The sequence below is a fragment of the Paenibacillus sp. FSL R5-0912 genome (genome assembly GCF_000758605.1).
GTDB lineage: Bacteria > Bacillota > Bacilli > Paenibacillales > Paenibacillaceae > Paenibacillus_AQ.
Genome location: NZ_CP009282.1, coordinates 7,610,215 through 7,718,525 on the forward strand (window position 1 = coordinate 7,610,215; position 108,311 = coordinate 7,718,525).

General features: G+C 48.5%; 103 protein-coding genes and 1 tRNA gene (1 of these 104 running past the window's edge). 18 read left to right on the plus strand and 86 right to left on the minus strand.

The annotated features are described in order from the left end of the window. The 4 genes from R50912_RS32405 to R50912_RS32420 all read right to left on the minus strand — a co-directional run. Nucleotides 1-1,060: the 5' portion of a sensor histidine kinase gene (locus R50912_RS32405; protein ID WP_042243824.1), read on the minus strand. Its footprint begins 53 nt before the window's first position; 1,060 of the gene's 1,113 nt are visible here — the first part of the coding sequence; it begins with the start codon at nt 1,058-1,060; the stop codon falls past the left edge of the window. Then, on the minus strand, nt 1,050-1,733 hold the full coding sequence (locus R50912_RS32410; RefSeq protein WP_042241053.1) for a response regulator transcription factor: 684 nt from the start codon (nt 1,731-1,733) through the stop codon (nt 1,050-1,052). Before R50912_RS32410 ends, R50912_RS32405 begins: the two co-directional genes overlap by 11 nt. 35 nt (nt 1,734-1,768) lie before the next feature. Beyond that, nucleotides 1,769-2,326, minus strand: a complete 558-nt coding sequence (locus R50912_RS32415; protein WP_231637750.1) for a VanZ family protein — start codon at nt 2,324-2,326, stop codon at nt 1,769-1,771. Between the two features lie 84 nt (nt 2,327-2,410). Next, a complete protein-coding gene (locus tag R50912_RS32420) occupies nt 2,411-3,283 on the minus strand; it encodes a hypothetical protein (protein WP_052416806.1) in 873 nt (290 codons plus the stop codon). A gap of 241 nt (nt 3,284-3,524) precedes the next feature. Here R50912_RS32420 and R50912_RS32425 point away from each other — a divergent pair, with 241 nt between their 5' ends. Further along, the gene (locus tag R50912_RS32425; RefSeq protein WP_042241056.1) at nt 3,525-4,142 is read left to right on the plus strand and encodes an NAD(P)-dependent oxidoreductase; all 618 of its coding nucleotides are present in this window, start codon (nt 3,525-3,527) and stop codon (nt 4,140-4,142) included. Between the two features lie 175 nt (nt 4,143-4,317). Here R50912_RS32425 and R50912_RS32430 read toward each other — a convergent pair whose 3' ends face one another. The 9 genes from R50912_RS32430 to R50912_RS32470 all read right to left on the minus strand — a co-directional run bounded on the left by R50912_RS32430 (nt 4,318) and on the right by R50912_RS32470 (nt 13,510). Next, nucleotides 4,318-5,043 (minus strand): Crp/Fnr family transcriptional regulator, encoded by a 726-nt coding sequence (locus R50912_RS32430; RefSeq protein ID WP_042241058.1) that lies wholly within the window; start codon nt 5,041-5,043, stop codon nt 4,318-4,320. Then, nucleotides 5,015-6,901: a heavy metal translocating P-type ATPase gene (locus tag R50912_RS32435; protein ID WP_042241061.1), complete on the minus strand. Its 1,887-nt coding sequence runs from the start codon at nt 6,899-6,901 to the stop codon at nt 5,015-5,017. Before R50912_RS32435 ends, R50912_RS32430 begins: the two co-directional genes overlap by 29 nt. Before the next feature lie 12 nt (nt 6,902-6,913). Beyond that, entirely contained in the window at nt 6,914-7,129 is a 216-nt protein-coding gene (locus tag R50912_RS32440; RefSeq protein ID WP_042241063.1) for a heavy-metal-associated domain-containing protein, read from the minus strand. A gap of 157 nt (nt 7,130-7,286) precedes the next feature. Further along, nucleotides 7,287-7,652 (minus strand): GntR family transcriptional regulator, encoded by a 366-nt coding sequence (locus tag R50912_RS32445; RefSeq protein ID WP_042241066.1) that lies wholly within the window; start codon nt 7,650-7,652, stop codon nt 7,287-7,289. Further along, complete coding sequence (locus R50912_RS32450) at nt 7,649-8,305, minus strand: ABC-2 transporter permease (RefSeq protein WP_042241069.1); 657 nt, start codon at nt 8,303-8,305, stop codon at nt 7,649-7,651. Before R50912_RS32450 ends, R50912_RS32445 begins: the two co-directional genes overlap by 4 nt. Beyond that, a complete protein-coding gene (locus R50912_RS32455; RefSeq protein WP_042241072.1) occupies nt 8,298-9,152 on the minus strand; it encodes an ABC transporter ATP-binding protein in 855 nt (284 codons plus the stop codon). Before R50912_RS32455 ends, R50912_RS32450 begins: the two co-directional genes overlap by 8 nt. Before the next feature lie 104 nt (nt 9,153-9,256). After that, nucleotides 9,257-10,513 (minus strand): acyltransferase family protein, encoded by a 1,257-nt coding sequence (locus R50912_RS32460; RefSeq protein ID WP_042241073.1) that lies wholly within the window; start codon nt 10,511-10,513, stop codon nt 9,257-9,259. Nucleotides 10,514-10,657: 144 nt separating this feature from the next. Beyond that, on the minus strand, nt 10,658-12,178 hold the full coding sequence (mqo, locus tag R50912_RS32465; RefSeq protein WP_042241076.1) for a malate dehydrogenase (quinone): 1,521 nt from the start codon (nt 12,176-12,178) through the stop codon (nt 10,658-10,660). 186 nt (nt 12,179-12,364) lie between these two features. Continuing rightward, entirely contained in the window at nt 12,365-13,510 is a 1,146-nt protein-coding gene (locus R50912_RS32470; RefSeq protein ID WP_197073016.1) for a hypothetical protein, read from the minus strand. 244 nt (nt 13,511-13,754) lie between these two features. Between R50912_RS32470 and R50912_RS32475 the strand changes: the two genes are divergently transcribed. Together R50912_RS32475 and R50912_RS32480 are read left to right on the plus strand one after the other, a co-directional pair. Then, entirely contained in the window at nt 13,755-14,099 is a 345-nt protein-coding gene (locus R50912_RS32475) for an AbrB/MazE/SpoVT family DNA-binding domain-containing protein (RefSeq protein ID WP_042241079.1), read from the plus strand. Further along, nucleotides 14,096-15,805: an ABC1 kinase family protein gene (locus R50912_RS32480; protein ID WP_052416808.1), complete on the plus strand. Its 1,710-nt coding sequence runs from the start codon at nt 14,096-14,098 to the stop codon at nt 15,803-15,805. Before R50912_RS32475 ends, R50912_RS32480 begins: the two co-directional genes overlap by 4 nt. A 39-nt stretch (nt 15,806-15,844) precedes the next feature. Here R50912_RS32480 and R50912_RS32485 read toward each other — a convergent pair whose 3' ends face one another. The 3 genes from R50912_RS32485 to R50912_RS32495 form a co-directional block, all read right to left on the minus strand. Beyond that, nucleotides 15,845-16,519, minus strand: a complete 675-nt coding sequence (locus R50912_RS32485; RefSeq protein ID WP_042241082.1) for an ABC transporter ATP-binding protein — start codon at nt 16,517-16,519, stop codon at nt 15,845-15,847. After that, nucleotides 16,519-17,640, minus strand: a complete 1,122-nt coding sequence (locus R50912_RS32490; protein ID WP_042241083.1) for an ABC transporter permease — start codon at nt 17,638-17,640, stop codon at nt 16,519-16,521. Before R50912_RS32490 ends, R50912_RS32485 begins: the two co-directional genes overlap by 1 nt. 122 nt (nt 17,641-17,762) lie before the next feature. Then, entirely contained in the window at nt 17,763-18,329 is a 567-nt protein-coding gene (locus R50912_RS32495) for a TetR/AcrR family transcriptional regulator (protein ID WP_042241086.1), read from the minus strand. 402 nt (nt 18,330-18,731) lie between these two features. Between R50912_RS32495 and R50912_RS32500 the strand changes: the two genes are divergently transcribed. Beyond that, nucleotides 18,732-19,100: a VOC family protein gene (locus R50912_RS32500; protein WP_197073017.1), complete on the plus strand. Its 369-nt coding sequence runs from the start codon at nt 18,732-18,734 to the stop codon at nt 19,098-19,100. A 76-nt stretch (nt 19,101-19,176) separates the two neighbouring features. Here R50912_RS32500 and R50912_RS32505 read toward each other — a convergent pair whose 3' ends face one another. Further along, nucleotides 19,177-19,683 (minus strand): SRPBCC family protein, encoded by a 507-nt coding sequence (locus R50912_RS32505; protein ID WP_042241092.1) that lies wholly within the window; start codon nt 19,681-19,683, stop codon nt 19,177-19,179. Nucleotides 19,684-19,980: 297 nt separating this feature from the next. Here R50912_RS32505 and R50912_RS32510 point away from each other — a divergent pair, with 297 nt between their 5' ends. Continuing rightward, nucleotides 19,981-21,276 carry an IS110 family RNA-guided transposase gene (locus R50912_RS32510; protein WP_042234001.1) on the plus strand — a complete coding sequence of 432 codons (1,296 nt, stop codon included), beginning with the start codon at nt 19,981-19,983 and terminating at the stop codon, nt 21,274-21,276. A 403-nt stretch (nt 21,277-21,679) separates the two neighbouring features. Then, nucleotides 21,680-22,150 (plus strand): pyridoxamine 5'-phosphate oxidase family protein, encoded by a 471-nt coding sequence (locus R50912_RS32515; RefSeq protein ID WP_042241095.1) that lies wholly within the window; start codon nt 21,680-21,682, stop codon nt 22,148-22,150. 30 nt (nt 22,151-22,180) lie between these two features. On the opposite strand, the gene R50912_RS32520 is transcribed toward R50912_RS32515, so the two are convergent. The 4 genes from R50912_RS32520 to R50912_RS32535 form a co-directional block, all read right to left on the minus strand. Then, on the minus strand, nt 22,181-22,720 hold the full coding sequence (locus tag R50912_RS32520; protein ID WP_231637936.1) for a helix-turn-helix transcriptional regulator: 540 nt from the start codon (nt 22,718-22,720) through the stop codon (nt 22,181-22,183). An 877-nt stretch (nt 22,721-23,597) separates the two neighbouring features. Continuing rightward, complete coding sequence (locus R50912_RS32525; protein WP_042241098.1) at nt 23,598-24,224, minus strand: DUF2306 domain-containing protein; 627 nt, start codon at nt 24,222-24,224, stop codon at nt 23,598-23,600. Nucleotides 24,225-24,449: 225 nt separating this feature from the next. Further along, nucleotides 24,450-25,409 (minus strand): SDR family oxidoreductase, encoded by a 960-nt coding sequence (locus R50912_RS32530; protein ID WP_042241100.1) that lies wholly within the window; start codon nt 25,407-25,409, stop codon nt 24,450-24,452. Between the two features lie 181 nt (nt 25,410-25,590). Next, complete coding sequence (locus tag R50912_RS32535; RefSeq protein WP_042243839.1) at nt 25,591-26,553, minus strand: AraC family transcriptional regulator; 963 nt, start codon at nt 26,551-26,553, stop codon at nt 25,591-25,593. Between the two features lie 745 nt (nt 26,554-27,298). Between R50912_RS32535 and R50912_RS32550 the strand changes: the two genes are divergently transcribed. After that, a complete protein-coding gene (locus R50912_RS32550) occupies nt 27,299-27,727 on the plus strand; it encodes a MarR family winged helix-turn-helix transcriptional regulator (RefSeq protein ID WP_231637937.1) in 429 nt (142 codons plus the stop codon). A 20-nt stretch (nt 27,728-27,747) separates the two neighbouring features. Further along, on the plus strand, nt 27,748-28,071 hold the full coding sequence (locus R50912_RS32555) for a putative quinol monooxygenase (RefSeq protein ID WP_042241108.1): 324 nt from the start codon (nt 27,748-27,750) through the stop codon (nt 28,069-28,071). Nucleotides 28,072-28,121: 50 nt separating this feature from the next. Here the strand turns inward: R50912_RS32555 and R50912_RS32560 are convergent, their stop codons facing one another. Beyond that, a complete protein-coding gene (locus R50912_RS32560) occupies nt 28,122-28,526 on the minus strand; it encodes a VOC family protein (protein WP_042241112.1) in 405 nt (134 codons plus the stop codon). Nucleotides 28,527-28,705: 179 nt separating this feature from the next. Here R50912_RS32560 and R50912_RS35475 point away from each other — a divergent pair, with 179 nt between their 5' ends. After that, nucleotides 28,706-28,951 (plus strand): ATP-binding protein, encoded by a 246-nt coding sequence (locus R50912_RS35475; protein WP_042241115.1) that lies wholly within the window; start codon nt 28,706-28,708, stop codon nt 28,949-28,951. 221 nt (nt 28,952-29,172) lie between these two features. On the opposite strand, the gene R50912_RS32570 is transcribed toward R50912_RS35475, so the two are convergent. Next, a complete protein-coding gene (locus tag R50912_RS32570) occupies nt 29,173-30,117 on the minus strand; it encodes an MBL fold metallo-hydrolase (protein WP_042241118.1) in 945 nt (314 codons plus the stop codon). 169 nt (nt 30,118-30,286) lie between these two features. Here R50912_RS32570 and R50912_RS32575 point away from each other — a divergent pair, with 169 nt between their 5' ends. After that, complete coding sequence (locus R50912_RS32575; RefSeq protein ID WP_042241120.1) at nt 30,287-30,700, plus strand: MerR family transcriptional regulator; 414 nt, start codon at nt 30,287-30,289, stop codon at nt 30,698-30,700. A 97-nt stretch (nt 30,701-30,797) separates the two neighbouring features. On the opposite strand, the gene R50912_RS32580 is transcribed toward R50912_RS32575, so the two are convergent. Both R50912_RS32580 and R50912_RS32585 read right to left on the minus strand, forming a co-directional pair. Next, entirely contained in the window at nt 30,798-31,037 is a 240-nt protein-coding gene (locus R50912_RS32580) for an SDR family NAD(P)-dependent oxidoreductase (protein WP_042241123.1), read from the minus strand. Nucleotides 31,038-31,056: 19 nt separating this feature from the next. Continuing rightward, nucleotides 31,057-32,025 (minus strand): NAD(P)H-binding protein, encoded by a 969-nt coding sequence (locus tag R50912_RS32585; RefSeq protein ID WP_042241126.1) that lies wholly within the window; start codon nt 32,023-32,025, stop codon nt 31,057-31,059. A gap of 89 nt (nt 32,026-32,114) precedes the next feature. On the opposite strand from R50912_RS32585, the gene R50912_RS32590 reads away from it, so the two are divergent. After that, nucleotides 32,115-32,519 (plus strand): MerR family transcriptional regulator, encoded by a 405-nt coding sequence (locus R50912_RS32590; protein ID WP_042241128.1) that lies wholly within the window; start codon nt 32,115-32,117, stop codon nt 32,517-32,519. A gap of 235 nt (nt 32,520-32,754) precedes the next feature. Here R50912_RS32590 and R50912_RS32595 read toward each other — a convergent pair whose 3' ends face one another. The 9 genes from R50912_RS32595 to R50912_RS36325 all read right to left on the minus strand — a co-directional run bounded on the left by R50912_RS32595 (nt 32,755) and on the right by R50912_RS36325 (nt 44,751). Continuing rightward, on the minus strand, nt 32,755-33,672 hold the full coding sequence (locus R50912_RS32595) for an NAD(P)-dependent alcohol dehydrogenase (RefSeq protein ID WP_042241131.1): 918 nt from the start codon (nt 33,670-33,672) through the stop codon (nt 32,755-32,757). Between the two features lie 32 nt (nt 33,673-33,704). Next, the gene (locus R50912_RS32600; RefSeq protein WP_042241132.1) at nt 33,705-33,923 is read right to left on the minus strand and encodes a helix-turn-helix transcriptional regulator; all 219 of its coding nucleotides are present in this window, start codon (nt 33,921-33,923) and stop codon (nt 33,705-33,707) included. A 1-nt stretch (nt 33,924) separates the two neighbouring features. Further along, entirely contained in the window at nt 33,925-34,371 is a 447-nt protein-coding gene (locus tag R50912_RS32605; protein WP_042241133.1) for a hypothetical protein, read from the minus strand. A 383-nt stretch (nt 34,372-34,754) separates the two neighbouring features. Then, complete coding sequence (locus R50912_RS32615; RefSeq protein ID WP_042241137.1) at nt 34,755-36,998, minus strand: U32 family peptidase; 2,244 nt, start codon at nt 36,996-36,998, stop codon at nt 34,755-34,757. A 440-nt stretch (nt 36,999-37,438) separates the two neighbouring features. Next, the gene (locus tag R50912_RS32620) at nt 37,439-38,545 is read right to left on the minus strand and encodes a Ger(x)C family spore germination protein (RefSeq protein ID WP_042241140.1); all 1,107 of its coding nucleotides are present in this window, start codon (nt 38,543-38,545) and stop codon (nt 37,439-37,441) included. Nucleotides 38,546-38,547: 2 nt separating this feature from the next. Then, nucleotides 38,548-39,663, minus strand: coding sequence for a GerAB/ArcD/ProY family transporter (locus R50912_RS32625; protein ID WP_042241143.1), 1,116 nt, complete (start codon nt 39,661-39,663; stop codon nt 38,548-38,550). Then, entirely contained in the window at nt 39,660-41,117 is a 1,458-nt protein-coding gene (locus R50912_RS32630; protein ID WP_081956752.1) for a spore germination protein, read from the minus strand. Before R50912_RS32630 ends, R50912_RS32625 begins: the two co-directional genes overlap by 4 nt. A 350-nt stretch (nt 41,118-41,467) precedes the next feature. Continuing rightward, complete coding sequence (gene rlmH / locus R50912_RS32635; RefSeq protein ID WP_042243843.1) at nt 41,468-41,947, minus strand: 23S rRNA (pseudouridine(1915)-N(3))-methyltransferase RlmH; 480 nt, start codon at nt 41,945-41,947, stop codon at nt 41,468-41,470. 200 nt (nt 41,948-42,147) lie between these two features. Next, nucleotides 42,148-44,751, minus strand: a complete 2,604-nt coding sequence (locus R50912_RS36325; protein ID WP_063840090.1) for an S-layer homology domain-containing protein — start codon at nt 44,749-44,751, stop codon at nt 42,148-42,150. 207 nt (nt 44,752-44,958) lie between these two features. On the opposite strand from R50912_RS36325, the gene R50912_RS32645 reads away from it, so the two are divergent. Both R50912_RS32645 and R50912_RS32650 read left to right on the plus strand, forming a co-directional pair. Then, complete coding sequence (locus tag R50912_RS32645) at nt 44,959-47,304, plus strand: AraC family transcriptional regulator (RefSeq protein WP_042241147.1); 2,346 nt, start codon at nt 44,959-44,961, stop codon at nt 47,302-47,304. An 11-nt stretch (nt 47,305-47,315) separates the two neighbouring features. Then, nucleotides 47,316-48,971, plus strand: coding sequence for a type 2 periplasmic-binding domain-containing protein (locus R50912_RS32650; RefSeq protein ID WP_042241150.1), 1,656 nt, complete (start codon nt 47,316-47,318; stop codon nt 48,969-48,971). 42 nt (nt 48,972-49,013) lie between these two features. Here R50912_RS32650 and nikE read toward each other — a convergent pair whose 3' ends face one another. The 6 genes from nikE to R50912_RS32680 all read right to left on the minus strand — a co-directional run bounded on the left by nikE (nt 49,014) and on the right by R50912_RS32680 (nt 54,666). After that, nucleotides 49,014-49,829: a nickel import ATP-binding protein NikE gene (gene nikE, locus R50912_RS32655; RefSeq protein ID WP_042243849.1), complete on the minus strand. Its 816-nt coding sequence runs from the start codon at nt 49,827-49,829 to the stop codon at nt 49,014-49,016. Between the two features lie 20 nt (nt 49,830-49,849). After that, on the minus strand, nt 49,850-50,674 hold the full coding sequence (locus tag R50912_RS32660; protein ID WP_197073019.1) for an ABC transporter ATP-binding protein: 825 nt from the start codon (nt 50,672-50,674) through the stop codon (nt 49,850-49,852). 19 nt (nt 50,675-50,693) lie between these two features. Next, a complete protein-coding gene (gene nikC / locus R50912_RS32665; RefSeq protein WP_042241156.1) occupies nt 50,694-51,524 on the minus strand; it encodes a nickel ABC transporter permease subunit NikC in 831 nt (276 codons plus the stop codon). 2 nt (nt 51,525-51,526) lie between these two features. Further along, the gene (nikB, locus tag R50912_RS32670; protein ID WP_042241159.1) at nt 51,527-52,468 is read right to left on the minus strand and encodes a nickel ABC transporter permease; all 942 of its coding nucleotides are present in this window, start codon (nt 52,466-52,468) and stop codon (nt 51,527-51,529) included. Nucleotides 52,469-52,489: 21 nt separating this feature from the next. Next, complete coding sequence (gene nikA, locus R50912_RS32675) at nt 52,490-54,109, minus strand: nickel ABC transporter substrate-binding protein (RefSeq protein ID WP_042241162.1); 1,620 nt, start codon at nt 54,107-54,109, stop codon at nt 52,490-52,492. A gap of 206 nt (nt 54,110-54,315) precedes the next feature. After that, the gene (locus R50912_RS32680; protein WP_042241165.1) at nt 54,316-54,666 is read right to left on the minus strand and encodes an ArsR/SmtB family transcription factor; all 351 of its coding nucleotides are present in this window, start codon (nt 54,664-54,666) and stop codon (nt 54,316-54,318) included. 162 nt (nt 54,667-54,828) lie between these two features. Between R50912_RS32680 and R50912_RS32685 the strand changes: the two genes are divergently transcribed. Then, nucleotides 54,829-56,241, plus strand: a complete 1,413-nt coding sequence (locus R50912_RS32685) for an MFS transporter (protein ID WP_042241168.1) — start codon at nt 54,829-54,831, stop codon at nt 56,239-56,241. Between the two features lie 135 nt (nt 56,242-56,376). On the opposite strand, the gene R50912_RS33940 is transcribed toward R50912_RS32685, so the two are convergent. Continuing rightward, complete coding sequence (locus R50912_RS33940) at nt 56,377-56,544, minus strand: CxxH/CxxC protein (protein WP_063776434.1); 168 nt, start codon at nt 56,542-56,544, stop codon at nt 56,377-56,379. A 103-nt stretch (nt 56,545-56,647) separates the two neighbouring features. After that, nucleotides 56,648-58,432, minus strand: coding sequence for a M3 family oligoendopeptidase (locus R50912_RS32690; protein ID WP_042241171.1), 1,785 nt, complete (start codon nt 58,430-58,432; stop codon nt 56,648-56,650). 185 nt (nt 58,433-58,617) lie between these two features. Between R50912_RS32690 and R50912_RS32695 the strand changes: the two genes are divergently transcribed. After that, nucleotides 58,618-59,955, plus strand: coding sequence for a DUF2252 domain-containing protein (locus tag R50912_RS32695; RefSeq protein WP_042241172.1), 1,338 nt, complete (start codon nt 58,618-58,620; stop codon nt 59,953-59,955). Between the two features lie 413 nt (nt 59,956-60,368). Here R50912_RS32695 and cydC read toward each other — a convergent pair whose 3' ends face one another. The 7 genes from cydC to R50912_RS32730 form a co-directional block, all read right to left on the minus strand. Next, nucleotides 60,369-62,168, minus strand: a complete 1,800-nt coding sequence (cydC, locus tag R50912_RS32700) for a thiol reductant ABC exporter subunit CydC (protein WP_042241174.1) — start codon at nt 62,166-62,168, stop codon at nt 60,369-60,371. Continuing rightward, nucleotides 62,165-63,928, minus strand: a complete 1,764-nt coding sequence (gene cydD, locus R50912_RS32705) for a thiol reductant ABC exporter subunit CydD (protein ID WP_042241177.1) — start codon at nt 63,926-63,928, stop codon at nt 62,165-62,167. Before cydD ends, cydC begins: the two co-directional genes overlap by 4 nt. Next, a complete protein-coding gene (gene cydB / locus R50912_RS32710) occupies nt 63,928-64,941 on the minus strand; it encodes a cytochrome d ubiquinol oxidase subunit II (RefSeq protein WP_042241179.1) in 1,014 nt (337 codons plus the stop codon). The genes cydD and cydB overlap by 1 nt, the downstream gene beginning before the upstream one ends. Nucleotides 64,942-64,944: 3 nt before the next feature. Continuing rightward, the gene (locus R50912_RS32715; protein ID WP_042241182.1) at nt 64,945-66,333 is read right to left on the minus strand and encodes a cytochrome ubiquinol oxidase subunit I; all 1,389 of its coding nucleotides are present in this window, start codon (nt 66,331-66,333) and stop codon (nt 64,945-64,947) included. 223 nt (nt 66,334-66,556) lie between these two features. Beyond that, nucleotides 66,557-66,787, minus strand: coding sequence for a cold-shock protein (locus R50912_RS32720; RefSeq protein WP_039295880.1), 231 nt, complete (start codon nt 66,785-66,787; stop codon nt 66,557-66,559). Between the two features lie 92 nt (nt 66,788-66,879). Continuing rightward, nucleotides 66,880-67,080 carry a cold-shock protein gene (locus tag R50912_RS32725; protein WP_019914582.1) on the minus strand — a complete coding sequence of 67 codons (201 nt, stop codon included), beginning with the start codon at nt 67,078-67,080 and terminating at the stop codon, nt 66,880-66,882. 394 nt (nt 67,081-67,474) lie between these two features. Next, a complete protein-coding gene (locus tag R50912_RS32730) occupies nt 67,475-68,722 on the minus strand; it encodes a S1C family serine protease (RefSeq protein ID WP_042241185.1) in 1,248 nt (415 codons plus the stop codon). Nucleotides 68,723-69,106: 384 nt separating this feature from the next. On the opposite strand from R50912_RS32730, the gene R50912_RS32735 reads away from it, so the two are divergent. Then, nucleotides 69,107-69,313 carry a hypothetical protein gene (locus R50912_RS32735; RefSeq protein ID WP_042241188.1) on the plus strand — a complete coding sequence of 69 codons (207 nt, stop codon included), beginning with the start codon at nt 69,107-69,109 and terminating at the stop codon, nt 69,311-69,313. On the opposite strand, the gene R50912_RS32740 is transcribed toward R50912_RS32735, so the two are convergent. The 21 genes from R50912_RS32740 to rpsF all read right to left on the minus strand — a co-directional run bounded on the left by R50912_RS32740 (nt 69,282) and on the right by rpsF (nt 92,561). Continuing rightward, nucleotides 69,282-70,088 carry an MBL fold metallo-hydrolase gene (locus R50912_RS32740; protein WP_042218677.1) on the minus strand — a complete coding sequence of 269 codons (807 nt, stop codon included), beginning with the start codon at nt 70,086-70,088 and terminating at the stop codon, nt 69,282-69,284. The genes R50912_RS32735 and R50912_RS32740 overlap by 32 nt on opposite strands. A gap of 16 nt (nt 70,089-70,104) precedes the next feature. Further along, the gene (gene yycI / locus R50912_RS32745; protein WP_042218678.1) at nt 70,105-70,845 is read right to left on the minus strand and encodes a two-component system regulatory protein YycI; all 741 of its coding nucleotides are present in this window, start codon (nt 70,843-70,845) and stop codon (nt 70,105-70,107) included. A gap of 27 nt (nt 70,846-70,872) precedes the next feature. After that, complete coding sequence (locus tag R50912_RS32750) at nt 70,873-72,165, minus strand: YycH family regulatory protein (protein WP_042241191.1); 1,293 nt, start codon at nt 72,163-72,165, stop codon at nt 70,873-70,875. Beyond that, the gene (walK, locus tag R50912_RS32755) at nt 72,162-73,994 is read right to left on the minus strand and encodes a cell wall metabolism sensor histidine kinase WalK (RefSeq protein WP_042218681.1); all 1,833 of its coding nucleotides are present in this window, start codon (nt 73,992-73,994) and stop codon (nt 72,162-72,164) included. The genes R50912_RS32750 and walK overlap by 4 nt, the downstream gene beginning before the upstream one ends. Then, nucleotides 73,994-74,725 carry a response regulator YycF gene (gene yycF / locus R50912_RS32760; RefSeq protein ID WP_042241194.1) on the minus strand — a complete coding sequence of 244 codons (732 nt, stop codon included), beginning with the start codon at nt 74,723-74,725 and terminating at the stop codon, nt 73,994-73,996. Before yycF ends, walK begins: the two co-directional genes overlap by 1 nt. Nucleotides 74,726-74,874: 149 nt before the next feature. Further along, a complete protein-coding gene (locus R50912_RS32765; protein WP_042241198.1) occupies nt 74,875-76,419 on the minus strand; it encodes a M23 family metallopeptidase in 1,545 nt (514 codons plus the stop codon). A gap of 297 nt (nt 76,420-76,716) precedes the next feature. Next, nucleotides 76,717-77,376 (minus strand): hypothetical protein, encoded by a 660-nt coding sequence (locus R50912_RS32770; protein ID WP_042241200.1) that lies wholly within the window; start codon nt 77,374-77,376, stop codon nt 76,717-76,719. A gap of 200 nt (nt 77,377-77,576) precedes the next feature. Beyond that, on the minus strand, nt 77,577-78,863 hold the full coding sequence (locus tag R50912_RS32775; RefSeq protein WP_042241203.1) for an adenylosuccinate synthase: 1,287 nt from the start codon (nt 78,861-78,863) through the stop codon (nt 77,577-77,579). 332 nt (nt 78,864-79,195) lie between these two features. After that, nucleotides 79,196-80,557, minus strand: a complete 1,362-nt coding sequence (gene dnaB / locus R50912_RS32780; RefSeq protein WP_042140590.1) for a replicative DNA helicase — start codon at nt 80,555-80,557, stop codon at nt 79,196-79,198. A 1-nt stretch (nt 80,558) separates the two neighbouring features. Then, nucleotides 80,559-81,005 carry a 50S ribosomal protein L9 gene (gene rplI / locus R50912_RS32785; RefSeq protein ID WP_039295840.1) on the minus strand — a complete coding sequence of 149 codons (447 nt, stop codon included), beginning with the start codon at nt 81,003-81,005 and terminating at the stop codon, nt 80,559-80,561. Further along, on the minus strand, nt 81,002-83,005 hold the full coding sequence (locus tag R50912_RS32790; protein ID WP_042241206.1) for a DHH family phosphoesterase: 2,004 nt from the start codon (nt 83,003-83,005) through the stop codon (nt 81,002-81,004). The genes rplI and R50912_RS32790 overlap by 4 nt, the downstream gene beginning before the upstream one ends. 11 nt (nt 83,006-83,016) lie before the next feature. Further along, entirely contained in the window at nt 83,017-83,934 is a 918-nt protein-coding gene (locus R50912_RS32795) for a DUF2232 domain-containing protein (RefSeq protein ID WP_042241208.1), read from the minus strand. 6 nt (nt 83,935-83,940) lie between these two features. Next, nucleotides 83,941-84,243 (minus strand): MazG-like family protein, encoded by a 303-nt coding sequence (locus R50912_RS32800; RefSeq protein ID WP_171717780.1) that lies wholly within the window; start codon nt 84,241-84,243, stop codon nt 83,941-83,943. Nucleotides 84,244-84,491: 248 nt separating this feature from the next. Further along, nucleotides 84,492-84,917, minus strand: coding sequence for a CBS domain-containing protein (locus R50912_RS32805; RefSeq protein ID WP_039295831.1), 426 nt, complete (start codon nt 84,915-84,917; stop codon nt 84,492-84,494). A gap of 189 nt (nt 84,918-85,106) precedes the next feature. Beyond that, the gene (locus R50912_RS32810; protein ID WP_042241211.1) at nt 85,107-86,153 is read right to left on the minus strand and encodes an LCP family protein; all 1,047 of its coding nucleotides are present in this window, start codon (nt 86,151-86,153) and stop codon (nt 85,107-85,109) included. 395 nt (nt 86,154-86,548) lie between these two features. Further along, the gene (gene opp4A, locus R50912_RS32815; protein ID WP_042241215.1) at nt 86,549-88,270 is read right to left on the minus strand and encodes an oligopeptide ABC transporter substrate-binding protein; all 1,722 of its coding nucleotides are present in this window, start codon (nt 88,268-88,270) and stop codon (nt 86,549-86,551) included. Nucleotides 88,271-88,499: 229 nt separating this feature from the next. Beyond that, entirely contained in the window at nt 88,500-90,473 is a 1,974-nt protein-coding gene (locus R50912_RS32820; RefSeq protein ID WP_042241218.1) for an endonuclease MutS2, read from the minus strand. 457 nt (nt 90,474-90,930) lie between these two features. After that, complete coding sequence (locus tag R50912_RS32825; protein WP_052416810.1) at nt 90,931-91,164, minus strand: VOC family protein; 234 nt, start codon at nt 91,162-91,164, stop codon at nt 90,931-90,933. Between the two features lie 260 nt (nt 91,165-91,424). Continuing rightward, on the minus strand, nt 91,425-91,697 hold the full coding sequence (gene rpsR, locus R50912_RS32830; RefSeq protein ID WP_036699837.1) for a 30S ribosomal protein S18: 273 nt from the start codon (nt 91,695-91,697) through the stop codon (nt 91,425-91,427). A 21-nt stretch (nt 91,698-91,718) separates the two neighbouring features. Continuing rightward, entirely contained in the window at nt 91,719-92,228 is a 510-nt protein-coding gene (gene ssb / locus R50912_RS32835) for a single-stranded DNA-binding protein (protein ID WP_039295814.1), read from the minus strand. A 48-nt stretch (nt 92,229-92,276) separates the two neighbouring features. After that, nucleotides 92,277-92,561, minus strand: coding sequence for a 30S ribosomal protein S6 (gene rpsF, locus R50912_RS32840; RefSeq protein WP_038598251.1), 285 nt, complete (start codon nt 92,559-92,561; stop codon nt 92,277-92,279). Between the two features lie 287 nt (nt 92,562-92,848). Between rpsF and R50912_RS32845 the strand changes: the two genes are divergently transcribed. Continuing rightward, nucleotides 92,849-93,046, plus strand: coding sequence for a YjzC family protein (locus R50912_RS32845; RefSeq protein WP_039295806.1), 198 nt, complete (start codon nt 92,849-92,851; stop codon nt 93,044-93,046). Nucleotides 93,047-93,392: 346 nt separating this feature from the next. Here R50912_RS32845 and R50912_RS32850 read toward each other — a convergent pair. The 4 genes from R50912_RS32850 to R50912_RS32865 all read right to left on the minus strand — a co-directional run bounded on the left by R50912_RS32850 (nt 93,393) and on the right by R50912_RS32865 (nt 95,079). After that, a tRNA-Ser gene (locus tag R50912_RS32850) sits at nt 93,393-93,483 on the minus strand. Between the two features lie 77 nt (nt 93,484-93,560). Beyond that, a complete protein-coding gene (locus R50912_RS32855; protein WP_042241221.1) occupies nt 93,561-93,773 on the minus strand; it encodes a DUF951 domain-containing protein in 213 nt (70 codons plus the stop codon). Further along, complete coding sequence (locus R50912_RS32860) at nt 93,773-94,813, minus strand: mechanosensitive ion channel family protein (RefSeq protein WP_042241223.1); 1,041 nt, start codon at nt 94,811-94,813, stop codon at nt 93,773-93,775. Before R50912_RS32860 ends, R50912_RS32855 begins: the two co-directional genes overlap by 1 nt. After that, the gene (locus tag R50912_RS32865; RefSeq protein ID WP_042241225.1) at nt 94,810-95,079 is read right to left on the minus strand and encodes a putative Se/S carrier protein; all 270 of its coding nucleotides are present in this window, start codon (nt 95,077-95,079) and stop codon (nt 94,810-94,812) included. The genes R50912_RS32860 and R50912_RS32865 overlap by 4 nt, the downstream gene beginning before the upstream one ends. Before the next feature lie 105 nt (nt 95,080-95,184). On the opposite strand from R50912_RS32865, the gene yyaC reads away from it, so the two are divergent. Continuing rightward, complete coding sequence (gene yyaC, locus R50912_RS32870; RefSeq protein ID WP_042241227.1) at nt 95,185-95,793, plus strand: spore protease YyaC; 609 nt, start codon at nt 95,185-95,187, stop codon at nt 95,791-95,793. Here the strand turns inward: yyaC and R50912_RS32875 are convergent. The 12 genes from R50912_RS32875 to rpmH all read right to left on the minus strand — a co-directional run bounded on the left by R50912_RS32875 (nt 95,765) and on the right by rpmH (nt 107,660). Beyond that, a complete protein-coding gene (locus tag R50912_RS32875; RefSeq protein WP_042241229.1) occupies nt 95,765-96,265 on the minus strand; it encodes a DUF4446 family protein in 501 nt (166 codons plus the stop codon). The two genes, yyaC and R50912_RS32875, sit on opposite strands and share 29 nt — an antisense overlap. A gap of 128 nt (nt 96,266-96,393) precedes the next feature. Next, nucleotides 96,394-97,548 (minus strand): aminotransferase class V-fold PLP-dependent enzyme, encoded by a 1,155-nt coding sequence (locus R50912_RS32880; protein ID WP_042241230.1) that lies wholly within the window; start codon nt 97,546-97,548, stop codon nt 96,394-96,396. 94 nt (nt 97,549-97,642) lie between these two features. Further along, on the minus strand, nt 97,643-98,485 hold the full coding sequence (locus R50912_RS32885; RefSeq protein WP_042218719.1) for a ParB/RepB/Spo0J family partition protein: 843 nt from the start codon (nt 98,483-98,485) through the stop codon (nt 97,643-97,645). Then, nucleotides 98,478-99,239 (minus strand): ParA family protein, encoded by a 762-nt coding sequence (locus tag R50912_RS32890; protein WP_042140602.1) that lies wholly within the window; start codon nt 99,237-99,239, stop codon nt 98,478-98,480. The genes R50912_RS32885 and R50912_RS32890 overlap by 8 nt, the downstream gene beginning before the upstream one ends. A 210-nt stretch (nt 99,240-99,449) precedes the next feature. Continuing rightward, nucleotides 99,450-100,265, minus strand: coding sequence for a nucleoid occlusion protein (gene noc, locus R50912_RS32895; protein WP_039295780.1), 816 nt, complete (start codon nt 100,263-100,265; stop codon nt 99,450-99,452). 448 nt (nt 100,266-100,713) lie between these two features. Then, complete coding sequence (gene rsmG, locus R50912_RS32900; RefSeq protein ID WP_042241235.1) at nt 100,714-101,436, minus strand: 16S rRNA (guanine(527)-N(7))-methyltransferase RsmG; 723 nt, start codon at nt 101,434-101,436, stop codon at nt 100,714-100,716. A gap of 3 nt (nt 101,437-101,439) precedes the next feature. Beyond that, nucleotides 101,440-103,326, minus strand: a complete 1,887-nt coding sequence (gene mnmG / locus R50912_RS32905; RefSeq protein WP_042241237.1) for a tRNA uridine-5-carboxymethylaminomethyl(34) synthesis enzyme MnmG — start codon at nt 103,324-103,326, stop codon at nt 101,440-101,442. Between the two features lie 15 nt (nt 103,327-103,341). After that, entirely contained in the window at nt 103,342-104,718 is a 1,377-nt protein-coding gene (gene mnmE, locus R50912_RS32910; RefSeq protein ID WP_042241239.1) for a tRNA uridine-5-carboxymethylaminomethyl(34) synthesis GTPase MnmE, read from the minus strand. 196 nt (nt 104,719-104,914) lie between these two features. After that, nucleotides 104,915-105,649: an RNA-binding cell elongation regulator Jag/EloR gene (gene jag, locus R50912_RS32915; protein ID WP_042241240.1), complete on the minus strand. Its 735-nt coding sequence runs from the start codon at nt 105,647-105,649 to the stop codon at nt 104,915-104,917. Continuing rightward, nucleotides 105,646-106,590, minus strand: coding sequence for a YidC/Oxa1 family membrane protein insertase (locus R50912_RS32920; RefSeq protein WP_042241243.1), 945 nt, complete (start codon nt 106,588-106,590; stop codon nt 105,646-105,648). Before R50912_RS32920 ends, jag begins: the two co-directional genes overlap by 4 nt. A gap of 85 nt (nt 106,591-106,675) precedes the next feature. Continuing rightward, a complete protein-coding gene (rnpA, locus tag R50912_RS32925; protein ID WP_042140607.1) occupies nt 106,676-107,026 on the minus strand; it encodes a ribonuclease P protein component in 351 nt (116 codons plus the stop codon). A gap of 499 nt (nt 107,027-107,525) precedes the next feature. Further along, nucleotides 107,526-107,660, minus strand: coding sequence for a 50S ribosomal protein L34 (gene rpmH / locus R50912_RS32930; RefSeq protein WP_039295761.1), 135 nt, complete (start codon nt 107,658-107,660; stop codon nt 107,526-107,528). Between the last annotated feature and the right edge of the window lie 651 nt (nt 107,661-108,311).

The following is a 108,311-nucleotide window of genomic DNA, read 5'->3' on the forward strand; positions in this document are numbered from 1 at the left end:
TGGCTTCAATCTCCCCGCCATGTAATGTAACGATACTTTTGGCAATTGCAAGTCCTAGGCCTGATCCGCCCGTGTATTCGGAACGTGACTTTTCTACTCTATAGAATCTCTCAAAAATATAGGGGAGATCCACACTGGGTATTGCTTTGCCGTAATTATTCACTTCAACTTGAACGGATTGGCTCGAATCTCTTACTATAAGGTCAATGTATCTTCCTTCTTTTCCATACCGTATGGCGTTTTGAATGAGATTTTCAAACACCCTGGCTATTTTATTGCCATCGCCTATGATGACAGGGTGATCAGCCGTTATAAATGTCCTCATGTGCATGTCCGCTTCCTGCATTTGAATCCTATGTTGTACAACTAATTGATTAATCATTTCTTCAATATTAATGGATTGATCATTTACAAGAGTTTCTTTATTTTGGACATAGGTATATTCAAACAGATCATTTAATACATGATGCAGGCGTTCAACCTTGGCATACACAATCTGTATATAAGCACGAAGCTCCACTTCGTCCCTGTATTCATCCTCATTGATAAGATTCAAGTATCCGATGATAGAGGTTAGAGGGGATCTAAGGTCATGGGCAACATTTGTCACCAAATCATTTTTGATCTGTTCTGATCTCCGCTCTTCCTCAATGGCCTTCCGGGCTTGAATTACAACATTATTAATATGGGTAGCAAGTTTATCTAACCCGTTCTCTGCCCGCTCTTCTATTTTATGATCAAAATTACCGTTCGCAATAAGCTCAACCTCACGTATCATACGGTTAAACTCAGTTGAAATATAGCGTCTCTTTTCCATCTTATAGAACAGGAACAGATAGAAACAGACAAACAACCCAAACATCAAAGGTACAAGTACACCCCTGAGAGAAGAAACGGCATTGAATATAAAAGCTACCGCACCTGACTGTTTCTGATAACTATAAAGTGAAGAATATAGAATAGCCGCTGTCAGCGTTGATGCTATTAGCGACAGCAGAACATAGAGAATGGCTCTCCAAACCGGGATTGTTTTCATTATAAAAAACGTATTATTTTTCAATTTTATAGCCAACTCCCCAGACCGTTTGAATCACCGTTTCTCCTGTTGCCGCAGCAATTTTATCTCTCAGGTTACTAATATGAACCATAACGGTTTTGTTCGATCCGGCCCCCGTTTCATTCCATACCTTTTCAAAAATTTCTTCTGATCCGAATACTCTTCCGCGATTCTTGGCCAGCAAATATAAAATATCAAATTCAATAGAGGTCAGCCTTATTTCCTGCCCCTGCGCATGAACCGTGTGACTTTGTTTATCAATGGTTAAGGAGTGAATATAGATACAATCCGGATCTTTCGCCGCCGGGTGATAATTAGCTCTGCGCAGCAGCGCCTTTACTCTCGCTGTTAATTCCAATGGATTAAAGGGCTTGATCATATAGTCATCCGCACCCGTCATCAAACCCATAATTTTATCCATATCCTCTGCCTTTGCACTTAACATCAAGACTGGAGTTTCCTGCTCTTTGCGAATTTCCCGGCATACTTCAAGTCCATTCATTTTGGGCATCATAATATCTAAGATCACGAGGTCAATAGAGTGGCGCTCCATGAATTGAAGGGCCTCAATTCCATCCTGCGCTGTATGAATATGATAGCCTTCATTGCGCAGATATACCCCGATTAACCCTGCAATCTCATGATCATCGTCTACAATAAGTATCTCGGTAGTCATATATTCTCCCCTCAAAACATGTCCGTTGTCTCCTGTTATAATCTTATCCTATTCAATAAGTTATTCCCATGGCTTCTCTGTAATAGTCTGATTATAACTATATACCCCACAAGTGCTCCAACAGTGTTGGCAATAAGATCATTGATATCTGTGCTCCTGCCATTACCCAAAGTAATTCTGATCACCATCTGAAGTATCTCAATAGATAAACTGAATAAGAAGCCGTAGTACGCTACGCTTTTTAAAGACTCAATCTTTTTATGGAGCAGTGGCAGATATACACCAAAGGGCATGAACATTATCACATTTAATACAAAGGTTTTGATATCTATTGTTAATAGCGGAATGAAATTAATCGTTTTGTACCAAGAAGTGTGATTGGCATATATGCCGATATTCACATCGATGGGGAAGAATACCAGGTCGATGACACAAAGTAAGTAAATACTAAATGTTATTAATATTAAATATTGGCCTGCATGAAGCGGCCTTTTTTTCCATAGTGCACTTACTGTCAGGTACAGCAGGAATAATACGAATAGGGGCACCAGAAAATATGTTGAATGGATTGTATACATAATAGATTGTTCCACATCTAATTCCTCCTCTAAGTTATTATCAAAGTTGGACAAGAACAATGGGACTGATGACAGCCCCATTGTATCCAGCCCGCATGCTTAGTTAGTAACCGGAGTGATCTGGCCATCGACTGATATACTAATGATCATCGCTGCATCCAGGAAGACCCTTTTGCCCTCTTTGTCCAGGTTATAATGCCATTCGAATCCCCGCTTTGAAGAGCTTGTGGAGCCTAAAGAAAGCTCGGTTTCCTTGCCGTCTGATGTTGTTATGCTAACTCTAGGGCTGTACTGTGGTAATTCATCACTATGCCCATCTGTACGTACCCCTTCAATACCAATGCCAATCGTTGAGATATGAACCGATTCAAGAGACATCTCTTCTTGTTGCTGTGACAGGGTGTGATCAATTCCGATATTGAAAGAGGTACCGCTCTCTTGTGCTGTAAAAGTATTATGGAATGGTCCTTCAGCAATAACTGCTTCTGTAGCGGTATTCACTACTGCATCCGCCTTAATCGTAACTTTCTTTCCTTTCAGACTGCTTGGTGTATCGACATCAAACATGGCGATGATCTTTTTACCATCCTCTGTCACACGTTGCTCTACCATGTAACTTGCATCCTTTGCCCACTTGAGTTCAAGTGCAGCCATAGCTGCATCCTGTGAGAAAACTGTACCGTCTTCCTTCTCAAAAGAAACGATAATAACCGCACTATTTCCACCAATAATGCTTTCTTCTACCGTTGTTTTAATCCCAGCCATTACTCTAGACTCGTTAATTAAAGTCGTAGATTGTCCCGGAATCCCGGCATTTCCATTGAAAAATTCTTTGAAAGCATCCTTATCGGATGAAGCCAGCGCTGAGGTCCCCATCGCCATTAATGATACAGTTGCTGCTATCGCTGTACCGGCTACCCACTTCTTCCTTGTATTCTTCGCCCTCTGACTACTCTTCTGATTGTTGTTCATTGTAAGTCCCTCCAATATGTTTTGTTGTGTTCCTGGTGAATGTACCTAGTATAATCAGCAGTTTCTAAGATCCTTTAAAGAACATTTAAAGATTTACTAAATTTTCTCGGGAACACCGGTATCCAAAATCGCTTTGGTATATATTCAGTGATATGATAATCAAATATATGGGTTCACTTCTGAGATCGTAATTTCCCCATGATTTGTTGTTGACCAAATATAAAATGAATGGAGTAGTATTATGAAAATTATTATTTTTGGAGCAACTGGCGGGGTAGGTCAATGCGTCGTGAAGCAAGCGTTAGAAAAAAACTTTGAGGTTACTGCATTTGTACGTACACCTTCAAAGTTACAAATACACCATGAGCATCTACATATTATCCAGGGAGATTGCTTCAATAAAGAGGCGGTTGCCCAAGCCATTGCAGGACATGAGGCAGTTGTATCCTGCTTAGGCTCTAGTCTAGGCATGAAAAAATCTACGGAGCTGCAGCAGATGACCAAAAATATAGTAGATGGGATGAGGGAGCATTCAATTACCCGCATCGTCTATACAGCTTCTGCAGGGATTCACAAAGAAGTTCCGGGGATTAGCGGGAAACTGGTCATGACCATGCTAAAGAATCCTCTTCTGGATCATCAAGGCGCTGTGGATTATATTGTGGCAAATAAACTTAACTATACAATCGCCAGGCCTATGGGATTAACGAATAAAGCTTTGACAGGAAACTATAAGGAAGCTTCAACAGGCGTACCGGAAAAGGCAAGAACGATTTCCCGTGCAGACGTAGCGGATTTTATCGTGAAGGTATTAGGGGATTCTACATACGACCGTACATCCATTGGTATATCTGATTAAGCGTAAGATTTCCGTCCATACCCGGCATCATAAGGTCAATGACACAAACGGACGATAACATTCCGCAGCCAGGAACCTTTCCCTTATTCGGGATACCGTTCACCTTGCACTATATAACGGTAAAATATAGAGGCACCCATAAATGGGTGCCTCATGTCTGAAACAGTGATCCAAGTTATAGGATCAGGTTAAGACTAGCCTGATCCACTATGATAATCTTTCGTTGACCTACAAGCTTAATCCATCCCTGTTCCTGGAACAAGGCAAGCTTGCGGCTTAGGCTCTCCTGCGTTGTCCCGATCATCACTGCTAGGTCTTTTTTACTTACGGGCAGTATTAACACGTTATTCTCCAGGCGGTCATTCTGCTGATCGTGCAGCATTTCCAGTAAGACCTTTGCGAGTCGTTGCTCAACATCATAGAGGGTAAGCTGCTCCAGTTTATCTTCTGCCATTTCAATACGTTCTGTATACTTCTCAAGGAATTTAATCGCGATTCGGGGCGTTCTCAACATTAAATCACTGATAACTTTACCCTGAATCAGACAAATCTCTGTGGGTTCCAATGCTTCAGCGGTATTAGTTAATATGGTATGACTGAACAAAGACAATTCCCCTGTGAAATCCCCCGGGCTAAGAATGCGCACAATCTGCTCCTTACCTGCCGCAGAGAAGCGGGATATTTTCACACTGCCCCGGTGGACTATCCATAAATTCGCTGAGGAATGCCCGGGAGAGAAAATAACTTCACCCTTTGTATACTGTTTGCTGATAGAGGCGTTCATCACCTCAGCCTTCTCTTCAGGCGATAAAATCTCCAGAATGGGCACATTGTTGATACATAATGCCGGGGCCTGACCCGGAACATACGGCTTACTCACTGGACGATGATTGCAGTTCAATACGGCTCCCCCTATTCTTGGTAGTGTATCGAGTTAAACGCATCGCATTAAGAATGACTAACAACACACTCAATTCATGCACAAGCATACCGGAAGCCATGAATACATTACTGGTTAACACACCGATTAACAGCGTCACGACGGTGGCTACAGCGAAGTAAATATTTTGCCGGATATTATTCATTGAAGCACGACTAAGGCCCAGCGCGTATGGAAGGTTCATTAGGCGATCTGACATAAGTACCATATCGGCAGTCTCCATCGCGGCATCGGTTCCTGAACCGCCCATAGCAATCCCTACATCGGCAACGGCCAGAGCAGGAGCATCATTCACACCATCACCAACCATAGCCACAATATATTCTTTTTGCAGATCCTGTACTATTCTAACCTTATCCTCAGGCAACAGCTCCGCATAATACTGATCTATTCCAAGTTCACCCGAGACAGCAGCAGCCGAGCGTTCATTATCACCGGTTAACATAACCACCTTGTGAACACCCGACCGTTTCAGTTGATGAATAAGTGCATAGGCATCCGTCCGTAAGACATCTGCAATAGAGATTACTCCTAATACCCGTTCATCATCAGCGGCAAAGACGACCGTCTGTGCTCTATTCTCCTCTTGAGCTACGTAGTCGGCTATTTCCTGATCATATTGAATGCTGTAGTCTGCCAATAACCTGCGATTTCCAATATATAGATTCGACCCTTCAACTGTAGCAGCTATCCCTTTGCCAGGCAACGCCTTGAACTGTTCTGCAGGAATAATCCTGGAAGCGGATCTCGACGCAGCTTCTGCAACAATAGCTCTAGCCAAATGATGCTCAGAGGCATATTCTGCACGGGCTATCATCTGAAGGAGCTCATTCTCATTCAGGTGTATGGCGTTGATTCGCGTAACCTGTGGTTTGCCGGCAGTGAGTGTGCCCGTTTTATCAAAGGCAACCACTTGAACGAATCCCGCCTTTTCTAACGTCTCGCCACCTTTAAACAGGATGCCGTTCCTCGCACCTTTACCAATTCCGGCTACGATGGAGACCGGAGCAGAAATAACCATGGCACCCGGGCAAGCAATAACTAATAAAGTCAGTGTTAATTCAACATTTCCAGTACTGATATACACGATAATAGCCAATATAAAAATAGCAGGAGTGTAGTACCTGGCGAATCTCTCAATAAATTTCTGCGTGGGCGCTTTCGATTCCTGTGCTTCCTCAACCATATTTAGAATCCGGGCAAAGGTTGTGTCATCACCGACCTTCTCAGCAATAATCTCTAAATACCCATGCTCAATGACCGTTCCGCTGAACACTATTGCCCCTTTTTCTCTACTGACCGGAACAGATTCTCCTGTAATTGCTGCTTGATTGATCGTAGCTTTTCCCTTGAGAACTGTACCATCTGCCGGAATCTTCTCACCGGGACGGACCAGGACAATCTCTCCTTGGATCACCTCATCAGGAGATACCTGAACCTCTATCCCGTCGCGCATTACTGAAGCCATCGCAGGTGCCAAATCCATCAAGGCTTTCAATGAAGAACGGGTCTTCTCCATAATTCTCGCTTCAAGATAGGAACCGAAGATGAATAGGAAGGTAACGGCTGCCGCCTCCCAGTATTCCCGGATCATGATGGCGCCTATGACGGCGATCGTAACGAGTGCCTCAATCCCCAATATACGATAACGTAAAGCTTGAAAGGCATTCTTCATAATGGGATAGCCCGCAAGGAGCGCAGCTGTAATCATAAGAATATCAGAGGACAACTCCAGCACATTCCCTAATTTCATTACAAAAGATATAGTGATAAGCAGCCCGGTAATGCCTATAATTCTCTCCTTATTTTGTCTGGACATATGCACGGCCCCTTATTTAAAGCTTAGAATGGGAAATCCAAGATTAGTGATAACTTTACTCACACCCGCAGAATTGATAATAGTCTCATTGTGGCTCACCTTCACCTTGCTTGAAGTGAATAGAACCTTTACCTCGGATACGCCGTCTTTATGGGTTAAGGCTGTTTCGATTTTCTTAATGCAGCCGGGACAAGTAAGCTGCTCTAATTGAAAAGTTGTTGTTGTCATTGTAGGGCCCCCTTAAAAAGTAAGTTATCTTCTTGTTAATCACAGTATAGATGCAATCTTGTTTTGTTAAATTGATCTGGATCAGAATTTGGAATCATATCATAAGAAATAACGCCGCCAAGAGCTTAACCTTGGCAGCGTTATTTCTTGTGATATGTCAATAAATCTTCTTCAGCAGCCCCATCACTTCATCCAGGGTGAGGCCAAAGGACTTGTAGTAGGAGGTGTCGATCTCCATTTGCTTCAGGACCATTTCGTTGCGTATCCGCAGCATCTCCCCCCGCGAGAATTCCGCTACAAAACAGCCTTTACCTGTTACCGTATTGATCAAACCGCTCCGCTCAAGCTCTTCCCAGGCTTTCTTAACGGTGATCACACTAACATGCAGCTCCAGGGCTGCCTGCCGGATGGGCGGCAGACAATAGCCGCTTTCCAGCTCCCCCTTCAGAATTTGCGCGCTGATCTGTTCGTAAAGCTGCTGATAAATCGGTTTCTCCGATGTGTTCGAAATTGTTACATTCATAATATCTCCACTTTCAGAAATCTCTTTACCGCTATCTTATAGGCAATCAGCGTGAATGCAATAAAAATTAGAATAGCCGCTATCAGAATGGATAGCTGCAGTGCCGTATTATCCGTCCCTGAGCCATAGAAAATGTCGTTAACCCAAGGACTTTGGATTCCAGCCCATTGGGCCACTCCGGCAAAAAGGATAGCGCCTGTAGTGGATGCGGTCGTTGCCGCTCCATACTTATACGCCGTCTTGTAATACATGGATATGAATAGGATGTTAAAGATCGCCAGCATGATGAAACATAATCCCCAAAAACCCATATACGGCGGATAGAACATGTAAGTCAAATGAGGATACAAGCGAAACGTAAAAATACTGAAGATCATGGCGATGAGAAGATGCATGAGTTCAAGAATGACAATAACGGTTACCCGGGACTTCACGATATCTAATTTGGTCACAGGCATCATCGTGCTGAACATCAGATCATTCTGACTCTTGAACCCGCCAAATATGTTCGGTACCGTTAAGAAGCAGAAATACAGCGGCACGAGAAAATAGACCCAACCGGGGATAAGCATTAATCCGCCTAAAATAAAGGGTAAGGCGAAGAACCAGGGATTTACGCCTAATTTCAAATCCTTCATCACCAAATTATACATATACATTCTCCTTTTTCGCAAAGTAGATCATGATTTCATCAAGACTCGGCGTGGTTGCCCGCAGGCTGGAGGATGGATCAATGTCTTTGGCATGAATCAGTCCGGTAAAGCCAAACGAGTTGATTTTGTAGGAAATCAAATGCTCCTTCACTTCGTTTAATTGGGCTTCGCTGCCGCTGAGCAAACGGTAGGACTCCTTTAACTCGTTTTTCTCCGAGCTGGCAATAATTTGCCCTTGTTCAATGAAGGTTATATAATCCGCACATCGTTCTAAGTCGGAGGTAATATGCGTAGAGAAAAGAATGCTGATCTCGCCGCCGGTGATAAGCTCCTGAAAGATATCGAGCAGATCGTCTCTGGAGACCGGATCGAGTCCGCTGGTCGGCTCATCCAGGATGAGCAGCTTGGCGCCATGCGATAAAGCAAGGGCCAAGCTGTACTTTACCTTCATTCCTCGGGACAGCTCCGCTATTTTTTTGTTCTCATCCAGCTTGAACCGCTTGAGATAATTGTAGTAAGTTTCATCATTCCAATTCTTATAGAACTTCTTGGTGATATCGGTCAGCGTCTTGATCTTGCTGCGTGTATAGAAATCGATATCACCGAATGCGCATCCGATTTCCTGCTTCAATTCAATCTCGTGATCAGCGATGTTCTTGCCAAGAATGTATATCTCGCCGCTATCCACATGAACCATATTCAAAATCGATTTAATCGTGGTCGTTTTACCGGCGCCATTGGCTCCGATGAACCCCATAATGTAGCCCTTCTCCAATTGAAAAGATACATCCTTGATTTGAAAGTGCGGATATTTTTTATTTAAATTTCGAACATCTAATGCCAGCATACCCTACCTCCTTAATAAATTGTGTATTCCGTGTATACACAATGTATCATGAGGCTTTGGAAAAAGTCAACGGGTACAACAAGCAGTACAGCATATGAGCTGACTTATGCGGCACTAACCGATGATGCATCCTTGCGCTTGCGCCGGAAGAAAGGCTTGCCTTTCGACCATTGGATGAACGGCTGCTCTATGATATAATAAGAGACTGCCGCCGCCGCATACGAGATGACGAGGACAGTTACACTGATGCCGAGCCAGCGCCACACATCCCGGATCCCGGAATAGTGATAATCCGCTATCCCGTACTTCTCGATTAGCGTGATGAACAAGTAGTGCCAAATATACAGGCCGAACGAAAGCTTCGCGGTAAACCGGAAAAAGCGGTTATCCAGTAAACGCCCTATGATGACGCTGAACGGTGCTGACAGCAGCACGATTCCGAACAAAATGGCATACGCCGGGAAGTAATAGGGCTGGTGCTGGAGGCTGAAGTCAAATTCGCCCTGGTGGCGCATACGCCAGATCAATAGACCGGCAAGACCCAACGCGGCGGCTCCGGCTGCATCGAACACCCCAAGCTTGCATAGCCGCTCCACCTTAGTGCCAAGCTGCATGAACGCGGTCGTTATACCCGCCGCCAGGATACCGATAGCGAAGTGGCCGAAGAATCCCACGGGATTGTAATTCGGCATCCAGAATTTCGCACCGCCAATCTGGCCATAATCCCAGCCCCGTCCCTGCCCGCTTGGCGTAAACCAATGATGGACAAGGGAGTTTATAGCAAGCACCAACCCAAACGTGACCACCCAGAACAAGATCGCTTTCCCGAACGAACGCCGCTTGCCGAGCACAAACAATACAGCCATAAACAAAGGCATAAGCAAGTAGCTAAACACCTCGAAGCTGATCGACCAGAACGGCCCATTCAAGTCAGACGGGAAAAAGGTTGTATAGTGGAAGCCTGACGTAAACGTGAACCCCGTGAGGATTCGCCGCCACAAGAACTCCGTAGGAATGTCCAGCCTCCATACGAGCAACAGACATACCAGGAAGGATACATAGAAGCCGGGCATAATTCTTGCAGCGCGGCGTACAGCATATGTCCGGATGGACGGATACGGCTTATTTTCCAGATAAGCGCTCCAAAAGGGGAACGACAGCAAAAATCCGCTTAACAGGAAAAACAAGCTGACCCCGCTGTTTCCAAGCAAGAGAACCGACTGCACTTCTTGAAGCCAGGGCTTTTGTGCGGGCATCACCAGCTTTTGTGACAGATGATGCAGAATGACGGACAGGCAGGCGATCGCACGAATGCCATCCGCTCCCGCTAACCGGGTACGGCCTAACTGAATCTTGGACATCAGCTACATTCCCTCTTTTCTTCAATAACTTGATTTCAGGCACTCACATATTTCCATATATAATAGAAAAATCCTTCAACGATCCAGGAATAATTCCGCGCACAAAAAAAGAACCTTCCGCACCGGGAAAGTTCTCACCTGTTCCTATGAATGCTTTACCTTAATCTGCTGCACAGGCTCCCCTGGTCCATTCGTCAGACCGAGCGACTCTGCTGCCAAAGTATCGATTTTGTTCAAGAGCTCTGTGTTGCCCTGCAGAGACAGGCCGTAGGAAGGGATCATTCGTTTGATCTTCGGCTCCCAGGCTTCAATATGCTGCGGGAAGCATTTGCTGATGACCTCCAGCATGACAGAAACGGCGGTAGAGGCTCCAGGAGAGGCACCAAGCAATGCGGCTATCGAGCCATCGGCGCTGCTGATCACCTCCGTACCGAATTGAAGCGTACCTTTGCCGGCAGCTGTATCTTTAATAATCTGCACACGCTGGCCCGCCACCACCAGATCCCAATCCCCGCTTGTGGCGTTCGGGACAAATTCCCGCAAGGCTTCCATCCGCTGCTCTTTCGACAGCATGACTTGCCCGATCAAATATTTGGTCAATGGCATATTCTTGGCGCCTGCCGCCAGCATCGTGACGAGATTACCCGGCTTAACGGAGGTGACCAGATCAAACATCGAGCCGTACTTCAGAAACTTGGGCGAGAAGCCGGCAAACGGTCCAAAGAACAATGATTCTTGCTTGTCGATTACCCTTGTATCCAGATGTGGAACAGACATTGGAGGCGCACCAACCGCTGCTTTACCGTATACCTTGGCATGATGCTGTGCCACAATCTCCGGCTTCCGGCACACCATGAACAGTCCGCTTACCGGAAATCCGCCAATCCCTTTGCCCTCCGGGATACCGGATTTCTGCAGCAGATGCAGGCTCCCGCCTCCGCCCCCGATGAAGACGAATTTCGCTGTATGGCGCTCAGCAGCGCCGTTAGCATTCCGTACCTTGAGCTCCCAGGACCCGTCCTTCGTGCGCTTAAGGTCCTCAACCTGATGGTTGAATCTGATATCGACGTTGTTGCTCTGCAAGTGGCCGAACAGGCTGCGTGTCAAAGCGCCAAAGTTAACATCCGTTCCCGATTCCATTCGGGTGGCCGCCACCGGCTGGCCGAGTGTCCGGTTCTTCATCATAAGCGGCATCCATTTCATCAGCTGCGCCGGATCAGCGGAGAATTCCATCCCTTGAAACAGCGGATGCCTTGAAAGCGCTTCAAATCTTTTTTGTAAAAAGGTTACGTCTGTCTGTCCTTCTACAAAGCTCATATGTGGTACGGGTACGATAAATTCCTGCGGATCTTGTATGCGTCTGCTGTTCACCAGATAAGACCAGAATTGCTTCGAGAACTGAAATTCCTCATTCACCTTGATAGCCTTGCTAATGTCGATAGATCCATCCGGCTGCTCCGTGGTGTAGTTAAGCTCGCACAATGAAGAATGCCCCGTTCCCGCATTGTTCCATTCATTGGAGCTCTCCTCCCCGGCACCTGCACGCCGCTCAAACACAGTGATTCTCCAATCAGGCACCAATTCCTTAAGCAGTGAACCCAGTGTTGCACTCATGATTCCGGCACCAATTAAAATCACATCTGTTTTGGTCTGTTGGTTGCTCATATTCTACCGTCCTTCTACCCTACGATTTGCAGGAAGGATGCAGGCACTCCTGCTCTGGCACGCATAACTTGGCCACACACCTGCTTAGGATCAATCCTGATCTTAGTGTATCACTATTGAATATAAATTTTAAGATTTATCTAATATTTTATGAAAACAATGTTTATGGAAAAGCCTCCTAACCGCTCAGTCTGCAATGAATTGTTGTGTTGAATACACGCCTTCCTCAACCTTACCGTTAGACAAATGGTATTCTCTCTCCACTGAACCGTCTGTTTTGGTGAAGCTGATTGCAAAAACCTGGCCTGTTTCGATCAGCATCGGATATTGCTCGTAAGTAAGAATACTGCCCACCTGTGGCAGGTCTTTGACATCTTCATAAGCATCCTCTAATCGCCAAAATTCCCGATAAGCGTAATCCTGGAATCCGCTCATATCCTGTTTTCCAAAATACGATGCCGCATACTTCTTGCCCTGTAAGGTAATGGAGTCTACTCTGGTAGGTTCAATATCTTTAGCAATCCAGCCTAGGTCCTCGGAATGAAGGTTGCCGCCATAGTGCTTCTGTAGCTGATTGGCCATACAAGGGATGGATTGGGTACTATAGTCCATTCCATCAAGCCCGGTATGTGCTGAGCCGTAAATGCCCATGACGCTCTCGCTGCCCAGCTTTTCAAATTCACGGATAAAATTTGCAGTCATCATGTTTTCCCGGTATACCCCGTCATCCTTACTGTAGAATAACCGCCCTTGCTGAATCGCTGCTTTTGTTAAAATATACTTCTCCGATCCTATCAGATCGTTTGCCTCAAGATAAGATAAGAACCGGGTTCCGGTCGAATCATACTGATGCCCGATATCTGTGCCGTGGAAAACCGTCTCAGGACACTCGCTTTTTATTTTTTGGTAAAATGCCTTGGTATAAGGACTATGAACTGCGGTTCCCTCCCAATCCTCATAAATCTGCTCCAGAAGTTCGTCATTGTCCGAATGCATCCATAGGTTCAAGTATTCAGCGGTAAAATAGGACAGCTCGACGAACAAATGTCTCATGCCCTCGTTATGATAATGTTCAGACCACAATTCATATTCCTTGTCCATAATCTTGTCATTGCCATGTGCTTCACCGTACAGATAGATGCTGCCGGAGGCTTGCGTCACCACAGGCGTTTCCTGGGTCGGCTGCGCAGACATGCTCGCTGTCTCACCTACGGAAGAATTGCTGCAGGCTGTAAGGCTACTGGCCACCATTGCAACGATCAGGACAAGCAGTAAAGAGCGTACCTGCATTATAGTCGTTTTGGCTAAGCAGGTGATTTTGTTACCGTTCATAAGTAAGATCAACCTTTCATGTTTAAGAATTCATAAATACCAATTTCAAATCATTACCATTAATCATAAAATAAGAGAGACACTAGTGCTGCAGTAAAACGCACAGCCAGTGTCCACAACTTGCCGAAAAAATCATTTTCAGACAAATAACGGATTGTAGACTTTAGCAAACAGAACTCCATAATGATATGATTAGTATGAAATATCATACTGGTGTAGATTGCTTATCAAAGGAGAGATTAAGATGCAGCAAAAAAAAGAAAATAGTCACGGATTCGGTCACGGCAAAGTGCTGGGAACAACCTCAATGGGTGAGCGGGGACAAATTGTGATTCCTAGAGAAGCAAGGGAAGAGCTTGAACTTAAGCCAGGTGAGAAATTCATCGTTTTCGGGAACAAACGCAAGGGAGCCGTCATTCTGGTCAAAGCCGAAATGTTCAATAAATTCGCCGATTTCTTCATGAGCGCTTCGAAAAAGTTTGAAAGCATGGCCCAGGCGATCTTCGATAAAAACACTACTATTCCTGAAGATGAAGATGATGAACCTGAGGTCGATGAAAAAGAACCTGTGGCAGCTGAAAAAGAATGAGCGAATTCTTTAAATTGATGAAGGATCTCCGGTTCAGAAGAACCATGCAGATGATTTTTAAGTTCGCCTGGGATTTCTGGTGGCTGGGCAAACAAAAGTATTTTATACCGGGACGGCGCTTAGAAGCGAAAACAAAAGCCTTATATCGAAAACAGGCAGCTTATTTTACAAAGACCGCCATGGATATGGGTGGATTAATTATCAAGCTTGGGCAGCATGTGAGTGCTCAGGTGGACATTTTGCCGAAGGAAATCATCGATGAATTGTCCAAGCTGCAGGATTCCGTAGAATTCGTAGATTATTCCGAGATTAAGCACAAGGTAGAGAGCGAACTCGGAGTATCCATAAGCGAGATTTTTGCTGAGTTTAGTACAACTCCTATCGCAGCGGCTTCCTTAGGACAGGTACACCGGGCGACCTTACGAACAGGTGAAGAGGTCGCAGTGAAGGTTATGCGTCCCGGGGTCGAGGACATTATCGCCATTGATTGGAAATCCATACAGGTTGCTATTTCGTTATTGAAACGCTGGACGAAGATTGCAGACTTCATGGACCTGGATGCGGTGTATGATGAGTTTCACGATACCGTTATGGACGAGCTCGATTATGAGCAAGAAGGGCGAAATGCAGAAGAATTCCAGCTGCAGTTTATCCATCGGGAGGATGTCGTTGTTCCAGGCATTCATTGGTCTTATACCACTTCGAAAGTTCTAACCATGGAGTTTTTGGAGGGTGTAAAAATCAATGATTTTGCCCAGCTGGATGCCTGGGGTGTGGACCGGACCCAATTAGCGACATCGCTGATAGAAATTTTCGTGGAACAGATTCTATTAGAAGGCTTCTTTCACGCAGACCCGCACCCGGGCAATGTTCTCGTGCAGCCTGACGGCACCATCGCTTTAATCGATTTTGGAATGGTCGGACGGATTGCCGAGGATATGAAGACGCAAATGGTAGCCCTGCTAATGGCGGTGTATTTAAAAGATGCTCACGGCGCAATCAATGCCCTTACCCGTTTGAGATTTTTAAGACGGAATGTAGATTTAGAGGTATTCGCAAGGAATCTCACGTTATTATTTGAACAAATCAACGGGGATACGTTTGACCTTAGTTTTGTGACGTCAGGTGACAATGCTGAAGAGCTACGTGACTTCCTCTATTCTCAGCCCTTTCAGTTACCGGCAAATACAACATTTTTGGGAAAAGCCATAGGCACGGTATATGGACTTTGTACCGGACTGGACCCCGAGCTTGATTTGATTGGGACCGTTAAGCCTTATGTCGAAGAGGTTGTGCGCAGGGATCTGCGGGGAAATGTCTTTTCCAACATTGTGGGTGAAGGCAAGAGCATTCTCAAAGGAATCCTTCCTACGACCAAGAAGTTCATATCTGCCGTAGATAAAATGGATAGCGGAAATTTACGGGTAAAGCTATCAAGCTCCTTTGAGCAAAAACTGATCGATACGCAAAATAAAAATACACAGCGGATTATTGCAACCATCATTGGGGCGGTATCCCTTCTGACTGCGGCAAACCTGTGGAATGAAGTGAGTCATCTTGTTTCTTATGGGTTGGGGATTTTGGGGCTCTTCATTATGCTTAGCCAACTCAGAACGAGAGGACGACGCCGTGATGTAAGACATGCCAAGCAGATGAACGCCATGCGTGAACGTAGCAGATTGGAAAAGCCGAAGTCTAAGCACTAGCACAACGCACAAGCCAATGGCTTGTGCGTTTGCTTTGCTTCATAATGACAACTTCCCATCTTCCATCCGGTAGACCTTGTCGCAATATTCAAGCATACGCTCATCATGAGTAACCATAATCGCTGCTTTCTGGCCTGAATTCACTTCTTGTGCAATCAGGCTGACCACTTCATGTGCACGTGTGGTATCCAGACTTGCTGTCGGCTCATCCGCCAGGATGATGCTGGGATTATTGATTAGAGCACGGGCAATCGCTGTCCGCTGCTTCTCCCCGCCTGATAGCTCTTCCGGGAAGCTATTTAATTTCGAGCCCAGACCCAGCTCTTCCAGCAGCTTAGTGGCGAACTCCTTGTCCTCTCTTTTAACCTTTCCCGACATCTTTTTGATGATCAGCAATTGGTCAAGAACATTCAGATAAGGAACCAAATTGGATGATTGCATAATGAATCCGATTTCTTGCAGTCTTATATTCGCCAGTTCTTGCGCCGTAAGCTTAGAAATAGAATGTCCATTCAGCTTAACCTCTCCTTCTGAAGCTTGGAGCAGTGCTCCAGCGATAGACAAAAAGGTGCTTTTACCAGAGCCCGACGGTCCAACAACAGCAACAAATTCCCCCGGCTCCACGGAAATGGACACATGACCCAGTGCCGCGATCCGGTTGCTTCCTTCGGCATAATACTTGGTAACTTCACTCATCTGTAATCCCTTAGTCATTATTCAACCCTCCCGAGCGCCTTGAGCGGATCAATCTTGGTAATCTTTCGAACCGACACCAGCGAACTTAACATAGCGATAATTAGCAAGATAACAGAATACGAGACGACAAGACCCGGTTCCAGCTTAAATGGCATACCCTTCGGCATCATGGCTGCTGTTCCATAAGTCAGTAAGACTCCAACTACAATACTAGTCAGCGATAGCACAAACACTTGCGATACAATGGTTTTGCTCAAGAATCTGTTACTGGCACCTATAGCTTTCATAATGCCGAACTGGTTAGTCTTCTGCATCGTCATTACATAAAAGAATACCCCGAGCACGAATGCAGCGATTGCGAGCAGGAATGCCAGCATCATTAAGATCGTACCGTTCTCTTCCTTGTACCCTGGCATTCCTTGAACTGCAGCCGCCCGGGTAACCGTGTCCGTATCCGCCAGCTTGCTATTCATTACTTCCGGAGCGATATCCTTGCCTTGTAACATAATCGCATTAACGGGCCCTGCAACTCCCTTATCCGAACCCGGAGCCGCGAAGGCAATTTTCCGCCATTCCGCCATTGGAGTGAATACAGATGCAACGTGATTATAGGTCTGGTTCTCGGCAAAGCCTATAATCGTCAATGATTCCATCGTGCCATCTAATTGAAAAGTGTCACCAATGTTATAGCCCTCATCCTTCATGGTCGAGTTCACTACAACACCGGTAGGGTTCATAGAAGATAGGCCTTCCCCTTCCACGACAGCCGGCTCCAAGAAGCTTCCCGGGTTAATTCCTATAATTGCGATATCCAGCTTATCTTCACTCTTGGTGCTTGGTTCCTTCAACGCTGTTGCCATCGTACTTCCCATAGGTGCGGCAGCACTCACATTGGGCAGTAGCTCCACCTCCGCCAGTAATTGATCAGACAGTAGTGACTTGCTCATGGAGGACTGCGATCCTTCTTCAAAAATGACATAATCCGCCTTCATCGTCTTAAAGGTTGACGCAGCTAAACTAGATAGACCATTCCCTAAACCGGATAAGATAAATACCAGCCAGGCTAGTAATACAAAAATAATGATGATCATCAAAAATCTCATTTTGCTGTGCATCAATTCTTTCATAGCCAGAAACATTTCTTTTCCAACTCCTTAACTATATTTTTGACACATGTGTCAATTTAAACCCGCCATCACACTCACAACATTTATTAAACAATATAAATGACACTTGTGTCAAATTAGATCCAAGACTGAGGTTAGCTCTTGGCTCCTCCGGTCCACATCTGAAACAACAGCTTTCCCCAAGCGGGTACAGGGATATTCAGCATATTAGGTGTATCAATTAAGTTAAAGAATACACCAATAAGTACAGGAAGTGGGATATCCTTCCGCAGGTCATTATTCTGTTGTGCGCGTTCAAATAAGCGTGATAATTGAATTTTCAGGGTCATATGTGCTTCCTCAATAAATTCAAGATCTCTAGCAGCTGCAGATGAATTAGCAGTATTAATTTTACTGGCATTTCCTAAAAGCTGATGTAGTGCAGACTCTTCTACATAAACAAGAAGCAGCTGCTCGAGGGCGTCCATAGGATCAGACTCATCAATGGCTAATGCATTTTCTAATACCGTTGCCATTACGCGCTTCATACAAGCAGCCACAATCTCTTCTTTATTAGAGTAATATTGATAAATCGTGCTTCGGGCTCCTGACAGATGCTGTGAGAGCAGCTTGAGGTGAAAACCGTCATACCCATGCTCTAGCACTAATTTTTTTGTCATATCCAGCAGCTCTGTCTCCGTGAAAGACTGTTTTCTTCCCATTGAATCTCTTCCTGTCCTATCTCTGATTTTATATGTTATCAGTTTAGCATATGTTTATAAGCATTTCCCAAAAAACAAGATCACTGCTCTCCACCATACGCTTCGCCTCTGGAACTTCTCGAAAAGGCTTCTCACGACTAACAATCCATCGTAAGAAGCCATAACTTAGGAATCAGTCAGCGTTAAGCATTGTTCAATTGCCTTGCGCTTGCCGGGCTTCTCGTTGCCTACGGACATTTAAAAGTTGCCGGCATCCCCTTTGAGGAATAAAATTAAGATTGCAGAAGGAGCATGGAGGAACGATGGTAATCCGGCAAGCTGTGAGCGTATGAACGGAAATTCGCCAAATCGCTCAATGCCTATCAGCGTTTGGGCTGACATGATTAAGGGAGGATGTGCAGCGTGATTGATGTGGGTCTATTTGTAGGAAATATGGAAAAGATGGTCACCTTCTACCGCGATGTTTTGAACTTTGAAACTGATTGGGACGGCGGTCTGTATGCGACTTTTAAGAAGGACACGGATCAGCTGTTTATGTTTGACCGCAAGCATTTTGCCGAGTCCATAGGCGAAACCTATGTTCCACCGAGCGGCATCAACCTGACCATGGAAATGTACATGCGTTTTTCCACTGCTGAGGTGGATCAGGAATATGAGCGGCTGAAAGCGCTAAATGTGAGAATTCTTGAAGAATTATCTACCAAACCATGGGGTCAGCTGAACTTCTTCATTGCAGACCCAGAGGGAAACATTATTGAAATTGGTGATTAGTCCCCTTCACCAAATACCAACCTTCCTATACTCCTTTATGTTTACATACCTCACGAATCTTGTTCCGGAATCTTGGTTAGGAACGGTCTGCCAAATATTCTTCGAGCTGATCGAAGGTTCCTCCGAATCCCTCTTGCATGGATTCAAACATGCCTTCAAAAAATCTTCTCTCTTCCTCAGTTGCATTGGCCGGTCCGCTGCATAAAGTCATTGTTGTAATACCGTCATTCTCACTAAATGTTACCGTATTGCGTATTTCTAGCGGGATCAAATCACTAAACGGAGCCCGGACAATATTGCCTAATTCATCTGAGAAGCTATTGAGCCAGACAATCTTTTCGAATGCCTGGATTTCCTGGTATACAAATTTACCCCACATTTGTACACCATCAGGAGATTGCATATTGTAATGGAACAAACCGCCCGGACGGAAATCTAATTGTGCGACATGTATTTCAAACCCTTTCGGCCCCCACCATCGCTTCAGATGCTCGGCCTCGGACCAAGCTTTGAATACGAGTTCACGCGGATAATTGAATACACGTGTTATGACTAACTCCATGCCTTGCGATTCCACTGCCATTTCGATTCCTCCATTTCTCATATTGTACCACTGACTAGAGTATAGACCGATTGGAATATTCCCGTCAAGGAATATTCCAAGGACTCTCTTCATGATATTCCACGATTTAATATTTGTATCGTATTATTCTTCACATGCTCTTAGACATCACAATGATAAGCTTAATAATGTATGCCTTATAATACTTTAGGAGCCATTCCTGTAATGAATTAATTTGAGGTTTGAATGAAAAAAGCGCCAACTGTATACTGGGAAACGTTCCGCCAAAGAACAATTGCAGCACAGGAGGCACTCAACATGAAGTATAAACAATCGAAGAAGCAGAATCAACGGATTACACGAATTTCCGACAAGACCCTTGTCGTAGGCGCAGACATTGCGAAAGAAACCCATGTGGCTCGCGCTATCGACTACCGGGGGATTGAACTCGGAAAGGATTGTGTGTTCTCAAATACCCGTACCGGACTGGAGCAACTGGTTCAGTGGATGAAGGAGCTTCAGCGGGAGCATGCCAAGAGCGACGTCCTCTTTGGCATTGAGCCTACCGGACACTATTGGTTTAACCTGGCCGAGTATTTGGGACAGCACGGCATTCCTTTGGTCATTGTCAATCCGCATCATGTACACAAAAGCAAAGAACTGGAAGATAACTCACCCACGAAAAACGACTATAAAGACGCTAAAGTCATTGCCGATTTAGTGCGGAATGGGAAATACAGCGAACCTAAATTGCCAACGCGTATCTACGCAGATCTGCGAATTCTCATGAATCTTCGGGAGAAGATCATGGTGAACCTCGGGCAGGTGCAAAGGCGGGTGCAGAACTGGCAGGATCGCTTTTTCCCGGAATACACTGAGGTGTTTAAAGACTGGGAAGGAAAAGCCTCGCTTATTACTCTAGACGAGTTTCCGACGCCAGGTGAGATCGTAGGACTCGGTGCAGAAGCCATCGCTCAGCGGTGGAAGAAAGACGTGAAACGAGCGGTGGGAACGAAGCGAGCCCAATTGCTGGTCGAAACGGCGAGAGGCTCTATCGGTCTGACCGAAGGTCTTCCTGCAGCAAAGATCGAGATTAAAACACTTCTGGAGCAGTATGACATGTTCGCCAGACAGCTTGAAGAGATTCTGTCCGAAGTAGAACGTCTACTAGGGCAAATTCCAGGCACGAAAGAGATGCTTACCGTGCCCGGTGTGGCTGTAGTGACGTTAGCGGGATTCCTGGCGGAAGTGGGCGATCTGAGTGGTTACGAGCATGGACAGCAGATTATTCGGCTGGCCGGACTGAATCTCAAAGAGAATAGTTCGGGAAAGAAAAAGGGCAAGTCCAGTATTACCAAACGTGGACGTGCAAAGCTGAGGGCCCTGCTGTTCCGGGCGGTCATGCCCATGGTAGCAAAGAACGCCGAATTCAAGGCACTGCACCAGTATTTTACGACACGAAGTCAGAATCCACTGAAGAAAAAGCAATCCCTTGTGGCGTTGTGCGGGAAACTTATTCGCGTGCTTCATACGCTCGGGACGAAGCACATTCCATACGATGCAAACAGCGTGTTAGGGCCGGTCCGTCAGGCCCAGCTACAGATGGCAGCCTAAGAAAAACCAAACTCATTTTGCTCATTGAAGTAGGTTTCACCAAAGACAAAAGAAGCACGGAGCAGCCGCAGGAACTAATTCCATAAGGGCAACGACCCTGTAAAGGAGCAAGAAACGGCGTCCACCTCTTGAGAGGCAGAACGAAGGAATGTAAGGGCAAAGACCCCGCGTGACATGGGAGGGTAAGCCGTCAAGAGACAGGTGTGGATATCCAAAGTGCGATCACAGGAACGATCCATGGGCTGGGGACAATCCCCCCAACCTCTATTCCCGCCACCGGCTCTGCAAGAAAATAATGTCATCCTTACATGACTTCTCCAACTCTCAACCTGTCCATGGCTGAAAACCTAAGAACGAGTGAGCAAACAAGAGAAAATATTAATTTATAGTGGGAGGTAATATATTGAGCAAGTACGATGAAGCCATGAAGCTGCTGGAAGAACAAGTGGGTAACAAGGACGGCCTAATCTCTCTGTCCACGATCGCACTGGAACCGGGGACCCATGGGAAAAGCCGTCCTGCCGCCCGCATTGTGGACGCCTATTATGAGGACGGCGCATTTTATACCGTTACTTACGCCACCTCAGGTAAGATGCAGCAGATCGCCCAAAACCCCGAAGTCTCCATTTGTATCATCGTCGAAAACTTTACGGCCGATGGGATCGGTGAAAACCTGGGGTGGGTGTGTGACGAGAAAAACGCCGAAATGATGACAAAGCTTCGCACAATATTCGCTGATTGGTATAACGACGCCAATAACGACGAAGACCCTAACACATGCCTGCTGCGCATTCGCCTGACAAAGGGCCTGTGGAATGATGCCCATAAAGGGATCAGAAATGAGATTGATTTTGTCAATAAGACGGTAAATTAAGTAGTCTATATCATTTAATAACCGACAATGTTAGAGCGTCTCAACCAATTTCTGAATCTTGGAGCGGGAAATTAAATATATAGGACCCATTGTTTCGATTTTGCCGTCCTTTACCCGTATGGCGCTCTCTTGTTCTGCCGCATAGACATCAATCTCTTCAGACAAGGGGAACAGGTAGCCTTGAACAAACGTGGCGTAGCCCCGTTTAGAATGAGATTCATAGGCAAATTGATCAAAGCCCATACCCTCATAAATAGTACCTGTTTCAACTTCATGGTCCGTGTCATTCAAGCTTAACCATTGAGCAGACATGTTCAGCGCACCGGCGCTGGCACCCAGTATAATAGCATTGCTGTTCTTAATTACATCCGATAATCCATAATCCGCCAAGAAATCCTTATAGCTGTCCATAATATAGTATCCTCCGCCCTTGCCGCTGGACGATGCAACCGGTATGCCGGCTTCTCCTATTTTTTCGTTATCCCGGTAGATCGTCCGCAAGGATACCTCGAAATGCTCGGCAAGCTCCTTGCCCGTTACCGTACCTTTACCGGAGATGATCAGCAGCATGGAGAGCAATCGATTGACTCGCATGATTGTGTGTGACGTCGGGTAACGTCTCCTCCTCTGTGTGAAGTAAGTGAATCATATATTCTCTTGCTTTAATGCATCAATAATATTCTCCTTTTTTACTTTAGCTCCGGAATAAACAACCGCAGAGCTGACAATGACAAATACACACACAATGACAGACAGAATGCTCATCCAGGGCAGGGTGAACCCATAGCTGAATTGACGCGATCGTCTTATCATCTTCAACTAATAATATTTGCATCTGAAGTTCATCCTTAGGATTGATTTTAGAACATTTAATGAATTCCACGACTATAAAGAGTCGTTGTACAATCATTATGGGAAATGACAGGGAACGTTCCGTGCTCATCTTTTAACTCATAGCTCTTCGTTTTGCAAATTCTGCATTGATTCATTTTTTTCATCGGACAATATTTTGTAAACATCAAAGGGGCCCTGCCATATACAATCATCTCCTGTGAAGGATAGCCATCATTTTCTTCAACATAGGCATTCCTTAAATCGGCGTCCAGTTTGTCGATAAGGTGTATCTATCAAAGACGGGTATGAGGAGACCTTTGCCGTCAATCATCTCGGTCATTTTCTGCTTGTCAATTTACTGGTCGGTCAAATGACGGACCACGGGAGAATGAATTGAATCTCAACGGTGCTGGGTATCCTCCGTCTGAGCACTCCTCTCCCTTTCTTTTCGTCTAGTCGAGACGATTTTCCTTCCTTCCGTACTCACTTTTCATCGTAAAACCTGCGTCATTGGGGGCGCGGCACGAACAACATTCCACCGTACGCAAAATAAAACCGCGCCATAGATGCGCGGTTTTACGGATCGTTTTTGGCATGGCATGGCAGTTGTGAATCATTGCCGCTGCCGCAACCTCATTCTGAAAATCACGGCTTCTATGACGAGCAGATTAGGAATCCAACAAACCCAAGCGACAACCCGAAACCCCGCCTCGAAATCGCCAAACAGAAGAGTCAGCGGTGCTAACCAGATTCGAAGCGTGACAGCTGCAAAAGTAAGCGCATAACTGCGAAGCATCCATGCTTTATGAGCTTGGATGTCTTTGGCCATAATTTTTCTCGTTGCAGTAAGCGTCGTCGCAACCCACAATACATCGAGCGACATGAACCCAAGCCCGGCAATCCAACCTCCTGTGGCAAAAAGGGATAAATACACACTCACGATCCCACTAACTGTAATCGAAAGAACATATCCATACCCCAATAGGCGATGCCAACGTTTCCTATCATTCGTTGGCTTCATAAATAGTTGAAAGGGTCCTATGATCAAGGCAAATATCGCGGTAAAAATATGGATGTATAGTACATATATCCATGGTTTGAGTTCAAAATTCGGCTTTTGCAATTTGAAAGAGACAAGTCCTGCATCACTAGCTTTAAGCACGCCATACTGAACAATTGCGTATGCGGCAATCGAAAATGCGAGAATGAGAACGAGTGCCCGGATCATCTTATTTCCCATATGCATTATCCTCCTCCGTTGATGCACCGTGAAGCTGTTGTCCCTTTAAACCCTATAGTGGCTATAGGGTCAATACCGATCTTCTCGATTGAGGAACCAGCTAGGAGTCGAAAGGAACGCACAAATTCAACGCTTGCCGTGGTCAAGTTTCCTGCCGTACTTTTCCAGCATGCGCTCCTTGTTCTCCCATACCCCTTCCACGAAACATCCATTTTCGGTTTACAGTTAGAAATAATACCCCTTCCGAATTTCATCTAAAAGGGTAGGATGTACTGGATTCCATCCCAAACGCTCCTGCGTCAACGCACTGGACACCGGATTATCCGTTTTCGTGAAGGGTGCAAGCCATCCGAAATGTTTACCTGCTTCTTCAACCCCAATGCCTTGGACCGGCAGGTTCAGATGGAGGCCCAGAGCCGTGGCGATCTCTTGAAACGGAATGCCCTCTTCGCTCACCGCATGAAACCGGGACCCTGCCGGAGCTTGTTCTAAGGCGAGTCTAAAAAGGCGCGCCGCATCCAGTAGATGCACGGATGGCCAACGGTTGGTTCCGGAGCCTGTATAGGCGGAGAAACCCTTCTTGCGAGCGATGTTCACCAGATTTGGGAACAAGCCCGTCTTATCGCCTTCACCATGTACGATCGGTGGGAGGCGTACAATCGAGGAACGTATCCCCCGATTCGCCAAGTCTAGGGTGGTATGTTCAGAAATGATGCGTAATCCACCTGGGGATTGAGGATCCCCAGCGCTGTCCTCCGTTCCGAGACGGCCGGGAGTAAGCGTCATCGTAGGCATCGCGATGACAAGCGCCCGGTCACCGCCGGGTAAGGGGGTGCCAAGTGTCTCGATGACTCGCCTGTCGGTCTCAATTGCAGCCTTCATAAATCGCATCACCACATGACGAGGATTCCCGCCTAATAAAACCCTAAGCCGAGTTGGAAGGCCCGCATGCGAGAACTTGTGGAAGAAGGCCAAATGAATGACCCCGTCTACTGCAGCAGCCACTTTGCGCAAGCCTGCTAAATCCTCAATCGAACCGATTTGAACCTGGGCACCCAATGCCGTAAGCCGTTTGCCGGCTTTTTCAGAACGGGCAAGACCAACCACTTGATGACCGGCATCCAGCAGTTCGCGAACGACCGCCCCTCCGATGAAGCCTGTCGCCCCTGTAACCAATACACGCATATTCAGAAAGCCCCTTTCCTATCGGTAGGATGTTTACTCTTAGTATAGGGGATTGACCACTGCGGTCTTTGCCTTTTCCGTCGGAGTTTTTGCCTGATTCAACAGATTCCGCTGCCTAAAAAGGGAAAATCCGCTAGGCTCTATGCCCGCGGAAATTTGAAAAGCCGTTTACGTGTGCGTTTCACTTCAACTGTTGCTGGTCCTGACGCCACCTTGTGATATCTCTAGTTGGAGGGCACCCAAAAAATCGGCTGTAATCGCGGCTAAATTGGGAATCGCTCAAATAGCCCACAAGCCGGCTCGCCGTAGTTGCGTCAATGGAGCTGGATAACATTAGACGCCTCGCCTCTTGCAGACGCAGCACCTTTTGATATTGCAGAGGGCTCATCGCAGTAGCCGATCTGAAATACTCGCGAAACGACGATTCGCTCATATGGACCAACTCCGCCAAATCCGCTACTTTCCACGGCTGGGAAAAGTTATTTTGGAGCCAATCAATCGCTTTTGCAACCTGCTGCATGCCCGATTCCGCCAGAACAGTCTCAGCAACATAAACACCGATTGGGCTACGGAGGAGGCGGATATAAATCTCGTCTTTCACCAATGGAGCCAGCATTTGAGCATCATCGGGAGAGGACAGGCATGCCATCAATCTTGCAGCGGCGTTCATCATGGCCAAATCAGCTTCGATGACGTAGCACGCACTGCGATTGCGAACCTCCGGCAAACCATTCGGAAATACCATCGGCAGCAACGAAGCAATCCTTTGCGGATCGAGATATAAACCTATCCCCAAGAACGGTACTTGGGGGCTGGCCTGCATGATTTTCATCGCAACAGGCAAGGCAACGGGGGCAATATACATTCGCGAAGCACTATACTCATAAGCATCCTTGCCTACGGTAATTCGCTTTTTCCCTTGCGCAGCAATGCAGATTGCCGGCGAGAATATGGTGTGAACATCATCCGCCGCTTCTACTTGCGAATATCGGTTCACATACAGACCATGGATCGGTGAAGCATAGGTCCCATCCTGCGAAGTATACGTGTAAATCAAACTTGCCAACCGGGCTGCTTCACCATTTAGCGCTGACTTGGCATCATCTAATACAGATACATCCTCATATTTATGGTAATTGTCCATGTTCACAAGCAACTTCTTCCCCCTCAAATGTAACGGGATGATAGGCATGTTCATGATACCACAGGCGCATCCAAATCGTAATGAGCTGATTGCCCCACTCGGCAGAGGAGGGGAATTCTGTGACTATACTGTTCAAACATATGGCATCGCCTCAAAGCCGAAATAGATGAAATGCAATTGTATTTGAATGGACAAGTGTTTATTCATGAGAAAGCGCTGAATGGAGTTTACCACGATCATGAGCATGACTACCGGCATACGATGAAAGAAATGAAAGAACAACTAATCGAGCAAGCGAGAAAAGCAATGACGATTAAGGGAAAGTTATCCGTCTCCATATTTGATGATTTGGAGCTTGCTTTCGTTGAGTTATGACGAAAAGAATAAACAGCCTATTTCGCTTGAACTGCCTGACTGTTCACGGTCTGCCTTACCTCTGTTGGTTGTGCCCCGGATATCGCGAATTTTCTATCAATGACAAAGAAAGGTGCTCCTGTTATATTCGCTTTACCACTACTTGTGATAAGGTTCCCCGATACGTGAATGTCCGTAAGACCACCAAGCTTAAACCTTGAAGCACGAAAGACGGCGATTTTCATATCGAACAATCTTGACAATTGTAAAAGATAGTATTATTCTGTTAATGGTTAAACGTTTAACTATTAATCATTTAACTATATTGCGCACACCATCCGAAAGAAATTGAAAGGAGGGATACAAAATACAGAACGAGCCGATGCTGTTGATGATTAAGGAGTTCTCAAACGTTCTTCATGAACTCAACAGTAAAATCATAAAATTCGTTGACGAGCAGCTAAATACAACAGGTTTGGTTCGAACACATTTTGGCATTCTGCATGAGTTGGCGGACGGAAAAGAACGCTCCATGAGTGATTTAAGTAAAATTCTGCATGTTACAAAACCAAACATAACCGTTTTAATCGATAAGCTTGTAAAGCTTGACTATGTTGAGCGGGTAAACAGCAGCAATGACAGAAGAGTGTCTTTGATTCGCCTTACAGATGCTGGGCAAAGGCTTATTAACAAAACAGCTGAAACGCTAATTAATTCCTCCTCTGAAATTTTAAAAACTCTTGATAACGAGGATCGGGAGCTAATAGAACAAACGACTCAAGCAATGAAAAAACTGTTAACCAAGTTCAATAACACATAATTGTTAGGAGTGACTATGCGATGAATACAATAAACCCATATCCCGAAAGTGTAACGATATTCATTGAAATCCATGCAAAAGCTGGCGAAGAGGAGTTTACAAAGCAGACCTTCACGACTACCATTGAAACTTCAAATAAACCGGGTCTCATTAGCTATGAAATCTTCGAAGACAGCAATGCACCCGGAACTTTTTACTCAACTCAGGAGTGGGAAAGCGTAGAAGCCTTTCATGCTCATATGCGCGAAGCGAAATCAGCGGGAATAGCAGAAGCTACTTCTATGTTACGGGAAATGCCAAGGACCAGTATCCTCAAACGCATAGGGAAATCTGAGAATCTGTGATAACAAAAAGACGCGAATGGATGTAGAATCCAGCTCTGAATGATCTGGTATCAATGCCTGCTACTGAACCGTCTAATCGCTTCCTCAGTCACCGGCTCGAAGAGGTTTACAAGGTTGCCGTCGGGATCACGGAACAGCATAGAACGGTTCCCCCACGGCATCGTCGTCGGTTCTTTTACCCAATCATAGACAATTGGCTTCAAGCGTGCGTACTCGGCTTCGACATCGTTGACGCGGAACTCGATGATGACAGTGTGATTACTCGCTGCCACTACGGAACCAGCACCAAATAGCTGCGCCGTTTGGGAGTGACCGATTGCCAGGGTACATGCTGGCATAACGAGTTCGGCAAAAACAGGCGCGGGGTACACCGCCGAAACACCCAGGACTTTTTCATAGAACTCGGCGAGACGATTCACATCGTCAGTAATGATGCGTACAGAAGCAAAATTCACAAAATACCACCCTTCCTATACTCCTTTATGTTTACATACCCTATAATAAAACAACGCTACTGACAGCGTTATGTCAGTAGCGTTCTGAAATTATTCGGGCTTCCCCAATCCAATCCCTCTGCAGGATGGGCTGTTTACAGCTTCCTTAATTCATCCAGTATATCCTCGGGGGACAGGCGTTGCATGAAATCCGGGTTGACGTATGCGGAGCGGATTATGCACGACTCGTCGATATCGTACAAAATATTGTAAAAGGCAGCCACCAGACCATTCGTATCGCTCAGCAGTCAGCGCGCAGGAGCGGCGGAGCCGGTCTAGGTCTGTCAATCGTCCGGCATCTGCTTACATGTCCCCAAGGGACCGTTGAGCTGGAGACCAGCTCCGAATCGGGAAGTGTATTTAAGGTCACATTGATTCAGGGCTAAGAAGATCGTCTTCATGTTATATAGATGTAGAACAAGAAGCCCGTCCCAACCGGGCAGGCTTCTATATGATAAGTTCTGCGATCTGACCGACTGTCACTGTGCACCCTACTCTCTATTTCAATCTGCTTCGCCATTCTCATTCACGCTCCAGAAGCGCTTCACATACTCCATACTTATTCCTCTTTTCTATATTTATGTTGCAAACAGTGTTGCTCGTTGTCTCATCTGTTGTTTTGAACAAGCATACTGTTAAAGAGCCAGCGAAAGTTCCAGTCGAAATACTGGGGCAGATGCCAATCCTCATAGCCTTTTAATACCCCTTGTTCCAGCCAGTAAGACTCTGATTTCCCGCTTTTTACAGCTCCAGAAACATAGGTGATCGTTTTCTCCAAAAAGCGTATGACATCCGTGATTCGATCTGAATTGGATACATCTCCATGTCCCGGAACGACAGTATTGACCTTGAGGTCTTTTTGAATGCGTTTAAGGATGCGTACCCAAGCGTATGGATTACCGTATGGCAACACCGGAATGGTCTTAGTCGATATTAAATCACCAGCGATCAAAGTTTGCTCTTCTGGAACGTACACAACAGCATCACTTAAAGAATGCCCGCCTCCGTAAGATAATACTTCGATGGTTCGCTTTGTTCCTTGAATAACGAGTTTATCGTCAAAAGTTATCGTGGGGATCACCCTGCAAAGGGAAGGGATGGCATCATAAAGGGCTCGCTGTACGGAAAGATCATAGTCGATTTCAGTTAGCATGTGGGGATCTCTTTGCTGTGAACGTACATGATTTAGGCTGGTTATTAACTTTAGAATGTTTTGCTGCATAAGATCAATATTCACTTCGCCCATATCAGATAGCAAGTCTCTTGTCCAAACGGTAGATATCAATTCGCTATTCATAAATTCCTGATTGCCGTTGACATGATCTCCATGAAAATGTGTATTCACTACATATTTAACCGGTCTGTTTGTTAATTGTTCAGCAGTATGGCGTAACAAAGCACCAGAATGCGGGAGGTTGGTTGTATCCACTACAACGGTTAAATCCCCAAGATCAATAATTGCTGCATTCCCCAGAGAACCGCTGCCTGGAACCGAAATGGCCCCCCAGATCCCTTCTGCTGCTTGTTGAATCGTGAAATATTCGTTGTTCATTGTTGCACCCCTTTAACAATTAGTAAAGTTAACTTACAAGTTAGAGTCAACTGGAAGTCAAGAGGTTTTCAGGAGGGGTTAGGGGCAATTGTACACATTGGCTTTGAGTGAACTGAAAGCTGTATAATATCTTTCAATACCAGCATACAAAAGGAGGGACAGAAATCGGATGCTTACGATAAGTCAAGTGTCAGAACAAACGGGATTAACTCCTTATACGATTCGTTATTATGAAAAAATCGGGGTGCTACATGAACCCAAGCGTAGTAATGGAGGGGCACGTGTCTACAAAGAAAGTGAGGTTTCCTACATTCAATGTCTAAATAAACTTAAAAAAGTGGGCTTATCACTTGAGGAGATTACGGAATTTACTCGTGAGGGCTGTGTAATGGATAAAATTCAGCAAGGGGAGAATCCTTCTAATTATAATCCTACCTTAAAAAAGCGGATTGAAATCCTTGAGAAGCATCTGATGGGACTGGAATCCAGGCGGCAAGAAATTGATTACATGATTTCTCTCGCCGCAGAGAAACTTACCCTATACCAAGAACTCACGAAAGAAGACATAGTAAATACTAGATAATAGGCGGCGTAAATCCTACGTGAACACTGCAGGGTGCCTGATGTGGAAAATCAGACACCCCACATGCAATTGATCATATTTCCGTTTGATCACATCATTAACTTCCCAGATCAATGACTATAGGGAAAGGTCCGCCGCCCCCCAATCTCCCCCTGCTGTTGCCTGTAGCTTCCGAAATATCCTTTAATGCAGCTTTTCCACTCTCCGCACCTCTGCTGATAATCACGACCTTGGCCCCAAGTCTGGCTGGTCCGGGTGCGATTGCTTTACCTACTCCAGACGATCCTCCTGAAATTAAAAACACTCTGCATTTAATATCCGTATGTGTTTCGTTCATTTGAGGATTCTCTAATTTATTACGTTTGATTATATTTCGCCGCAAATTCTGCTGCGTATTCTTTCAATTTTGTTGTTCCTAAAGTTGGGCGGTTCTTGTAATAATCTTCATACACGTAACCTGTCCGGGCCGCCACTCCCATCTCCATAAACCCTTTTGCCATTTGCTCGTTCATCCCACTTTTCAGCATGGTATTGACGAGCATTTTATCGGATATTTTCCCATGCTTCAAATAGGGTTTACCAATAGCTTCACCTAATATTTTAGCAATCTCATTACAGGTAAGCTCCTCACTTGCTATGTAGCGAAAGGTTCTGCCTTCAAAGGGTTTAGCCATTTCCTCAGCAATGACAGCAGCAATATCATTAGCCGAGACCAACAGGTATTTGATTTCACCACCATAGTTGGCCAGAATCACTCCTCTTTTGCCAGTCAGTAAACCTCCGATCCCATAATGCTGCAAAGACAATAATCCACCTAAAAACCCTTCGCTTGTTGATTTTATTACATCAATATTAGCCAATAAATTACTGTAAAAGCCAGCTGGCCGCATAAATTTGATTGCCACATCATTAGGTAGTTGTTTCAAAATACTCTCGGCAATGTTGTGAATTATTAAAAAACCCGTACCTTTGTCCGTGTGAGCTCCGATACTGCTCAGATGCACGACTTTTCTTACCCCTGATTGCTCAACCGCTTTTTTATAAGCAGCTACTATTTCATTCACTTCACTGTAGATATCATAATTTACATCAGTCACATTAGCGGGAGGTTCCATCAGGTAGACGATGTCTGCTCCCGTGAAGGTCTCGCGAAGAAAGACATCGTCCGAAACTGACCCAATGGCCGCCTTTGCCCCAAGTGCTTCAATCTCCTTCTGCCTCTCATGTTTACTGCTTATAACGGTAACAGAGTGGCCGTTCTCAACTAGCTTCTCAGTGAGCGGTTTACCAATATGTCCCAAAGAACCTGTCACGATAATCTTCATCTTATCCCTCCTTAATTTCTGACACTTGAACAATTAAAGCATAAACTTTAGAGTTGACTATAGGTCAAGTCTTATTGAGGAGAGGTTCCATGCGAATAAAGGATCTATCTGAAAAGTCAGGGTTATCCGTCTACACCATTCGTTATTATGAAAAAGAAGGTTTATTGGATAGCCAGCATTTTCAAAGAGCTGAAAACAACTATCGTAACTACAATGAGAAAGCAATCGAACGTCTGAAGCTCATTAAGAAGTTTCAAAGTGTAGAATGTTCATTGGCTGAACTGAGCGATTACTTTCAAGAACAGGATACACATTCGCCGGACTATCTGAAAGGCATTGAGTGGATTCGGCTAAAACTCTATGAAATCGAACGGAAGAAGGAGGAATACGATCAGATCATTGAAAAACTTAACTGGATGCTGGAATACAAACTGGCATTGGTAAATGACCCTCAAAAGGCAAATGCTTTGACCACCCATTATCCCTTTGACTAATCAAAACACGGTCCCCCCTGAAAGCTGAAGAGGCAAGTTAAACAGCCGTCCCGACGGGACGGCTGTTTCTTCAATATCTCTGTAGATAAGCTTTTCCTCAATATCTATCTCTAAACCGCTTAATCGCCTGAATATCCCGATAAACGGTCTGTTTTATTCATTGCTGCCCCCTCGAAACAGTATGCTGGGCAACAGAATCTTGCCCCTACTTATGATAAGCGTCACCGCGCTGTCACTAACGGCAAGTTTCACGTACAGTAATGACGACATTCCCCTTCTTATGTTTTTGTTCGACATAACGATGGGCATCAGGAATTTGTTCCAGCGAATAGGATCTATCGATAACTGGCTTAATGTTACCGGCTTCAAGTTGCTCTTGCAGGAAGATGAGATCTTCAACTCGAGGCTTTTGTGACATATGGACACTCACATATTTCCCGTTCGTATGCAGTGCTTTTTTGAATGTCGATTTTTTGATTTTCGATACCGTTTTCCCAACGGCATCAAAGATTAAATCATAGCTTTCTTCAAGCGCCATGAAATCCTGTTTCGTATAATCTATGACCCGGTCGGCTCCTATAGATCTTACCATCTCAAGATTAGCAGTACTGCATACCCCTGTTACATCTGCCCCGTAATATTTGGCAAGCTGCACCGCATAAGTCCCCACACTTCCAGAGGCTCCATAAATAAGAACCTTCATTCCGCTCGCGATATTCCCCTTCCTTAGAAAGTTCAACGCGGTTATCCCCCCGATGGGAACAGCAGCAGCCTCCTCATAGCTCACATTGACCGGCTTCATGACCACCAACCCATCTTCAGGCAGACATTTGTACTCGGCATAGGCACCGAAGCCAAGACCACAAGACGCAAATATTTGATCACCGATCTTAAATCGTGTTACATCTTTGCCTGCGGCTTCAATTTCCCCGGCTAACTCAAACCCTAATATCGTTACCTTTTTGGGCCTTAAGAGACCATTGTACAATCTTGCAAGGAATGGGTCGGCCTTTCGCATACGCCAGTCCCCCGCTGTTACCGTTGCCGCATATATTTTGACCAGTACTTCATTATCCTTCGGTGTAGGTTTCTCTAGCTCCTTCAGATGAAGCACATCAGGCGATCCGTATTTGGCATATACCATTGCTCTCATCCTTTACCCCCTATCTATTTCCCCCATGGCTCCTATGAGTTTTCCCCGTAAAAGAATACCTCTTCAAGCGGCAAGTTAAAGGCGTGAGCAATACGAAAGGCCAACTCCAGTGAAGGAGAGTAATTTCCTTTTTCAAGAGCTACGATCGTTTGTCTGGTTACACCTACCTTGTCGGCCAGCTGCTGCTGGGTCATTTCATTAAGATTGAATCGTAATTTTCTGATGTAATTGCCAACAGGAACTTTACCCATCTTAGACTCCTCTCCTGTAGTAATACAGTCTCGATATTGAACCTGTTACGTCTGAAAGAAATCCAGCGACGATTAGGACGATGAACATCACCTTCAAAGGCTGGTCTATAACCAATGAGCCCATAGCCAGAAGGAAGCCACTGACAAACATAGCAAATGAATTTCGGAAGGCCAACAAGTCGATGCGCTTATCCAGTTCGTCCGCGAATGTAGGTTCCTTTTCACCCGTCGTCATACGGAAGATGATGTTAAAAATAATGCTGATCACGATATGTGCTGCAATGGAAACTAAGGTCAATACAAGAATGAAGGATCCCCAGTAATGGAAGGTTACGTTTGAATCCAACACTTCATTGGGATACTGTGGGTATCTGTACAGCAAATACACTGTAAAAATGAGTATGGTGCTGATTAGCGATACGATGCTCTTCTTTTCTTGATAAGTCATGTATGACACCGCCTTTAGTAAAGTATACTAAACACAATGTATACCAAACTATACACGAAGTCAACTCTGTTATACAAATTTAAATAAAAAAAGACTAAACCAAAAGAATGCCTCTAAAAAAGATTTTCCTTACTTCTGCCATGTTCACTGCGATAGTTGAAGCGGCAAGTTTTAGAGCCGCCCAGTACTGGGCGGCTCTTTCTTGTTCTTTTATGTTAAGCTGAACGATTAGCAAGAAAGACAGCGATATACTGGTCAGCAATACGAGGAATACCCCAATCGCAGAATCTGCCGTCCGGGCATTTATGTACGCCATAATCTAGCCGCTGCCGCTGTTGGTTTCGCTCCCGCCATCCTATCGCCAGAACCATCCCTTTGGCTGCCTACACAATCTCTTTATTAAAATGTCCTCTTGTGTCTGTTTCCTGATTAAAGACAGCATTATTCATTGAGCCATTTAATTTACCTGACGCCATATGAATGACGTTCACAACCTGCTCTTTGGATTCAACGGTGAAGTTTAATCGGAGCGCCTCGATTCCTTTGAGGTTGGGTAGCTCATCCAGAAGATTAAGCGTCTTCCCATTCAGGATCGTCGTTGTACAATCATTATGGGAAAGGATAGGGAACGTTCCGTGCTCATCCTTTAACTCATAGCTCTTCGTTCTGCAAATTTTGCATTGATTCATTTTTTTCATCGGACAATATTTGGTAAACATCAAAGGCACCCTGCCATATACAACCATTTCCAGTGCAGGATATCCGTCATTTTCTTCAACATAAGCATTCACTAAATTTTCAATTTGGCTCTTATTCAATTCGTAAGATAAAGTGACTCGTTTTGCCCCTAATTTATATAATTCATAGCAACTAGTAGCATTAACAACATTTAGAGAATAGTCCGTAACAAACGGATTCGTTCCTCTGTAGTGATAAATTCCACCATATCCTCCGATGAGTAGCTGCCCTTCTTTTGCCTTATAATCATTCTGATTTCTTCTAACCACGTTTTTAAAATAGATTTCCTTAATTCCACAGCTCACGCAAGCCTCGTACTGCTCCCTAGTCGTTACAGAGGCCGTAAGGTAGGGTTCCTCAGGGGCAAAGCTTATTTTTTTCTTTGCTTCCAAAGCCTTGGTTCTTATCTTTTGGCTGTTAAGCTTTAAGTCATATAAGCCCAGTACAATATCTCTTCTTGCTGCATTCAACAGCTTAGCTGGAATAAATGCATTGCATTCCTCATACTCGACATGATTAAGTTCGAATATCGTATCATTTAATCTTGAGAATTGCTTGATGACCTGGTCTTTCGTTGTTGGATTATTAATGGCTTCGCCTAGTATTTCCTCGCTTTCATATGAATAAGTAAAGCCTAAGCCCTCCGCATCTATGACAAGCTTTGAATCTGGAGATGCATATACTCTAATATCAAGGTCAAACCGCTTAAATTCTTTTTCCAGTGATGCTTCTAATTCTTTGTTATAGAAATAATCCTTCGTTTTATATACTAAATCTCCCGTAGACACCTTTTCTTTGATTTTGATATAGCAGACATCGTCTGCTTTGTTGATTAATTCGCCCTCTTTATCGTACAGTTTGGCAACAGCCAGATTAACATCTTCATTGTTGTGACTTATTCTGATTGTATCGTTTTGATTTAAAGGACGTGTAAGTGTTATTTCATACATGTCTTTAACAATCTTGCTGATTGTTCCAATTTCATAACCAAAGTTATTCGGTTTTAAGATGTTTGTAATATTTCTCCTGTCTTCGTGAAACAAATACCCTTTAGTAAATGTTCTATTGAATGTTTTTTTCAGATTTTCCTTGTCTTCTTCGGTTATTTTATGATCTAAGGCCTTGCGATATTTGGATACCACATTAGCCACATACGTAGGCGCCTTCATTCGGCCTTCTATTTTTAAAGAATCGATTTCTTTTAAATCATGGATATAATCGATGGTGTTTAAGTCCTTAGTAGATAGAATATAGCTTTTCCCTAAAGATGTATCTGTTGTCTTATCGATTAGTTCATACTCCTTACGGCATGAACCCACACATCTTCCGCGATTTGCGCATCGATTGCCGAGCAATCCTGACATTAGACAATTTCCCGAATAAGATACACATAAAGCACCGTGAACAAAAATTTCTAAAGGGATTTCAGCTATTCTTTTGATCTCTTTTACTTTTTCAATCTTGACCTCACGGGACAGAACAACTCTTTTCGCACCAAGTTCTTTAAATAATAAAGTTCCGTCTACATCGTCGATTCCCATTTGAGTGGAACAATGTGCTTCCATATCAACAAAGTTTTTAACGATATAATCGAAAGCAGTCAGGTCCTGGACGATAATGCCATCCACACCGATTTTATTTAATTCGTTTATCTGTTCTTTCATCTCATCAACTTCGTTTTCAAAAACGATGGTATTCATGGCAACATAGATTTTAACATTCCTCAGGTGCGCATACGTAACAGCCTCTTTTAACGTTTCTAAATCAAAATTAGAGGAGTATGCACGTGCACCAAATTTTTGCATTCCTAAGTATATTGCATCACAACCATTAGATATTGCAGCTTTTAAAGCTTCCATACTTCCTGCTGGAGCTAATAATTCAGTCATTTTTTCCTCCTTGTGACCCATAAATCAAAAAAATTTGTAGTTACTTGTGATACGTTCTCCGTAACATGGAGCTGCATCACCATAGCTATCCTTGAGTTTATCCCGTTGGAGCAGTATAATGCTGTGACCCAGCGCATGGAGGATGTGACGCGGGCTAACTATGATTACCTTCTTCCAATAGTAATCGGATTACGGGATGTACTGCCGAAAAGAAGTAGTACATGCGTTTCCCGGAAATTATTTTTTGAATAACAAAAAGAAAGACAGCTCAAAACTCGAATGGCGAGTCGTGTATTGTCTTTTTTCGTTCCCCGATAGGGTATCTGGGATCCTGATCGTTCATCTGTTTTACAGTGTAATGATTTGATATCCCTCACCGATTAGCGTCGATATACTGGCATGCCCATCTTATCATGCGCTCTTAAGCGGCTCGTAACGATTTACTTGTTTTGAAACACATCAACCACTCCATTAATCAAAGGATGTACTTTGATGTCGTAGTCAACATTAATTTTCATATTTTCCCAATGTTTCAACCATTGCTCATCCGTTATTTCTTTAGAAAACGGCTTAAGCGAATGGGTTCCGACCTCTAAGGGATCCACTTTCCAACGTTGCATTCGTTTTAATAAATCTGACGTTTGTTCCTCAAGGTAGACCTCAATTTCATGAATTAATTGTTCCAATTGTTCCTCACTTTGAATATTCAATTCTCCCTGGTATTCCTCAATTCTTCCTTTCAATCCCACATGTAAGGACAAGGATGAATAGTCGCTCGATAGTTTCATGCGAACATTGGATCGAATACGTCCTAAACTGATAGATAACTTTGGAATGGCCAAGACTTTTAGGAAATGATTGTTATCCAGAAGTTGAAAAATATTATCGTCCACGTCTTGAATGACCATTACTTCTTTATCATTTTGGAAGATGCCTGTTCCTACGTAATTGAAATTGTCCTTATCCGAATGAAAAACCGGCAGGACCGGATCTTTAAAAGGAGAATATACCTTCTTCATGAATTTATGAATATTGACGATGCTCATTTCACCTTGATTATGCTCCTCGTAATGCTTTAACATCCGATAAAGGAAATAATCCTGGTTGTCTTGCACCGTCAATTGATTTTTTATGTATTCATCAAAATCGCCTCTGACAATCAACAAATAGACACGCATTGAAATATCGGGATCAACCAGTATGGTATTGATCAGCTTTTCAATGCCTCCTTTTTTTGCCAGCTCCTCATTAATTAATAACATTCGCAGCTGCCCCTGCTTTAATTCCCGATAATAAATTAAATTAAACTTCTGGTCTCCCTGCTTTAACAGATCGACTTCCTTGGAGAGCAGACGTTTTTTTTCTTGGATGAGCGGTGGTACTAAAGTGCTGATTCTCAACTTTCCTTCCGTCCCCTTGTCAACCGACCAGAAAACTACCGGAGCAATCTCTTCGATCTTATTGTTCTCGACATATGGGGAAGAACAGCCGGCCATCCACATAAGGCTTACAACCGCCAATAAACCATAGTGCTTGTATGGTACCATCCCTACATACTCTCCTTTCGTCTAACTGCAATGAAAAGGATCGCAGGAATAAGTAAATAAATGCATGAGCCGGTCCAGATTTGAAGGTTCAGTAACATCTTTTGACCCGGAACCGTTTGCCATAACCATTGATCCATTAAGATGATGCTTATCAAAATGACGAACCAGCTCGACAATAAACCAATCCGAGTTGTGCGTTCTTTCATTTTTCTCATAAAGATTCTTCCGGCTCCATAAAAACACAACAGAAGAATTGAAATGTCAAACACATAATTAAACATATGGAAAGAGATAAGGATGTAATCGATTCGTTCTAAACCGCTCGTTTGAATGTAGCTTCCCATATATCCTATCGGAAAATCGATCTTGCGTAAGTAGTGTGATCCGTAAAACAATACCGAAGCAACGAACAATAATACATATTCCATGATCGACATCATATTTCCAATAACCAGGTATTTCGATATTTTTTTATTGGAGCTTAACCATGGAACCATAAAAACCAAATATACCGGACCGGAAAATGCCGACCAAATAAACAACAAACCTTGCCATGATTGTCCTGACCATTCGGTGGGTATGAGAGGATACAAATCGCGGTAATTGGCATCCGGTTGGAAGAAAAAAGGAATAAACAGGACTGAGATCCAAGCCCCGCAAAGAAAGGCGATGACGACAAAACGCAATGTATTCTCCATTCCATGTGAAGCCACATATAAGCTGATCAAAAGAATAAATAGGATCAGCCACCTTGTATCCATAGATGGAAAAATAAAATTATGAAGCATTTCAATGTATCCCAGTGTGATGATTGAAATTTTTAACAATATTATTAAAAATCCAAGTATTGCGAAAACTTGAACCGGCCGTTTCCCGAAAAGCTGTAAAAATCCTTGATAGCCTTTCGCTGCATAACTTGAAGTAAACCATTTGGACATCATCATCAAATTAAGCTGGGACAGTAGCCCCATCACGACAATTCCCCAAACCATATACGAATGAACCAAATAAACCGGCATGATTAAAATAAAATAATGCATTTGCATGCGATTCACTAAGAGAAGGAAATAGATACCGCCAAGGGTGGAAGTTCGATTATATAAGGATAAACTCTTCACTTCTTCATCTCCTGTCGCCATTTCCGTAGTGGTTTTAGATATTTCGGACGCGTTTTCATCCAAATTAAAGGGCCGCGGATAAAGAGGTCATTCCAATCCTTTCCATAAAAAGGAGCAATCGGTGCTAAATAAGGTTGACCTAATGATGTTAATGCATGGAGATGTGCAAGAATCCCGATTAGCCCGATCACGATTCCCGGCAACCCAAGAAACGATGCAAGGATAAGAAGAAGAATTTGCATCAGCACCATGGATTTTGTAACTTGATAATTGGGAACTAAAAAGAAAGCAATAGCGGATATACCCATCAACACTATCAATACTTTACTTGCAAAGCCTGCTTCTACAGCAGCTTGTCCAATGACGATACCACCGATAACCCCTAAAGTTTGACTGGTTTTGGTCGGCATTCGCAAACTTGCTTCTTTGATGATTTCCAGCGTTACGATCATGAAAAATCCTTCCGCAAACGGAGTAAAGGGCAATTTGCCTCTCGATTCCAATAATACGTAAAGAAGCGGTAGCGGAACCATTTGGTAATGAAATGTCGTTAACGCAACATAAAAAGGAATCATCGTCAAAGAAACAATAAAACTTCCGTACCGGATTAAACGTAAGAAACTGGCTACCGGCCAACGAAGGAAGTAGTCTTCCGGAGATTGGAGTAGATGGAAAAAAGTAATGGGAGCAATTAAAGCAAACGGTGAATTGGAAACCAATAGCGTCAGCTTTCCCTCACCTAAGGCGTAGGCACAGGCATCCGGCCGATCCGTTTGTAGAAACTGCGGAAAGACCGTATGGTTATGATCTTCAATAAAAGCTGCAAGCTGAGAGGAGTCTAAAAATTGATCGAAATCCACACTTTCAATTTTCTTTCTTGCAAGGGAAACAAATTCTGGATTAGTTAATCCGTCTATGTACAGTAACACAACTTTCGTTTTACTCAGTGAACCGATAGTAAAGCTTTCCGTTTTTAATGTAGTTATAGGCAAACGTCTGCGCAACATTGTAATGTTTTTATCGATTTGTTCACTGAAGCTGTCTTTCGCTCCATATATAACCGTTTCCGTTTGGGAAGGTTCAACTGCCCGACCAAGAGGGTTTTCCAGTTGGACGCCTAACCACTGATCGTTGACTGAATCGTTTAGAAGAATAAATCCTTGCATTATTTTTTGCTCAGCATCTTCGATCGATAGAACTTCCGAAACTTTGGCATTGGTTATGCATGAAGAAAGCGAATTGCCGGCAGAACGATGAAGTGGCTGAATAATCGTCTCGTTTAAACGCTCTGGATCGATTAACGTTTTTATGTATAAAAGATGGACTGAGGCACTGGGACCCATTCTGTGCTCAACAATTTCGGCATCATCCATATGGTTTAATTTCTGTTTTAATTCATCAAGCCATGTGGACATTTGATGATTTTTCATTTGAGGGTCGTATTTTTCAACCATAGTCTTCTCCTTCATAAAAGGAATCAAAATCCTGCGGTTTTATCTTTCCCTGTAATGGAAAAATTATACGACCGGCCATTTGTATTTCAAACCGCATAACGTTGGACACTTTACCCTCTCAAAAGTTAGACTAAAGAGAGGACAAAAAACGGCTATCAAACAACGATTCCATTGTACACTATCGTCATCTGATGCCAAATAGGAGTAAGTCCCGTCCAGCTCTATGCCCTCAAATCACAGCATATCGCCTCTGTAGCAGGATTTTTCAGAGAAAGTTACTTAGTGTAAACCCTCGCCATGCTATTCTTTTTCCACGCCTTTTAGGCAGTTACCCACCATAAAACTTGCTGCTACTTATGATACGGTTCCCCGCGATTGATCTTCACCGCCCGGTAAATCTGCTCCACCAGCACCAGCCGCATGAGCTGGTGGGGCAGCGTCATGCGGCCGAAGCTCATGCGCTGCTGGGCGCGGCGCATCACCTCATCGGAGAGCCCGTGGCTGCCTCCGATGACGAAGACGACATGGCTCGTCCCGTAGGTGCCGAGCCGGTCGATCTCGGCGGCAAGCTCTTCCGAGCTCCAGAGCTTGCCGTCAATCGCGAGCGCAATGACATGCGCCTCGCTCTTGATCTGCGCGAGGATACGCTCCCCCTCGCGCACCTTCACCTGAACCACCTCTGCCTCACTGAGGTGGTCAGGTGCCTTCTCATCCGCCACCTCAATCATCTGAAACTTGAGGTAGGGCGTTAGCCGTTTGGCATATTCCGCGATGCCAAGACTCAGATACTTCTCCTTCAATTTGCCTACGCCAATCAGTTGAATTAACATATATCCTCCATCTATCTGCTTCCGCTTCATTTAGGATTTTGCTCTCTATCCCCTGTATTTTATCATATGCCTCTCCAAAACATTCAAATTTCACTTTGCTCCTGTTCACTGCCATAGCTTGATGAACGTCAAGGAGGACCATCCTTAACGGATGGCCCTCTGATGCGGCAGCTTGTGTATTATGCTTCTTACACAGCTACCTACAACCCTTCTATCAACGCCTGGATCGAGCTGTCGCTCTCCAGCGCGCGGATAATCACAGCCACGGCTTCTGCACGTGTAGCAGGATTCCGCGGAGCGAACGCTGATGCGGATATGCCCTGCACCAGATTAGCCGAAGCCGCCTGGCGGATAGCGTCAGCCGCCCAGTAACTGCTGCTGACATCCTTGAAGCTGGCCGGTGTACCGGTCTGAAGCACACCCAGATCCAGCACACGGCCAATAATCGTTACCATCTCGGCACGGGTGATAGTCGCACCCGGTTTGAAGCTGCCGTCGGCATAGCCGGTTACGATTCCTTTGTCCGCCAAAGCGCTGATATATCCAGCCGCCCAATTTGAAGCAGTATCACGGAATTTTGACGCAGTCGGAGTCGTGCCCAGACCGAAGGAGCGGGCGATCATCGCCGTGAATTCGGCTCTTGTGACCGGTGCATTCGGACGGAAGGAGCCGTCGGCATAGCCGTCGATGATCTGCAGCTTCACGGCTGCCGCGATGGTACGGCTGCCCCAATGGTCTGTAGTGTCCTTGAAGAGAATACTCTTATCCTTCGTTGCAGCAATAGCATCACTAACGGTCTTATATACAGTCTCCCGGCTGACAACTCCGGATTGGAACGGATTGGTTCCGCCCTGAGGCTGTTTCTCCGGTTCGGCAGGGGCATTGCTGCCGTTGCCTGTAGTTGTGCCGGTGTTCCCTGGTACCGTTCCGGTACTTCCAGCCGGAGTCCCCGGCGTTCCGCCCGGATTGCCGCCGCCAGTTCCACCACCGGAACTCGGGTTCCCGCCGCTTGTCGTATCTGTAATACTAAGCGCAATCTGATTGCTCAGGTAGACGACTTGAGCGGTATATTTGCTCAGCAGTCCTTCAACCTGCACAGAAGTAAACTGCCCGCTGCGCTGGCTCTCACCATGCGTAATGAGCGGAATCAGGCCGCTGCCTGGAACGTAGCTGTTCATCAAGTTTACCTTCAGCTTCCCGTCAGCCTTCACCGCGCCCTTAACCTCAAGGACATCGTCTGCTCCGGTAAGGCCCAGTACAAGCGTACCTTCGGAGGCCTGGGTGAAGCTGCCGCCGATTACCATTGCACCGTAGACGTTCTCCACTACAGAACCGCCGATATTCGTCACATTCCCTTTGCCGAAGGCTGTCGCCGAGTCTCCTTCCAGGATACCTGCCTTCACCTCTGTACCGCCGGAATACGTGTTACTCCCCGCCAGCTTAAGCGTGCCTGTACCCTCCTTGGTCAGTCCGCCCGTCCCGGAGATATCATTCCGCCAGCGGTCTGCCGCATGGAAGCCTCCTTCAGCAGCGTCCATGGTTACCGTTACATGCTCAGCGAATGCACCGTACCCGTCAGCCGCCGCGAACAGGTTCAGCCGACCCCAGCCTTCCGGATCATCCAGCACCGGATATCCAGATGGGAGAGCCGTTGTTACGAGAACTGCTCTACGCTGATCTGCACTCAGGTAAGGCAGTCGGGTCTCCAGCAAGACTTCCGCTCCCTTGGGGGCAACGGCAGGCTCAGTCGTGGAGTGAATCTGCGGGAAGCCGTAGGTCAGCCGCTGCGTATACTGGGCCTTATTCTTCGCATAATCCGTGAACCGGTCTTCTGCTGTACCTGTCTGTGTAAGCAGCACTTCATGGGCCTGAGTGTAAGCCGCCTGCTTCAGCGCCGCATTATCCGGGTCCGTCAGAGCTCCCGCGGCAAAGGCCATTGCTGTTACTCGTCCCCCCATTACATCCAAGGGAGAGTGCATCCCGGCCACAATCCGGTTGTTCCCCATCTCCGAGGCCCGGGTCATCAGCTCCTGGAATCGCTCCGGCACCGCGTAAGCGAGTGACAAGGCGGCCAGATAGGAAGCATTGGTATGACCGCTCGGGAAGCCGCCGTCCTTGGCAGGGGTATTGCTCATCGCTGGCACCAGTGTTGGCACGATGATGGAAGTATCCTTCCAGCGGAACGGACGCTTGTAGCTGTAGAAATTCTTGGCCTGGCTCGTTGAAGCATAATTGCCGCGGATGATCCCGATCAGGTCAACCATTTTGCCCAATTTGGAATCGGAATCGCCGCCCTTGTTGCTATCATTGCCGTCATTGTATTTCACGGACGTGGCATCATCCGGGATGCTGGTAATGGTGGTGTAAGTCCCTGACATAGCGCGGTAGACCTCAGACAACGAACCAAGACCGTCAACCGCTCCATAGGTCTGGCCTCTCCGGTCATCGTAATAAGCCGCCTGCTCCTCTGCCGGAGTTCGGGTCTTTGCCAGATCAGCTACATATTGAATGTTGTAATCCAGCACACTGCTGTTCTTCATCTTCCCGTTATCCCAGGAGGTGCCTGGTGTCCAGAGGTCCAGGAAGCCGGAGAGTACACCGATCGAGGGGTTGGAATACACCGCCATATTCACAGGTGTGTTATTCTTATAGGTATCTACGAAATGCCCCCATGCCGGAGCAGCCGGCAGCCCGGTTGTTGAATTACCGGTGGCCGCCTCTGCAGGATGTACCACGATCGAATTCGTGAGGAGTACCAGACCTGCCGTAACAGACAACAGCTTTCTTTTCGACTTCAAGTTCAATGTGTCAGCCCCTATCTTATTATATTGATTGCCTGAATCGGACTCAATATAGCACTAGCCTCCGCCGCCGCTCAATAAGACAATTTCGCAATTCTATGATTTTGGGAACAATTCGACCATTTCCGGCCATTTAACATTGATTTAACATGAATCCCGAACAGACCTGTTAGGGGCTAGTGTATAATCCGCCTGGGAGGGGAATACATCTTGCGAAAATGGAACTCTGCCTTTGCCGCCTTAGCCGCTTCATACATCTCTGTTGTGCTAATCATTGTCTTCTTGCTCTGCTCTGCCTTCTATCTTTATTTCTCGAACCATTATAAGGAAGAGCTCCAGAGCCGCAACCAGCTTATCCTTGAGAATACAGCCAGAACCATAGAAACCTCCGTACTTGAGCGGGTTCAGCAGATCTATCTGGAGATCTCACTGAACCAGCAGGCAGCGCTCGGTCTGTTACCCGATGCTTCTCTTCCATCGAACCTCAGCAAAGTGAGCAGTCTCCAGGATATGCTGAGCGCGCAAGTGGCGAGTAATTCGGACTTGATCCAAGCTGTACATCTGTATGCCCCACGGGAGCACATCCTGCTCTCCTCGCTATACGGGCTGAAATTCAATGCTGATCAAGGAGCCGGGTCTGCCTACTGGAGTGATTGGGTGAATGGAATGAAGCGTAATCCCCGTAACAACCTGTGGACAGAGGCCCGCTTCGTCCCGGAAGATATTGTGTCCAGCATTCCCGGCGGCAGCGGGAGCCCGTTGATTACCTATGCGCATAGCTATCCTTTTCGTTCCTCCGGTGCCGACAGTGAGCTGCTGATCGCCATTGACCTGAAGGAGAGTGCGGTACGTGATATCCTGCTGAATATGATGCCTGCCCGGGACCAGACCAGCTTTATTGCCACGCAATCCGGAAGGATTCTTGCCGGCTCTCATCAGGATGCGGTGGACCAGGCAGGCACCTATGCTGCCAGCATTGCTAATGCGTTAGCCTCTCCAGAGACATCCGGGAGCTTAAGCCAGGAGATCAGCGGCAGCGCTTACGTTATTTCCTATCAGGATCTGCCATCAACCGGCTGGAAGCTCTTCAACGCTTCCCCGGCGGACCTCTTTTATGAGAAATGGGGGGTTGTCCAGCGGCTCATCCTGTCCCTTTGCCTGTTCGCCCTCTTGGTGGGAATCGGTTTGTCTGGAATCCTGGCCAAAATAAATTACAGCCCGGTCAAACGGCTGCTCCGGACGATTAAGGATCTCTCCGGTTCTGCGCCCGGTCCGGCGATTAACGAATTTAACCTGATTGACTCTGCCTTCACCCGGTTGAACGATAAAGTCAGCAGTCTGGAGGACACCCTGCTGGCCAGCAGTCCGCATATCCGGCAGAATATCATCATGAATCTCCTTCAGGGCACCCCTCCTCAGGCTAAGGTGACCGGAGATCCAGAATTCCTGGGACTGTCGCCGGAGCATACCCGTTACTGCTGCCTGCTCTTGAATACGCGGGGAGCTTATACCCACATGAGTCTAAGCGGGATGCAAACGGCAATGACCGGAATCATCGAAGGGCTTGAGGAGATTCGGCTGCCGGGAAGCCGGATTATCGCTGAAGAGCTTCCGGACAAGCAGCTTATTGTAATCCTCGGTACACGCGAAGCCTCCGGGATTCTCCTTGATCAGCTCTCGGAACTTATCGTGACGGAGACCCGCAAACAGTTTCAGATCGGGATTCAGCTCTCCCGGGGCTGCTGGGTGGATGACATCCGCCGTCTCCATCACAGCTATACCGAAGCACAGACATTAATGAAATATGCTTACTTTTTGCCGGAGATAACCGTCTTGAAGGATCGGGCTCTTCTGGAGAAGGACCATAGTCTTGAGGAGCTTCCGCAACCTGTCCTTGCCAGGTTCAAAGATAAATTGCAGACCCGCCAGCTGGAGGAGGCCCTGGCAGCCCTGGAGCAATTGGTAGCGGCTATGCGGGAAGGCAGTTACCCTGCGGACTATTGCCACTTCATTCTGGCAAATACCGTCTTCATGTATTCCGATGTTCTGAAAAGCGTCCGCTATACCCCTGTCCTTCACGGGCATCTGGACCTCTACAACGAGTATATTGCCCTTGCGGATATCCGGCATTTCCAGGAATGGTTCGCCGCGTCCATCAGCACCTTCATTGCCGATACGGAGAAGCGGAACAGTGACCGCGCGTTGTCGGCTATTGAAGCGGCCAAGGAATATATCGGGAAGCATCTGCCTGAAGATCTGTCCCTGGATGTCGTAGCTTCCAAGGTCTTTATCAGCCCTAAGTATCTAAGCAAGCTGTTTAAGGAAGAGCTGGGAATCACCTACACCGACTATATCACCGGCAGGCGGATGGAACAGGCCAAGCTGCTGATTGAGAACAACAACATGTCTATCGAACAGGTTGCCACTAGCGTCGGCTATGGAACTACAGCTTACTTTATCAAGCGGTTCAAGGAAATCTACGGCTGTACGCCGGGGAATTACTTGCGCACCGTGAATACATTACAGCCGCCGCAGGCAGAGATTAGTTTAAGTTAAGGAGGTGACTTATGATTGCAAGCAGACTCCGGCGTTATACCGCCTTCATTATCTCACCTGCACTCTTGCTTCTCTGGGGACTGATCAGCGGCTGCGACGGACAGCCCCCTGCTTCACACCTGCAAGAGCCCGGACCACAGGAGGCTGCTGCTGACGTCCCGAAGTTCAAGATCTCCTGGACCATGCACCAGAATCTGCCTGTCGCTGAGGATGCGGTGATGGTCCGGATTCTGGAGCAGAAGTTCAATGTAGATCTGGATTTCTGGAATCTGGCGAACAATAACTATGAGTCGCTGCTCGATCTGAAGCTGGTTCAAGGCCACATTCCCGACTTGTTCCGGGTCCGGCAGACTCAGGATCTGCTGAAATATCAGCAGCAGGGCCTGCTCGTCGCAATCCCCGAAGACCTGCTGAACACCTACGCCCCCAATATTCTTAAGGCCATCCGTGAGTATGCACCCGCATACCAGGATTATGGCCGTATTAACGGGTCCTATTATGGAATTCCGGTCATCAACCCTACCAATATCTATCGGGTCCCCGTAGTCTACCGCCAGGATTGGCTGGATAAGCTCAGCCTTACGGTGCCAGAGACCCTGGCCGATTTCGAGAAGGTCATCTATGCCTTTGCGAACCAGGACCCGGACGGCAACGGCATTCGGGACACCTACGGGTTATCGCTGGAAGGAATGAATGTCGTCTTCGGCGCGTTCGGGCAGATGGTCTTTACAGATCAGCTCTACTTCAGCCGGAAGGGTCAGGATCTGGTCATTGGCGCCCTGGAGCCGGACATGAAGAAGGCTCTGTACTATCTTCGCAAATGGTACCGCGACGGGGTCATTGATCCGGAGTTCATCACCGGGGAGAACAGCGGAGGCTATAAGCATCTGTCTCATGCCTTCATCAAAGGGCGGATCGGCATGACCTCCATGGGTAATTATTATCACTGGGTTCAGGATGGGGATTATTTAGACTGGAGCCTGGATGACCAGAAGACAGCCAGGCTGGTTCCGGCAGAAGCCACGTTTAACGTGAAGGAGTTAACTGCCAAGAATCCGCAGGCTAAGATCGTATTCGGCCGGCCTGTTAGCGGTCCTGACGGCAAACGCGGCTCCAAAGCCTACGATATGCTGATGAGCTTCACCGCCATTGGCGCGGAAGCTGTCCAAGAGCCCGGCAAGCTGGAGACCCTTCTGCAGATGCTGGACTACGTCAGCGCTAATCCGGATCCGGATGAAGCGACTGCCATGCAATACGGCCTTCAGGGAACCCATTGGGCCTGGGCGGGAGCGGGCAAGAAGGACATCATCCTGCTGCCCCCGTATAACCGGATGTTCAGCTATCAGAATACCATCGGTGCCAATATCGGCATGACCCTGCCTGCCATTCCTTCAGACCGCAGGGATCAGTGGGCGTCTACCTTGGGACTGGATCACGACGGCATCTATAATGCCCTTGAAGTGGCCACCCCTTCTCTTATCAGGAACAGTGCCGGGCTTATCAAGCTAAGAGACCAGGCCTACATTGCCTTCATTACCGGGGAACGCCCGCTGGAGGAATTCGGGGAATTCGTGGAGGAGTTCATGTCTGCGGGTGGAGCGGAGGTGCTGAAGGAGGCGAACGGGTCGTATAAGGAGCTTATTCCACACCAAAACGGTGAGCAATGAGGAGACACTGTAGTCCCCTCATTGCTCACCGGATTACTATCGTTAGGTTACGGAGTCTACGGGCAGATTCCTGTGCCGGTTACGCGGGTGATCTGCAAGCATAGAATCTAGTAAGCCTCGAACGGCGGGATGGGATGACCGCAGGAATTGCTCTTTGCTTGCGTTATATTCCACAATCTCGCCCTTCTCCATGACAGCCAGTGCGTCTGAGATCATATAGGCTGCTCTAATATCGTGGGTAATAAACAGATACGACAAGCCAAACGTAGCCCGAAGGTCATCCAGCAGCCGCAAAATATTCGCCCTATTAATCATATCCAGACTGCTTACCGCCTCATCCAGCACGATTAGCTTAGGCTTCAGAGCAATCGCCCTGGCGATATTGATCCGCTGCAGCTGCCCTCCACTGAACTGGAAGGGCTGCTTCTTCATGTCTGCAGCGCTGAGTCCGACACACTCCAGCAGCTCTCCGACCGCCCGCTTCTGCTCCTGGACCGTTAAGGTCTCATAATTGTGCAATGGCTCGCCAATGATCTGCTCCGCTGTCATCCGGGGGTTCAGCGCAGAATAACAATCCTGGAATACCACCTGGAGGTCCCGGCGGATCGCCCTGCGCATCTTGGGGTCCAGCTTATACAGATCCTGTCCCTGGAACCGCACTTCTCCCTCCCGGGGTTTTTCCAGTCCGAGAATGACCCGGCCCAGTGTGCTTTTGCCCGCTCCGCTCGATCCCAGCAGTCCCAGGCATGTTCCCTCTTCAATATGAAGCGACACGCGGGACAGCACAGGGTCTGTCACTTCGGAACGTCTCCACAGGCGGGATGTATAAGTATGGGTAACAGCCTTGACCTCAAGCATGTATTCCGCCTCTATTCCGATCATAGGCGGCTACCTGGCTGCGGGCTGAGCTGAAGCGTGGGCCTCGCAGCGAGCAGCTCCCGGGTATATTCATGCCGGGGATGGTCAAATATCTCATAACACCCGGCCTGCTCCACTATTCGCCCCTGCTGCATGACAGCAACCTCATCGGCCAGCTCCGCAATCACGCCGAGGTCATGGGAGATCAGCAGAATGGCGGTTCCATGCTCCTGCCTCATCCGGTCCAACTGCCGTAGCACCTGGAGCTGATTCGTCACATCCAGCGCCGTGGTAGGCTCATCCGCAATGATCACGGACGGCTTCAAGCACATCGTTAAGGCCAGCATCACCCGCTGGAGCATGCCCCCGCTCAGCTCAAACGGATACTTGCCCAGCAGCGCTGCAGGATCGGGCAGATTCACACCGGCCATGGAGCGGATCGCCTCTTCTCTGGCCTCTTTTTTACCCAGCTTACTGTGCGTACGGATCGCTTCTATCATACTCACACCAATAGTGTACACCGGAGAGAATGCCGTCATCGGATTCTGCATGATCAGAGCCAGCTGGCTACCGCGAAGCCCGCGCATCTCCTTCTCCGGAAGCCCGTTCAGCTCACGGTTATGTAACCGGATACTGCCTTCAATCACGCTTGTCTGCCGTTCAAGCATCTGCAGGAGTGCTAACGACGTAACAGTTTTTCCGCTGCCGCTCCCTCCCACAAGACCAAGGACATGCCCCGGCTTCAGATCAAAGTGAACATCCTCTACAAGGGGCAGAATTCCCGCCGCTGTCTCCACAGATACTTTCAGACCCTTCACCTGCAGCACATATTCCGATTGTTCCATGATTCGCTCATTCCTTTTTCTAGGAGCCTCTTTTTACACCATACCGCTCAGACAATGCTTCGCCAAGCAGATTAAACGATGCTACAACCATGATAATCATCAGGCCCGGATAGAGCATCAGCTGCGGGTGATTGCGGATGAAGGATTTCCCCTCGTTCAGCATAGCCCCCCATTCCGGTGTAGGAGCCTGGACTCCCAGTCCAAGAAAGGACATGGCGGAGATATCCATAATCGCCCAGCCCATCTCCAGGGTACCGATCACCACAATGGAAGGCAGAATGTTGGGAATGAGGTGCCGTCTCATAATCTGCCATGAGGAGGAGCCGCTGATGCGCGCTGCCGTAATGAAATTCCGTTCCTTCAGGCTGACTATCATATTACGAAACATCCGGGCGTAATACACCCATTGGACCAGCATCAGAGCGATTACTAATTGAGACAGGCCCGGACCCAGTATCCCGATAAGGCCGAAGACCAATATCATACTCGGAAAAGACATGATTCCTTCACACAGCCGCATAAGCACAGCGTCCAGCCACCCGCCGGTATACCCTGAGACTACGCCGACGAATAGCCCTACCCCCAAGGAAGCTGCAAAAATAAGGGAAGCGAAGCCCAGCGATATCCGGGTTCCATAGAGTAGCCTGGACAGATTGTCCCGGCCAAGCTGATCTGTGCCCAGCAGGTATTCCCACGAGGGTGGACTGAGCTTCATCGCCAGATTCACCCGTACCGGGTCATGTGGTGAAATCCAGGGAGCCAGTAGACCGGCAAGACCAAATAGCATCAGGAGGCTGCCGCAGATGACGATCACCCTCCTGCCTTTGAACCCACTGCTTAAGTAGCTCATCCTTAGCTGGCCCTCCCTTTACGCGCAATCCGGGGGTCCAGGAACAGCTGGAGCAGATCTGCTGCCAGATTGCTCGTGACGATCACACAGACGGACAGCATCACATAGCATTGAATCACCGGAATATCGCGATTCACGATCGCTTCAATGAAGTAACGGCCGAACCCCGGCCAGGAGAATACCTGCTCCACAATAATCGCTCCTGTCAGCAATTTCCCCAAATTCATGCCCAGTCCTGTAATGAGTGGCGCTATGGCAATTCTCAGCACGTACTTATAGAGAATTACACGTTCCTTGATCCCTCTGGCCCGGGCATAACGGACATAAGCCTCCTTCAGCTCCTCCAGGACCGTGGTCCGCAGCAGACGCGTGTAGATGGCAATGAGCCAGAGCGCGAGGGTGATGGAAGGAAGAATCAGGTGCTGTAAGGACCCTCTGCCTTCTACAGGAAGCCATTCGAGCTTGACCGATATGAAGAACATCAGCAGATATCCAATCCAGAACACGGGAACACAGGCACCGATATAAGCAAAGCCCCGGATAACGTGATCCACCAGCCGGTTTTTGTAGATAGCCGACAGCACCCCAAGCGGGATGCTGACAACCAGCGCCAGAAGAATGCTGGCCGATGCAAGCTGAATGGTCGCGGGCAGCTTCTGTGCAACTTCCTCCCACACCGGCATATTGGAAATATAGGAGTTGCCGAAGTCCAGCCGGAGAAGCCGGGTCACAGACTGGACGTATTGAGCCAGCAGCGGCTGATCTAACCCGAATTCATGCCTTTTGGCTGCCAGCACTTCATCATCCGGATGGATATGGGCTGCAGCCAGATAGGCCTCAGCCGGGTCCACAGGCCCTACCCGGATCATCACAAACATCAGAAACGAGGAGAACAGAATGATGGGAATGATGGATAGAACTCTTTTTCCTATATAAACGCCCATTGGAACCCTCCCGAAAGCCGGCTACTTCTTATCCATTCCGTACAATGGATACTCATCCCGGTTGGACGGGAAATTGAAATCAGTCACATCCTTCTGGTACACTGCAATCTGCTTGATGTAGGAGATCGGAAGGATCGAGGATTGTTCCTGCAACGTAGTGAGAACAGAGCCGAACAACTCGGTACGGGCTTGGTCATCTGTAGTAGCCATGCCTTCCTTGATCTTCTTGTCAATCTCGGCCTTCATCGGCAGGGCAGCCAGTGTATCTGAGACCCCGAAGCCCTGCTGCACAACGGCTGTCATGAAGGAATGCGGGTCATACGGCGCACCGAAGGTAGAGTAGAAATTTATATCGAATTCATTGGCTTTTCTACGCTGGATATAGACTGTCAGCTCTACACCCGTGATCTTTAGGTTAACGCCTATTGCCGACCATTCGGCCTGCAAGGTCTCCGCCATTGCTTTCTGGGTCAGATCCGCCTTGTCATAGATTAGCTCCAGCTCAAGCGGCTCCCCATCCTTCTCCCGGACGTTTGTACCAGAAGCCAGCTTCCAGCCCGCCTCGTCCAGAAGCGAGTTCGCTTGCTCCACATCATACTTAACAGGGCTCACTTTAATATTGGCGTAAGGCAGATTGGGAGGCAGGATATAGTCTGCCTTTTCCTCCAGTCCCAGCATTACCCCTTCTACCATCGCTTCCTTGTCAAAGCCCATGCTAAGCGCTTGGCGAACCTTAAGATCGGCCAGTTTCCCGTTCATGGTATTCAGCACCAGATTACGGGTTGCGATCGGATCAGACAGCTTAGTGACGTACTTCCCGGCACTCTCAAGCTGTTTGTATGCGTCATAGCTAATCAGTCCTTCGCCGTAGATCAGGTCTAGATCACCTTTTTCGAAAGACAGCACACGGGTTTCCGCATCAGGAATAACCTTCACAACCACCTTATCTACCTTGGGCTTCTCTCCCCAATAATAGGGATTCGGCGTGAATGTTGCAGATTCATCCTTCTTATAAGTGCTAAGCACCCAGGGTCCGGTTCCAATGGGACTTGCCACTCCCTTGGACGTATCGCCATCCTCAGGGAAGCCCGCCTCTCCAAGAAAACGTACAGGCCGTACAACCGCAAGATCATACAAAGCCGGATAATACGGCTCCTTCAGCGTAAGCTGGAACGTAGTATCATCAAGCGCTTCTGTCTTCTCAATCAGCGGGATCACCCCCAGCCAAGTGTGCATCTTCATATTATTCAGGACTGCATCCATATTCCTCTTCACAAGCTGTGCGGTAAAAGCCGTGCCGTCAGAGAATTTGACGTTACTGCGGATCTTGAATGTGTATACCTTGCCCTCAGGCGATAGCGTCCAGGACTCGGCCAGAGTGGGGACAATCTTCCCGTCCTTATAACTGACTAGCGGCTCATAGATCATAGATTGGGCTAGCAGCTGAGACGGATTATACAAATGCGGATTCATCGGTCCAATATCCCGAGGCCACGCCATCGTGATAGTCTTGGCGTTCTGCTCTCCTGCAGCGTCCGATGAATTTCCCGTATTATTCGTTGAACAGCCTGCTGCCACCATAGAAATAGCCAATAATACGAGCAGGCCTTGCAGCAACCTCTTGCCTCTAGATGCAAACATAGTGTTGAAGCCTCTTTTCTAATCGAGAATGATTATCATTATAAATTAAAATATTACTTTACTTGACACAATTTTGTCAATGGTAACGCTTGTGATTCCTATACATATATATGGGAAAGAAAAACCACCCCAGGGCGCTGGAGTGGCAGTTAAGCATAGGGTATATGAATTATTATTATACTCAATCGGCAATTACCTTATGGTAGCTATTCTGTCTCTTCCCCCGGCTCCCCGAACCCCTCACCCGGCTCAGACATCTCATAAGCATTCAACACCGAATCCAGAAGCCCCGGAAAACGCTCGTCCAGATCCTCTGTCCGCAGCGACAGAATACGCTGCGTGCCCTGCGCCTGCGTGTAGACAACACCCGCTTCGCGAAGCGTCCGGGCATGATGAGTCAGGGTGGACTTGGCAATCGGCACCTTGAAGCTATTGCAGGCTTGGGCGCCATGTTTGCGAATTTCCGACACTACATATAAACGGACCGGATCACTAAGTGCATAGAGCACGGAAGCGAGCTGAATGTCCTTGCGGTCCGGATGATGGAGCAGCTTCATAAGTAAGACTCCTTTGGATTACAGAAATGAATTTAAATTTCATCTTCCTACTTCATATTTATATTTTATTCCCTAATTGCATTTTACATTAGCGCATGCTATATTTCAATAGTTCGTAAGTAATCGAACTATACAATAACTTTAATAAAGGAGTGGCCACCCATGAGCTCATCACATACAGCTGCGGACAATACAGACTTTCCAACCGCAGCTCCGGAAGCTACTCTTCCGCGCGAAGGTTTGCTTACTCTGTTATTCAGCGTTGCTGTTGTTCTCGTCATTATGAATACAGCGATGTTCAATCTGGCATTGCCTGATGTGACCGAGACCTTCGGCATCACAGCAGCATCCGCCTCCTGGATTGTTACCGGGTATTCCATCATGTTCTCTATTGCCTCAATCACATACAGCCGGCTCTCTGACTTCCTGCCGATCCGCCGGCTGCTGGTTATCGGGCTGCTTACGCTAGGACTTGCTGCCGTGGCCGGTTTCTTCAGCACCAACTTTATCTTCCTGCTTATTGTGCGCATTCTGCAAGCTTCGGGAGCAGGCGCAGTCATGTCCTTATCGCTCGTCCTGTTCACTCGTTATGTCCCGCAGGCCCGCCGCGGCAAAGCAATGGCAACGATCATGTCCGCCGTCTCGCTGGGTCTGGGACTCGGGCCCGTAGCCGGAGGTTCCATTGTGGAGTATCTGGGCTGGACCTGGCTGTTCGCGGTCACCGCAGCGATTCTGCTCCTGGTACCGCTGTTCCTGATCCTGCTCCCTAAGGAAGTTCCTACCCGCGGCTCCTTCGACATCCTGGGCGGTGTGTTCCTCGGCGCTGGCACCACCGGTCTGCTGCTGTTCCTGACCAGCGGACTGTGGGTTGCCCTGATCGCCGGACTTGTAGCCATTGCCTTGTTTGTCGGCCGCATCCGCACCACACCTGACCCATTCGTGATGCCGGCGCTGTTCCGTAACCGGTCCTATCTCGTGCTGGCCCTCGTTGGTGTCGCCTCCTACCTGTGCAGCTTCGCCACCTTGTTCCTGCTGCCGCAGATTCTGGTTCACCGCTTCGGCTTCAGCGCCAGCCATGCCGGACTGGTAATTTTCCCCGGCTCACTGCTCGCGATCTTCGTCTCCCGCACCGTGGGTCGGATCATTGACCGTTACGGCAATGCCGGAATCCTGCGCTTCGCACCGTTCCTGGTACTGGCCGCAACAGTACTATTCGCCTTGTTCGCCGGGACGTCATGGGTTGCCGTCATGCTGGTCTACATGATTATGAGCCTCTCGTTCACCGTCCTGTCCAGCAGTGTATCAAATGAGATCTCGCGGATTCTGCCTTCCTCGCAGATCGGCTCCGGGATGGGGCTGTTCCAGCTGCTGCAGTTCTTCAGCGGAGCGTTCAGCGTGGCGATGGCCGCAAGCGCTCTGGAATGGCAGCGGGGCTTGCCGCTCTCAGCGGCCTACTCCAACATCTACTGGGGATTGTCTATTGCGGCAATCGTCGCAATTGTATCAGCCTTTATATATGGGCGCAGCAGCCAGAGCAGCACGGTGGCCGCTATGGCGGAAGCCGCAGACGCCTAACAAGCTTACGCTATTTTTTCCCGCAGTCACTTTGCCTTGGTCTCTTGCTGCAGCTATCCGCCTGCAGAACCCGGAACGCCAAAACACCCCGCAGCCTTCATCACGGCTGCAGGGTGTTTTTAATTACAGCAGTCCTCAGACCACCAGATATTCCGCATTCTGCTCGCATTCCGCACATTTCGCCGGCGGGTCCCAGTCCGAGAACTCCGTCTCCTTCAGATCCACTACATCGGGTGCATCCTCGTACTCGTCCACAAATTTGTCGATGGCCAGCTCTACGTGTTCCTTACACACTACATACATTCAATCAAGCATCCCTTTCTGTGCCGCTGCGGTGTATACTTCTACTACTGTTCTACCACATTTCCCGGCAAAAAGGAACCTTCCGCAGCGCAAAATCCCCGCCTTATTCCCGCCCCGTAAACTTATCAATATCCCCGGCAATCAGCCCGAGCGCATCCTGCCAGAATGCCAGTGAATGTACATCGATATCCATCAGCTTTGCAGCATCCGCAATACTCCGGGTACTGGTCGCTGAGAGGAACTGCTCATAGCGTTCTACGAAGGCCCCGCCCCGCTTCTTGTACTGCGCATACAGCCCTTTGGAGAACAATAACCCGAAGGAATACGGGAAGTTCAAGAACTCATTACCCGCCATATAATACCCGGCTTTGCTGATCCACTGGTAAGGATGAATCGAGTCCGGCAGCACACTTTCACCGTAAGCCGCATGCATGGATTCCAGCATCAGCGCGTTCAGCTCCTCCACAGACAGAGCACCGGATTTCCTGCGGGCATATAACCGGCTCTCGAAGCAATACCGGGCATAGAAATCAACGATATAATACCCGGCATCCGAGAGACTCCGCTCCAGTATGGCAGCCGCTTCTCCCGCAGGCAGAGACTGAAGCAACTCCAGATGAATCAGACTCTCGCAAAAAATCGACGCCGTCTCGGCAATCGGAACCGGATATTCCGTGTTAACCATCGTTTCCCCGCAGAGGCGGCTGCTGTGGTACGCATGACCGATCTCGTGGGCCAGCACGCTCACATCTATATAATTGCCATTGAAGCTGGTAATGATCCGGCTCTCCCCAACCGGGAAAATATCAACGCACATCCCGAAGTTGCCTTTACCGCTCCGTGGCTCGGCATCGATCCAGCGCTGCTCAAACACCTTACGGGCGAATGCGCCAAGCTCCGGGCTGAACCTGCTGAAGCCGGCAATAATCATCGTCTGGGCCTCAGCATAAGTGATGCGCTCCGCAGCAGCTTCCGCCATCCCGACAGGCGCAAAAACATCACAAAAAGGCAGCCCTCCCGCATGCCCCAGCAATGCTGCCTTTTTGGCATAATAACGCTGAAAGTCCGGCAGGCTCTCTTCGATGGCCTGAAGCATCACCTGAAGTGTCTCCTGGTCCATCCGCGATGCTTCCAGCACTTTATGCAGTGGTGAAGCATATCCTCTCAGCTCATAGACGGCCGCAGCCTCCCCGGTTACGGCATTAATACAGGCTGCACTCTGCTCTGCTACCCTGCGGCAGGCTTCGTGCTCTGCTTCCGCCGCTGCCCGGCGGACCGCAGGATCGGGATCATAGGCGAGATTACGCAGATCGGCAAGCGTATAGCTCCGGGTCACCCCGTCCATCTCTGCATCGATCCGCAAGGTAGACAGCGTCTGCATGTACAGCCGCTCCCACGCCTTGGACCCTGTAGCCTGCATCCGGGCAATCACCGCTTCACCTTCCTCGCTGAGTAAATGCTCTGATTTACTCTTAAGCCCACGCAAGTAGAAGCCGTGCTGCTCCAGATAAGCGCCCGAAGAGATGCTTGCCTCCAGTTCATCTGCGCTTACCTTCGCCAGCCATTTGCTGAAGCAGACCAAGGCTTCACCCGCACCATAAGTGACCTCCTCCAGCTCATCCATTAGATTAACGGCTTCCGTATTACTGCTGTCTGCACTGAACCTTAATTCCGCGTAGCTGAACAAGCGAAGATATATATGTTGATACCCATTATATTGTCTCAGGAACTCTTCCATCACACCGGCAGCATCCTGCCCGTTAATCATCTGCGAGGCTGACCATGTATTCAGCTCCCCGGCAAGTGTCTCCACCAGCCTGCGGTCCTGCTGAAATTGCTCCGACTGGAAAGAGGGATAGATTCGGTCCAGATCCCATGTTAATTGCATCTTCTAACATCCCCTTATTTATAGTCGCAGGAACAATTCATCCTCACATGCTTCCACCCCGTTCTTAGACGACTTGCAGGAAAATCCATTCCAGTATACCATGCCCGCCAAATTAGAAGTCTATGGAAATAACAGCTATAATCAACTATACCAAGTTACTACCGATTTCCCGAAAGGAGCACCACATGGTCAACCAGTCTATTACCGAAGGAGTCATACGTACACGTTCGAAGCTGCGCAGAGATTTGCTGATTTCTATTTTTGACGAGTTCGACGGCAGCATCATGGCCCTATCTCCTGACCGGAGAACGGAGAAATACAGCAAAATGGCGCAAAATGCCTTTTCCTTCTACCGGGGCAGCGCCTATCTGTTTTATTTTGACACGACAAGGCAGTACTTCCCTTACCATAGCTCACCCGGGCGCCCTACATGGATTCAAGGGGACCTGCATTTCGAGAACTTCGGCGCTTTCCGCAGTGAAGACGGGGAGATTGTGTATGATGTGAATGATTTTGACGAGGGGTATGTCGGCTCTTATCTGTATGATCTGCTGCGGATGGCAGTCAGTATTGCGCTTGCCGGCAGGCAGCTCGGAATGAGTCGGACAGAACAGCTTAAGCTGAGCCGGAGTTATGCGGAGGCGTATTACCGGCAAATTCACCGCTTTTGTGATGGTAAAGACAATCCCGGTAACTTCACCCTGAATGAGAATACAGCCAAAGGCCCCGTCAAGAAGCTGCTCCGCAAGCTGGAGAAACGCCGGCAGAGTCATTTCCTGGAGAAGGTCACTGCCCAGATGCAGACCAGCCGGGTATTCCTCGAGACCTCGGAGCTGCTGATTCCCGGAGCTGCCGAGCAGAGACAGCTGGAGCTGGCCTGGAGCTTCTATACACAGACAGTGGTTACACGCAGCCTGAACGAGGAGCATTTCCGAATCAAGGACATCGCGGTCAAGCGCGGCTCGGGAACGGCTTCCATCGGACTGGACCGCTATTATATTCTCATTGAAGGCGGCTTGGAGCAGGCAGGAACTGACGACACCGTACTGGAGGTAAAAGAAGTCCGTGTTCCCGTTCCCGCCTATTTCCTGCCCTACTCCGACTCGTTCTGGCAATCCTTTGCCCATCAGGGCAAACGTGTATCCGCGACCCAGCAGGCGATGCACCACAAGGCGGATCCATACCTCGGCTTCTTAACAATGGACGGCCGGGAGTTCTATGTCAGAGAGCGTTCCCCGTACAAAAAAAGTCTGAAGCTGGAGAATATCGCAGACATGGATGAGTTGACCGTAGTTATCCAGCAGATGGGCAGCCTGACCGCCAAAATGCATGCCCGCGCCGATGCCGATGTCGACAAGGGAATTCTCGACTATCACAGTGAGCAGGAGATCGCCAAGGCCATGGGTCCCGATTCGGATGCCTTTGCCCGTTATATCGCAGAGTGGGCTTACGGCTATGCCGGGCAGGTAGAGAAAGACTATGCCATGTTCGCGGATTGGGTGTCGGAGCAGTACGGTATATAACGGGCGGGTCCCCCTTCTGATTAAGCGCAGTGAATTCTACTTTGGACAATCGCTTCTGAAGCGCAACAGATATACAGATATACAGATAATGCCGCTTTCGTACATCGTTGCGCTTAACTGCACTTGGTACAACTAAAAGGTCTGATTCTCGCCCCGGCATCCGTTTAATTGTATTCTGTACACTTAAGCGGCCCTATAAAGACCGCATTAACGAATTCGGGCTGATTTAGTTGTATGAACTACAGTTATAGTCTGCAAGTGGACCTCATCGCTGTTTTTAATTGCACATTATACAGCTATCCCGGAGATTCCGTTTGAATACCCTTCCTCCAATGGAGGATAACTTTAAATAAATTAAAAAAGCTCTCTCTACCCGGCAACCGGGCGGAGAGAGCTTCTTGATCTATCCATATTTATTCATCAGCCGCCGTATTCATGAATTGGCTCGGCCGGTCCAGCTCATACAGCTTGCGGTAACGCGGTTCCCGCTCCATCAGCTCCGCATGGGTGCCGCGCATCTCCACCAGGCCATTCTCCATGAAAATCACCTCGTCCATCTGCTCCGCACCCACCAGATGATGGGTAACCCAGATCAGCGTCTTGCCCGCCATCGCCTCGAACATGGTGGCCAGCAGTTCGCGCTCCGTGCGCGGATCAAGGCCAACCGTTGGCTCATCGAGCACAACAACCGGCGTATTCTGCAGCAGAATACGGGCCAGTGCCATCCGCTGGCGTTCTCCGCCGGAGAAGCGCTGCCCTGCTTCGCGTACCGGAGTGTTATAGCCCTCCGGCAGCGAAGAGATCAATGGATCCAGCTTCGCAAGGGCTGCCGCCTGCTTAACCGCTGCCTCCGAAGCCCCCGGGTCCCCGAGCCGGATATTGTTCGCCACCGTAGTGTCGAACAGATGCGGGCTCTGGTTCAGCACGGCGATGAGCTGCGGAATCTGCTCACCGTAAGCCGCAGCGTTAATTCCGTTAATCGTCGCGGAGCCGATGGTTGGCGTGATTACGCCCTGCACCATCTTGAGCAGCGTCGATTTACCGGCTCCGCTGCGGCCGATCACGGCAACCTTCCGGCCCTGCGGCAGGTCCAGCGCCATATTCTGCACTGACCAGTCGTCTCCCGCCGCATAGCGGTAGCCCGCCGACTTCAGTTCAATATGGGCCTGCCCGCTGGCCTGAATCGCCTGCACAGCGGCAGCCGCCTTCGCTTTGGCTTCTGCACTCTTGGCTGCTTCGGCCGCGGGCGGCACAGCTCCCTCCGCTGCTTCCACCCCATTCAAGCGCTCCAGTGAATTCCGGTATTGCGGAATTTTCTCCACGGCCTCGGATACGGGCAGGAAGGCATCCGCTACCGGGAAGACGACCAGCACGAACGCGGCAATCAGCGTTCCGGCAATCGCTCCATCGGCATACTGTCCGCCTGCCCAGTAGAGCAGGGATAGCACGCCAAGGCCGACCACGGCTTGGCCAATGAACATCCGCAGCCGCGCCCAGCGCCGCAGCGCCCCGTCCGTTCGGGCGACGCTCTGCTCGTCGGCTTCATAGGTGTCAACGAACTGGCTCTGCCGTCCGCTGATGACCCAGTCGCCCAGGCCCAGCACAGCATCGGTCAGCTTCTGATACAGCCGGTTGCGCTCCTGCTTCACCTGACGCTGACGCTTCTGGGTGAACAGCAGGGAGATCAGCGGCAATACGGCCACCAGAATCAGCATGTATAAGCCCATAAGCAGAGCAAACGCCAGATCAAACGTGCCGAGCGAAATCACGGCAACCGCATAGATCAGGAGCGCGATGATGCTCGGGAAGACCGTGCGGAGATATACATTCTGCAGATATTCGATATCATCCGCCAGCATGCCGAGAATATCCCCGGTCCGGAAGCGCGAGGACAGGAACAACGCCTGCGGCTCCAGAATGTTGTAGAGCCGGATGCGCATCTTCGAGAGAATGCGCAGAATCGTATCATGCCCCACGAGCCGCTCCACATAGTGGATGACGGCCCGGCTGGTTCCGAAGGTGCGCACGCCGACAATCGGCACATAGATCATCAGTATATTTTCCGGCGGAATCGACGCCTTCGAGATCAGGAAGCCTGAAGTATACATCAGGGAAGACGCCGAGAAGATCGTCAGTGCGCCTAAGGCAATAATCAGCACGAACCGCCAGAAGTAGGCAGAGTAATAGGGAGCAAACCATCCTTCACGTTTCAATGGATTCCCTCCAATTGACTTCGAATAAGCTCATAGTAAGCACCCTTACGGGCTGTCAGCTCGCTGTGTGTGCCGGTTTCGGCTACCCGTCCCTGCTGCATGACGACAATCAGATCCATGTCAATCATCCAGTGCAGGCGGTGCGTAGCCAGGAATACCAGCTTGCCTTCGAACAGCGGCAGCATCGTTTCCTTCAGCTCATATTCTGTCTCAATGTCCAAGTGAGCCGTCGGCTCATCCAGCAGCATAACCGGGCGGCTGCTCAAGAGAGCACGGGCCAGTGCCACACGCTGCTCTTGTCCGCCGCTGAGCGAACGTCCGCCGCCGCCGATCATTTCATCCAACCCGCCAGGCAGCAAGGATATCAGCTTCGATAGTCCGGCGGACTCCAGTGCTGCCTCAACAGCCTCCTGCGTAGCTTCCGGATAATAGAACCGCACATTGTCAGCCAGTGTGCCGCTGAAGATGTAAGGACGCTGCGGAATATAAGCGGTCTGCTTGCGCCACTCCTCATCCGTAAGCGCACTGACCCCATTCCCGTTAATCGTGATATTGCCGGAGGTCGGATGAAGGAAGCCGCCCAGGATATCCACGAGTGTAGACTTGCCTGCCCCGCTCTCCCCGATAATTCCGATCTTCGCATATCCTTTGAATTCAAGCTTCACCTCTTCGAGCGAGGATGCACCTTCTTCTTCATACTTGACGCTAACTCCGTTAAGCCGTAAAGAGCTGTTATTGTTCCACGTGAAAAACGCTCCCGGAGCCTTGCCGTCCTGTATAGCCTCCTGTTCCCCCGGCTCCAGCAGCTTCGCCTGCACGGTCTCGCGGTCAATAATGCTCTTCATCGCTTCTCCGGCTTCCTTGCCGTCTAGTGTGGCATGGAAGTCCGCACCCACCAGCCGCACCGGCAGGAAATATTCCGGGGCCAGAATCAGGATCGTTAATCCTGTAACCAGTGTCATCTGCTCATTGACCAGACGCAGCCCGAGGCTTACCGCTACCGATGCCACCGACAGCATCGTGAAGAAGTCCATGGCGAATGAAGACAGGAACGCCACGCGCAGCGTACGCATCGTGGCCGAGCGGTAGCGGTCGCTGACCGCTGCAATACTCTCGCTATGGCTGCGGCTGCGTCCAAGGAATTTCAGCGTTTCCAGCCCGCGCAGCGAATCCACGAAATGATTGGACAACGTGCGGTAGGACTTCAGCTGACGGTCCATCTGCTTGCGGGCCGTCATACCGATCAGAATCATGAAGACAATGATGATCGGCATCGTTAAGGTAAGAATAACACCGCTGGACGTATCCTGGGTGTACACATAGACAAGCAGGAGAGCCGGTGTTACCGCCATGCCGACCATCCGCGGAATAATCAGTTCCAGGTAGGTGCGGAACTTGGTTACTCCTTCAAGCACAAGTGTGACCACATTCCCGGTTCCCCGGTCACCTGCCAGCCTCGGTCCCAGCTGGAACAGCTTGTCCATCATTTGTCTCCGCATGCTGCTGCCGGTAGCTTCCGCGAAGCGGTAAGATGTACGGCTCATCAGCATGGCACAGGCATGGCGCACGAGAAACGCAAGAAGGAACAAGAGCGATTTAGCCCCTTGTTCCTTCAGCGGTTCTCCCGCAAACAGCGCAGAGACAACTTCGGCCAGCGATTTCGCCAGCAGAAGAATGGACAGGCTTTGCACCAGGGTAAGGAAGCCGACAATCAGAAATACAGGCTTTACTCCTTTGTACCCAAGCAAATTTTTATCCATTAGTATTCAAGATGCTCCTTCTCGTGAACCCGTTTGTGGAAGATGAAATAACTCCAGATCTGATAACCAAGCACGAATGGCAGCAAGGTCAGCGCCACGATCGTCATTACCTTCAGTGAATAGTGGCCTGAGGCCGCATTCGTAATCGTCAGGTTGAACGCCTGATCCAGCGAGCTGATCATGACCCGCGGGAACAGTCCGATGAAGATCGAAGCTACCGACAGCGCCATTACCGCCCCGGTCATTCCGAAGGCATAACCATCCTTCTTCTTGGTCATGAAATATCCGGAGAGCAGATAAGCGACTACGCCTAGAGCAACTACAATCCATAGCAGGGTTCCGCGTTTATCGAAGATATCTGTCATATTGTACGTCATTATAACGAAGGCCACCAGCAGCGCTGCCAGAGGAATCAGCAGTTTCTGGGCCAGCTTGCGTGCCCGTTCCTGCAAATCTCCAAGGGTGCGGAGCGTAGTGAACATCAGTCCATGGACCAGACACAGCAGGACTACTGTAATTCCCGCTACAACTGTATAGGCGTTTACGATATCGAAGAAACCAGCATACATCTGCATATCCCCGTCAATCGGCAAGCCTTTGATGAAGCTGGCAAACACCACAGCCAGCAGGAACGGCGGCAGGAAGCTGCCGAAGAAGATGCAGACATCCCAGGTTTTCTGCCACGTCTTCGAATCGCGTTTACCTCTGAATTCAAAGGCAACACCGCGGGCAATCAGGGCCAGCAAGGCGAACACGAACGGGATATAGAATCCGCTGAACAGCGTCGCATACCAATGCGGGAAAGCGGCGAACATCGCGCCCGCCCCCGTAATCAGCCATACTTCATTCGCATCCCAGAACGGCCCGATGGAATTAATCAGTACCCGGCGCTCTGTATCATTCTTGGCCAGAATCTGCGTCTCCATTCCTACACCGAAGTCAAAGCCTTCAAGGAAGAAGAACCCGACAAACAGCACCGCAATCAACAGAAACCATAATTCATTAAGTGACATGGGTTAGTCCTCCTTGTTATACGGATCGTGGGATTCGCCGTGTTCGTTATCCATAGCATAAGGACCTTTTTTGATAACCTTGATGAACAGGCCGATCATTACCGCACCCAGTATGGCATAGATTGCGGTAAACGAAATCACCGAGAACAGCACCTGTCCGCTTGTAATATTAGGTGATACACTGTCTTCCGTAGTCATAAGTCCGAATACTGTCCATGGCTGACGCCCGATCTCCGTCATAATCCAGCCTGAGGTGTTGGCAATCGGCGGAAGCAGCAGCCCCCAGAACATGAACCGCATGAACCAGGTATTCGGTTTGTCCATCTTCTTACGCCACATGAGGTAGATGGCATACACACCAAGCGCAATCATTAGCGAGCCTGCCGCAACCATGATGCGGAAGCTCCAGAACGTTGTTTTGACAGGAGGGATATAATCCCCTGGACCGTATTTCTGTTCATATTCCGCCTGCAGCTCATTCATACCCTTAACTTCACCGGAGAATTTACTGTAAGACAAGAAGCTTAGCAGATACGGAACCTGAATTTCATTGCTGTTGGTTTTATTATCTGTATCGATATTGGCAAAAATCGTCCAAGGTGCCGGGTCTCCGCTCTCACCCCATAATGCTTCGGACGCGGCCATCTTCATCGGCTGGGTCTCCACCAGATACTGCGCCTGGGCATGTCCGGCAACCGCTACGCCAAATGAAGAGATAATACCGACAATGGCTGCGATTTCGAACGATTTCCGGAAAAAGGGAACGTCCTGCTTCTTAAGTAATTTATAAGCACTAATCCCTGTTACCAGGAATGCGCCTGTAGCGTATGCGGCGAGTACTGTATGCGGGAACTCCACCAGCAGCTGACCGTTTGTAATTAATGCGAAGATATCATTCATTTCAGCCCGTCCATTATTGATCTGGAATCCTACCGGATGCTGCATGAACGAATTGGCGGCCAGAATCCAGAATGCCGAGAGCATCGTTCCGAAGGCTACCAGCCAGATCGATAATAGATGAATACGCTTGGATACCTTATCCCAGCCGAAGATCCAGATTCCGATGAACGTGGACTCCAGGAAGAATGCCAACAAGGCTTCAATCGCTAGCGGGGCTCCAAAAACATCACCGACGAAGCGCGAATAGTCAGACCAGTTCATTCCGAACTGGAACTCCTGCAATATCCCTGTCACTACGCCTACTGCGAAGTTAATGAGGAACAGCTTCCCCCAGAACTGCGCCATTCTTTTGTACTCTTCATTGCCTTTTCTAACGTACATGGTCTCCATAATAGCAATTAAGAGCGCTAGTCCGATCGATACCGGCACAAAGAAATAATGAAAAATCGTCGTCGACGCAAATTGTATACGCGACAGTATTACTGTATCCATATTTCTCCCCTTCCTTCTCCCCATTCGATATGTCTATTCTGTCAAATTTCCAGGGCCTAAAGTGTGATAATTATCACATTATACACCCTGTTTGAGCATGAAATTCAATAAATTTGTGACAAATATCACAATATTACGGTTAGAAAGCAAAAAAAATAAGACGGTTTCACCGTCTTGGATTTGTCTATCATTTATAGTTGTCTTGGTTCATAAAGGCATTGGTTTAGGTAATGGAAATACCCTTCTTAAGCGATTTGAGATCGCCATTCGAATTAAGCAATTGCGGCAGCATCTTCATGCTACGAACCATCGGGGAATGACAGAGACGGCAAGAAGGCGCATGCTCAAATGCGAAATTATCCCTCATCCATCCGTTACATCCATCGTTGGTACAGGCCCATATTGCGGTATTTTCTTCCGGTACTTCCTCCAAAGGCTTCTTCCGGTAGTTCATTGCCGTTCCTCCCTTCCTTTATGTTACAAGCTCAGTAACGATAAAAAAAGACCGTCCCAACTTTCACAAGCGGGGACGGTACCTTCTATTAATTACAGTTTTACAACGTTTTCGGCTTGTGGTCCGCGGTTGCCTTGAACAACGTTGAATTCAACGCGTTGGCCTTCGTCCAAAGTTTTGAAGCCGTCGCCAGTGATTGCGCTGAAGTGAACGAATACGTCGCTTCCGCCTTCAACTTCGATGAAACCGAATCCTTTTTCTGCGTTGAACCATTTAACTGTACCTGTTTGCATGTGTGTTACCTCCACAAATTTAAATTAATATGTTCTTTTTATCTTCAGACAAAGAAAAAATTCACACATTGAGAAAGGTTGTGATTCATTTGACAGCCCTTTTCAATGCGAGAATTAGGTATCAATTGTATGAATAATTTCATGTTACCACACCTGATTAACAAAGGCAAGCTGTCCTATCCGAATTTCTCCGTTTTTTCCCTTATAAGGACTTCTTCCCAATGTAAGGGTTACCAGTTGGTCTAAATAGTAATATTTATAGCCGATATTCATGTTTACCCCATTATTTTGGTCTTGAAACGGGCTCCGTCCTCTTAAATTTTGCATAAGAGGACGGCCTGAACCGTTTCCGTTATCCTGACTGCCTTAATATTATATACGGCAGCTTCCGGTTTTATTCCTCGGGTTTCTCAAGAAGCTGTACCGTCACCTGCTTCACTTCACCATTGCGGTAAAATGTAATTTGCAGATCATCACCGATCTTGGTGTGATCGTACAAATACTTGCGCAGGGACAAGGTGGATGTAATCGGCTTCTCATCGAACTTGGTAATTACATCATTGAATTGCAGGCCTGCATCCTTAGCCGGACCCACTGCATCCAATACCACAACCCCATCGGTTACCGTAGTTGGAAGGTTAAGCTCTTTGCGCTGGTCTTCAGCCAGCGGTACATACGGATTGTTCAAATCCACAGAGTACACACCCAGGTAGGAACGGGCAATTTTCCCGTTAGCCGCAAGCTCATCTGCTGTCTCCATCACATGGTTGGCGGGTATCGCGAATCCCAGCCCCTCCACGCCCGTATCCGAAATCTTCATCGTGTTGATGCCGATCACTTTGCCGTCCAGGTCAACCAGTGCGCCCCCGCTGTTGCCTTCATTAATGGCAGCATCAGTCTGGATAACCTCCTGCTCCCAGTCGTATACCCCATCCTGGTTCAGAGATACCGGGATCGTCCGCTCTGTATTACTGACAATGCCAGAGGTCAGCGTATCGCCGAGGCCCAGCGGGTTCCCGATCGCAATGACCGTCTCCCCCAGACGAAGTTTGGAGGAATCCCCGATCTGTGCAACCGTGTTAATCCCTTTGGCATCAATAGAGAGCACTGCGATATCACTCACCTTGTCGGTACCGATCAGCTCCGCTTTGCGGGTTACACCATCCACGGTAACAACCTCCAGCTTGCCGGAGCCTTCAATCACATGATTATTGGTAATGATATATGCCTTATTGTCGTCCTTCTTATAGATAACTCCCGATCCTAATGCAGACTCATCGAGAATATTAAGTTCCTTGTTGTCTTCCTTATGATTAATGATGCTTACTGCCGCCGGGCGGACAAGCGCGGCAGCCTGAATAATCCGGTCATACGGGTCTGCACTGCTCACAGCCACATTATCAATTACTGCCGGAGCCTGTGCTTTCTCCTCGGTCAGCTGTCCCGTAACCAGACTGAACAGCAATACAGCCACTACCGCACTGCATACGGAGCAGATCAGCGATACCTGCCATGTAGCCAGTGAACGCCGCGATCTGCGGACAGACCATTTCCCTTCGGCGTATCCTTTGGAGGTACCCTGTTTGCCGGCTCTGCGCCGCGACACCTTGGTTGAATAGAAATCATCATCAAACAATCCCACGTTACATCCTCTCCCCTCTATTGCCACCGCATTCAAGACCTGAACGCCAAGCAACCACGCCCGAGCTTAACCGCTATATCTCTTAGACTTCACAAAGTGCTAAAAGGTTTCACTTGATTCATTCACCACATTCCTGTGGTTTCTAAGCGCAAGGGGGCTCTCCTATTCTTGCAACCTACTAAAAAGTTTATAAGCTTGTATCCGGAATATTTTGCAACCTAAAAGACTACACTAGAATTAGAAGCGGCAAACAGCTCATAACTTAAAGGAACGCTCTATATGATTGTATCACAGGCAACAGCGCCGCCCACATTTTTTCTGTGTTAAATAACATGTGAAATATTTACATTACTGCTACAATTCATTTAAAAGGAGGGCCGGACTATGGAGTCATTCTCAACAAGTATGGATCTGGTACAGTTTATCGGCAAGCTGGGGGATCTCAAGGATGAACACTATCATCTGATTCTTGTCCAAAGTGCACTGATCGAGCTGCTGATTGCCAAAGGGCTATTCACCCGTCAGGAGCTGGAGCACCAAATCGCTGAACTGGACCGTCTTATGACTGGCTCACCTTATCCCATGGCGTAGGCCGGTCATAATAAGTATCACAGAGCCTGAACTCGCTGTCTTTGAAGAAGCAGCCCCGGTCTTCCATCGCCCCGCGTACGGACATTTTCGCCAGATCCATCATATTGTGGTCTCTGCTTAAATGGGCCAGATAGGTTCGTTTGGTCCGCCCCGTCAGTATCTCGCTGAGCGCCGCTCCCGCCGCCTCATTGGACAGATGCCCCAGATCGCCAAGAATCCGCCGCTTCGTATTCCACGGGTAACGCCCCATCCGCAGCATCTCAATATCATGATTCGATTCCAGCACAAGCACATCGGCATCGGATATTGCCGTCCTCACCTTATCACTGACATACCCGAGGTCTGTCGCTACGCACAGCTTCTCTTTGCCGTCGTAGAAATTGTAGGCTACCGGTTCCGCAGCATCATGGGAAATCGCGAACGACTCTACCCGCATACTGCCGAAATCCCGGTGCTGCCCGGTTTCCATAATGACCCGGTTATGCTCAGCAATCTTGCCGATTCCCTTCTCTATCGCTCCCCAGGTATTGGTATTCGCATAGATCGGAAGATCGTATTTGCGCGCAATCGCCCCCAGCCCCTTGATATGATCGGAATGCTCATGGGTCACAAGAATCCCGTCTAAATCTGCTCCCGTCAGCTCGCGCATGGCCAGCAGCTCATCAATGCGCTTCGCGCTAAGGCCCGCATCGATCATAAGCGTGGTCTCGCCGTTACGCACCACCGTCACATTCCCGGTAGAACCGCTGGACAGTACTGTAAATGAAATCCCCATATCTCTCCTGCTCCTTCTACTCTGTTGTCTTAGGACTGATAATGTCCGCACTTATTGCATCCACGTAATAGGCGCTGCCGTTCTCCAGCATAAACCGCCACATCGGCGAAGCCACCTGGCTCTCGGAGTTGAATAATTCACCGTAATAGCCAAGCTCAATCTCCTTCACCGCAGAATTGGCCGGGAAATACTTCTCGATCAGGCTGCTGAGCGCCTGCGAGGCCGGAAGCACCTTTTGCAGATTATCGCTCCGGCTGGCACCGATCTCAATCTGCGGCCAGCGGTACGCCACAATCTTCTGGTCACTGTTAATCAGCTCCAGCCTTACTCTGAACAGTGACCACTTATTGTCCACCAGCGGATGAAGCACGAACTTGCCCACCTCGCTCTCCTGTGAATCAAAGCGGTAATTCGCAATATCCGTAATCTGGCTCTCCAGCAGGCTGCTCAGTTCGGAGAACGAGGAATACATCAGCTTGCTGTCGATCGGCTCATTAAGCTTCACCGGCACTTCGTTCTGCTCTTCTCCGGAATAGCGGTACGTGATATCAGGCAGCTGCGGAGTGGCAGCCGGAATCGGACACAGCAGCCGGATGCCCTTCTCCTCCATCACCGCCTGCGTTTCTGCGGACAGGGAAGTGAAGTCAAGCCCCGCGCTGACCTGATCGCGCACATCTATCCATAGCTGATAGCATAGCAGCAGATTCAGCACCAGAAAGGCGTAGATTAATACACTTTTGGCTCTTCCCCAGTCCATACCGTTTCCTCCTTAGATAATCTTAATCTAATTCAGCGTCAGCACACTGCCATCACTGAGCGTAACCCGCCAGACCGGATGAAGCTTAAGCTTCTCCCCTGTCAGCGTAGGCATATAGGCGGGGGTCAGATCAGTAATCCGCAGGGAGCTTCCAATCTGGGCAAGACGCTGTTTCAGTGCTTCGCCCCCGGACAGCTCAACAATTGTTTTCTCCGACTTCTCTTCATCCATATACATCAGGGAGCGCTCATAAGAGGATACGGTCCCCTGCTGCAGCTCCAGATGAATCACTCCGTACTGGAGCTGAGAATCACTCATGATCGGATAGGAACCTGACGGGTAGGCGCCGTAATATTGCTGAAAAGATACCTTGCGGTCCTGCCGGCCTTCTTCTGTAGCAGCCAGCCTGTAGGTTCCGTTCCAGCCGCCATGCATATTGACGTAATCCACCGCCTCCAGCGCATCCTTCGCCGGTGTACTGTCTCCATCCGGAAGGGCGGCAGGATCGCTGAAGCTCATCCAGTTCTGCTCCTGATCCACCTGCAGGCTGCGCTTGCTGTCGGTGTAGATCTTGGAGCCGTCCTTCTCAGGAATATATCTTGTGCTGCCCGCATCGATGAACAGATTGCTCTGCATTTGCTCAATCGTATACTTACCCGCAGGCATCACTACCTCAACCAGCGGGATGGCCGCCTCAGGCACATAATACTCGCCGTTCACAGAGGTATAAGGTGTCAGGTTCTTGCCGAAGTCCACATGCTGCTGCACGTCCTGCACCGTCAGGTCCGCCTTCGCCGCCTCATAGACAATATCACCGCGTGTGCTGAAGAAGATGGCATGTGCTTTGGAATCATTCTTGATATTGTAAATCCAGATCCGGTCGATGCTCTCTCCTTCAAACAGCGAGTCCGGCGAGATCTGCATCACCCGCTGCAGCAGCGTTACCGGAATACCTGCCCCGAAGGACAGCTCAATGCCCGGATTCTCCCGGCGGATCTTATTCCAGTCGAAGTCCTGCACCGAGCGGCGCTGGAAGCTCTCGAAGCTGCGTCCCTTCAGCCGGTTCAGAATCAGATTATAGAAGGTTGAGCTGGGATAGAACAGCGTGTGTTTGTCTTCGCCCATATGAATGATCATTTTATCGGGATAGAGCAGATTCTCGACCTTTTCTTTAGGGCCCATAATATCGGTCTTCACATACAGATTCTCCGATAACACCGCCGAGTCGCTGCCCGGCAGCCTGTAAATCAGGTAATAACTCTCCACGAGGCTTCCGAGTATCAGCAAGACCAGCATCCATGACTTGATTTTCTCCTTCACGCCTCACTCCCCCTATGCTTCATCAAAGGCAGCGTGAACGTTACCAGCGAGCCTTCATTCAGCTCAGACTGCAGGGAAATGGAGCCGCCGTGCGCTTTGACAATTTCCCGGGCAATGGACAGCCCGAGACCCGTGCCGCCCATATTCCGCGAGCGGGCTTTATCAACCCGGTAAAAGCGTTCGAATATGCGTTCAATGTCCTTCTTCGGAATCCCGATCCCGGAATCGCGTACAGATACTGCGAGCATTCCGTCCTCAGTCTTATGCGCTTCAAGCCGGATCGTTCCGCCTTCCGGCGTATATTTCAGGGCATTGGAGACCAGATTGCCCAGCACCTGATCAATCTGATCGCGGTCCAGCCAGGCAGTGGCTATCTCCTTGTGCACTCTGGTGCTGATATGAATCCGCTTCTGGCGGATCTGGAAGGAGAAGCGGTCCGCCACATCCTCCAGCATCTCGGAAATGTCCGTCTGCTGAATGCGCAGACTGGACTCTTTGGAATCCAGACGCGACAGATGCAGCAGATCGGTAACCAGCCGGATCATCCGCTCTGTCTCGTTGCGGATGACCCCGACAAACCGCACGGCCAGCTGCGGATCCTCCAGCGCACCATCATCCAGCGCCTCCGCATAGCTCTTAATCGTTGTAAGCGGCGTCCGCAGCTCATGGGATACATTCGCCACGAACTCGCGGCGGGACTCTTCGAGGTTCTCCTGCTCGGTAACATCCTGCAGCACCGCAATCGTCCCTGCGATCCGCCCGCCTTCACGGCGGTGGATCGGAGTGAAGGTGACCCGCACAATATTAGGGTCCTCTCCGCCCATCGGGGACAGATGCAGCATTGCCGACTGGGCATTGCCCTGAGCCAGCGATCCTGACTGCTCATGGTCAAGTCCGAGCAGCTCATCGAGCGGCGCTCCTTCCGGAAGCGGCCCTTCCGCACCCAGCATCAAGGCAGCACGGGTGTTCATCAGAATGACTGCGCCGCTCTCATCCGTCGCAACCACACCATCACTCATATTCGCCAGGATGGAGGACAACTTCTCCTTCTCCTCTTCATTCTGCGACAGCGCTTCGCGCAGCCTGTCCGTCATATAGTTGAAGGCCTGGCTCAGCTGGCCAATCTCATCATTGCCGAAGACGGGAACCTTCCGGTTGAAGCGGCCTTCCGCCACCGCTGTGGCATGCTTGGTCATTTCTTTAATCGGATGGGTGATCGTATGCGCGAGTATAACCCCCAGCACCGCTGTCAGCGCGAGCGCCAGCAGCAGCCCCGAGAGGAATACGCTGTTGATCCGGCTCATTGTGGCGTATAAATCCTTCATATCTGCTGCGATATAGATCGCCCCTACGACCTTGTCACCGGAAATTACCGGCTTGGCCACAACCTTCTTGCGCACATTGTCATCCGCGATGATATATTCCTCGTTGTCGCTGATCCCCTGCAAGGCACGGCTGACAACAGTCTGGGTATTGCGCTGGCCCACATAATCGTTCTGTGAAGGAACTGAGGTGGTAATAATCTTGCCGCTTGCATCCAGCACCTGAATTTCTGCGCCGTTAATATACAGATTGTTCACCATACCGCGCAGACTTTCCACCGCAGATTCTTCATCTGCCGTGCCCGTCTCACTCCCGAATTTGTCGGCGGTGAGGATCGAGAGCATCTCTGCCCGCGCCTTCAGGTCCTTGGTGAAATTATCTGTGAGTGAATTCTTCATGGAGCTGACGAAATACACGCCGATCAGCTGCATCGCAATCAGAATCAGCAGCACATAAATAACGATAAGCCTGGCCTGAATCGTCCGGAAAAAGGACAGTGCTTTCATCACAGCCCTCCGCTTTTGGGGCTATGCATCAAATAACCGAGTCCGCGCCGTGTGAATATATATTCCGGCTTGCTGGGATTCTCCTCAATTTTTTCTCTGAGCCGGCGGATCGTTACATCCACGGTCCGCACATCACCGAAATATTCGAAGCCCCATACGGCCTGCAGCAGATGCTCCCGGGTCATTACTTTGCCGGCATGGCGGATCATATAATAGAGCAGCTCGTATTCACGATGCGTCAGATCCAGCGGTTCGCCGTCTTTGTAGACCAGATACATATCCGTATCGATAAATAAGCCGAAATGATATACCCCCTGCTTGCTCTCCACGCTTTCGCTTGGCGTTTCGGACACGGCCGGCTTATGCTGGCGGCGCATCTGGGCCTTGACCCTGGCCAGCAGCTCACGTGTGCTGAACGGCTTGGTCACATAATCATCGGCACCCAGCTCCAGGCCCAGCACCTTATCAATCTCTCCGTCCTTGGCGGTAAGCATAATGATCGGAATATCCAGATGCGCAGAGCGCACCTCACGGCACACATCCATTCCGTCCTTGCCGGGCAGCATGAGGTCAAGCAGCATCAGGTCCGGTCGTCTGGACAGAGCCAGCTCTACAGCACTGTTGCCGTCAAACGCACAGATAACCTCATAGCCCTCTTTTTCCAGATTGAATTTCAATATATCAGCAATAGGTTGTTCATCATCCACTACCAGAATCGTGCCCATTTGCATATGCTCCGCTTCACCTTTCTAACGATACTCAGGTCCTTGATTCCTTTATTTTAACATACCTGTCCGGGCGTCACATCTAACTAAATAAAAACCGCCCGAAATTATCCGGACGGCTGGTCATTCTATATTCGGAGCTTAAAATATATATATTATTTCAGATATTTCATAGGGTTGATCGCTGTTCCATTCTTGCGGATTTCGAAGTGCAGATGGGTTCCTGTTGAGCGGCCGGTGTTGCCCATAATGCCTATTTGGCTGCCCTGTCCAAGCTTCTGGCCGACGGAGACGGAAATTCTGCTTAAGTGTCCGTAGTAAGTAACGTATCCGTTGTTGTGATTGACGATAACCACATTACCATATCCGCTCTGCACACCGGCAAAGCTTACCGTACCGGCATCAGCCGCTTTGATCGTACGGTTGCCGGATACAAGATCGACTCCCTTATGTGCACGTCCCCAACGCTCGCCGTAACTGCTGGATATCGTAGCTCCGGCAACCGGCCAGGCGAACATTCCTGTTCCTTCACCGACAACCTTGGTACCGGAATAGACCACTTCAGGCAACGAAGCCTTTACAACCGTCTGTCCCAGCCACTCTTCTTGGACCACCAGACCATTTTCTTTGGTCAGTCTGTATTGCATCGTCTTAAGTCCCGTCTGGCCGGCACGGACCACCTTTCTCTTGCCTGCCGCCAGCTGGTCGCTCTTGCGTACAATAACTTCGGGCTCTGTAACCACTTGTTCAGTTACCTGCTCCACAGTTACGACCGTAAGATCAGGCTGGGGAACCGTCAGCTGCAACTGATCCCCGATCTGCAGGCTAAGCTCCTTAACCGCAGGATTGTTGCGGAAGATATCGGCCTGGGTAATCTGGAATCTGGAAGCGATCGCAGAGACCGTGTCCCCTTCCTGAACCGAGTAGACCAGCGGCTCCTCCTTGCCCTCCGTCAGCACCTTCACAGCTTCCTCTACACTAAGCACCTTGTTGGGATCTGCCTTGACCGGAACAATGCTGACTTCCTCGCGGATGGCCGCCGATTGCACTTGGTCTGCCTTAGCTGATGCTGATGCTGTCGTCTTGGCCGCCGTCTTCATCAGCTTCGCGCCAGCAGCTGCAGCCTGCGGAGTGTAGTGCGCCTTCACGGCCTCGAGTACTGCGGCTGCCGTCTCCTGATCCTTCACGATCCCGAGCGGTTTACCATCAACCGTCAATTCCACGCCTACCGCATAGGCTTTGAGCATGCCATCCAGCTTGTCCAGTGTAGCTTCGCTGTCGATCTCCGGTTTGTACGCCTCGGCGGCCTCTGTCGTGATGCCGCTGGTTTGCAGCACCATGACGGAATCCGGATACTTAAGCTGATATTCCCGTCTCTTCGCTTCAAACAGCTTGTTAAGGTCCGAATCCTGACTTAAAGTTCCGATCTCTTCACCCTTCACCAGCACCTTGTAGTAGGTTACTGTATTCGCCGCAACATGTTTCTTCTCCGCTCCGACCAGGAAGGTAGTCAGAAGAACCAGACCGGCAGTAGCAACAATCCATGAACGCCGGAGTCTGCGTGGTTTGGTTTCCGGATGAAAGATCCGGGTTTCGCTGGAGGTGCTGTTCCCCTGTTGACCTGCTGCACCGGACCCTGCGGATGCTTCTTCACTGTTCCGCAGTTTCCCCATCCGGCGCATAAACTTAAAACCTTTCATCAAACTCTCCCTTTCAGTCCGCCCATACGGTCCGCCTTAGCGGATAAACTTATTTTTAGAGCCCCTTTTATATGTTGTACGTCATCTATTTATCTGTTTGCATGAGTATGAATATTGCTGCTTTTTTGGGCCCGGAAAAGGTTACAAAAAATTAACCCCTCATAGTCCTTTTTTACTGTACCATAGCCTGAAGAAAAATTTCAACTTTCTTCACACAACAAAACCCGCGAAAATCGCGGGTTTAATCCAAAAATATGCGTTTTAAACAGATATACCGTGTCCAAAAAGTGACATTTTTTAATTTTGCGTGGAGGGTGCAGAATCAGGTGTAAGCATTTTCATTAAGGACTCATATTCCTCCTCATCCACATACCTCGCAATGATCTCCTGTAGTTCCTTTACCTCACTCTCTGTCAACCCGCCCTCCATAGCAGAGGAAATCTTTAGCATTTCCTCCTGCGGGAGCTTCTTCATCAGAATATTGAAGATATTGGATTTCTCATCAGCAGGAAGATTCTCCTTCAAGTCGTTTAGTGCGCCTGGCGTCATCACCAGCTCCTGATCCAGTGCACGCTCATTCTGTTCTTCTCCGGCCGCCGCTTGTCCCATTACAGGCAGCGCATCCTCAGGCATTGTTTCGTCCACCGTATCCCCCGTGTCACTCGCAGGAGGATCTCCGCCAGTTCCTTTTTCTCCGTCTACCTTGCTTGAGTCTGCCTCTTTATTTGTATCCTTAGTATCCTTAGTATCCTTAGACGAGGAACTGCTGCTTCCCATCCCCGTCAGACTCTTCACGAAGCCAAGCATACCCGGCTCAGGCCCGTCTACCTTAATATCAAAGCCTGCCAGCACTGACTGGATATACGTATTGACCACATACGCAGTCGTCAGCATGGACAACCCGCTGGCCAGTACAACAATCAGACATATGCCAAGCGTCCGTTTCATTAGTTTCATCATCATCGCTCCCTTATGCTCTGCTCTATTCATCTCCGGAGAATCAGTCCTTGGTGATCCTATCTCTCAGTATTGACTAGAACCCGGCCCGGGAAACCTCTGTTATCCATAGAAAAGCAGCCTAACAGCTGCTAAAACACAAAAACAGGAGCCTCCTCCGAGGCCCCTGCTCCTGTAATTCATATTCATTCTGCTTCAATCTAGATATAGATTGGCAGTACCTGATTCGTCTGTTCCCGGTTACGGCCTACGGAGAAGATAGAGATTGGAATACCTGTCAGCTCTGATACACGCTCCACATATTTGCGAGTGTTAGCAGGCAGATCGTCCAGGGTCTTCGCACTTGTAATATCTTCACTCCAGCCTGGAAGCTCTTCATAGACAGCTTCGCATTCCGCAAGCTTCTTGAGACTGGCCGGGTAATGCGTGATGATCTCTCCGCGGAACTTGTAGCCTGTGCAGATCTTGACAGTTTCGAGGCCGCTCAGCACGTCCAGCGAGTTCAGGGACAGACCCGTGATTCCGCTGACACGGCGGGCATGACGCACAACTACACTGTCGAACCAGCCCACACGGCGTGCGCGGCCGGTTACAGTACCGTACTCGTGGCCTGTTTCACGGATATAATCACCAGTGGCATCGTTCAGCTCTGTAGGGAACGGACCGTCGCCAACACGGGTAGTGTAGGCTTTAGCCACACCAATAACCTGTTTGATCTTGGACGGGCCTACGCCCGAACCGATGCAGACACCGCCTGCGGAAGGATTGGATGAAGTGACGAACGGATAAGTACCCTGGTCAATATCAAGCATTACACCCTGTGCACCCTCGAACAATACTCTGGAATCTGCATCGATAGCATCATTCAGCACTACCGAAGTGTCCGTCACATAACCGCGAAGCACTTCTGCATACTCCAGATATTTGGTCAGAATTTCTTCCACATCCAGCGGCTGAGCACCGTATACCTGAGTGATAACCTGATTCTTCTCTTCCATCAACGGACGAAGCCTCAGTTCGAATTCCTCGGCGTCCATCAGATCGGCAATCCGGATACCGTTGCGGGCTGCTTTATCCATGTAGCACGGGCCAATCCCCTTGCGTGTTGTTCCGATTTTGTTCGGACCCTTGCGGTCTTCTTCAAGCGCATCCAACAGCATATGATAAGGCATAATGACATGGGCGCGGTCGCTGATCACCAGGTTCTTCGTATCAAAGCCATTCTCATGAATATAATTAATTTCTTGAATCAGGGCCTCTGGATTGATAACCATTCCGTTGCCGATAACACAAGTTTTTTCTTTATAAAATACACCTGATGGAATCAAGCTGAGCTTGAACTTCTTTCCGTCAATCAGAATCGTGTGACCGGCATTGTTACCCCCTTGATACCGAGCGACCACATCTGCACTCTCTGCCAGAAAATCCGTGATCTTTCCTTTGCCTTCGTCTCCCCATTGTGTTCCCACGACGACTACCGTTGACATGTTCATTCCTCCGTAGATGCTAGCAAGCACCATTATTTTTCAAAATAGAAGAATTTATATGCTTACGCTATAAATTATCATGATTAAGCCATAAATTTCCCTTCTATTTCCACGCTGAAACCCACCGTCCCTTTATAAGGACAGCGAAGCTGTTTCCACTTGTAATATGGGCTCTGTACGGACTTCTTATGTACGCAGCCCCCCGGACACCAGGGCGGGCCAGCCCGCCAAAGCACAATAATCAGTGTAACAGCGGCACTTTTTAAAGTCAAATAAAAACGAACGATCGCAGTTGAATATGTGCGATCGTTCGTGTATTGTGCGAAATTCGCCTAACCTGCGAACGGTTCCGCATGTGCCCGCTCGTAGTTGACGAACTTGTTAAAGTTCTTGAGGAACACCAGCTCTACCGTGCCTACGGGACCGTTACGCTGTTTGGCGATGATGATTTCAATAATATTCTTCTTCTCGGTATCCTGATTGTAGTAATCGTCACGGTACAGGAACGCTACGATATCGGCATCCTGCTCGATCGAACCCGATTCACGAAGGTCACTCATCATCGGCCGTTTGTCCTGACGCTGCTCCACACCACGGCTGAGCTGGGACAGGGCAATAACCGGAACATCAAGCTCACGGGCAATCTGCTTCAGGGTACGGGAGATTTCGGATACTTCCTGCTGGCGGTTCTCTCCGGCCTTGCCGCGGCCCTGGATCAGCTGCAGGTAGTCGATGACGATCATACCGAGGCCTTTTTCCTTCTTCAGCCGGCGGCATTTCGCGCGGATATCTGTAACGGTAACCCCCGGTGTATCGTCGATATAAATTTCAGCCTCAGACAACGACTGGATCCCCATGGTCAGCTTGGACCAGTCATCATCGCTTTTGAAATCACCGGTACGCATAATATTGGCGTCCAGATTGGCTTCTGCGCAGATCATACGCTGTACCAGCTGGGGCGCGGACATTTCCAGACTGAAGATCGCTACGGTCTCTTTGGCACGGACCGCAACATTCTGGGCAATATTCAAGGCGAATGCCGTCTTCCCTACGGATGGACGGGCAGCCACAATGATTAAGTCGTTACGCTGGAAACCGTTCGTCATATGGTCAAGATCGGCAAAACCGGACGGAATCCCCGAAGTGCCGCCCTTGTTCTGATGGAGCAGCTCCACCCGGTCGAATACCTGCATCAGCACATCGCGGATGGCAATGAACCCGCTGCCGCTGCGGCGGTTAGAGATCTCGAGGATCCGCCGCTCGGCATCACTCAGCATGATGCCTACATCTTCGCCGCCCGTATAACCTTCGCTGACAATCTGCGTTGCTGTACGGATCAGCCGCCGCAGCATCGCCTTCTCTTCTATAATCTGTGCATAATAGTCGACGTTGGCCGCAGTCGGTACTGCATGCGCCAGCTTAGCCAAATAGCTGACACCGCCGACATCCTCAAGCTCACCCTTGTCCTGGAGCCGGGATGTCAATGTAATCAGATCAATCGGCTGGCTCTCTTCTCCGAGCTGCACCATCGCCTCAAATATCATCTGATGCGGTTTGTCGTAGAAGTCTTCGGTATTCACCCGCTCCATCGCGGTAATAAGCGCTTCATCCGACAGCAGAACCGCACCTAGTACGGCCTGTTCTGCCTCTAGATTCTGCGGGGGAACCCGATCGAAAAAGAGATCTCCACCCATTCTACTCCTCCGTTACCTGCACCGTGAGGTTAGCCTTTACTTCAGTGTGCAGCTTCACTGTTACCTGGAACGTGCCTACATGGCGGATCGGATCGCTCAGCTCAATCTTGCGCTTGTCGATCACGATTCCCTGCGTAGCGGCCAGCGTTTCGCCGATCTGTTTGCTGGTGATTGCCCCGAACAGACGGCCGCCTTCGCCGGCTTTGGCCTTCAGCGTCAGGGTCAGCTCATCAATCTTCTTGCCGAGCTGAACAGCTTCCTCTTTCTCCTGGTCCTTACGGCGCTGTTCCGCTGCCGCCTGGTTCTCCAGCGTCTTCACATTGCCATCGGTAGCCGGACGAACCAGTCCGCGCGGCAGCAGGAAGTTGGCTGCATAACCTTCCGATACCTCTTTAACCTGCCCCTTCTTGCCTTGACCCTTAACATCCTTGATGAAAATGACCTTCATTCGAATAGCCCCTCTTTCGCTTCAATTTCGGCCAGTACTGCAAGCAGTCTGGCTTCTGCTTCCTTGCTGGTTCCTTCAAGCTGTACAGCCGCGTTGGACAGATGTCCGCCGCCGCCCAGCTTCTCCATAACCACTTGTACATTCATCCGCCCCAGTGACCGGGCACTGATGCCGATCAGTCCATCAGGCCGCTCACTGATCACGAATGAGGCAACCACATTGGTCATCCCCAGCAGCGTATCCGCCGTCTGGGCAATCAGCAGCTGTGGAATTTTCATTCCCGGCGCAGTAACCACCAGCGCGATATGATCGTATACCATCCGCGCATGCTTGATAATCTCCGCCTTGGAGATGTACTCCTGCAGATCCTCCTTCAGCATGCGCTGAATGAGAATCGTATCTGCCCCGATACGCCTCAGGAAGCCGGCTGCCTCGAAGGTCCGCGACCCGGTATGCAGTGCGAAATGCTTCGTATCAACCGTAATGCCCGCCAGCAGCATGGTAGCCTCCAGCGGACTGAGCTTGATCTTGTCGTGAATATACTGCAGCAGCTCGGTCACCAGCTCACAGGTTGAAGATGCATAAGGCTCCAGATACACGAGCACTGCATCATTGATGAACTCTTCTCCCCGGCGGTGATGATCTACTACGACGATCCGGCTGGCGTATTGCACCAGCCGCGGCTCCATGGTCATGGAAGCCTTATGTGTATCTACAACGATCAGCAGCGTATGCTCTGTCATGACCTGCAGCGCCTGCTCTGTCGTGATGAAGGTCTTGTATAGCGCTTCATCCTTACGGATCTGCTCCATCATGCGGGTAATGGACGGATTCGGCGTCTCCATTACAATACTGGCTTCCACGTTGTACATCTGTGCAGCCTTGAGCAGGCCGATTGCTGCACCTACAGCGTCGATATCAGGCACCCGGTGCCCCATAATCAGCACCCGGTCGCTCTCCTGCATCAAATCGCGCAGGGCATGGGCGATCACCCGTGCCCGTACCCTCGTCCGTTTCTCTGCGGCATTGCTCTTGCCGCCGTAAAAGGAGAGCCGCTGGCCCGCCTTCACAGCCGCCTGATCGCCGCCTCGGCCCAGTGCCATATCCAGACTCGACTGGGCAAGAGCTCCGAGCTCACTGGCCGATTCCGAGCCATAGGCAAGGCCTATGCTGAGCGTCATCGGCACCTTGAGATCAGCCGTCATCTCGCGGACCTCATCGAGTACAACGAACCGGCTCTCCTCCAGCGCCTGGAGACTGCGGTGATTCAGCAGCATCAGATACCGCTCTGAGGACAGGCGGCGCAGATAGACTTCAAACTGTTTGCTCCACTCCGTAATCTCGCTGGCTACCTTCGCGATCAGTGACGTGCGCTGCTGATCGTCCATTCCCTGGGCTGCTTCATCCAGATTGTCCATCATTACAATACCGATCGCCAGCTTTTCTTCCTCATACCGCTCACGCAGGACCACCAGCTCAGTGATATCGTAGAGATAGAGCAGACGTTCACTTGGAATCACCACCACCTGATAATAGCGGTCATCGACCGTGATCTCCTGGCGGTGATCCTTCAGCGCACCGTCTTTGGCAGGTTCGCGCTTCTGCGGTATATTCTTCAGAGAGGCAATGACATCAGGCATCAGCTCTTGCATATCTTCACCCACAAGAGTCTTGCGGGTGAAGATTTGGCTGGCATTGCGGTTATTCCACTCCACTGTACGGTCCTCACTGTACAGGATAATCCCTAAGGGAAGCATACTTACAGCCTCACCTTCCACCCGTTTAATGCGGAAGGAGAGGCCGTTAATATAATCTACAAGGTTGCGGCGGAACGACAGCTCGGCCTGCAGCATGGTGAAACACAATGTGCCGGCCAGAAAGAGGCTGGCAACACCGAGGACCCAGTTATAGATACTGACCACTATAATCAGGACCAGCAGCAGCAAGAACGCCCACACGGTATGATACCCGTGCCAGCGTCTTTGCAGAAATTTTGGCATGAGCTCTCACCCTATCGTTTCGATTTCTTCACAAGCTCCCGCAGCGGAAACGCCAGATCGACAACACCGATAATCCAGAATCCCGGCAGGACGATAACAGGTATCGCCAGCAGCAGCGCTACTATCTTGCTCCACTTCCGTTCATGTATCAGGAAGAAGAGGAAACCGATGGTTTGAATCTTGAATGCGATTTGCAGCAGCGGCAGCAGATTGGCCGAGACCATCAGCATGAAGCCGCTGTCCGCACCGCCGAAGAGCAGGCTGAGCACTACGCCGAGCAGATAATACCAGATGAAGGCTCTGGACAGTCTCCACTCCCGTGCAGGCTTCAGTCTTGGCACCGCGTATTCCATGCTGTTCAGAATCGGACGGACAATGGAATGCGTAATGACAGCTATGATGAATGCGCTGAGGATGAGCGTCATCGGAATAGCCTGGATGGTCATCCAGCTCATCATGCCAATCTGATCCGATGAGATAGTGATCTCGGAGAGCAGAGGATTGCTTGCCCCCATAGTGGCCAGCCAGTCCGTATAAGTCTGCAGAACATCGTATACATAATCGTACAAGTTAAACTGCAGGAACGTAGTGCTGATTAACAGAATCAGCAGGAATTCACCTAATACTGCGACCATACCGGCAATTAGCGTAGACATCGCAGAGGCGCGTTTCTTATACCGGCGTCCCATTACAAGGGCCGGTATCAGGAAATAAATGGATATCAATACGTAAAACGGTGTAATCAGGCCCACAATCAGCAGGACCGGCACTATATGCAGAATAAACTGCTTCGTGCTAAGCGTCGTAAAGAGCACAATGGCCGGGATAATCATAAAGAGCGTCGTGATAAGCAGCAATGGGGTGGACAGGGATAACAGCAGCAGCAGATAAGCTATGCTCCAAGCCACAGATGTCCAGCGAAATTTCAACAGTATTCACCTCTTACGCATATGTTCTTCTAGTGCAGATATATCCTGGTACCATTCTTCCAGCTGATGGCCTTCCTGCCTATGCTTCCTCAGCTTCTCCATCAGCAAGTCATCCAGTTCACGATAAGGGATACCAAGTCTGCGCCCCAATATATATGAGCTCATAATCAGGCTGGCCAGGCTGTCGCCTACACGGGCGGTACTGCCTTCCCACAACGCTTTGAATAACCGTGAGACTTGATCGATTACTTCAGTCTTTAACCACTCAATTACCTTGGCGCGTTTGGCCACGTCCAGGTCCTTCGGCACATTGGGCACGTCTCTCTACCTCCGGCAAAAAGCATTATTCTCCATTATAGCATAAATATTTCCGAGCCACACGGACGCCAGCCTCCCGGATCATCCGCATGGCGGAGCCTTACAACCGGGTGTGATTCATGGACTTTACAGGCATACCGGAAGGTATCCACAGCCTGCCTTTCAAAAAAGGCCCGCATTCCGTTACGCCGGAAATACAGGCCTTGGTTCCTTAAGCATTTGTCGCCATATGGATGAGGTTATAACGATTCCTGGGATTGTCGCGAGACAACCTTTTCGCAATATTCGATGATCTGACTCCGGCGCACAATACCAATGAACCGTTTCATGTCGTCAACTACAGGTACAAAGTTCTGTACTTTGGCCAGGTTAATCAAGTCCTCCATATCCGCATCAATGGATACCGGCAGATTGTTCATCCGCAGCGGTACATCCTTAAGCAGATATTTGGAAGCATTCTCAAAAGTAACGGCGCCGCCCGACTCCTTCATGTACCAGAGCAAATCACCTTCTGTGACTGTTCCGGCATATTCCCCGTTCCGGTTCAGAATCGGCACTGCGGTATAGCGGTGAAACTCCATCCGTTCCAAGGTCTGGCGCAGCGTCGAATCCAGTGTAACGCAAGCTACCTCCTGTTTCGGAAGTAAAAAAAACGCAATATTCATCTCTTGATCCTCCTCAAAGAGTTCCGAAGGAATGATGCTTTACCCTTCCGTGCTGCAAGGCCCACCGTAGTTATACGCCTGAGACAGCAATTCGTTCCACTTCATTATACCATGAAGACAATAAACAGCAGCCATTAACCTTGCGAATGGCTGCTGTTTTTATGCGGGACAGAAAGTACGTGTCCGCCCTTACTGGGCTGTAGCTGTAGCCGCAGGCTCCAGGGCATTCTCTGCTTTGCCTGGTTCAATTAGCTGGTCCACTGGTGTGCTGGCATTCATCCAGTTATCGATCATGGCCTTAGCTTCGCTCAGATCCTCTTCATCAACAATATCGTAATACACGCCATTGATGCGTTCGCCTTCGCCCATCACCGTGAAGCTGGAGATATCCATATCCTTGCCGCCCATGAATTTCTTGGCCAGACTGATAATCGTGGAAGGCTGTATGTCTGTTTTGAAATTATCACCCATAATATCCAGCAACTCCGGGATGTTGCCAATTTGGCTGATTGATAACATTTTATTCGCTACCACATCGATAAATACCTGCTGGCGTTTGGTCCGGTTGAAATCGCTATCCTCACGGTAACGGGTGTAGTTAAGCGCCTCTTCACCACTGTAATTCGACTTATTGGCCTTAATGGTGAATTTCTCATGATCTGCACCTTTGTTGACAATATCCTTCTTGATCGGCAGCGGAACACCGCCAATAGCGTCAACCGCATCCTTCAGGCCCTGGAAATTAATTGTGGCATAATATTGAATATCATGGCCAAGCAGTGCTTCCAGGGTATCTTTAGCCATTTGCTGGCCGCCAAAAGCATATGCGTGCGTGATTTTGTCCTTCTTATTGTCACCATGCCCGATAATTTCCGTGTACGTGTCACGGGGGATAGAGATCAGCAGAATCTTATAATCCTCCGGACGGATAACAGCATAGATCATTGTATCGGACCGGGCCACTTCATTGCCCCGCTGGTCTGTACCCAGGAGCATTAAAGAGAACGGGTCGCTTTTGAATACTACCGGGGCTGGTTTAACCGTTGTGGTAGTTGTACCGTTATTCTCCAACGGCTGGTAGGATTCTTCCGCCAGCTTGGTTTCCACCTGATCCGACAAAAAGAGGTCAAAGGCCAGCACCGCGAGCGGCTTCTGGAACAAAAATCCTCCAGCTACAATGACCAGGGCTACAATGAGTGCAATGTATCTTTTCTTCAATTTTTTTATTTTTTTCATAATTATAATTCCTTCTTTATGGTGGATTGTACATATGATTGCCGTGCTCTATTTACAATGCCTGCCTGAACTTTCAGACAGTCATGACTGGGCTCTTCTTGCTGCTATGCGCTGCCCTGCTTAAGGATATGGTTCCCCCTTTCCGGGATTCGGGTCGTTCCATTTGTAGAATAAACCTGGAAAACTGCTTTGACACATAAACAATATTTCTATTGTAATCACTTCACACCTAAAAAGAAACAACAAATAACGACAGCATCGGCGCGATAGCCGCTTGTATTCCTTAAAGTATATGACGCAAGAAAGTCCGTTTTGATGCTCATTTCCAAAAAATAAATAAAAAATGACGGTCCGCACTGCCTGCCTAGGCAACAGATCGGACCGTCATTATTTAACTAATCCATTTCCTTGATCCACCAGTTCTGCGGATCACGTATATTGCTGAGCGCATTCGTAGATACACCCTGGAGGCGTTCATTAATCGCGGTAATATTAGAGCGTTCGGAGAAAAAGATCATCGGAACCTCGTCATTAATCAGCTTCTGCCATTCATAATAAACCTCTTTGCGGAAATCCTGGTCGTAAGCTTTCAGGCTTACCCCGTCACGGATAAGTTCCTCGCTGCGCTTGGACGTCCACCGCGGATAATTCCACGAATCGGTTGCCCGCCATAAGCCCGAAGGATCTGGGTCGCTCGCCAGCCCCCATACACCGTTAAACAGCTCTACGGACGGATCATCGGACTCTACCGCTTCATAAAAGCTGTTCAGCTCCTTCAGGCTGCCGCCGTTTAACTGAACATCCAGGCCGACATCATGCCAGTTCTGCAGAATCGCTGCAGTACGCGCCTCTGCTGTTTTGCTGCCGGACATAGCGTCGTAATGAATCGTGAATTTCTTACCGCCTGGGTCCTCGCGGAGCCCGTCTCCGTCCGTATCGAGATATCCTGCCTCATCCAGCAAAGTTTTTGCCTTCTCCGGAAGATAAGCATAGGTATCTATTTCCTGGTCATCGATCTTAGCCCAGCTTGAGCTGGGAATAGGGGTCTCGATCAGTGTTCCCAGGCCATAGGAATATTTATCAATAATACCTTGTCGATCAATCGCATAATACATCGCTTTGCGGAGCCGCTTGTCCTGGAATTTTGGGTTATCCATCACCACTTGGCCGCTCTCTTCATCCCAGTGTCCGAACTTGAACCCTATATATTCATAAGACAGCCCCGGTGTCACTTTGATCTCCACATTGTTCAGCTGGCCTGCAGTCTGGTAGGCATCCCGCGGAAGGGTCCCGATATCAATGCTTCCGGCTTCAAGCAGTGCCGTCATGTCCTTGCTGTCAATGACCTTGTAGGATATTCCGTCCAGCAGAGCTTTCCCTTTATAATAATCATCGAACCGTATCATCTCGACACTCTCACCCGGCACAATAGCCTTAATCATGAAAGGACCGGTGCCAATAGGCTGCTTACGCACCTGATCACTGTCCAGCATATCCTTCACTGCGACTCCCTCAAAATACCTCTTGTTCATGGGATAGGCCCACAGATTATCGATCATGTTTGCCCGCGCTGTATTCATCGTAATGCGCAGCGTATACGGGTCCATCACCTTGAGTCCGGTGATTTCCTTAGCCTCCCCCAGGTGATAAGCTTCGGCTCCCTTAATCATTTCCACGCTATAATACCTGGAGCCTGGATAATCCGGGCTGGCGATGGTCTCCAGGGCAAATTTCCAATCCTCCACGGTCAGCTCATCGCCGTTGTGCCAGCGGACTCCGGGTTTGATGGTGAATGTAAATACCGTATGATCCTCAGATTCCTGCCAAGTGGCAATGTTAGGAGCCGTAGACAAGTCATCGTTGACTTTGAACATGGCTTCCGTAGTGAACTCCAGCACATTCGCATCGTCCTCCCCCTCAATAAAGGCCGGTTCGAAATTGCCCTGAAACGCAGATGAATATCCATATGTTACTGTCCCGCCTGCTATAGGTTCATCGGCTGTTTTGCTTAAGCGCGCCATGTAAGACTGGGCGCCCGGGCTTGGCCCGCTGCATGCAGACAACGCCACCGCAAGCATAAGCGGAAGCATTAGCCGGCCGATGATATATTTTGACATATATTTATTCCCTCCCGGGTTCCATCACGTGTTAATGTAAGCGGTTTCCACACTTAATTTTACTATAACTCTGATTGTTCAGCTCATGGACATTTGAATACACCACATAATAGAGGATAACCAATATTGGCTCTAAAGTGAAGCCTTTAATTTCTATTCGCTCTGCTGAAGCCCCCGTGAAATATGAAAAAAGCCTGCCCTGACGGGCAGACTCCTAGAGTAATCACACTTATTTCTCCTCCTCGGGATGTATGATGCTAAGGCCTTCAACATGCCTCTTCTGCATCAGTTTGCGCTTCTTGCGGGTATCCTTGCTCTCGAAAATAATATCAAAATCATAATCCTCGGGGTATAGCTCCTCTTTGGACAGGTATGGCTTCAACCGCTTATGGTTTACGGTTATTTTCTGTTTCTGGATCATCACTCCGACCATCCCCCGGCTGTCCTGCTTCATGTATACAATGCCATTACGCCCCAGGGTAGTGACGTAAACAGCATCTCCCACTTCAAAATCGGGCTTCGCCGCCGGCACGCTGTGCCCTGCATCAGCTGCATCATCCCGGTTTTGATCCGGATTGCCGCTCTTAGACGCAGCATTCCTCTTCTCAGCATCAGCAGCTCTTGAACTCTGTTCCTGTCTGTAAGGGCTATTCCACGGCTTCAGGCTGCCTCTATGCTCCTGCTGCTCGGCTACAAGCTGTTTGGCGCGCTCAATTACCGGTTTGTATATGCCAAGCTGCTCGGCTATCTGCAAGGCATAGCTCTCGCCCGCTTCACCAATCGTCAGCCAGTACAGCGGTTGGAGAGTCTCTTTATCAAATTCCATCCGTGCATTCTGGAATCCCGGTGAAGCCGCAGCAAATACCTTAAGTTCGTTGAAGTGAGTGGTTACCACAATATTAGCGCCTTTACGGTTCAGCTCCTCCAGAATAGCAATCGACAGTGCGAACCCTTCCCCGGGATCCGTACCTGCCGCCAGCTCATCAATCAGCAGCAGTACGCCTCTGCCGGCATCACTAAGCATTCCTTCTATACTCTTCATTTGTGCAGAGAAGGTACTGAGCGACTGCGTCAGACTCTGACCATCGCCAATTACGCTAATTACATTACTGAACACGGTAAAATCACTGCCCGGCGCAACCGGCACCAGCAGTCCGGATTGCGCCATCAACGACAGCAGGCCCAGCGTTTTGAGTACTACCGTTTTGCCGCCTGTATTGGGGCCGGTTACGATCAGAGATTTGTAGCCTTGACCAAACTCCAGACTGACCGGCACCATATCCTTGAGCAGAGGATGCCTGCCTCCATTCATCCGCAGGAAGCCGCGTTCATTCAGTGAGACAGTCCGGGCATTAAGAACCCTGGCATACTTCCCCTTGGCGAAGATGAAATCATAGGTGCCGGTTACTTCAATATTCAGCCGCAGAGCAGCCTGTTCCTGCTCTAGCAGCCCTGTCAGCATACTTAGGATGATTCCTTCCTCGCGGGCTTCATCAGCGGACAACAGCTCAATCTCTCCTTGAAGGGAGGCCACCTCGTCCGGCTCCACGAAGACAGTCTGCCCGCTGGTCGACTGATCAAGCACCGAGCCCTTGATTTGCTTGTGATACTCCCGTTTCACCGGGATCACATACCGGCCGCCGCGCATGCTGATCAGACTCTCCTGAAGGATGGACTTATGGCGCGACATAATACTCTCCAGCTTTCGGTGCAGACGATCCTTGGCCACAGCCAGCCGTTTGCGCACCCGCTCCAGTCCTTTACTGGCCTGATCGTCAATAACACCCAGCCGGATACAACGTTCGATCTCATCCCTGACAGAACTCAGCTCCTGCAGAGAAGCTCCGTAAGCAGCAATACGCGGTGCACTCTGCTCCTTGGAGGCCATATACTTACGCAGCTGTCCACAGCTGTGCAGGAATACGGATACTGCGGTGAAATCCTGCTCATTGTACAGATAACCCGTTCCAAGCAGTGACAGAACCCACTCAATGCCTTCCAGTGACGGAATGGGCACACTCGCCCCCCGCTCCAGCAGCTCTTTGGCTTCGTCCGCTTCATCCAGTGCGCGGTGTATAGCCGGCAGATAGGTCATCGGCACAAGCTCGCTCACATATCTTCTCCCTTCATAGGATACGGCATGGCGCATTAACTCCTGTTTGATTGTCTCGTATTCCAAGGTGTTCATACTCTGTAGATTCACTCTGATTCCTCCTTGTATAGATGCCTGTATTTCAGGCTTGCTCCCTAACGCAAAAAGGGCGAAGACCCGCCACTGTGGCAGTCTTCGCCCTCCTTTGAATGCTATTCTCCTCTTTGGCTTCAGAAACAGTCCCCACCCGCCGGATGAATACTCCTGAAAACAGAAAAAACCGTGCTGCAAAGAGCACGGTTAATCACAAAGAGAATAATAGCCGTAAAGAGGCCATCATGACGCTTCGCGTGTGTTCTTAACTAAATCATTCATTCTTACAGCCCGCGGCTAATCAGACATGCCCTCTGGACATAGTCTAACAAGACATGCTCCTGCAATGATTGGAGCACGCTGCGGCTTACTGCCGGAATGATATGAAGTTGCTTAGTTAAGAACGCTCACCAACATCAATATTTCCCCTTTAGTTATAGGATACCTGTAATTTACTACATCTGGAATCCGGTTGTCAATTGCCGGCAAAGCAATTCATTACCCATGTAATTCCGTTTTTACCGTCGGCAACCTGTCCATGAAGTGCGCCGAAGAAGGTTTTTTGCAGTTCTACCTTGACCTGCCCGCCCTCTGAGCTCAGTTTCTCATAAATCGCCCGCATCTCATCTTCATTGTCCAGCCCCAGAATAACACTTACATTCTCTGTCTTGGCACCTTTGCCGTAATCATCGGAACTTGCACTGATCACTGATCTTTGTTCATTCCTCCAAGTTGAATTTAAATGGACTAACCAGTCTTTCCTCCGTTAGCATATACAATTTTTCATATCTAAAAAATGGCCGGGCTGATCTTCGGATAGCTGCTGATATATAGCTGATACATATATTTAGGCAAAATAACCCCACAAAGTGGGGCATTAGCTTAGGCGATTATTCAGGCACTTTGCAGGGACTTCCCAACACTCAGAAAAAAAAGCAGCCGGCTTAGCCGGCTGCTTCATAAAACGTCCTATTCCGTTGTGTAAGGCAGCAGCGCGATTTGACGCGAGCGTTTTACAGCAATGGTCAGAGCGCGTTGGTATTTTGCACTTGTACCAGTTACACGACGCGGCAAAATCTTTCCGCGTTCGCTGATGAACTTCTTAAGAAGCTCAGTGTCTTTATAGTCAATGTGAGTAATCTTGTTCACAGTGAAGTAGCACACTTTTTTACGCTTGTTGCGTCCACCACGACGTGCCGGTCTTTTGTCGTTGTCCGCACCTTCTCTTGGTTTAAAAGCCATGTTCAGTTCAGTCCTTCCTTATTAAAATGGCAAATCATCGTCCGATATATCGATCGGTTTTCCATCGCCCGAAAAAGGATCTTGAGTATTGTTGTTACGCGAGAAATTATTGTTATTTCCGCGTGCACTGTTACCGCCGTTACCGCCGCCACCAAAGGCAGGCTCTTCGGGAGTACTTCCACCACTTGGTGCATTTCCGCCTTCACGGTTCTGCGAGGATTCCAGGAATCGGACATTATCAGCAATAACTTCAGTGACGTATACACGTTTACCTTCATTATTCTCGTAATTCCGTACTTGGATGCGTCCTTCTACGGCAGCCAGTCGTCCTTTGCGCAAGTAATTGGCACAGGTCTCAGCCAGCTGTCTCCAGGTTACTACCGGGATAAAGTCCGCTTCGCGTTCACCGTTCTGGCCCGTAAAGTTGCGGTCTACGGCAAGCGTAAACTGCGTTACGGCAACACCAGCGGGAGTATAACGAAGTTCCGGATCACGGGTCAACCGACCGATCAGAATGATACGGTTCAACAATTCAATCCCCTCCTTATAGCGCGATTCGTTACAAAGCTTGTCAATATCTTAGGCAACGTCGTTCGTAATGAGATAACGAATTACTTCGTCGGAAATCTTCATGAGACGTTCCAATTCGGTAACTACTGCAGGTTCTGCATTGAAGTTAACCAAAACATAAACGCCATCACGGAATTTCTTGATCTCATACGCAAGACGGCGTTTACCTTGCACATCGTGCTTTGTAATTTCTCCGCCGTTGGAGATGATGCCTTGGAATTTTTCGACTGCTGCTTGAACGGCTTCTTGTTCAATGTCAGGACGAATAATGTACATGACTTCATATTTGCGCATAATTTTCACCTCCTTATGGTCTGAGGCCCCTGATCACGTCAGGAGCAAGGAACGAGCACAAACATAGACTCGCACCAAATCAATATACCAAATCCCACTGATGAATGCAAGCTTTATTCATACGCACCAGATCATGGACTTGTATTCATCTTTCGGGGTCCCCGCAAAGCACCGGACTAATCGCTAAAGCTCGCCCCACTTTGTGGGGTTAATTTATGTACATGAAGATGTCTCTGCAAGGCCACAATATAACCGCTCCACCACTCTACAGAAGGAGGCTTCATACTATGGGCGAGAAAACAGAGTACGAAAAGGGCGATAAAGCCCCAAATCCGGGGGTTTATACAGAAGTAGGCGAAGCGCGCAGCTTCCATACCGAGATCCAGAATCCTAAGCGGATTGAAATGGAGAAGGGAGACACGTTTCCTGAGACCTCCAACCAGAACCGCAAGTGGAAAAAAGTCGAGAAAGCACGCGTGCATTAATTAATCAATTGCATGTATAAAACCTGTCTGGCTGCACATACTATACTCAGGCAGTACAAAAGAGAGGTGTGGTTCCGTTGAACGTCGTAGACGAACACAATCACAGGGATTCTGAATCAGCAACTATTGTAACCCGGGGAGAGTAAAGGCCGCTCCTAAAAAAAGCAGCCTGGCACAACCTGTTTCACTTTAGCGGCTACAGACAGAGATTTCCGAACATCATTGATGTGCTGCCTCTTGAAGAGAGACCTGCAAAGGTCTCTCTTTTTGTATGTCTTCATGCAGAAATAAAAAAACCTTCGTCACCTGAACGAAGGAATAGTAGTTAAAGTATATAATGCTGAAGTGGCGGAGAGGGTGGGATTCGAACCCACGCACGCTGTGACACGCCTAACTGATTTCGAGTCAGCCCCCTTGGGCCTCTTGGGTACCTCTCCGCAGCAAGAATTATTGTATCATGCCAAGGTTACAATTGCAAGCTTTTTGCACTACCGCTTTGCCTCCTGCAGCAAGCTTAATTGTTTTCTGCCCCGCCTTCAGCGGAACGAAGAACCTTCTTCATGTTTTTTTCAAATTTTGCACGGGGGATTAGGACGCTATGCTGACAGCCGGTACATTTAATCCGGATATCCATCCCCATACGGATAATCTCCATCTCGTTCGTTCCGCAGGGATGCGGCTTCTTCATCTGTACAATATCACCCAGCCCGAATACTTTACGTTCCATTATTCTTCTTCCCCTTCCTCTCCCTCTTGCGCAGCAGCTATCTGTCTTCTCGGACTTGCCGGCTGCTCCTCACGGGCTCTACGGGCGCTTCCAGAGAGTTCCTCCTCTTGAGCCGCTTCAGCCTCCCTCGCCTCCCTATCTGCCTGCACACGCGCCTCCTGCTCTGCCTTAGCTGCTTCCAAAGCGCTCTGCTGCTCCAGGGCCTGCTTAATATCACTCTGAATCTGCCGCTCTGCAGAATCCCTGGCGTTAGGCATGCAATTAGCCGCCACCCGGATCACATACTCCGAAGTACTCATCGACTGAATGCCCAGCACATTGGGGTAGTTAATTACACTGGGGTTCCGTTCCTCTATCCCCTTAAGTGCTTCTCCAATCAGTGCAAGAGTTGCTTCTAACCCCCGCTCTATTTTGACAGGCACATCCACCACCGCCAGAGCATTAGCCAGCGAATAATTCGTAACATTTACAATCGTGCCATTAGGTATGATATGCACTTCCCCTGTGGCACTCAGCAGCCGGGTCGTTCTCAGGCCAATCATTTCTACCGTACCTTTATAGGTTCCACTCTGGATGACATCGCCTACTGCAAATTGATCCTCGAAGATGATGAAGAAACCGGTAATTACATCTTTGACCAAACTTTGTGCGCCGAACCCTATCGCCAGCCCCACAACTCCGGCCCCGGCCAGCAGCGGTTTCAGATCGAATTGGAATACAGACAGAATCATCATAATCATGACAAAATTACAGATGAAGGCAACCACATTTTTCATAAGTCCGCCTACTGTTGAGAATCGGCGGTTATTCGCTAAGCGTCTTCCCCGCGTCTCCCTCTCCAGGGAACGGTCAATAACACCCGAGACTACTTTAATAATCACCCGGGTCACAAGAAAAAGCAGCAGAATCTGTACCCCGGAAAACAGCACGGTTGCCCACATATCTGCATTGGTTACCCATTCCCATATTCTATCCTTAAAGCGGACCACTTCGTCGACTGCCTGACCCGGTGTTGTCACTTCCAGCATCCAGTTATTCATCCTGCTTCTGCTCCTCCAACCTCCACATATCCTATACCATCACTTGATTTGGCAAAGATCCCGCGTATCTCTACATTCTGCTCCGCCACAATGACCCGCACCTCTTCCAATGCATTCCGGTAGAATTGGATCGACATGGCGCAACCGGCTGTAATCTCCTTGGGTGTAGGAAATATATCAATTTCAATCTCCGCATATTCCAGCAGCATCTCAGCGCGCAGCGCCTGCTGGGTCGAATCAAAGGCTATCAGCAGTTCATCCTCCACACTCCACGCCTCCCTCTGGGCTTTTCGTCCTATCTATTGCCGCCATAGTATAAAAAGCCACTTTCATCCATATACTAGGATCATCAGAACAGAAAGGAAGATCATATGAATTTCTCTTCTAAAGCTTCATCCCTGCAAGAACCATCCTGTTTAAAAATATCACATGCTGATCCCGATATCTATTCTGCGATTACCCACCGGCTTCTTTTTCACTTTTCACGCACACGTACAGATACACCAATTGTTATTGTCTGTGTAGGCACAGACCGCTCTACCGGCGATTCACTTGGACCGCTGGTCGGCACTGCGCTTGCCCGCTTCCATAGCCCCTTATTCCATCTCTACGGAACGCTGGACGATCCAGTTCATGCTGTTAACCTGGAGGAGACTCTCTCCCTGATTTATCAGAAGCACCCTAACCCGTTCATCATCGGAATCGATGCCTGTCTCGGCCAGTCAACAAGTGTTGGCTGCATCCAGGTCGTAGACGGCCCCCTCCGGCCGGGAGCAGGGGTCAACAAGCAGCTCCCTCCAGTAGGCGATATCCATTTGACTGGCATTGTGAATGTCGGCGGCTTCATGGAGTATTTTGTACTGCAGAATACGAGATTAAGCCTTGTAATGAGATTATCCGATATCATTGCTTCCAGCCTATACTCCGCACTTAAGCAATGGAACCTTCATGCTAGATCTGCTGCAGCGCGAGAGCAATGACTTCCTTCTCCTCTGGAGACAGAGGATACTGCGACTCTCCCTTTACAAGCGGCTTGGAGTATATATATGAGTTCTCGCGGTTGTGCAGGCTGCTCAGCACAATTCCGCTATGGTTGTCATCCAGAATGGCAAGCGAGAAGCTCAGATCATTGCCGCGCTCTCCGAAGGCATTATAGCGTTTCATGGCTACCTTTGACTTCATCCCCCGCATTTTGGCTTGTGCAGCTTCAATCATTGCCTTATGCTCACGCTGACCATCCTCCAGCATATCTCCCTGGTTCTTCAGGTTTACCAGCAGGCTCTCCAGATCCTCAATGCCATTGCCGGTCATCATTGCTTCATATCTGCGCCGCATCTTGCGGAGCTTGGCACCCTGAATGATCAGAACAATTGCCAGCAGAATAATTATCACTGCAAACCCCATAATGAACACCGACAGCTGTTCACTTATTACTTCATTTAATTCCGACATATATGGACCATCCTTTGTCTAAATATAAAAATTTACAGGTTTCACATGATAGCTTATCCATCTATTCCCCGACGAAACGGTACCGTCCTTTTAAAGGACACCAACACCATAGCCACTTGTTATCTTGTTCATGAAGCACCATACATTTCAGCCATCGCATCCAGCAATCTGTTAACGTCCTCTTCTGTCGAGCTTACACCAACACTCGCCCTAACCGCTCCACTCTCCAAAGTATCTGCGGCTTTATGAGCGAGCGGCGTACAGTGCATGCCTGCACGCACTGCAATGTTATATTCACGGTCCAGGCGATGGGCAATATCCGCTGACTCTTGTCCCTCCATTACAAACGCGACAATTCCGCTGCGCTGAATGCCCAGACCAGGGCCAAGAATCCGAATCCCCGGAATGAAGGCCAAGCCTTCCATCAGTCTCTGTGTCAGTTCCCACTCCTGCATATGAATCCGTTCCGTTCCCATTGCCAGAATTTCCTTCACACCCGCCAGCAGCCCAGCTACACCAACAGCGTTCTGAGTGCCCGCTTCATAGCGGTCAGGCCGTACCATGGGCTGATCACTATTCTCTGACTGGCTGCCTGTTCCGCCGTGCACCAGAGGCTCCAGATCTAAATATGGTGATATATACAGACCCCCGGTCCCTTGAGGTCCTAACAACCCCTTATGCCCCGGAAAAGCCAGCAAATCTATATTCATTGCCGGCACATTTATATCCAGTGAGCCCGCACTCTGAGCAGCATCCACCAGAAACACAGCTCCGTGTGATTTGGCCATATCGCCGATAATCCCAAGAGGAAGTATACTCCCGAGCAGATTGGAACTGTGATTACAAACCACCATTCTGGTATTGTGGCGGAACGATTGTTGAAGTTCTAGCAGATCAACCTGCCCCTCACCATCCACTTGTAAATAATCCACTTCAACACCTATTGTCCGGCGCAAATACTCTAAGGGCCTGCGTACAGAGTTATGTTCTGTCATCGTTGAAATCACATGATCCCCTGGTTGAAGTGTACCCTTAATAGCCATATTTAGCCCCATGGTGGTGTTATGGGTAAAGGCAATATTCTGAGCATTGGAGACCGCGAACAGTTGAGCAAGTAGTGCCCGTGCCCGCACCAGCACGCGGCCTGTACCTATCGCCAGCGAATGGTTACCACGTCCAGCATTTGCCCCTGAATGTTCCAGAGCCTCCATCATTGCAGCAGCCACTGCAGGCGGCTTTGGCCACGAGGTTGCTGCATGATCCAGATATACCAGTCTCTCCATCTCTTCACCCTCACTATTTTCCGTTTAAAAAACATATCCCTCCATATCCGTTTTAGGGATATCTCAGGATATGTTTTCGGCATAAATATCCAAATCAGTTCCCAAGCAACTCCAGTAGTCTTTCCAGGTCTTGGGCGCTGTAATAATTTAATTCTATTTTGCCTTTTTCCTTACCTTGCTTAATCTTAACAGTTGTTTTGAACCGTTCCCGCAACACTTCTTCAACGTTATCAATATAAGGATCGCGTTTGACCACCTTAGCTTTGATTCCATTAGCGGGTTTGCGGTCGAGGTTTTTCACTACCTCTTCCAGTTCTCTTACACTCCACTGTTGTTCCACACACTGTCCGGCTAATTGCTTTATCGTCTCCGGATCTTTCAGCGCTACAATTGCCCGGGCATGACCCATAGAAATTGTTCCACGTGAAACATAATCCTTCACTTCCTCCGGCAGACTAAGCAGTCGCAAGAAGTTGGCAATATGGGATCTGGACTTCCCCACCTTTAATGATAGCTCTTCTTGGGTAAGAGCGAATTGATCCATTAGCCCTTGATATGCAACCGCAATTTCCATTGCGTTTAGATTCTCACGCTGCAGGTTTTCAATCAGGGCAATCTCCATAACCTGTTGGTCGCTCAAGCTGCGGACCACCGCAGGGATCGTTGCTTTGCCGCAATATTGGGATGCACGGAACCGGCGTTCACCGGCAATGATCTCATACCCCTTCAATACACTGCGGACAATGATTGGCTGAATAACCCCATGCTGTCGGATTGATTCAGCCAGCTCCTGAATAGCCTCTTCGTTGAAATCTTTACGCGGCTGATACGGATTGGCTCTTAACTGAGACAAAGGTATCTCTACAACCTTATCATCCTCGTTAATAGATAAAGAAGGTATTAAAGCATCCAAGCCTTTGCCTAAGCGCTTACTCATAAGAAATCACTTCCTTTGCCAACTCTAAATACACTTCCGCTCCTTTAGAACGGGAATCATAAGTAATAATAGATTGTCCGTGTGAAGGAGCTTCACTCAGACGGACATTACGCGGAATAATGGTTCTATATACCTTCTCCTGGAAGTATTTTTTCACTTCTTCAATCACTTGAATCCCCAGATTGGTCCGGGCATCAAGCATAGTGAGCAGTACCCCCTCTATCTTAAGGTGAGGGTTAAGATTCTTCTGCACCAGTCTTACGGTGTTAAGCAGTTGGCTTAGCCCTTCAAGTGCGTAGTATTCACATTGAATCGGTATAATGACTGAATCCGCTGCTGTCAGAGAGTTAATGGTAAGAATGCCCAATGATGGAGGGCAATCGATGATGATGTAATCATAATTCGCCTTGACCGCATTTAGAGCCTTCTTCAGCTTTAGTTCTCTGGATATGGTAGAGACTAATTCAATTTCCGCACCCGCTAATTGAATAGTCGCCGGTATGATATGAAGGCCCTCGATTTGGGTCTCCAATATAGTTTCCTGCGGGTTTGCTTCATTAATAAGAATATCATAAATGCAATTTGCTACATCCGCTTTGTTGACGCCAACGCCGCTCGTAGTGTTGCCTTGCGGATCAATATCAACAAGCAGCACTCTTTTCCCTAAAGTAGCCATACCGGCACCCAGGTTTACAGAGGTTGTTGTTTTACCGACCCCGCCTTTTTGATTTGCTATGGCAATAATCTTGGACACTTATTTCACCTCGAATTGTTAGAAAGAATCATCTTGTAGGGTCATGAGTTGTATTATCATAATGATAAGTATACTACGGCATCACATGTGCGGGAATTGTAGACAAATATACATTAACTTATCCATAAACTGTATGTGTGATAACGTCTGGAGCTAGTCATAGAAAAGGCGGCCAATCACCTCAGGGCCGCCTTCAGCTTTTGAAACCATTTATCTTTTTGGGATTTGAATAACAATCTCATAATGATCGCCACGGTCATTCTCAGAGGTCTTGATTTCCATCCCCGAACCGGACACCATGTCTATGGATTGGCGAATTGTATTAAGGGCGAGACGAACATCTTTTGTATAGGATACCCGTTTTGATTTCTTAGTCTGTGTAACAGCTTTATAGAATGCAATACGTGCTTCTGTTTGCTTCACATTGAGCTCTTTGGAGATAATCTCAGCCAGCACCTTCATCTGCATCTCTTCACTGTCCAGAGACAAAAGCGAACGCGCATGACGCTCAGTGATCTTTCTTTCCATCAGTGCAACTTTGACTGCCTCCGGTAAATTCAGCAAGCGGATTTTGTTGGCAATCGTTGACTGGCTTTTACCAAGCCTTTGAGCCAGACTCTCTTGCGTCAGTTGATGCAGATCAATCAGCTTCTGATAGGCGATTGCCTCTTCAATAGAAGTAAGACCCTCACGCTGTAAGTTCTCTATCAGTGCAATTGAAGCTGCTTGTGAATCATTGAATTCGCGCACAAGAGCTGGAATAGTCTCCATGCCCAGCTTTTTGACCGCCCGCCAGCGTCTTTCACCGGCAATGATTTCATACTGGGAATCACGCATACGCACAACGATCGGCTGGATAACTCCATGAGTTTTGATAGTCTGGCATAACTCATCTATCTTGTCATCATCAAAAATCGTCCGTGGTTGATATGGACTGCTGATGACCTCATGAACCGGGATTTGTTTGATCTCTTCTCCGCTGCTCCGCTCGGTAAATCCAAAAAGCTTGGTGAATTGTTCTTTCATTCCGTTCATAACCACCTAATTTCGTTATAGTACGATCCTTCTAACCTTTCTTGCGAAAAGCCTATCGTACAGCGTAAGAAAAGCATCTATCCGATTCATAGTCGCTTTTCTACAATTAAAGAACAGATCACTGATCAGCTCAATAATTCAAGAACAGCCTGGCCATATTTCTGACCTCCAGCTCTCTACAACCAAGGTAGTGACAGAGTAGCAGAAGAGTCTTCTCTATAAAAAGTCTTACTATAGTATTCTATCACTTTTCTGCTCATAATCCTATTCTCCATATAGACCTATTTTTCCTGCCTAAAGGTCCCCTCAGGTCCCCTAATTCACAAATAAACTCAATATAGGACATATACCACAAATCTCATAAAAAAAGATCAAGCCCATTCTGCATGAGCTTGATCTGGTTTCGCAAATATGATTTTGATTGTTTCACGTGAAACAATTATACAAGAGGCGACTTAGCTGGTACGCCTGGCTTACGCGGATACTTCGCTGGTGTTGCCCCGGTCTTACGTACGAGAATAATATGCCGGGCGGATTCTTCAACAGGCAAGCTGAAGGATTCCACCTTCTGCAGCTCAGCGCGAAGTTCCTTGAAGCTGCGTTTGGCTTCTGCCAATTCCTCAGCCGGGTCGCTTCCCTTCATTGCGGCGAAGATTCCATCCTTACGTGTGAACGGAAGACAAAACTCATTCAAAAGAGATAGGCGGGCAACTGCACGGGCAGTCACCACATCATAAGCATCACGGTGGACAAACTGTCTGGCGACATCCTCGGCACGTCCGTGGATCAGTTGTACGCCCGTCAGGCCCAGGGTATCACATACATGCTGCAGAAAGGATATCCGTTTGCTGAGTGAGTCTACAATCGTCAGCTTCAGATGCGGGAAACAAATCTTCAGCGGAATTCCAGGGAAACCTGCTCCTGAGCCAATATCGGCGAGACTCTTGGTTTCGTTCATATTCAGATAGAAGGCCAGAGATAGAGAGTCGTAGAAATGCTTCGTATACACCTGACTTCTTTCCGTAATACCTGTAAGGTTCATCTTCTCATTCCAGGAAATCAATTCCTGGAAGTATAGTTCGAATTGTTCTAATTGCTTCGTTGAGAGCTGTAGTCCGCGCTCCTTGAGCAGAGCGGTGAACTGGGCTGCCGTATTATCCATAGATTATCCTTTCGCCGCTGTCACACGGTTATAATGCTCCAAATGCACCAGCAAAATCGAGATATCCGCCGGTGTTACTCCTCCGATGCGTGAAGCCTGGCCAATGGAGATGGGTACGATTTTGGTCAGCTTTTGCCGGGCTTCCATCGCAAGTCCATGAATCTCATTGTAGTTGATATCTTCAGGGATCTTCTTCTTCTCCATCTTCTGCAGCTTCTCAACATGCTGGAGCTGTTTCTCAATATATCCGGCATACTTTATCTGAATCTCAACCTGCTCCTTCATATCTTCGTCCATTTCTTCTGGGGCAGGCGATATCATATCTACGAAGCTGTAGGCAAGCTCCGGACGGCGCATTAAGGTCAGCAGATTGCTTCCGTCAACAATCGGTGCAGAGTCATACCCGGCAAGAGCTTCATTTACTTGAACAGGTTTAACCTTCGTTTCCTGCAGGCGGATGATTTCACGGTCCACCCGTCCCTTTTTATCAAGGAATGCCTCGTATCGTTGCTCTGGAATAAGTCCGATCTCATAACCGATTGGAGTCAGGCGCAGATCCGCATTATCATGACGGAGCAGCAGCCGGTATTCCGCACGCGAAGTCAGCAGACGATAAGGTTCATTGGTTCCCTTGGTGACCAGATCATCAATCAGCACACCGATATAACCCTGGGACCGGTCAAGCACCACCGGCTCCTTTTCCTGTACTTTACGCGCTGCGTTAATGCCTGCAATTACACCCTGCCCCGCAGCTTCCTCATAACCGGAGGTACCATTGATTTGTCCGGCTGTGAACAGTCCCGGTAACCGTTTGGTTTCAAGGGAAGGCCAGAGCTGTGTTGGAACCATCGCATCATATTCAATAGCATAGCCGTTACGCATCATTTCAACCTTTTCCATGCCGGGAATGGAACGCAGCACTGCCAGTTGTACATCCTCAGGGAGGCTTGTAGACAGACCTTGTACATAGTATTCCGATGTGTTTTTTCCTTCAGGCTCAAGGAAGATTTGATGCTGTGATTTATCGCTGAACCGCACGACCTTATCTTCGATCGATGGACAATAGCGAGGACCTGTTCCTTCAATAATTCCGGTAAACATCGGTGCCCGGTGCAGGTTGTCATTAATAATCTGATGTGTGACCGGTGAAGTGTAAGTCAGCCAGCAAGGCAGCTGTTCATTATCTGATGACTTGGTTTCAAAAGAGAAAAATTTCGGCTTATCATCACCCGGCTGAATTTCTGTCTTGGAGAAATCAATCGTATCCTTGTGCACACGCGGCGGAGTACCTGTCTTAAAGCGGACAAGATCGAATCCAAGCTCACGCAAATTCTCCGACAACCGTACGGATGGCTGCTGATTGTTTGGTCCGCTCTCATAAGTCAGTTCACCCATAATCACTTTGCCGCGCAGATAGGTTCCGGTCGTCAGAATAACAGTTTTGCTGTGATATACGGTTCCGGTCTTCGTAATGACCCCGGCGCAGCGGCCGTCCTCAACAATCAGTTCTTCTACCATGCCTTGGCGCAGGGTCAGGTTAGGTGTCTTTTCCATCGTTTCCTTCATCGCATGCTGATAGAGGAACTTGTCCGCCTGTGCACGAAGTGCATGGACAGCAGGTCCTTTCCCGGTATTAAGCATCCGCAGCTGAATGAAAGTCTTATCTATATTGCGGCCCATTTCCCCGCCCAGCGCATCAATTTCACGCACTACATGGCCCTTGGCTGGTCCGCCAATGGATGGATTACATGGCATAAAGGCCACCATATCCAGGTTAATCGTGATCATCAGTGTGCGGCAGCCCATCCGTGCAGCAGCCAGAGCCGCCTCACAGCCGGCATGTCCGGCGCCAATGACGACAACGTCATAGCTGCCTCCATCATAATTCATAACTGTTACCTCCTTTTATTTACCTAAGCAGAACTGCGAGAAAATCTGATCCAGCAGAGAATCCGCAGCCGTATCTCCAATGATCTCACCGAGCTGCTCCCAGGCAAGGCGTACATCGATCTGTATCATATCTATAGGAATAAGCATCTCCGCCGCTTCGTAGGCATCCTGCAGTGATCTGTGTGCCTTCTTGAGCAATGCTATATGTCTTACATTACTTACATAGGTTAAATCACCTGATTCCAGCTTGCCTCCGAAAAAGAGTGCCGAGATCGCCTCTTCCAGTTTATCCAGTCCTTCCTCTTCCAGCACAGACATCGGTACAATGCTCGATTCGTCAAAAAAGGAGCTCAGCTTATCCGTATCCAGACGGGACGGTAAGTCCATTTTATTCATGATGACCAAGGCTTGTCTACCGTGGATTTGTTCCATCAGTGCCAATTCATCCTCATGGAGCTCATCGTTGGCGTTCAGCACCAGCAGAATCAGATCCGCATCGCTAAAAGCCGCCTTCGAACGTTCCACACCGATTCTTTCTACCACATCCATCGTTTCACGGATACCGGCAGTGTCCAGCAGCTTCAGCGGGATATTATTAATCGTAACATACTCTTCTATTACATCACGCGTTGTTCCCGGAATATCGGTTACAATCGCCTTGTTGTCGCGGGCAAGCGCGTTAAGCAGGGAGGACTTGCCGACATTAGGCCGGCCCACAATTGCTGTTGTGATCCCTTCGCGCAGAATCTTTCCTTCATTAGCTGTACGAAGCAGCTTGTTAATGCCTTCCATAACCTCTTGGCTCTTGTCCTTAATGAAATCGGCAGTTAAGGACTCCACATCATGTTCCGGATAATCAATGTTCACTTCAATATGAGCCAGCATCTCAATAAGAGTGTGCCGAAGCTCATGAATCCGTGCGGATAGAGAACCGCTAACCTGCTTAAGCGCAACCGAGAAGGCCCGGTCCGATTTGGAACGAATCAGGTCGATAACAGCCTCTGCCTGCGAAAGATCAATCCGTCCGCCCAGAAAAGCACGTTTGGTGAATTCCCCCGGCTCAGCCAGCCGGATATCCTGCTGCAGCAGCAGGTCCATCACTCTTCTTACAGAGATTACGCCGCCATGGGCACTGATTTCCACTACATCTTCCGTTGTAAAAGAACGCGGTCCCTTCATGACCGTAACCAGCACTTCTTCCATCCGCTCCCCATCCAGCGGACTTACAATATGTCCATAATGTACAGTATGGGATTCAGCTTCCGTAAGGGGGATACGGCTTTTGAACAATGGAGCAACCTGGCTGATAGCCTGCGGTCCGCTAACCCGGATGATGGCAATTCCGCCCTCGCCCAGAGCCGTCGATACAGCAGCAATAGTGTCACTAAGCATGTTGTTATTCACCTCTGGATTGATCTTTTCTTATTTGTCTCTTCAAGTGGAAACGGTTAAGCCGTCCTTCCAAAGGACGGCATCCGTTTCAGCGCGAAATATAAGGGTAATATATTGCGCGAACCATATAAATTCTTATATTTCAAAAAAACAATGACCCCTCGCATAGGTCAAGGAGTCATTGCGGCATATAGATCTACTTCAAAGTTATAACGACGCGGCGGTTCGGTTCTTCACCCTTGCTAAGCGTGTTTACCTGCCGGTGATCTTGTAATCTGGAATGAATAATCTTGCGTTCCTGCGGGGACATGGGTTCCAGGACAACCTCTTTACGGGTCCGAACTACACGTCCCGCCAGCCGATCCGCCAATTCCTCAAGCGTCTTCTTGCGGCGTTCACGGAAGTTCTCCGCATCCAGCACAAGGCGGATGAAGCTGTCGGAATAGCGGTTGGCAACAATATTAGCCAAATACTGCAGAGCATCGAGAGTTTGTCCTCTTCTGCCGATCAGCAGCCCGAGATCCGGGCCGGATATTTGCAGAACAGTTGATTCTTTGGTATGAACGATTTCAACTTCCACCTCGAGCCCCATGCTCTTGGCGACATCCACAATGAAATGAACGGCCTGCCCGTAAGCTTCCTCCACCGGTTGTCCGGAATCCTGGCGTGGTACGCCGCTGATCGCCTCTGGTTTGCTCTCTCTTGTTGACTGCTGAGACAGTAGCGGAGCACTCGCCGCTGATGCCGGTGCGGCTTCAGAGATCAAGGTTAATTCTACCTTGGCTCCCTTTGCACCGATCAATCCAAGGAATCCTTTTGACGGCTGTTCAAGTACGTTGACCGTTACCCGGTCCTTCTGAACTCCAAGCTGGTTAAGTCCCCGTTCTACAGCTTCTTCAATGGTTTTCCCTGTCGCGACGACTTTGCTCATTTTGACTTTTTGACCCCCTTCTTACCTTTGCTGCTATTGCCTTTTGCAGCAGGAGTAACATCTTTGCGGGCGTTATTGTTGCTGTTCTTGCTCTTCGTCAAATTCACTTCTTTGGCTTTGCCGTTACCTGCAGTAGCGGAAGCGGTGGCACCGGCAGCTGCAATAGCCGCTTTATGTTTATCATTGTTGCGGTACAAGAAGTAGTTCTGAATAATGGTGTACAGATTACTATAGAACCAGTACAGCGGAAGCGCGGACGGGAAGTTGTAGGACATGATGAAAATCAGAACCGGGTATACCATCATCATGAACTGCATTGGACCCTGCTGTTGTACCGGGTTCATTTTGGTCATCATACGAGTCTGAATGAATGTCGTAGCAGCGGCAAGAAGCGGCAAAATGAACAGGTGATCGGGCTTGCCGAGCTGTAGCCACAGGAAGTCATGCAATCTAAGATCCGGATTGTAATAGATCGAGTTGTACAGGGCGATGAAGATCGGCATCTGCACGATCAGCGGCAGACAGCCTGCCATCGGATTTACCTTGTTCTCCTGGAACAGGCGCATCGTTTCCTGCTGTACCTTTTCGGGCTCATCTTTATATTTTTTCTTAATCTTCTCAAGCTCCGGTTGGATGGCCTGCATCGCACGTGAACTCTTAACCTGTTTCATGGTAAGCGGCAAAATTAACGTACGCACAATGATAACCATTACAAGTACGGCTAATCCGTACTGGCCATTAAACCACTTCGCAAAAGTATCCAGTGCAATGGCGAAATAATAAACGACATTACTTTGCCAGAAGCCTCCATTTTTCAAATCCTCCGTAGTGTGCGTCACTGTTGCCGCAGACGGAGAGCATCCCGACAGAACAGCGATCATTAGAACCATTAACCCGAGGAGAAGAAACATTTTTCCTCGCTTAGTCTTCATTAGAGACACTTCAAAACCCCTCTCATAAACATTCCATTGCACCGTAAATCATAACATAATTATGGATACAAATAAACAAGCCCCTGTGTCCCTCTTACTTGTGCAAAGCCTTGAGCAGCTTGGCTTTGCGAAGCACATGCAGCACACTTTTCTCGAGCTCGCCGTAATCCTTGGAAAGCGCTCCTTTTCTTACGATGAACACGATGTCCAGACCCCCGATAATTTCCGGCTCATGGTGACGGACAATTTCCTTTACCAGCCGTCTCATCCGGTTGCGTACCACGGCGTTTCCAACCTTCTTGCTGACAGATATACCTACGCGGAAACGCTCCACCTCTTTTCTGGGAAACCAGTACACCACATATTGATGATTCGCAAATGACTTCCCATGGCGGTATACGCGGCTGAAGTCGGCACGGTTTCGTAATCGTAGACTTTTGTGCACGGGACTCTCCTATTCAAATACCGGATTTCGCGTAAGCTCCGGAATTTCATCTTCTAATTAGTATAGTCATTCAGGTGATGCCATAAACGGCATCCGTTTCAGCGGAAAGATAAGGCTCCTTAAGGATGCAAAGCGTATACATTTTTATCTTTCAAAAAAAGCCCCGCAGTAGCGCTATCTTCCTCTGCAGAGCCATACTTTTATTGTTGCAGCTGCAGAATAACAGTGGTCCTCCCGCTCTGAGGAGATGCTGCCAATTCTGTGCTATATATAGAAGGAAAAAATGATAGGCGTCCTCTTCCTTCCTTATATATCAAAAAAAACCCCGCAAAGTGCGGCTCTATAGTGAAGCCTGATCCGTAACTTTTGCGGGGACCCCATGTAAAATAACCCCACAAAGTGGGGCTTTGCTTCGATGATTACTCAAATATTTATGGGGACCCATTGAATTCTCATCTTGTAAAAAAGGACCACCGCAGTGGTCCCTAAGTGGCCTAACTTACGCACTCAAAACTTTTCTGCCTTTCAAGCGGCGGGCTGCCAGCACTTTGCGGCCGTTTTTCGTGCTCATTCTTTTGCGGAAACCATGCACCTTTTTGCGTTTGCTCACATTCGGTCTGAACGTCGGTCTCATGTATTGCACCTCCCTTACAGGAACTTAATTACTGTCATATAAGCAGAAACGGACTAAGCCGTCCTTAGAGTAGGGACAGTATCTACAAGTATTATCAATTAAATTTGGAGACATATCCTCACAGAAAACACCTTTATATATTTAAACACATAATCAAGGCAAAAGTCAACCTTGTCCCCTTCCTCCCTCTTTTTTATTTCTCCACAGTTCTCTTCAGCAGCTCCGCCGCTATCCCCAGCCTGCTTAATCCCCATGAATTTTCGTCTCTGCGTCTTATCCACAGTTCTTTTATTCCAAAAAGTAATCCACAGAACATTATAGTTATCCACTTGTGATCAAAAAAAATAGTCGACTGCTCACAACTGAGCACAACCTGTGTATAAAAATATCGAAGCCATGACGTAAACTGTCGAACGGTAAACAATTTATCAACAATATGTAGTGGTGTTCTTAAAAATTATACACAAGTGATTGAATTTGTGGATAAAATAGCGTGGCTCATTGAAAAACAAGGGGGGTTTTGCTATGATAGTATTACTTTTGAATGTGAATAGATTTGTTTGTTCTCTATATTATCAACAAGCTGTGGATAAAGTTGTGAACAATTCAAATTTATCCATATTTTTTTGTCTCTTGATATTGCATATTGGG

Bases quoted from the DNA above. Each gene is read 5' to 3' on its own strand.
- R50912_RS32410 (WP_042241053.1), bottom strand. From the start codon at position 1,733: ATGACTACCGAGATACTTATTGTAGACGATGATCATGAGATTGCAGGG.
- R50912_RS32420 (WP_052416806.1), bottom strand. From the start codon at position 3,283: ATGAACAACAATCAGAAGAGTAGTCAGAGGGCGAAGAATACAAGGAAG.
- R50912_RS32425 (WP_042241056.1), top strand. From the start codon at position 3,525: ATGAAAATTATTATTTTTGGAGCAACTGGCGGGGTAGGTCAATGCGTC.
- R50912_RS32435 (WP_042241061.1), bottom strand. From the start codon at position 6,901: ATGTCCAGACAAAATAAGGAGAGAATTATAGGCATTACCGGGCTGCTT.
- R50912_RS32440 (WP_042241063.1), bottom strand. From the start codon at position 7,129: ATGACAACAACAACTTTTCAATTAGAGCAGCTTACTTGTCCCGGCTGC.
- R50912_RS32445 (WP_042241066.1), bottom strand. From the start codon at position 7,652: ATGAATGTAACAATTTCGAACACATCGGAGAAACCGATTTATCAGCAG.
- R50912_RS32450 (WP_042241069.1), bottom strand. From the start codon at position 8,305: ATGTATAATTTGGTGATGAAGGATTTGAAATTAGGCGTAAATCCCTGG.
- R50912_RS32455 (WP_042241072.1), bottom strand. From the start codon at position 9,152: ATGCTGGCATTAGATGTTCGAAATTTAAATAAAAAATATCCGCACTTT.
- R50912_RS32460 (WP_042241073.1), bottom strand. From the start codon at position 10,513: ATGTCCAAGATTCAGTTAGGCCGTACCCGGTTAGCGGGAGCGGATGGC.
- mqo (WP_042241076.1), bottom strand. From the start codon at position 12,178: ATGAGCAACCAACAGACCAAAACAGATGTGATTTTAATTGGTGCCGGA.
- R50912_RS32470 (WP_197073016.1), bottom strand. From the start codon at position 13,510: ATGAACGGTAACAAAATCACCTGCTTAGCCAAAACGACTATAATGCAG.
- R50912_RS32475 (WP_042241079.1), top strand. From the start codon at position 13,755: ATGCAGCAAAAAAAAGAAAATAGTCACGGATTCGGTCACGGCAAAGTG.
- R50912_RS32480 (WP_052416808.1), top strand. From the start codon at position 14,096: ATGAGCGAATTCTTTAAATTGATGAAGGATCTCCGGTTCAGAAGAACC.
- R50912_RS32485 (WP_042241082.1), bottom strand. From the start codon at position 16,519: ATGACTAAGGGATTACAGATGAGTGAAGTTACCAAGTATTATGCCGAA.
- R50912_RS32490 (WP_042241083.1), bottom strand. From the start codon at position 17,640: ATGTTTCTGGCTATGAAAGAATTGATGCACAGCAAAATGAGATTTTTG.
- R50912_RS32495 (WP_042241086.1), bottom strand. From the start codon at position 18,329: ATGGGAAGAAAACAGTCTTTCACGGAGACAGAGCTGCTGGATATGACA.
- R50912_RS32505 (WP_042241092.1), bottom strand. From the start codon at position 19,683: ATGGCAGTGGAATCGCAAGGCATGGAGTTAGTCATAACACGTGTATTC.
- R50912_RS32510 (WP_042234001.1), top strand. From the start codon at position 19,981: ATGAAGTATAAACAATCGAAGAAGCAGAATCAACGGATTACACGAATT.
- R50912_RS32520 (WP_231637936.1), bottom strand. From the start codon at position 22,720: ATGCTGCTGATCATCTCCGGTAAAGGTACGGTAACGGGCAAGGAGCTT.
- R50912_RS32525 (WP_042241098.1), bottom strand. From the start codon at position 24,224: ATGGGAAATAAGATGATCCGGGCACTCGTTCTCATTCTCGCATTTTCG.
- R50912_RS32530 (WP_042241100.1), bottom strand. From the start codon at position 25,409: ATGCGTGTATTGGTTACAGGGGCGACAGGCTTCATCGGAGGGGCGGTC.
- R50912_RS32535 (WP_042243839.1), bottom strand. From the start codon at position 26,553: ATGGACAATTACCATAAATATGAGGATGTATCTGTATTAGATGATGCC.
- R50912_RS32550 (WP_231637937.1), top strand. From the start codon at position 27,299: ATGATTAAGGAGTTCTCAAACGTTCTTCATGAACTCAACAGTAAAATC.
- R50912_RS32555 (WP_042241108.1), top strand. From the start codon at position 27,748: ATGAATACAATAAACCCATATCCCGAAAGTGTAACGATATTCATTGAA.
- R50912_RS32570 (WP_042241118.1), bottom strand. From the start codon at position 30,117: ATGAACAACGAATATTTCACGATTCAACAAGCAGCAGAAGGGATCTGG.
- R50912_RS32575 (WP_042241120.1), top strand. From the start codon at position 30,287: ATGCTTACGATAAGTCAAGTGTCAGAACAAACGGGATTAACTCCTTAT.
- R50912_RS32580 (WP_042241123.1), bottom strand. From the start codon at position 31,037: ATGAACGAAACACATACGGATATTAAATGCAGAGTGTTTTTAATTTCA.
- R50912_RS32585 (WP_042241126.1), bottom strand. From the start codon at position 32,025: ATGAAGATTATCGTGACAGGTTCTTTGGGACATATTGGTAAACCGCTC.
- R50912_RS32590 (WP_042241128.1), top strand. From the start codon at position 32,115: ATGCGAATAAAGGATCTATCTGAAAAGTCAGGGTTATCCGTCTACACC.
- R50912_RS32595 (WP_042241131.1), bottom strand. From the start codon at position 33,672: ATGAGAGCAATGGTATATGCCAAATACGGATCGCCTGATGTGCTTCAT.
- R50912_RS32600 (WP_042241132.1), bottom strand. From the start codon at position 33,923: ATGGGTAAAGTTCCTGTTGGCAATTACATCAGAAAATTACGATTCAAT.
- R50912_RS32605 (WP_042241133.1), bottom strand. From the start codon at position 34,371: ATGACTTATCAAGAAAAGAAGAGCATCGTATCGCTAATCAGCACCATA.
- R50912_RS32615 (WP_042241137.1), bottom strand. From the start codon at position 36,998: ATGACTGAATTATTAGCTCCAGCAGGAAGTATGGAAGCTTTAAAAGCT.
- R50912_RS32620 (WP_042241140.1), bottom strand. From the start codon at position 38,545: ATGGTACCATACAAGCACTATGGTTTATTGGCGGTTGTAAGCCTTATG.
- R50912_RS32630 (WP_081956752.1), bottom strand. From the start codon at position 41,117: ATGGTTGAAAAATACGACCCTCAAATGAAAAATCATCAAATGTCCACA.
- rlmH (WP_042243843.1), bottom strand. From the start codon at position 41,947: ATGTTAATTCAACTGATTGGCGTAGGCAAATTGAAGGAGAAGTATCTG.
- R50912_RS32650 (WP_042241150.1), top strand. From the start codon at position 47,316: ATGATTGCAAGCAGACTCCGGCGTTATACCGCCTTCATTATCTCACCT.
- nikE (WP_042243849.1), bottom strand. From the start codon at position 49,829: ATGCTTGAGGTCAAGGCTGTTACCCATACTTATACATCCCGCCTGTGG.
- R50912_RS32660 (WP_197073019.1), bottom strand. From the start codon at position 50,674: ATGGAACAATCGGAATATGTGCTGCAGGTGAAGGGTCTGAAAGTATCT.
- nikC (WP_042241156.1), bottom strand. From the start codon at position 51,524: ATGAGCTACTTAAGCAGTGGGTTCAAAGGCAGGAGGGTGATCGTCATC.
- nikB (WP_042241159.1), bottom strand. From the start codon at position 52,468: ATGGGCGTTTATATAGGAAAAAGAGTTCTATCCATCATTCCCATCATT.
- nikA (WP_042241162.1), bottom strand. From the start codon at position 54,109: ATGTTTGCATCTAGAGGCAAGAGGTTGCTGCAAGGCCTGCTCGTATTA.
- R50912_RS32680 (WP_042241165.1), bottom strand. From the start codon at position 54,666: ATGAAGCTGCTCCATCATCCGGACCGCAAGGACATTCAGCTCGCTTCC.
- R50912_RS32685 (WP_042241168.1), top strand. From the start codon at position 54,829: ATGAGCTCATCACATACAGCTGCGGACAATACAGACTTTCCAACCGCA.
- R50912_RS33940 (WP_063776434.1), bottom strand. From the start codon at position 56,544: ATGTATGTAGTGTGTAAGGAACACGTAGAGCTGGCCATCGACAAATTT.
- R50912_RS32690 (WP_042241171.1), bottom strand. From the start codon at position 58,432: ATGCAATTAACATGGGATCTGGACCGAATCTATCCCTCTTTCCAGTCG.
- R50912_RS32695 (WP_042241172.1), top strand. From the start codon at position 58,618: ATGGTCAACCAGTCTATTACCGAAGGAGTCATACGTACACGTTCGAAG.
- cydD (WP_042241177.1), bottom strand. From the start codon at position 63,928: ATGGATAAAAATTTGCTTGGGTACAAAGGAGTAAAGCCTGTATTTCTG.
- cydB (WP_042241179.1), bottom strand. From the start codon at position 64,941: ATGTCACTTAATGAATTATGGTTTCTGTTGATTGCGGTGCTGTTTGTC.
- R50912_RS32715 (WP_042241182.1), bottom strand. From the start codon at position 66,333: ATGGATACAGTAATACTGTCGCGTATACAATTTGCGTCGACGACGATT.
- R50912_RS32720 (WP_039295880.1), bottom strand. From the start codon at position 66,787: ATGAACTACCGGAAGAAGCCTTTGGAGGAAGTACCGGAAGAAAATACC.
- R50912_RS32725 (WP_019914582.1), bottom strand. From the start codon at position 67,080: ATGCAAACAGGTACAGTTAAATGGTTCAACGCAGAAAAAGGATTCGGT.
- R50912_RS32735 (WP_042241188.1), top strand. From the start codon at position 69,107: ATGGAGTCATTCTCAACAAGTATGGATCTGGTACAGTTTATCGGCAAG.
- R50912_RS32740 (WP_042218677.1), bottom strand. From the start codon at position 70,088: ATGGGGATTTCATTTACAGTACTGTCCAGCGGTTCTACCGGGAATGTG.
- yycI (WP_042218678.1), bottom strand. From the start codon at position 70,845: ATGGACTGGGGAAGAGCCAAAAGTGTATTAATCTACGCCTTTCTGGTG.
- walK (WP_042218681.1), bottom strand. From the start codon at position 73,994: ATGAAAGCACTGTCCTTTTTCCGGACGATTCAGGCCAGGCTTATCGTT.
- yycF (WP_042241194.1), bottom strand. From the start codon at position 74,725: ATGCAAATGGGCACGATTCTGGTAGTGGATGATGAACAACCTATTGCT.
- R50912_RS32765 (WP_042241198.1), bottom strand. From the start codon at position 76,419: ATGAAAGGTTTTAAGTTTATGCGCCGGATGGGGAAACTGCGGAACAGT.
- R50912_RS32770 (WP_042241200.1), bottom strand. From the start codon at position 77,376: ATGAAACTAATGAAACGGACGCTTGGCATATGTCTGATTGTTGTACTG.
- R50912_RS32775 (WP_042241203.1), bottom strand. From the start codon at position 78,863: ATGTCAACGGTAGTCGTCGTGGGAACACAATGGGGAGACGAAGGCAAA.
- dnaB (WP_042140590.1), bottom strand. From the start codon at position 80,557: ATGGGTGGAGATCTCTTTTTCGATCGGGTTCCCCCGCAGAATCTAGAG.
- rplI (WP_039295840.1), bottom strand. From the start codon at position 81,005: ATGAAGGTCATTTTCATCAAGGATGTTAAGGGTCAAGGCAAGAAGGGG.
- R50912_RS32790 (WP_042241206.1), bottom strand. From the start codon at position 83,005: ATGCCAAAATTTCTGCAAAGACGCTGGCACGGGTATCATACCGTGTGG.
- R50912_RS32805 (WP_039295831.1), bottom strand. From the start codon at position 84,917: ATGAATATTGCGTTTTTTTTACTTCCGAAACAGGAGGTAGCTTGCGTT.
- R50912_RS32810 (WP_042241211.1), bottom strand. From the start codon at position 86,153: ATGAAAAAAATAAAAAAATTGAAGAAAAGATACATTGCACTCATTGTA.
- opp4A (WP_042241215.1), bottom strand. From the start codon at position 88,270: ATGTCAAAATATATCATCGGCCGGCTAATGCTTCCGCTTATGCTTGCG.
- rpsR (WP_036699837.1), bottom strand. From the start codon at position 91,697: ATGGCTTTTAAACCAAGAGAAGGTGCGGACAACGACAAAAGACCGGCA.
- rpsF (WP_038598251.1), bottom strand. From the start codon at position 92,561: ATGCGCAAATATGAAGTCATGTACATTATTCGTCCTGACATTGAACAA.
- R50912_RS32845 (WP_039295806.1), top strand. From the start codon at position 92,849: ATGGGCGAGAAAACAGAGTACGAAAAGGGCGATAAAGCCCCAAATCCG.
- R50912_RS32855 (WP_042241221.1), bottom strand. From the start codon at position 93,773: ATGGAACGTAAAGTATTCGGGCTGGGTGATATTGTACAGATGAAGAAG.
- R50912_RS32860 (WP_042241223.1), bottom strand. From the start codon at position 94,813: ATGAATAACTGGATGCTGGAAGTGACAACACCGGGTCAGGCAGTCGAC.
- yyaC (WP_042241227.1), top strand. From the start codon at position 95,185: ATGAATTTCTCTTCTAAAGCTTCATCCCTGCAAGAACCATCCTGTTTA.
- R50912_RS32875 (WP_042241229.1), bottom strand. From the start codon at position 96,265: ATGTCGGAATTAAATGAAGTAATAAGTGAACAGCTGTCGGTGTTCATT.
- R50912_RS32880 (WP_042241230.1), bottom strand. From the start codon at position 97,548: ATGGAGAGACTGGTATATCTGGATCATGCAGCAACCTCGTGGCCAAAG.
- R50912_RS32885 (WP_042218719.1), bottom strand. From the start codon at position 98,485: ATGAGTAAGCGCTTAGGCAAAGGCTTGGATGCTTTAATACCTTCTTTA.
- noc (WP_039295780.1), bottom strand. From the start codon at position 100,265: ATGAAAGAACAATTCACCAAGCTTTTTGGATTTACCGAGCGGAGCAGC.
- rsmG (WP_042241235.1), bottom strand. From the start codon at position 101,436: ATGGATAATACGGCAGCCCAGTTCACCGCTCTGCTCAAGGAGCGCGGA.
- mnmG (WP_042241237.1), bottom strand. From the start codon at position 103,326: ATGAATTATGATGGAGGCAGCTATGACGTTGTCGTCATTGGCGCCGGA.
- mnmE (WP_042241239.1), bottom strand. From the start codon at position 104,718: ATGCTTAGTGACACTATTGCTGCTGTATCGACGGCTCTGGGCGAGGGC.
- jag (WP_042241240.1), bottom strand. From the start codon at position 105,649: ATGAGCAAAGTCGTCGCGACAGGGAAAACCATTGAAGAAGCTGTAGAA.
- rpmH (WP_039295761.1), bottom strand. From the start codon at position 107,660: ATGAGACCGACGTTCAGACCGAATGTGAGCAAACGCAAAAAGGTGCAT.